This window comes from Duganella qianjiadongensis (genome assembly GCF_009857915.1).
Lineage (GTDB): Bacteria > Pseudomonadota > Gammaproteobacteria > Burkholderiales > Burkholderiaceae_D > Rugamonas > Rugamonas qianjiadongensis.
Genome location: NZ_WWCM01000002.1, coordinates 403364 through 518706 on the forward strand (window position 1 = coordinate 403364; position 115343 = coordinate 518706).

Here is a 115343-nt window from a genome sequence, read left to right on the forward strand (position 1 = left end):
AGCACGGCGGCACGGCTAGCGCCCGCCTGCGCCGGCGTCAGCGCGTATTCGATTGCGTCCGCCAACAGCTGCAATGCGTCAGCGCCGATATTCCCGGCCAGCCCTTTGAGCGTATGGGCCGTGCGCTCCGCACCGGCGCGGTCGCCCGCTTCCAGCTGGTCACGTATCTGCTGCACGGCATTGGCCTGATTACCGGCAAAGGCGCGCAGCATATGCACGTAGCGCGCCTGCTTGCCCATTACGCGGCGCAGGCCGCCCACCATGTCCAGTCCTTCGATGGCTGCCAGCGGCGTCTGTTCCGGCGCGGCGTATTCCACTGCCGGTTCGGCCACAGGCGCATCGGCAGCCTGGGTGCGCACGGGTATCCAGCGCAGCAGCACGCGCCACAGTTCATCGGGTTCGATAGGCTTGACGATATAGTCCACCATACCCGCCTGCATGCACAGTTCGCGGTCGGCCTGCATGGCATTGGCCGTCATGGCCACCACCGGCAAACCAGCCAGCGCAGGCAGAGCGCGTATGGCACGGGTAGCGGCAATGCCATCCATCTCCGGCATCTGCATATCCATCAGCACCAGCTCGTAGCTGCCGCGCTGCGCCATCGCCAGCGCTTCCACCCCGTTGACGGCGATATCCACCTGCAAGCCGGCATCCATCAGCAATTCGGCTGCCACCTGCTGGTTCAGTTCATTATCTTCCGCCAGCAACACGCGCGCGCCGCGTATGGTGCCCAGCGCTGCCAGCACGCTCAATGGCGCTACCCGCGCCTGCGCGCTGTCGTCCACGACGCCGCCCAGCAGGCGTATCAGGGTGTTGAACAGCACCGAGGCGCTGACCGGCTTGATCAGCACATCATCAAAGCCCGCGCTATGGGCCTGCTGTATCACTTCCTCGCGGCCGTAATCGGTCACCATCAGCAGGCGTGGCGGCTGCGCCAGCGCCAGCGCGCGGATCGCGCCCGCCGTATCGACCCCGCTCAGGGCCCCCATCTGCCAGTCCAGCAGCACCACCTCGAACGGTACGTCGCTCAATGCCGCCACCCGCACCATGGCCAGCGCTTCGGCACCGGAGACGGCGGTCTGCACCTCGAAGCCCATACTGCTCAGCATACCGGCAATCACCGCGCGCGCACTGGCGTTATCGTCAGCCACCAGCAGGCGCCGGCCACGCAGATCGGGCGACGGCAGCAAGCTCGGTCGCTGGCTCTGGCCTATCGCCAGCCGCGCCGTGAACCAGAAGGTGGAACCCTGTCCCAGCACGCTTTCCACCCCTGTGTCGCCGCCCATCAGGTGCGCCAGCTTGCGCGAAATCGCCAGCCCCAGCCCCGTGCCGCCATATTTGCGCGTAGTGCTGGCATCGCCCTGCTGGAAGCTCTGGAATAACTGGCCGATCTGCTCTTCGCTCAGGCCTATGCCGGTATCGCGCACGGCAAAATGCAGCAGCACATGCTGCGCATCGCGGCTCAGCACACGCACCGACACGGCCACTTCGCCCCGCTCGGTAAATTTCAGTGCGTTGTTGGCATAATTGATCAGAATCTGGCCCAGCCGCAGGGCGTCGCCTTCCAGTACCGTAGGCACATCCGGTGCCACATCGAACACCAGTTCCAGCCCCTGCGCACTGGCTTTATCGCCGATCAGGGTGGCCAGATTTTCCAGCAGCTGATCCAGCTCGAACGGCTGCTTATCCACCTGCAGCTTGCCCGCCTCGATTTTGGAAAAGTCCAGTATGTCGTTGATGATGCCCAGCAGATGCTGGCCGGCGCGCTGGATTTTTTGCACATAGTCGTGCTGGCGCGGCGTCAGCTCGGTTTTCAGCGCCAGATGACTCATGCCGATGATGGCGTTCATCGGCGTGCGGATTTCGTGGCTCATATTGGCCAGGAAGAGCGACTTGCTGCGGGTAGCTTCTTCCGCCGTCTGCTTGGCCGCACCCAGCGCCTGTGCTGCCGCATGTTCTGCCGTCACATCGGCCAGATAGCCGTTCCATACTTCTTCCTCGGCGCTCTGGTGCACGCAGCTGCAATGCAGTTCTATCCAGCGCTGCGACAGTCCGCCCTCGGCGCCAAAAGCGATACGCCGGTGCACAAACCACTGCTGGCGCGCGCTATCGGCAAACTGGGCCAGCAAGCCGCTCTTGCCTTCCGGGTCGAGCAGCGCAAACAACGCCGCACCGTCGGCCAGCACATCGCTGGCCTGCAGTCCCGTAATCGCCGTAATGGCCGGGCTCATGAAGCGGAAGCGCGGCCGGCCATCGCCATCCATCTTGAACTGGTACACCGCCACCGGCAGATTATTGGTGATCTCGCGCATGCGCCGTTCATTTTCGAAGCGCACCTGACGCGCATGTTCGGCCGCGCGGCTGCGCCCCGTCACCACCATGGCAAACAGCCAGACTGCAGCCATGCAGCCGGCCGCCAGCGCCAGCTGGTGCCATACCGGCAGCCACTGGTTGCGGTCCTGCAGGATCAGCACGCGCCACTGGCCGCCATCATCGGGCCAGCTTAGTGCAGCACTGGCAATCGCATGGGTGTGGCCGTCGATGCTGGTCTGGCTGCCCCGGGTGTCGAACGGCAGCTGCAACGGGCCGCTGGCAGCGAATACGTCGCCGAACTGGCGCTCCTTCTCCAGCTGGGCCATGCGGGCCGGTGCAATCTGGCCGCTGACCATGTACAGGTATTCGTTGCGATTGGTAGCAAACACCACGCCATCGGGCGACAGCAGCAGCGCAGGGTCTTTGCTGCGCACCAGTATGCGGTCGATTTCTGCCGCCGCCATCTTGATGGTGTAGACCCCGGCGATAGGTGTGTCGCGCGAGTTCCCGCTGTACACGGGAGCGGCAAAATACAGGCCCCGTTCATGCGAGTTGCTGCCGATGGCGGCGTACACATTGGCCTGCCCGGCCAGTGCGCGCCGTACATACGGGCGGTAGCGCAGATTGCGCCCCACTCCGATCGCCTTGCCTTCCTTGTTCAGATAGGCCACGGTAGTGCCGTCGCCGGCCAGCACGAACACGGTATCGGCGTTGTACTGGTCCAGCACCGCGGCAAAGTTGACGTGCAATCGATAGGCATCGGCACCGAGTTCGCCGGACAGCAGCTGCTTGACGCTGTCCTCCACCAGTCCCATCAGAATGGCGCCGCCCATCACGCGGCCATCGGTGCTATCGATCTGGATCTGGCGGGCGATATCGTCGGCGCGGGCACGCAGGTCGCGGCTATGCTCCTGGAACACCACCTGCCGCTGGATCATGACCGCACTAGCCGCTACCAGCAGGGCCAGCCCGGTCCAGCGTATCAACATCAATTTGCGCCAGCCGCGCGCGTGCAGGCTGTTCCGGAAATGCCGTAGCGGACGGACAGGCAGAGCCGCCGTTCGCTGAGGTTTTCCGTCTGCTGGTCCGTCCATTGCGCCTGGCATTGCGTGAATATTTGACAATAGAGTATAACTGAAAAGTACACTGCAAACGCTTCCACCCATCCCCATTCTGTGATTTACTGCCTAGGCTGACACCGCGAGGATAGACCATGCTGCGCAATTCCGGACGTATTTACCCGCTTTTACTACTGCTGGCTGCCCTCGGCGGGGCGGCATCCGGCGTGGTAGCGGCACCACGTCCGCTGGCGTTCACCGCGGTCGATTCGCTGGGCGCCGATAGCCGCGCCATCCTCAGCATCCTGCAGGACCGGCAGGGCTTTGTCTGGATCGGCACCATCGAAGGTGGCCTGTTCCGCCACGATGGCCACAAACAGGTGCGTTTTCTCAGCGATCCTGCCAATCCGGCCAGCCTGCCCGGTGGCCGGGTTACCTCGCTGTTCGAGGACGAAGCGGGACGGCTGTGGGTAGGCACGGACGAAGGGCTGGCCCGCTTCGACCCGGTGACCAACGGTTTTGTGCGCTATCTGCCCAGGGAAGGGCCGCCCAATGCCCGCATCATCCGCCGCATCATCAGCGATTACCGTGGCGGCATGTGGCTGGCCACGTGGGGCGGCTTACAACACTTCGATCCGCGCACAGGCGCATTCTTGATCTACCAGCACGAAGAAAGCCGCACTGATAGCCTGCAATTCAACGATGTCAACGCCGTCGCCGTCGATAACAAGGGCGGCGTGTGGGCCTCCACGTGGCCGGGCGGACTCGATTATCTGGCGCCCGGCGCGCGCGGCTTCCAGCATTTCCGCATCGACGATCCGGCCCGGCCCAACCCCAAGGCCAACGATGTGCGGGCGCTGTATTTCGATAGCGCCACCACGCTGTGGATAGGCACGGCCGACGGCGTCTACACGTGGAAGTCCGGTCAGCCGTGGGAACAGCGCACACTGATGCCGGTAGCTGCCAAGCGCGTCACCGACATCGACGAAGACCGCGCCGGCGATGTCTGGATCAGCACCCGCACGGCGGGCCTGATACGCTATGACCGCGAACTGCGCCAGTTCCAGAGCTACCGTCACCGCGCCGAAGATGCGCATAGCCTCAACAGCGACGCCATCAACACCACCATGCGCGACCGCGCCGGCACGCTGTGGGTCGGTTCGCTGACGGATGGCGTAAGCCGCGCCAATCTGGGCTATCACGGCTTCGAACGGTTTGTACCGCGCGATATCGAGCCGGACTTCGTCAAGTCCAGCAACTTCGTGCGCAGCATAGGCGCTGCTGCCAACGGCCAGCTCTGGCTCGCGCTCGATGACGGGCTGGCCCTGTTCGATCCCGTCAAACGCGACATGGTGCGCACCTACAGCGCCATACCGAAACGCCCGGGCGCACTCAGCTCCAACGTCATCTACTGCACCTACCACGCGCCCGACGGCACGCTGTGGGTAGGCACCTCGGAAGGACTGAACCGGCTCGATCATCCGGAAGGCCCGTTCAAGGTCATACAGTTCGGCAGCAAGACCAGCAACTTCGTCAACGCGATTTCGCCGGGACGGGGCGGCGTGCTGTGGCTGGCCACCGGCGCCGCACTGCTGCGCTACGATCCGGTCAGCGGCGCCACCGAGAGTTTTACCCACGACCCGAAAAATCCCGACAGCCGCAGCGTGAACGGCGCCACCACAGTGATCGAGGACCGCGCAGGCCGCGTCTGGACCGGCGAATTCTATCGCGGCGGCGGGCTCGATATGCGCGACCCCGTCAGCGGAAAATTCCACCACTTCCGCCTCGATCCCGCCAATCCGGCTAGCCTGAGCAGTGACCGCGTCAGCACCATGCATCTGGACGCCGACGGCAGCATGTGGATAGGCACCTCGAAAGGCCTGAACCATATCGTGGCCGACAAAGATGGCAAATTCACCGTCACCCGCATACAGGAAAAAGGCGATCTGGGTACCCGGTTGATCGAAGCCATACGCACCGACAAGAACGGCTTTATCTGGGTGACCACGGCAGCCGGCATGAGCAAGATCGACCCTGCCTCATGGACGGTAACGGAATACGCGGTGGAAGACGGCCTGACCGAAGGCTTCTACATGGATTCGGCCGCCAACAGCAGCGACGGCCTGCTCTACTTCGGCAGCAGCAGCGGCGTTACCGCCGTCAATCCGGCCATCCATAGCAGCGCATCGCGCCCGCCCCAGCTGGCCATTACCGATCTGCGCGTGCTGAACCGCTCGCTCGGCAGCGGTGCGCTGCCCGAAGGCGTGCAGCTGGAAGGCACGTTGACCCAGCCGCGAGCATTAACAGTACCATGGAGCGCCAACACCATCTCCTTCGAGTTCGCCGCCCTGCACTATGCGGAGCCGCGCCGCAACGCCTACACCTACTGGCTGGAAGGTTTCGACAAGCAGCCGGTGCAGGCCGACGCCAGCCGCCCTGTGGCCACCTACACCAATCTGGCGCCGGGCAAATACCACTTCCACCTGCAGGGCACCAATAACAAAGGCGTGGCCGCGCGCGATGAAATCATCCTGCCGGTCACCATCACGCCACCGCCATGGGAAACCGGCTGGGCCCGCGCCGCACAGGCCCTGCTGATGCTGGGCGCCGCTGCCGTGCTGGCGCGCTGGCTGATGCGCCGCTGGCGCGCCCGCGCGCGGGAGCTGGAAACCCTGCTGGCGCAGCGCGATGAAGAACTGCGCAAAGCCCGGCACAAGCTGGCTTATCTCTCGGCCAGCGACAACCTGACGGATTTGCCCAACCGGCGTAATTTCGACGACCAGCTGGTGCGCGAATGGCGCCGCGCTGCACGCGAAGAACAGCCTGTGGCCATGGGCCTGATTGCCCTCCAGCAGATGGACGTGTATCAGGAACTGCATGGCGCGGTGGCGGCGGACGAACTGCTGCAGCAGGTGGCGCACACGCTGAAGAACTGCATGCACCGTGCCAGCGATACACTGGCGCGCTACGGCGCCGAGCAGTTTGCCTTCCTCGCGCCAGCCTTAGGTGAAGACGAAGCACAGCTGCTGTTGCGCCAGATAGCGGCCTGCCTGGAAGCGGCAGGGGTAGCACGCAGTGGTGCGGGCAGTGCACGCTTCAGCATAGCGGTACGCACGGCCAGCCCGTACCAGAACGCCAGCGTACTGCAGCAGGCGGCAGAAGAAGCGCTGCACCAGCAGCACGAGCAGCCGCAGCGCTCAGAAATTCATGGGTGACTGGCGCCGCCGCACGGCCTGCCAGTCGTCAAAGACGGGAATGATGGCCAGCGTAAGCAGGGCCAGTGCCAGCGGCACAGTGACAATGTAGCCGATATATTTGAAGCCGAAAGCCCCCGTCAGGCCGCCGCAGAAAAACATCGCCAGCAGAGAACTCAGCAGGCGCAGTTTGTCGCGATCGGCGCACACCGGTTCCAGCGTGGGGTCGTCCTTCACGCGGTTCCAGTACAACATCTTGCCCAGTTCGATGCCGATATCGGTCACCAGCCCCGTCACGTGGGTGGTGCGGATTTCAGCACGCGAAATTTTGGTGACGATGGCATTCTGCAGCCCCATGACGAAGCACAGCAGCGAAACGATGGCATCGATATGGCCGGAAGCGTCGAGCATGGCTCCCATCAGGCCGAAGGCGAGCAGCAGCATCGCTTCCAGTATCAGCGGTAGTGCGAACTGGCTGTGGGTGCCATGCCGCCGTCCCCAGTTCACCATGATGGTGGAAAACGCCGCTCCCCAGACAAACGACAGCAGCGACATCAGGCCCGCTCTCAGCACCGGCAGATCGCCGAGCGCTGCGCCATCGGCCAGCGAGGAGACGATGCCGGACATGTGCGAGGTGTACTGGCCCACAGCGAAGAAGCCGCCGGCATTGACAGCGCCCGCGACAAAAGCCAGTGAACGGCCCAGATGACGATTACTCAGGTGTGTACGGTGCGGACTGGTGAGAGCCCGGAGGTAGTGCATAGGCATAGTGAACCCGATGTGACAGACGGCTAAACCATTGTAAGCCATCGCCACACCGGATCGTCAAGCCTGCCGCATCCGGCAGCGCAAACAGCGCAAATTAAACGCCATTACGGCGCTTTTATGCGACATAGCAGGAATTTTTCAGGCCACCGGAACAAACCAGCTTGCGCTAGTCGAGTGCCTTGAAGCGGATCGCGGCACCGCCACCGGCAGCCAGATGCAGCGTCATAACCTCGCTGGCGCGCACCTCGCGCTGCTCGATCACCATATCGTAAGGAGCGCTCTCCCAGTCCGCGTTCGCACCATCGCGGTAGATCTGCGCCTGATAACGCCGCTGCGGATCAAGGAAATCGAGCTTGAACTGTATATCGCGCGCGCGTTCGTTGCTCAGTGCCCCCAGATACCAGTCCTGCGCGCCGCGCTGCTGACGTGCCATCACCACATACTCGCCCACTTCTCCGGCCAGCGCACGGCTCTGCTCCCAGTCGGTCGGCACATCGGCTATGAACTGGAAGGCATCGGGACGGGCTTCGTAGTTTTCGATCAGGTCTGCCGCCATCTGCACGGGCGAATACAGCACCACATACAGCGAGAGTTCCTTGGCCAGCGTGGAACGCACACGGTTCTCGTGGCCTTTGCCATTCGGTTCCAGATTGAAGATGCCGGGCGTGTAGTCGAACGGCCCGGACAGCATGCGGGTAAACGGCAGTATCGCCGTGTGCTCGGGCGGATTGGGCGGGTAGCCCCAGGCGTTGTACTCCTGCCCGCGCGCGCCCTCGCGCGAGATCCAGTTGGGATAGGTACGGCGCAGCCCCGTATCCTTGATCGGCTCGTGGGTGTCGATAGCGATGTGACGCCTGGCCGCCTCAGTCACCGAACGCAGATACTCGCCCGCCATGAACTGGCCATCGTGCCACTCGTAGCGCACCTGCCCTGTTTCATCGATGCGCTTGATACGCTCGTTATCGGCCACGTAGCCGGTCTTGATGGTATCGATATTACTGGCGCGGGCGTAGTCATAGGCGGCGCCCATCTGGCTGGCGTAGTGGCTCACGGCACCCGAGGTCTCGTGGTGGCCGATCAGCTTGACGCCCTTGCTACGGCCATAGGCTGCTACTGACGCCATATCGAAGTCCGGATATGGCTGGGAAAATCTGAACAATTCGCCGTTCTCGGGCCAGTCGCCATCCCAGCCCACATTCCAGCCTTCGGCCAGCACACCGCTAAAGCCATGCCTGGCGGCGAAGTCCATGTAGCGCTTGACTTCGGCCGTGGTTGCGCCATGCTTGTCGCCCGAGGCCCAGGTCTTCTGCCACAGGTGCATGGCCCACCAGATGCCCACGTACTTGCCGGGTTTGACCCACGAAACGTCACCCAGCTTGTTCGGTTCGTTAAGGTTCAGGATCAGATCGGAATTGAGCAAACCCGCTGCATCAGGCGCCACTTGCACCGTGCGCCATGGCGTATTGAATGGGGCGCGTAGTTTGACCTTGATGCCATCCGACCATGGAGTGAGATCGGCTTTGAATATGCCCTCACGGCGCTGGTTCAGCGTCATCGACGCATAGTTGGTCAGCGCAGCTTCATGCAGCGCCAGATGCACGCCACTGGGCAGTCGCAGCGTGAACGGCGTTTCCACATGCGCGGCATCGCGCAGAGCGGTTTTCTGGTACAACGCTTCGTAGCTGCGCCAGTAGCGCGCCGGTATCCACCATGCACGCACCTTGTCGCTCTCGGCAAAACGGAACTCGGTGCGTTCGTCAGTAATCTCCACCTGCTCTACGCCTCGCTGACGCGGCACCTCGTAGCGGAAGCCCAGACCATCGTCGAAAACGCGCAGGCGCAAGGCGAACTTGCGTGGCGTTTTACCGCCGCGCGTCAGCTCCACCAGCAGTTCGCGGTGATGGTCGCGCACCAGCCGGCGTTCGCCCCATGGCTGCTCCCATGTCTCATCCTTGTCCGACGTATGGATGGCGGCGATGCTGAAGCCCTCGCCCAGTTCCGGCCCTGCGCGCAGCGCCAGGCCCAGCCGTGCGGCCGGCATGATTTCCTTGCCCGCATAGCGGACGCGATAATTCGGCGCACCGCGCTCGTCGCTGACGATCACGATCAGCTTGCCATCGGGCGAGCTGACACTGACTTCCTTCGCCTGCAGCTTGCCGCATACCAGCGCTACGGCGGCCAGCAGCAGGGCCGCGCCCTTTCTATTCCGTTGCAGTTCACTGCGCATCGTCTTACTCCACGGTGATTTCATCGGCAAAAATAAAACTGCGGTTGCCCTGCCCTTTGTGCCAGTCCGGGCACCACACGGGTGCTACGCCACGCACCCGCACATAACGGCCGGCTTTGCCATCCGCGTTCACGGCCAGCTCACGGATAATACTGCCGTCGGCATGTTCGTCCACCATATTCTGCACTGTCCCCAGCAGTGTCCATTGCATACCGTCGCTGCTGGTTTCCACTTCCAGCGCCCTGGGCATGAAGATCCAGCTATTCTGGTCCTGCAGGAAGTTCACGGCCACCCGCCTGAGCTTGCGCTGCTCGCCCAGATCGATCACACCATCCAGATCCACGCCATAAAAACCCAGCCAGCCGCCCAGACGGAAGTCGTTCCCGCCACGGATACCATCGACCAGCGCTGCCGCACCGCCAGCGGCATACTGCCCATTCGGCGCATGCTTGAGGGTGATCTTCAGTTGTTCGCTCAGTTTCACCGCAGGCACTTCGGTTACAGGGCTCCAGTACTGACCGCGCCGTGCGCGCAGCTTGAGTGTGGTCGTTGCGCTGACCGTCAGCGGACCATGCCACAGAGGGCTGGCGGCATCAGGCTCGCTGCCGTCAACGCTGTAGTGGATAGCATCGACCGGTTCCATGACCTGCGCATCAAGCACCGCGGTATCCTTGAAACGATATGGCCCGCTGGCCACCGGTGCCAGCACCACCTGTTCGACAGCATGTACCTGACCGCTACGGGGCCGCTCTGCCACCGCACTGCCCCATTGCGACGGCGTAGCCGCCATGCTGAAGCGCAGTTCACCGCCCTGCATGATGGCGTCGTGCGCAAGCCATACGGGACTCCAGCGCTTACCGTTCAGTTGCGCTGCCTGTATGTAGGGCCCAGCGCCATCGGCACGGATGGTGAAGCGCCTGCCATTTTCCAGATGGATGGTGGCGCGCCGGAAGCGCGGCGTGCCAATCACGTAATTTGGCTGGCCCGGCGTCACCGAATACAAGCCCAGTGCACTCATCACATACCATGCGCTCATCTGGCCGCAGTCTTCATTTCCGGCTAGCCCGTCCGGCGTATCGTTGTACATTTCGTCCATCAGCCGTTTTACCAGCGCCTGGGTTTTCCATGGCTGGCCACCGTAGGCATACAGGTAAGCCATATGGTGGCTAGGCTCGTTGCCGTGTGCATACTGGCCTATCAGCCCCGTGATATCGACCTGATGGCGCCCGCTCAGGCCTTGCTGCGCATTGAAGCAGTCATCCAGCAGCTGCAGGAACTTCTCCTTACCGCCCACCCGCGCTATAAAGCCTTCGATGTTATGCGGTACGAAAAAGCCGTACTGCCAGCCATTCGCTTCCGTGAAATTGACGCTGACTTCAGCCGGATCATAGCCTTCCAGCCAGCGCCCTTTGACACGCGGATGCACATGGCCTTGTTCATCGATCAGATTGCGCCAGCCTTCGGCGCGGGCGGCAAAACGCTGTGCAATGTCCTTCTCGCCCAGCGCCGTCGCCAGCACGGCAATGCACCAGTCGTCATAGGCATATTCCAGTGTCTTGGAGACGCTTTCGGCTTCCTCGTCGCCTTGCAGATAACCCTGTTTGCGATAGGTCGTCAGGCCATACTTATCGACTTCGGCGCTCTTCACCATGGCATGCAGCGCAGCCTTGGCATCAAAGCCGCGGATGCCTTTTGCATACGCATCAGCGATCACGCTCACCACGTGGTAGGCTATCATGCAGTCCGTCTCGTTGCCCCACAGTTCCCAGACCGGCAAGCGGCCACCTTCATTAAACTGGGCGATAAAGGTCTTGATGAAATCTTCGCTGCGGCGCCGCTCGACGATGCTGTACAACGGGTGGGCAGCACGGAAGGTATCCCACAACGAGAACACGGAGTAGCGCGTGCCATCATGCGACAGATGCACCCGTCCATCGCGGCCTAGATAGCGGCCATCCACGTCCTGAAAAGTATTCGGCTGCACAAAGCTGTGATACAGCGCCGTGTAGAACACCCGCGTGTCCTTCTCGCTACTGCCTTCCACTTCGATACGCGACAGCTGGCGATTCCATGCGGCGCGTGCCTGCTGGCGCACCTTATCGAAGGCAAAGCCCTTCTGCTCTGCCGCCAGATTAGCTGCTGCCCCCTTGGCATCAACGGCAGAAATGCCTACCTGCGCCTGCAGCACTTCGCCCGCCTTCAGGTCGAATGCCAGCGCCGCCTTGATCTGCTCCTGCCCCATCGGCCCTGCCAGACGTTTGAAGGGATGATCGAAGCGGACGATGAAGTAGACCGGACGATTCGCCGCCCACGCTTTAGTACGGCGCCAGCCCGCCACGGTACGGTCATCAAGCACGTTCAGCCCCGCTGCCAGCAGTTCGCCACGATGGGAAAGATCGAGCATGACGTGGGCCTGATCGGCCCGCGCAAACGTCCAGCGGTGCAGCGCCGTGCGCAAGGTCGTGGTGATCTCGGCCCGCACGCCATAATCCTTGAGCGTTACGCCGTAATAGCCGGCTTCGGCCCGTTCGCTGGCTTTATCGAACTGGCTGCCGTAGCCGCTGCCATCGAACGGCAGCGGGTCCTCGCCCTTGTAGCGGTAGCCGCTAGCCCATTTGACCTTGCCTGTTGCAGGCAGCAGCAGTATGTCGCCATAGTCGGATACGCCGGTGCCGGAGAGATGGGTGTGGCTGAAGCCATACACCACGCGATCGCTATCGTGGTAGCCGCTGCTGCCATCCCAGCCCGTCAGGCGGGTATCGGGGCCCGGCTGTATCATGCCGAACGGTAGTGTAGGTCCGGGGAAGGTGTGGCCATGGCCGCCGGTGCCCACCATGGGGTTGACGTAGCGCGCCAGATCGGCCGGCGGGGCCGCCCACGCTGAAGCAGTAGACAATGCAGCGGCCCATGCTACAGCGAGCATGATAGAGCGATAAAGCATGGAGAACGTCCCTTTCTAATCGTAGTGGGCGTAGTTAAGGCTAGTTATTCGGTCGGCAGACCGTACTTTCGCGCACCACCAGATTCACCGGCAGCACGCGTTCTATCACTTCATCCGTTTCGCCATTGAGCAGCAGTTCCACGCCCAGCGCACCGAGCGCGCTCTTGTCCACACTGAGCGTGGTTAATGGCCTGCGCGCGTGAGCAGCGGCAGCAATATCGTCGAAGCCGACGATGCTGATATCGTAGGGAACCTTGAGGCCGGCGCGCATGCAGGCATCCATGGCCACCAGCGCCGCTGCATCGTTGTAGCAGAACACGGCATCGGGCGGATGGGGCAAGGCCAGCAGCGTTTCCATCGCTTCGCGCGCCGCCGCTTCCAGCTCCACGCCTTCCTGCATCATCACTTCCAGCCGCGGATCGGCCAGCACGCCTGCATTGAACAGCGCCTGACGGAAGCCACGCGCCCGCTCGCGAATACTGAAGTGGGCCAGCGAACCGGAAATAAAGCCGATCCGTTCGCGCCCGATATCGAGCAGATGGCGCGCTGCCAGATAGCCACCCATCATATTGTCCGGATTAGCCGAGGTGTAGCCGGCCAGCTTCATATCGATCAGTACCAGCGGCTTGCCTATGCTGCGCAACACGGCCAGCAGCTCCGGCTCGAAGTAGCCGGCACACAGAATCGCGTCCGACTGGTGCAGACGGATCTGCTCGACGATGCCGTCCGCCGGCCCCACCGCAGTGAACGAAAGTATGATGCCGTGCTTGCGGCAGGCTTCTGCCGCGCCATGCAGCACCGGCGTGTAGAACGGGCTGCTGGACATATTGTTGTGCTGGCGGTGCAGCAGGAAGGTCAGGCGACGTAGCTTCTTCTGGCGCAGCCGCCCCATGTCGTAACCCATGCTGCGGGCCGTTTCCACTACCATACGGCGGGTTTCTTCTGTCAGGCCGCCCTCGTTTTTCAGTGCGCGCGAAATGGTGCCGCTCGAAAGCCCGGTGGCTTTGGCGATATCGCGGATGGTAACGCTCATGTGTCTCACTCCCGTTTTTACTAAACCCATGCAATCTGCGCCTCTGCGGGCTGCTACACTTGTCAGTATAGCCATGGCACTGTCGCCAGCAAGGGCTGGACCAGCCACAGATAGCGAGTTTATCGGGAATTTACTAAACAAAACCGGCACTCCTGTCAGTGCAGCAGACCATCGTGGTCGATCTGCAGCGTGGCCTGACCGTCGCGGCCCTGCAGGCGGGCCGAGAACTGCTGCGATGTCGCTTCGATACGGGGCGGCCAGACATAGCCGGCCACCGGCGCCAGTTTCAGCCCCAGTTGCGACAGGCTGGCGGCGAAGCGCTGGTGTTTAGCGAAATAGCTGCGCTGGGCGTAATACACTTCGCGCAGCGCCCACTTCGCCGCCTGTGCCGGATCGGGGCGCCATGCATCGCGCTGCCCTCCTACATTCTGGCCGGAGAACTGCACCACGCCCCACATCTCGGGATAGTGCATATTGACCACGCCCTGCGGCGACCATACCCAGTTATCCTCGGCCAGCGGCTGGCCCGTTGCGGCATCGGTCAACTTGCGGTAGCGCCCATCGGCACTGCTGGTGCGCCACTCCACGCGCGAGAAGTTCAGGCGCCACTGTTCACCAGCCAGCGGATGCAGCACCGCGTCATGGCTTTCGCGCAGAGCGCGCCACGGTATGGCCACTTCCACCGTCCAGCCTTGATCCTGGTCGCCGGGATGGTTCAAGCTGCCGCGCAGCTGGCGGCCTATCTTCAGGCCATGCATGTCCCAGCCTGTGTAGGCTACTTTGTCGCCATCGCGGTAAGGTTTAGTCAACAGCAGATCCCACGCTGTGCCGTGCTGATTGATTTCCAGCTCCATGTAGCGGTGCGTGCTGCCTTCGGGATCGATGAACAGCTCGATGTCGTTATCGTGATAGATCACGCTATCGCGCTCGGTCAGTGTAGCCCACAGGTCGGGCTCTTCCATCTCCACGGCGAAGTACAGGTACTCGTCGTCCCACAGCAGCTTGGCGCGGGTGCGGAAGCGCGGCGTGGGTCTGGACGGGCCTTCGATATCGACAAAGTCTTCTGTCCATTCCGCCTTCTGCCAGTCCGCTTCGTCCAGCTGGCCGTCAATCCGGGGCGGCGTGCTGGCGCGGTAGGCGATGTAGTAACGCGGCTGGAAAGCGATGGCAGGATGGGCCACCGCTGCCAGTTGCGCATAAGCGCCCGCCCCTGCCAGCGCAGCACAAAGAGCCAACGCAGGTCTCAGCATCCGCATGGCGCGCATTTCAGGCCTGCTCGCCAGTGCTATACAGTCCGGCGTATTTCACGCCGAAGTACAGCACAAAGGCATAGCACAGCAAGGGCATCAGGAAAGACTGTTGCAGGCCGATGGAATCGGCCAGCAGGCCCTGGGCGAATGGCACGATGGCGCCGCCCACGATGGCCATGCACAGTATGCCCGAAGCCTGACCGGTCAGATTACCGAGGCGGTACAGTGCCATACTGAAAATGGTCGGGAACATGATGGAGTTGCACAGACCAACCGCCAGTATCGCCCACATCGCCGTCTGGCCGTGGCCGAAGATGGCCACCAGTATCAGCGTCATCGAAGCAGCGGCATTGAAGGCCAGCGTCTTGCCGGGGCTAACGTAGCGCATCACGAGGAAGCCGATGAAACGGCCTACCATGGCGCCACCCCAGTAATAGCTGACGTAGTGCGCTGCCATATCGGCCGGCAGGCTGGCGATATTCGGCTCGCCAAGGAAGTTAATCAGGAAGCTGCCGATACTAACTTCGCCACCCACATAAAGGAAAATGCCGATGGCGCCCATCACTAGCTGTGGATGCGACAGCGCCGATTCTTTCGCTGCGCCAGCAACCGGAACGGAATCTTCCGCATAATCGATTTTGGGCAGACGGGCAAAGGCAAACATCAGGGCCAGCAGCAGCAAAGCGCCGGCCAGCGCCAGATACGGCCCCTGCACGCTGGCCGCCTGCGCCGCACGGTCCGTCACGTCACTGGACAGTATCAGAATGCCGCCCAGCGTAGGCGCCACCGTGGTGCCCAGCGAATTGAAGGCTTGCGTCAGTGTCAGGCGGCTCGATGCCGTGCGCGCATCGCCCAGCACCGTCACATAAGGATTGGCAGCTACCTGCAGTATCGTGATGCCGGAAGCCAGTACGAAAAAGCCCAGCAGGAACAGCGCATAGCCGCTCATCGAAGCCGGATAGAACAGTGCACAGCCGGCGGCGGCAATCACCAGCCCCGCCACTGCGCCATTCTGGTAGCCGATCTTTTTGATCAGCATACCGGCGGGCAGCGACACGAGGAAGTAGGCGCCGAAAAAGCAGAACTGCACCAGCATGGCCTGCACGTAGTTGAGCGTGTACAGTGCTTTCAGGTGAGGGATCAGCACGTCGTTGAGCGCTGTCAGCAGCCCCCACATGAAGAACAGCGTGGTGATGATAATCAGCGGGCCGGTATTGGCGCTACTGGCCTGCGCATGCTGCAACGGCGCGCGCTGCGAAATGTGTTCCATCGTGTACTCCTGTGGTCTCTTCGTTGTCGTTGTTATTCAGGGTGGACTGGCAATTCCGCTCAGGGCGCAATCCCAGCCGGCGCTTTGGGCAGATCACGGGCGCGGGTGCCCCAGCTTGCGCGTTCGGCCTGCGGCGTCAGCTGGTAGTCCAGCGTGCCACCGGCCTGGATCTGCTCCCAGTCCAGCCAGACGCGTGACTGCGGCTGGCTATCCCATCGCACGCTCTCCACAAAGCGGCGCTCGCCCGGGACTGCGGCGGGTGCCTTGATGCTCAGCACACGGCCTTGCGGCAGATCGATCTCCGCCTTGGCAAAACGCGGCGCGTGCAGCAGGAAGCGGCCACTGCCCGGCACATCGGGATACAGCCCCAGTGCGCTGAACAGATACCAGGCCGACATGGTACCCAGATCGTCATTACCCGTCACGCCGCCAGGGCCATTGCCGAAAAGAGTCTCTGCCGCGCGCAGCACGGTAGTCGTTTTCCACGGCTGGCCCATCAGGGTGTACATCCATGGTGCGTGCAGGTCCGGTTCATTATTCGGGTTGTAACGGAACTGGCTGTAATAGCTGTACGGTCCCACTACCCATGACTTGCGCACGGCTGCGGCATCGGCCTGCACAGCGTCATAGTCGAAGAACAGATCGAGGCGGCGCAACGCTTCCTTCTGTCCGCCCATGGCTGCCACCAGCCCCGGCACGTCCTGCTGCACCAGCCACTGGTACTGCCATGCCGTGCCTTCATGGAAGCCACGATCACTACGCGGATCGTAGCCGCCCGTCAGTTCGCTGAACCAGCTGCCATCCATCAGGCGCGGACGGGGAAAGCCTTGCAAACCCGTGGCCGCATCCTTGACGCTGGCATCCCAGATCGTGCGCCAGTTCAGGGCACGCTGCGCCAGCGTCGCCGCATCGCGCTGCTGGCCCAATGCCTGTGCCATGGTAGCCAGTGCACCGTCGGCCAGTGCATATTCCAGCGTAGCCGAGGCACCGTGGTGCGGATCGACGTCCATGCCCTTCGAGACAAAACCACGGTCGTACTGTACAAAGCCCTGACGCATATAGCTTTCATTACCGGCACGGCCCTGAGCACGGATGCCGTTAGGCGGCACACCAAAGGCATTCTCGCGCAGCGCGGCATAAGCTTCCTGCTCACGCCCCTTGAGTGCGCCATAGCGCCACAGGTCAACCAGGAAAGGTGTTACCGGATCGCCCGTCATGATATTGGTTTCGAAATTGGCATAGCCCCAGCGCGGCAGCCAGCCGCCCTGCTCGCGGATTTTCAGCACGGAGCTGGCGATATCGCGCGCACGTTGCGGATGCAGCAGTGCCAGCATCTGGTTCTGCGCACGGTAGGTATCCCACAGCGAGAAGAATTCGTAGTAGGTCCAGTCTTTCGCCGTATGTATCGCGCTGTCGTAGCCGCGATAGCGCCCATCGGCATCGTTGCCCGTCAGTGGCTGCAACAGGGTGTGGTACAGAGCCGTGTAGAACACCGTGCGGTCATCCTGACTGCCGCCCTCGATGCGCACGCGCGACAGCTCGCGCTGCCAGCTAGCCTGTGCCTGCGCGCGCATGGCGTCGAAACCGAGCGGACTGCCACCTTGCATACCTTCGGCCTGCAGGTTGACGCGGGCGCCCTCCGCATCGACATGGGAAATCGCGCTCACCGCAGTGACGCTGCGGCCCGACTTCAGATCGAAGCTGAACCACGCGCCGTGCGGACGGGCTTCGCCCTGCTGGCTAGGTCCGTTCACACCTGCTTTGCCGCCCTGATCATCCCAGATGCCATGCGCCGTGAATGGCTGGTCGAACACCATACGGAACCACGTGGTGTACTGGGCGCCGCCGCAGAAGCTTTTGGTGACAACCTTGCCCTCGATGCTGCGGTTATCGATAACGCGTAGCTCGCTGCCCACCACCGCATGCCGTTCGTTGGCCTGTCCCAGATTGACCAGCAGATGGCCATCTTTCGTGCCGGCGGCAAACGTATAGCGTTCGGCTGCGGCGCGGGTCAGCGCTGTCGCTTCGGCAGTTATGCCGCCGTAGCTGGTCAGCTGCACTTTGTAGTAGCCAGCCTGTCCCACTTCACCATCATGGGTGTATTCGGCTGCGTAGCGGCGGTAGTCAAAGCTCTCCGCCTTGCTGGTGTCGATATCGCCACCGGCGCCGATGCGGCCTGTCACCGGCAGCACGGAGACCTGCCCGCCCTGCTCCCAGCAGCCGGCACCGGACAGATAGGAGTGGCCAAAGCCGCGTATGCGCGCATCGCTGTAACGCCAGCCGGCGTAATGCTCGCCGCTAGGACTGACCTGTATCATGCCGAACGGTGCCGAAGCGCCGGGGAAGGTATTGCCTTCGTCCTGAGTGCCGATGAAGGTATTCACCGGCATGCTAGCTGCCGGCATAGCGGCCAGCGCCAGTGTCTGCAGCCCGCAGGCTGCTGCAAGCAAGCCCAGACGGCTCAGGCTACGGCTTAAGGTAATGAGGTTCATCTGCCTATGCTCCGCTTAGTGCGCTGCCGGTGCTGCCGCTGGCAGATGCAGCGGGTGGGCTTCCGTATTGAAGGTGACGCCGTCGAAATTCAGCGCGCTCTTAGGTGCGAACAGCAGGTAGAAGTATTTGAACGTCTCGGCAAAGACGAAGCTCTCCATCGAATCTTCCTGCTCCTTGCTGCGTACATCTTTCAACGCAGCGTAGCCTGCTTCGGTGCGGCAGTAACGCACAAACGCTTGCCAGAACTCGCGGCCCATGGCGCGGTAGCGCGGATTGCCCGTGTAGTGGTGCAGGTAGTAGGCCGATTCGACGATCTCGGGGCGCAGTGCATAGCCGGGCGACTGCACCGTCATGCTCGCATAATCGAGCGATTCCGGTTCGACGCCATGCAGACGCCACATGCGCAGGCCGGATTCCTGCAGTGCCCTGGCACGCTTCATATCGCCGCCCAGTGCCAGCAGCGCCGGCATGAAGGCATCCAGCGCACCGTACTGGGTTTTCGTACGGATACCGGTATTCATATCGGCGTGGCCGTACCACAGGCCGCCGTTACGCTGGTCCGCCAGCGCCTTGTTCACACCTTCGATGCTGTGCTCCCACATGGCTTTACATTCCATATCGCCAAACAGGCGCCAGCATTTGTTCAGGTACTCGTAGTAGGAATCGATGCCGCCGCCGATATGGGCCCCCGTATCGGCCCAGCGCCCCGTCTCCACGTCGATGGTAGAGCCGACCAGTCCCATAGGCGATGCAGCCTTGTAGGTGGCGACCAGCGCGCGCTTGGATTTTTCGAAATACACCGGCTTGCCCGTCAGGCGGCTCAGCATGCCGAACTCCAGCACCAGCGTGCCCGTCTCGGCCGGATTACTGAGCTTGCCGCGTACCTTGCCGGTGCGCAGATTCACATGGGTATAGGGCAGGCCGGTAGGCGATTCGAATACCGGCAGCAGGCGCTTGCCCAGATCTTCGGCCTTGTCGAGCAGGCGTGCATCGCCGCTGATCTGATACGCCGAAATCAGGCCGCCCAGCAGGCGGATGGTGATTTCGAAGTTCTGCACATACATGTCCTGATCGAAGTTGAGCTGCTGGGCGATCAGCTCGCGCGCCTCATCCGCTTCCGTCTTCAGGCCCATGATCATCAGGGTATCGAGCGCATCGACCGGCGTCATCAGCAGCGAATGCTCGTACCAGTCACGCGGCTTCTTGCTGAGCGGGCTAAGGGCATCGTGGCCCCATGCGTATTGCTTGTAACCGTGCCACGCATGGCGTACTTCATCCTTGACCTGCTGGGCCAGTGCCGCTGCTTCCGCCTCGCTGACCGGACGCAATGGCGTGGCCGCTGCCGCCTTGGCACTCGCCTTAGCCGCCAGCGGCGCTTCTGCCGCACCGGCACTTTGCGCGAACCATGGCAAGGTAGCCAGCAGCGCGATATTCAGGCCGCGCAGTGCGGGCTGGAACAGGGAAAATCGGTTGGGTTGTTTCACTTGCTGTCTCCTTGTAATTGTTCGAAGAATTGGTTCATCGCCGCTGCCTGCGGCGGATTGGCACCTGCCTGCAGGCAGGCAGCAGAACCTGCCGCCAGCGCGGCATGCAGGTGCGCCTGCAGATTTCGTTGCGGGTAGCAGGCCAGGCTATGCAGCAGGCCCGCCACACTGGCGTCGCCAGCGCCGACGGTATCGACCACTTCCACCTGCGGCGCGCGCGCATCGGCCCGCTCGCTGCCATGGAACAGCGTCGCGCCCTGCCCGCCGCGCGTCAGCAGGCAGTAGGCCGCCGGATTAGCCGCACGCAGCTGCTGCAAGGCCTGATCCAGCGTCGCGCCGGGGAATAGCCCGCGCAGATCGTCGTCCGATACCTTGATCACATCGGCCAGTGCCGCCATGGTGCGCAGCGTAGGCTGGTAGCTCTGGTCCATCAGATTGCGGAAGTTAGGGTCATAGCTGATCGCCACGCCCTGCGCTTTCAGCTGTCCGGCCAGCGCCACCAGCGTACCGGCCAGTGGCTGGCGGGCCAGACTGATACCGCCAAAGTGGGCCCAGCGCAGCGCGCCGGACCAGCCAGCGGGCAGCGCGGCAGGATTGAAATGCAGGTCGGCGCTATCGTCGCCGACGAAGAAATAGCTGGGCGGCTCGCCCTGCTCCACAATGGCCAGCAGCGGCGAGCGCTGCACGCGCTGGATCAGCCGCATATCCAGCCCCACGGCAGCACTGGCATTCCACAGCGCTGCGCCAAACCGGTCGTTGCTGATCGCGCCAGCAAACGCCGTACGCTCGCCCAGCGCCGCCAGCGCGCGCGCCACATTCCACACCGAGCCGCCCACCTGACTGATCCACTGCTCATGGCCCTGATGGATCATATCGGTCAGCGCCTCGCCGGCGCACAGCATTACGGGAGCTTCATGCATGATCGGCCTTTCCCAGCACGGTCAGGATGTCGTAGCAGGCACCCATGGTGTGGTAGTCGACTTTTCCAGCCGGGCTCTTTTCGTCACTGAGCTTGCGGTTCTGCTGATCGAGTATGCGGTACCACGCGCCATATTGGTGATCGACCAGATAGGTCCAGCTGTATGCCCACAGACGCTGGTACCAGTCCCAGTATTCGCTATTGCCGGTGCGCTCGGCCAGCAGTGCCGCTGCGGCTGCGCTTTCAGCCTGCACCCAGAAGTACTTGTGGCCGTCGCACACATGCAGCTCGGGCGCTAGCGAATAGCACACCCCGCCGTTCTCCGGGTCCCAGCCCTGTTCCAGCGCTACACGGAACAGGCGCTCGGCCGTCGGCACCAGCCAGTCCAGCGGCTGCGCCAGTACGCCGTGGGCGCGAGCTTCCAGTTGCACCAGCAGTTTGGCCCATTCGGTAAAGTGGCCAGGCTGATAGCCCCAAGGACGGAACAGGTTTTCCGGATCATCGAAGTTGAACTTCCAGTCAGGCTGCCACTGTTCGTCATAGTGCTCCCAGATCAGTCCACCGCAACGCTGCGCCTGACGCTGGGTGATGTTGTAGGCCACCGTATAAGCCCGCTCCAGATAGCGCAGCTGGCCCGTCGCCTGATGGGCCGCCAGCAGCGCCTCGCAGGCATGCATATTGGCGTTCTGGCCGCGATAGCTGGACAGCACACTCCAGTCTTGACTAGCTTCGTCGGCATACAGGCCGGCCTGCGCATCCCAGAAACGCTGCTCCATCAATGCGAAAGTCTCTTCTATCCATGGCTGCGCCTGTTCCAGACCGGCCATGCTGGCGTGGGCATAGGCCAGCAGCACGAAAGCCTGTCCGTAGGCGTGCTGGGTGCCATCGATCACCTGCGTGCCATCGAGCAGCCATGCGTAACCGCCGCCTACCGGATCGCGGTGCACTTCACGCAGAAAGCGCAGCGCATGCTCTGCGCCCTTCAGATAAGCTTCATCCTTGAAATGGCGGTAGGCCATGGCGTACGTGAATACAAAGCGCGTACTGCTCACCAGATGGCGCTGCTGCATGTCGTACACGCTGCCATCGTCCCTGAAGTAGTGGTACATGCCGCCAGCCGGATCGATCGCGCGCGGATGGTAGAAGCGCATAGTGTGCCGTGCATGCTCCAGCAAGACACTCGGGCTGCGGAAATTCGGTAAATTGGTCATAGTTATTCCGGTTGGTTGGGTTAAACGCCGTGACTGCTCTCGCGCACGATCAGCTCAACTGGTACGGTTATCTGGGATGGGTGGTTTTCAGTTTTTTGTAGCAGTAGTTCGACGCCGGTCTGTCCCAGTATCGCCTTGTCCACGCGGACAGTGCTGAGCGGCGGGATGCCGGCAGGAGCGGCAGCGATATCGTCAAAGCCGACGATGGCAATATCCTGCGGGATCTTCAGCCCCGCTTTGCGGCACGCTTTCATGGCTGCCAGCGCGGTACTGTCGTTGTAGCAGAACACGGCATCGGCCCGTTTAGGCAATGCCAGCAAGGCCTGCATGGCGTCGCTGACACTCTGTTCGGCGTCGCCCACTGCGGGCAGCATCACTTCCAGATCAGGATCGGCATGCACTCTGGCGTCGAACAGGGCCTGCCGGAAGCCGCGATTGCGCTGCTGAATGCTGTAATGAGCCATTGAACCGGACAGCATGGCGATACGTCTGCGCCCCGAGCGCAGCAGATGCTGGGTAGCCAGATAGCCGCCGTGCAGATTGTCCGGATTGACGGACCTGAAGCCGCGCCGCTGCATATCCACCAGTACGATGGGTTTACCGGCTTGCTGCAATGCGGTCAGCACTTCCGGCTCGAAGTAGCCGGCGCAAAGTATGGCGTCCGGCTGGTGCAGACGGATCAGCCCCGTCACCGGCTCGGCGGGACCGACGGCGAAAAATGATAGCGCTATCCCCTCGCGCCGGCAGACTTCCTCGGCACCATGCAGCACTGGCGAGAAGAAGGAACCCGAAGCGAGCGTGTTGTGCTGGCTATGCAGCAGGAAGGCGATGCGGCGGATAGGGCCACTGCGCAGCTGGCCGAAGTCGTAGCCCAGGCGTTCCGCCGTTTCACGCACTAGACTGCGGGTAGACTCCGTCATGCCCGTCTGGTTTTTCAATGCGCGCGATACCGTGCCGATCGACAGACCGGTGGCAGCCGCGATATCACGCAGGGTGGCCTGGCTCACGCCAGCTCCCGCAATATCCACGGCCCGCCGCGCAGCAGGCCTTGCAGCAAATTCAGAATCATCTAGTGTCTCCAGTTTTCGGTTTAATAAACGTTTCGGCGGACGTTTTATGACGGTAGAAAATCCGGCTTTTCGCCTTGTCCCGCCTATGCCGCTTTTATATCAGCGGCAGTTTTTACCAACAATCGTGCACGCCGGATGGGGACGCTCTTTAGCATTGTTTAGTAAAACTGAACGCATCAAAGTTCCGACCGTGCCAGCACATCGCCCACCGAGAACACGCGCAAGGCTTTGCGCAACGCGGCCAGACTGGCGCTGGAGCGCAGTGGCAGACGTACGGTTTCACCGGGCAGCAGCGTCAGTGCGTTATCTGCCGGCTCCGCGTCGAGATCGCCAAAATCTATCCAGACTGCGCGGGCCAGATGGCGCGCGCTCAGTTCCAGCTGCATGCCGCCCCGGGTCTGGTGTATCCGCGCCTGTAGTTGCGCGTCCGGCCAGCGCATTGCCTTGGCAGGAGAGAAGTACAGCACGCTGCGTGACGCGGCCTCGCCTGCGACCTGTAAATCGAACACGGCGAAGGTAGTAGCGGGGTCAGCGCCACCTAATAGCTCGGCATCGGCATATTCAGCAATGCGCTGCGCTGACAGCGGCGCCAGTGCTACGCTGCGGTGCTCGTCGCGCAGCACACGGCCATCGAGCGTCATCACGCGCATGTTCAATTCGCCGCGCACAGCACGGTTGCGGTCATTGAGCAGATTGACGGTACTGGTGCCGCCAGCATTGCGCAGCGCAGCCACTGCTACCGGCGCGTAGAAGCGGCGCGCATAGAAATGCAGTGCCTTCCAGCGTCCGTACCAGTCCACGCTGGACCACGAAGCACCGGGCCACACGTCATTGAGCTGCCAGTACAGTGATCCCATGGTGTAGGGCCGGCTGACGCGGTGGTGGCTGGCGGCCAGCGCGATGCCTTCGGCCTGCGCCACCTGACTCAGATAGATAAAGCTGGCGAAATCCGCTGGCGTGCCGAATTCGTCGCTCACATATTTCAGTAGGCGCTCGTTGCCTTTACCGGCCATGAATTTCTGGTGCGCCTCGATGACGGGCGTCGCCATTCCCTGCTCGGCGCGTTTAGCAAACGCGTCCACCGTGCGCTGCACCGGCCAGGCTTGCAAACCATATTCCGACATGAAGCGCGGCGTAATCTCCAGATATTTACTCACCGGATGGGCCGGATTGCCCCACACTTCCCAGTAATGCATGTCGCCGCTAGCGGCAGTGTTGGCGACTTCGGCCAGATCATCGCTAGGTGAACTGGCCCAGTAGGCGATGCCGCCACCTTCCTCCGCTACCACCTTGCGCAGATCGGTGCCGAACAGTTGCACGTAGCCGTTCCAGACCCGCGTTGCCAATGCAGGATCTGCCTGCATCATGGCCTTGCCCGGCCCCCAGTACTTCCAGGCGATTTCTTCTTCGTTATTGCCGCACCAGAGTGCAAGGCTGGGATGGTTGCGCAAGCGCCGCACATTGTCGCGCGCTTCAGCAATCACACTGGCACGAAAAGCTGCGTCATAGGCGGGCTGCATGCCGCCGCCGAACATAAAGTCCTGCCAGACCAGCAGCCCCAGTTCATCGGCCAGCTCGAAGAACGCATCGCTCTCGTAGTAGCCGCCCCCCCAGCTGCGCAGCATATTCATATTGGCATCACGCGCTGACTCCAGCACGCGCCGCAGCTGCGCCTTGCTCACGCGCGGACGGAACATATCGAACGGTATGCTGTTGGCGCCTTTAGCAAAAACTGGAATGCCGTTCACCTCGAAGTAGAAGCTCTGCCCCTGCGCGTCACTCTCGCGCTTGAGCACAATGCTGCGCAAGCCGGTGCGGGCACTGCTACTGGCAAGCTGTTTGCTCCCTTGCGCCACTTCCAGTTCATACTGGTACAGCGCCTGTGCGCCGTAGCCGTTGGGATACCAGCGCTGCGGATGCGCCACATGGACCGGCAATTCGATGCGGTTGCTGCCCTGCTTCAGTTCCGCGCGCTGCTGCACCGCCAGCACGCGCTTGCCGTCCGGCGCGGTCTGCCACAGACGCAGTTCGACACTGCCGGCCGCTACTGCATCAAGGGTGGCGATGGCTGCCAGTTCGGCGCGCTGCTCATCCACATGATCCTGCCGCAGCTGCAGATCGTCGATACGCAGCACATCCCAGCTTTGCAGCTGCACCGCGTTCCAGATGCCGGCGGTGACATAGCGCGGCCCCCAGTCCCAGCCATAGTGATAGCCGGGCTTGCGTACAAAGTTGGCCGTCATGGCATCGGCTGGTTCATCGCCATAGGGCGAGGGATAATTCCCGGCCAGCTTGTTCGGCATCGCCGCTACTTGCGGCAGCAGCTTGTTGATGGGCGAACGCAGCACGATGCGCAGCTCGTTGCCACGCGCGCGCAAGCGCCCTTGCACTGCTACACGCCAGACGCGGAAGGCATTGTCGGCATCAAGCAGCTTCTCGCCGTTAAGCCACACCTCGGCAAAGGTATCTATACCATGGAATACCAGATCGCTACGGGCGCTGTTGCGTGTCGCCGTGCTGGCATCAAAGCGGCTGCGGTATTCCCAGTCCGCCAGCCCTATCCATTGCAGGCCCGCTTCCGGTGCACCCACGTAGGGATCGGGTATCAGCCTGTTGGCAAACAGGTCGGTATGCACCGTACCCGGCACCGTCGCAGACTTCCAGCCCGCCGCCTCCGGATGCGCGGCCATCTGGGCATCTCCCGGCAACAGGCGGAAGCTCCAGCCCCGGTCGAGTATTTGCAGGCGCGACGTCTCGCGCCCGCCCCTGGCAGCCGTATGTTCCGTTAGGACAGAAGTTCGGCTAGCTTCAGCAGCACCGGCCTGTGCTCCGGACAGTAGCGTTAGCAGGCCGCCAAGCAGCAGCGCAACGCTGCACCACGTGATGGTCCGCGCACTCATGCTGCACGCGCTTTCCAGTAACGCTCCAGCCACTCCTGATGGCTGGGCATGGCCGCCACGGCATGAGCCAGCATGCCGCGCATGCCTTCCACCAGTTCCACCAGTTTAGATTCCGGCATCTCGTCCACGATGGGATGGTAACCCTGTGGCAGTATGCCCTGCCCCAGCATCACCTGCACCCAGCTAGGCAGGGCGAAGAAGTCCTCCCCATTGCGGAAGTAGCGCCCGTCGGTACGGAATAGTTCCATCGCTTCGCGCAGACTGTCAGGCACCTGCATGGTGCGGCAGTAGTCCCAGAACGGCGTGTCGCTGCGCTCGGTGGCGTGGTAGTGCAGAATCAGGAAATCGCGCACCCGTTCATATTCGAATGCCGTCTCGCGATTGTATTGTTCGGCTAGTTGGGGATGGAAGTCCGCATTGGGGAACAGGCCAAGCAGGCGCGTGATACCCGATTGCGCCAGATAGATGCTGGTCGATTCCAGCGGTTCAAGGAAGCCGCTGGCCAAGCCCAGCGACACGACGTTACGGTTCCAGATTTTCTTGCGCATGCCGGTGGTAAAGCGCAGCAGGCGCGGCTCGGCCAGCGCTTCGCCATCAAGGTTGGCCAGCAGAGTCGCTGCGGCTTCGTCGTCGCCCAGATAGCGGCTCGAATACACATAGCCATTGCCGATGCGGTGCTGTAAAGGGATGCGCCACTGCCAGCCAGCGGCGCGCGCCGTCGAACGCGTGTAGGGCGTAATCGGCTGCACGCTGGCGCAGGGAACGGCCACCGCGCGGTCGCATGGCAGCCAGTGCGACCAGTCCACATAGCCCGTCTTTAAGGTCTCTTCGACCAGCAGACCGCGGAAACCCGAGCAATCGATAAACAGCTCGCCATCGACCACCTGCCCCGAAGCCAGCGTGACGGATTCGATAAAGCCATCGTCCGCGCGCTGCTGCACGCTGACGATCTTGCCCTCGATGCGCTGCACGCCGCGCTGCTCCGCCACCTCCCTCAGATAGCGCGCATACAGGGCCGCATCGAAATGGTAGGCATAGGCGATGTCGGCCAGCGGCGAGCCCGCTGCGGCATTGCGGTCGCCCGAAGTGAATTTGCCCTGTGGCGCCATGACTGTCTGCGGCGAGTAGTCGCCTATCGCTCCGGCTTTACCAGCCAGATGCAGCTTGAGCCAGAACTGGTGAAATGGCAGCGGCCCCAGCGAGCGTCCGATGGCGCCGAAGCCGTGTATATAACTGTCGCCTATGCGGCCCCAGTCGTTAAATTGTATGCCCAGCTTGACTGTGCCCTGGGTGCGCTTGACGAATTCGGCTTCGTCCAGCCCCAGCCACTGGCCATTGAACTGGCGGATGTGCGGCACGCTGGCCTCGCCCACGCCGACGATGCCGATTTCCTCGGACTCGATCAGCCGCACGGAGGCGCCCTTTCCCAGATACGTAGTCAGTGCTGCAGCGGCCATCCAGCCGGCGCTGCCGCCCCCCACGACGGTGATTTTGGAAATGCGTTTGTGCGTAGTCATTGCGCCGCCCAAAAGAAGAAGGCAGTTGCCAGCACAACCGGCAACTGCGGAGAAAACTCCCCACCCGGCGGGATGGGGAGCCGGGGGAGGTTGTTAGAACTTGTAGCTCAGGCCACCGTAGATCACACGGCCCGTGTAGTTATTGCCGTAGAAGCGATCCGTAGTGTCATTACCCAGATGCGAACGGGTTTCCTGACGGGTCAGATTCAGCACCGAAGCAGTCAGGCTCAGTTGCTTGGTGAAGTTGTACGACGCGTTCAGGTCCACCTGGCTGTACGGATCCGAATACACATTCAGACCGTTGATCAGGCCACCCACCACCTCGCCGCGACGGTTATACGAAGCCCGCACCATATACTGGTCCGTGCCGTAGAACACGGTCAGGTTGGTCTGGTTGCGGGCGCTGCCCACCAGTGGCGAAGTGCCGATCTGTTTACCGTCAGCCAGCGTGATCGCGGCCTGATTGGTCTTGTTGTAGGTGTAGTTGAACTGCACACCCAGACCGTTATCGAGCGTATGCTGGCCATACAGTTCGATACCTTGCGATACCGCGTTACGGCCACCGGCACTGGTCGAGTAGTTCTGCACACTGACCGTCTGGCCGCCTACCGTCATCGGCATGGTCAGCACCACGGGTACGGCGAAGTTGCTAACGTTCTTGCGGAACAGGCCAGTACCCAGCACCGAACCACGGTGGAAGTACCACTCCAGACCCAGATCGAACTGCTTGGCCTTGTACGGTTCCAGCGCCTTGTTGCTGCCTTCGCCGAACCAGCCCTGCTGGTCGCCGCCACCGATCAGACGGCGATCGTTGACGTATTCCTGGCTGTAGTACTGCAGGCCGCCGGGCGAAGCGATATCGCCGTAGCTAGGACGGGCCACTACTTTGGATGCTGCAGCACGCAGCAGCAGCTGATCGCTCAGGTCGTAGGCCAGATTAAAGCTAGGCAGCACGTCGTTATAGGTGCGGTCCAGCGAGCTGACCACGAATGACGAGGTATGCGCCGTGCTGTCCGGCAGCGTGGTAAAGCCGCTGACGCAACCGGAACCGGCCGGTGCACCGGCCGCCGGCTTGCCACCAGCCTGGCACGGTGCCGGCGCGCCATTGGCGCCGTTGAAGAAGTAGTCGCTGTAGTTATCCACGCGGTCGGTCGAATCGGCGTGCTGGCGGGTACGCACCGCACGCAGGCCGACATTACCGCGCAGACGGTCCGTCTTCACATTCGCCTGGAAATACAAGGACGAGATTTTCTCGCCGACGTTGTAGACGAAGTTGTCTTCGTTACGGGTCTGCATGGCGCCGTAGGTCTGGTTCAGGTAGGCGATATAGGCAGGGAAGTTAATCGCCGGGAAGGCGCTGGCCTTGATGCCACCCGTCAGATTAGCCAGCGAATCAGCATACAGGAAGCCCGGCTGGAAGCGCGAAGCCGTGGAATCGCAACCGGCCTGATAGCGGTTATCGTAGTTGCTGGCATCCTTGCCTTTGCAGGCCCAGTAGTTATTACCAGTGCTGCGGTGGGTGCCGCCGTCGCGGTATTTGGCACCGAACTGCAAGGAATCGAGCCAGTTGCTATCGGCATGCCACGTGAAATCACCCTGCAGATACTTCTGCTCGGTGCTGTTGCGGGTCCACGAAGACTGGGTCGAGCCGAGGTCGATCTCGCCTATGCCCTTCTGCAGATTGGCCATCAGTTCAGGCGAGAAGGTCATGGTCGGCGTGCCCTGCGTGCTCCATGCGCTGGCGTAGTTACCCAGCGTCCAGCTGCCATCGGCATTCTGCACGCGCGGCTTGATCGGCATGGTGAACTGCATGGAAGGACCGCCACTGGCCCAGGTGCGGCCCAGCTTGAACAGCGCGTCGAGCGACTGGCCGTGCCAGTCAGCTTCGAAGTCGGCCGTCTGCGATAGCGACTTCTCCTGATTGTAGCTGCCGGTGATCTGCGGCGTAGGAATGGTGCAGTCGTCCGGACCGAAGCCGCCGGTGTTCTTGTAGCCTGCGGCAGCAGCGGCATCGCCACTGCAGTAGTATTTCTTGCCGGCGTGGGCGCTGTACTGCGCGCCGGTGACGATGGTGCCGCTGCGGTCGAAGGTCAGGCCATCGAGCATACGGCCACCGGGCCAGTTGCCGTCGCCATCGTAACGCGCCAGATTCCACTCGGGGACTTTGAGCGTGTTGGTCTGCGAATCCTGCGACAGATCGAAGCGGAAGTAGTTACCGGTCAGCGTAAGGTTGCGCATCGGTTTGAGCTGCATGGTCAGCTGGCCGCCCTTGCGTTCACGTTCCTCAGTCTTCACGTTCAGATTGACGGAAGTAGGCATCATGAAGTTGGTGTAGTACTTGCCGTTCTGGTCGTAGAAACCGGACTGCCCCCACCAGCGCGAATTCAGGCCCGATGGTTTGCCGTTCACGTCGGTGGCCGGATGGGCTTTGTAGTCGTCCGCATACCACTGCCAGTTTTCCGTGCTGGCGCCCATGGTGCGGGTGGTGCGCTTCTGCTGGGTGTAGCCGGCCAGAATACCGAAGGTGTTAGCGTCGTCGTGCCAGGCGTACTGGCCGGAGAACTGGCCGTCGGTTTTCTTGGTCGTGTCGGCCCAGGTGCCCTCGGCCGAAACGAAGCCGCTGCCCGACTTCACTTCCAGCGGACGGCGCGTGTGCAGGATCACCGTGCCGCCGATGCCGCCTTCGTCGAGGCGCGCTTCCGGCGTCTTGAACAGTTCGGCGCTGGACAGCATATTCGACGGCATCAGCATGTAGTTAAACGAACGGGTAGGGTCGCCGTTCGATTCGGCGGTAGCGATGTAGTTGCCGTTCAGCTGGGTCAGCGTCAGTTCCGACGACAGGCCGCGCACACTGACGTTCTTGCCTTCGCCGCCATCGCGGTTGACGATCACGCCCGGCACGCGCTGCAGCGCATCGGCCACGTTCTTGTCGGGGAATTTGCCCACGTCTTCGGCGGTAATCACTTCGACGATAGCGTTGGCGTTGCGCTTCTGGTCCAGCGCTTGTTCGATCGCATAGCGGTAGCCGGTAACCTGCACGGTCGCTGGCTGGACGCTATCGCCTTTGGCATCGGCTGCTTTGCTTTCCGTTTGCGCGTGGGCGCTGGACAGCGCGACCAGTGCCGCCGCTACCGCGAGGGCGAGCGGTTTGACAGAGCAGCGGGGCTGCCGGCTGGCGAGATGGGTACTGAACATCATGTAGATCTCCTAGTTATGCCCGAGTTCGGGCTTTTTTATATGGCGGTAGCATAGTTCCCATGACCCGTGGAACTGGTGGCGGCCTCCCGCGTCTCTCCGTATTGCTGCACTGTGCACCGCGTTTTGGGGCACAGCTTCAGACGATTTACTAAACGACAGAGGTGCCACCTGCATGTCGATGGGCATCGCGTTTCGCCCATAACTGTTTATACAAACTAAGTTTTTGCCATTCAACAGGATTTCAAAATTGGCATTTAGTTTAGTTTGATTAGTAAACAAGAGTGAGGTGTATTTACGACAACGGCAAATTTGCCTCGTAAGCGGCATCTGGCCGTCACTAAACAAATCTGGCGGGGATAGGCAGGGACAGGAATGCGGCACGAAGGCGCTGCAATATCAGAGAGGTAAGCGGTGCTTCTTTTGGCGGAACAACTAGAGGCTGAAGAAAAACAGGCCGCTGACAGAGCGGCCTGCAGAACAGTACAGTGTTAGGCGTTTAACGGCTGATGCAGCAGGCCGCTGTTACACGCTGGCCTTGCGCTTGCGCACCAGCCCTACCAGCCCCAGACCGGCACCAAGCATCAGGTAGGTGCTAGGCTCCGGCACGGCAGTAACCGTCAAGGTATCGATGCCGATAAAGTTGGAGTTGTCGCCATCCGGGCCGCCATCAGTCACGGCATAGCGGAAGGCCAGTGCACCGGTGGTTGCGCCGGACAGGCCGCTCAGCGTCACGCTGTATTTGGTCCAGGTCTCGGGATAGCCGAACAGATTTTCATTCGGATTCACCGACAGCAGCAAGGTGGAGAAAGTGCCGACGCTATCCGAAGTGCTGCCCACATCGATGCCACCAACCTTGCTGAAGCGCAATTCCAGACGATCGGGCCAGAGCGAATTATCTGCCGTACGGGTGAAGAACGAAACCGTGTCGCCATTATGGAAAGTGGAAGTTGGCATGATCAGCCAATTGCTGATATTCGACACATCCGCGCCGCTGTTGTAGTTAGCAGCAATATAGGAATTGGCTGCGCCACTTTGTGCTGCGAATACTGCAGGATTACCTGTGAACCAATCGGCCGAGCCAAGTGGATCGCTGTTATTCACCACAGTCCATCCTTGCGGTATGCCACCATCAAAATTTTCCGTCAAAGCACCAGCAGAAGCCGCGCCGGCACCTAAAGCCAGCGTAAGGAACAGAGCCGACAACAACGCAGGTTTAAACGTTACAGCCATATCTACACCTCCATCAAGCAGTCTATGGGAATCCGGCGAGACACCCGCCACGCCGGGCTATGCAAACTTCATGTTATGAATATGCATGAACAAATAGTATATTATTTATAATATTTTCATTATTGTTTTAATGCTCAAATTGAAATTTTTGCATAAAAACAACGATCTGCTTCAATCCCGTTGATGGCAACATTCAGGCGATTGCACATCCATACGGCGAGCATCCGGGAACCGTGCCGGCACCAGCGTTACTTACCGCGGCAGAAGCAACAAGAAAACAGGACCACCATTGATTTCATCCTCTTTGCCGCGCACCAGTTCACCGGGGCCTATCGATACCGACATACAGCCTACTCACGCCGGCGCTAGCACCTCCCCTCTATCTAGCCGTGCCTTACATAGCGCCGCCAGCCCAGCCGCGCGATCGCGTCTGGCCACGCTAACGCACGCGCTCGCCCATCCGATGGCTGCGATCAAGGCTCGTATTCGACGGGGCAGACAGAAACGCTATGACTCGGCAATCAAGCAATTCGAGTCCAGCCGATCTAGCTTGCAGGATCAATGCCGGCAGTTGCAGGCCGCCCTGCGGGCGCTGCGCAGCGATTATGCAAAGCACGGCGCGCTCAGCCTATACGCCTCCTGTTTCGACGAACTCGCCGCTTTCATCTCTGCCTGGCGCACGGTCAGCCGACTGGCTGGAGCCAGCAGCATGCAGGCAGATTTAGCGACGAACCAGTTCGATGAGGAAGCAAAAGCCATGGTGCTGCAGATCGCGGAACAGCACCAGCGTGGACTAGGCGCGCCGAGCGCCGTACGGGCATTGAGTCTGGCGCACGCAGTCTGCGATGAGCGGTTTCAGTCTAAGCTTGCCACCATAGACCGCATCCCGCCGGAACTGGAGCCGGCCTTCGAAGCGTATTGCGATGCGGCGGATGATTATCTCCACACCGCCAGTCTGGCATCCATGACCGGTAGCACTGCGATTGATGCGGACCGCAAACGCATGCTCAATCAGCTAAACGCGGGGCGCCGTACGCTGGCGCATCAGATAGCGGTAATGCCGATGGGGCATCACAAGGAACACTGGCAAAGCCAGCTCAGCGAGCACACAGAGGAATTTGACAGGAAACGCGCCGAGCTGGCCAAGTCTTATGTGCGCGACGCAATATGAATGGTATCCGTGTGTTTGGTTATCAACCGCCGCAATCGGAAAAACCATCTTTTGGAAGCATGCGCCAAAATATCTTGATGCAAGCGGCTGCAAGGAATATCGATGACGTCACTTATATTGACTCTCAGTCTAGCCATTTCCAACGAGCTAGCTCAAAGCTACCAAGACTATTTCAGCGCGTTGCCGAGGCAGGTATTTCCACCTGAGGCCATTAAACCGGCACCTAACTTTGCGGATGATCATTTATTCTGGAAAGGAAGCAGAGTTTCTCTTGCAGGTGCAAGAGCTTTCCCAACCGAGAAAATTAGCCCGGGAGATCTTGGCAGCCATCCCACTTTCTATCAATCACGGAAACTAGCATGCATTGAAGGGCAACCATCCGCCAGCAGCGGAACTGCTGTACGGCACTTTTCCGTCTATCTGATAGATCGTCCACACAGGAAAACCGTCATTTATAAACTCCCCGGCATGTTTGGCTCATGCCAAAACGTACGCAAAGCGCAAAACGGCGTCATACTTTTTGACGACATTAATTACCGCTATAAGCCCGGCACAGATATTCCCTACGGGATTAACTTCACCGAATATCGTATTGAACACGGTAGATTCAGCGCAACCGGCAAGATCCGCTACGCCCGATTTATTGAGCAGGATAACGTCTGGAAGTTCCGCATTGAGAATTAAAGACTTTCGCCCACGGGAACGGGAATAAAAAAGGAAAAAGCCCGCCACTCTGTGAAGAGTGGCGGGCTTTATGATCCTGGTGCCGCTTGCCGGAAATGAGCAATCGAACTTGAAGCTCTAAGCCATTGATTCCAAAAATAGTCTTGATGGTTCTGGTTAGTCGATTACCACAAAGATTACCACAGACTAAAACGCAGTGACAGTTCCTCCAATCCTCTCTTGCAATCGGACTACTTAGATGAGGCCGGACTTCGCAGCGACAGACGCCGGAACCAAACTGGTTCCCAACCATGTAACAGCGCCAAACTGATCGATCCGCTATGACAAACTTTAAATAATAGGGCGCGACGGCGGCTGGCTTTCTATTTCAACTCAGAGAGTCATCAGGCGTATTAGAAATGGAGAGTCACTAAGCCTTAACCTGAACTTGCACCCTTTGATAAAGCCGAATCTGCGACTCATGGGATAACTCGACAACGACCGCATATCGTTGACGTTGGACTATTGACGTTGCCCATCCCCCCTCACACCGAACCACGAGAAAATATTTATCGCCATAACCCTCAATGTCAGTCTTAAAGTCCACACTTGCGGTTTGCAGTGTAGACTTTTCTCTTGTACGCGGTCCCGGTTTCAGAGAACAGTCGTATCGCCCCGCAATTTCAGGAAATGGACCGTCAGCTTTAGTTCTACGCCGATAATGTTCAAATACCAAGTCGGCATTACAACCTCGAATCAACCTGAAACTCATGCCTACTCCGACATAATCCTCTCGGGTATGGCGTACGGGGGGATCATAGGCCAAGGTTACTTGAATAGTACGGCGGCCCTTTTCTTTTTGAAAGATGTCAGGTATCGGCACCTCGTAAACAGCGAAGTGATCAATTGCCAATTCGTCGTCTGTATACAGCACTACACGCGCATCGTCTGAGTATGCCGCCCTAGTCAAATCAACTATGCCGTGCCCGCACACAACTTCTGTAGCGCTCTCAGTTAAATTAGCAAGTGCAGCGATGGATTCAGGTGGTACAGTTGCAGCCCCAACAAGCAAAGCCCTAAGAAGATTTGCGCTTGCTTGAGGAAGAAGTCCCAAAAGCTGACTGGCTTTAAACGCCACCAAGGGAGTCGAATAAGAAGTACCTGAGCCTGTAGTAAAAAGTTGTTCTACCGGTCGATGATGAAGCGTCAGAATTCCAGCGCTAGGCGCCTCTTCACCATTACGCAACCTCATAGTTACAGCATCAAATACGAGTGTCCCACCAATATCGACAATATCCGGCTTCACCGAGCCACCTACCCCAGGGCCAATACGAGTAAAGGGAGACGGTTCACGCTCTCTCGTTATGGCATGAACGTTTACATCATCAATCATCTCCTGCGTCATACCGCTACTATGCGCTAAAGCACCAACCGTTAAGACATTAATTGCTCCCGCAGGCTCAAATATTCGATTAGATTCTTCCAATAGGTAGTTTGGGTATTCAGTTACAGCTTGCTCAATTTGGTTGCCCCCCCGTGGACCACGATTACCAGCAGATACTACAATTAAGACATTTAGTTCTCGCGCTAACTCGTCCAAAGTTGCGGCCCATGCCCCCACTCGCTTGCCACTAAATGGGCGCTTATTGTCGCCTAATGAGATTACAAAAATACGGCAACCAAAGCGCTCATGCAGTGTCGTGATAGCCTCACGCATTTGCGACGGAACCAGCCGCTTATCCTCAAATCGGCCGTGCTGATTAACTACTTTTGCGGAACACAGCCTAGCCCCTCGGCTCAAAGTCCCCGACTCTAACTGATAGCGCAAATCGCCAAAAACAGCTGCTCCCGCAACTCGGGTCCCATGCCCGAAATCATCAGCAACACCCAGTGTCTCTGGGACACCAATGGAGCCAACAAGTATGTCCTCAATTAACGGGTGATTATTTACACCACTATCAATAATTCCTATTACGGGTGCATTTTCGTCAAGCTCGTTTAAAGATGGCAGTTGCGGCAAAGTGAGCCTCAGTGCAGGAGCTGTCACAATATCCGGCTCAGGCGGCATGTCGATTGTAGCAACCACCTCGATCGACAGCAGCGTCTTTAAAACAATACCTTTTACTTTAAGCCGCAGCAGCGCTATCGATGGGCCAAGATACTGCTCATATACTTCGCCCTGCATCGCTGCAACATAATTGCCAATATCGGAAAGCGCCTTTTCTTTTAAATTACGACGCCCCAAATCCCACAGTTCCAAGTCCACCAAATAATCTGCTTGGGGGTCAAAGTCGTCTAGTGTAACAATCCCCGCTTGCCGGAAAGCTAGTCCAATTCGGTCATCGGGGCCGACTACGTCAATAGCGTCAATCGCAGTAACGAAATTTTGGAAAGGTGGATTCTTTTGATCTTGGGGTATCGGTCCCGCGTAAGCGATAAAGCGATTCCGCAAAGCCGCCATATCGTCAACACTAGAGAACAATACTAGTGTACGATCGGAATCACTAGAGAGCACTGTGAGGCCAAGACTCTCCCAGTCAGGCTCATACAATGCCCCAACCATTTTTACTTTCAGTATTAACGCCGGATCGATGAACTCCGGCCGCCTGCGCCCTTGCTGTATTGCCACGGCATTATTCAAGTCAGTCGTTAGCTTCGCCGCATGGGGACCTTTGTCCCTAGCGTAAGGTCTCCCGAATCCTTGCTGCAAACGGCGTTCAAATTGCTCTGGCATACGAACCAGTTTTAAATGCGCATAATTCGGCATTTTTCACCTTACTAAGAGTTATCGGCACACGGGAATAAAAACCGCGCCAGTTTTCCTAGTAGAAAGTGTAATCTATTTTACAACCATCAGTAAGTACTAGTTACTTATCGCGCAGCCTGCGCTCGACGGCGCAATTCATCATTTAGTGCCGCAAGGAAATCGGACTCAAGTACTTTTTTGTGATCATTGATAATCGCCCATTTCATCGACATATCACAAACACGCCCAATCTCCGCATAAGAAAACCCATCAAATGAAGCCGCATGCTTCAATAGCGAGAAGTCAACCGGTGTGTTTTTGAATTTAATCTTGAGGAAATGAGCAATTAAAGATGCGTTGGGCTTCTCGAACCAGAGAACATCATCAAACCGCCGCCAGATCGCAGGATCAAGCGATTTGTCTAGGTTAGTGGCAGCCACCAAGAATCCCTTAGGTTGCATCCTATCTATGAATAGCAAAAGACTATTCACCACACGCCTGAGTTCGTTATGCTCGCTCGAATCTCCCCTCGAGCGTGCTAGAGCATCGAATTCATCCAAAAATAGAACACAAGGGCGCTTACGTGCAAATTCGAATATCTTGCGAATGTTAGTAGATGTTTCCCCCAAGTATGACGAAATTAGCCTATCCAACTTAACAACAAATAGTGGCAACCCAAGCTCAGCAGCGAAGACTTCTGCACAAAGTGTTTTACCGCAACCCGGAGGGCCACAGAAGAGTAATTTTGAGCGAACTGGAAGACCTCGCTTACGAATATCGTCTCCACGTCGGAACTCCTTCAATAAGCCTTGAAAAACTCGCACGTTCTCAGCGGATAAGGATATGTCTTGGTGTGTGGCAGAGGGCTCAATTCGCTCCACGAAGTCACTCACAGGATCAGTTATTGGTAATAGTGGGGAAAGTCCCTTCACTGCCGACTGAGGTCCTGTCGAGCCGTCTAAAGCGCGCCTGAGAGTTTGGGCAAGTACCCTATTTTTTTTATTTTCTTCTTCAAGGATTATTTGCTCAGCAGTAGCGCGAAATTCGTCTTCACGCCCATAGCTGCTGAGTAATTTTTTAAGTAGCTCGCCACGCGCCATGATCAATTACCAATCTTTTCATTTGTTTGCTGCAGCCAAATAGGCTCACTGCAGTAATTTTGTCATTCTAACAGCCAAGGCAAGTCCATCACCCAACAGTTTTGAAGTGCATCGTCTTCGCTACGACCTCTAAATATGACTGAGGGGGAGTCTTCAACACTTTGAAGGTCTCCTCAGATTTGCCGCACTCAGTCATGCTCTAGTGGTTTAATGTGTCCGAACGATGCTTTCTGACGTAATCTTCTGGGGGGGCAAAGCGAGGCTGGGCAGGTCTCTACTTGCATCTTCTTTAGCCACCGCTGCGAGGCGTGCCGACAATTCGTAATTAACCATTTCGGCCAAAAGATGATGAAGATGGGTAAGATTGGTCGGATTATCCATGAAACGTTCCATCCGCAACATGAGGTCAGCTTGCGCTGGGGTCAGGTAGCGCTTGGACTTTTTAATCGTCATAGGGTATTTCCAATTATTTTGTTAAAGCGTAGGGTTTCGGCTAATCGGGCCTTCGCGCTGCGTATCAAAAATCGGCTCATGCTGCGCGGGAGTGACGTCTGATAGCCACGGATCATTTTGTGCAACTCCGATACACGATCAGTAGCTTTGGGAATATTCATAGGAAGTTTTTAACGAAGTAAAGGGAGGGGCGAGAATGGTTATCCATCGGACTTAATCTGACGCGAGTTGTTAGATAAGGTAGAGTTCTGGAAGGGGCACCGGGCACAAGCAATGGTGTTCAAAGTTAAGTACTAAGAAGATCGATCACATGACACTCGATAAGCGATCCTGTATGGCGCGCGCTCAAGCGCTGATGGCCGAGGCAAAGATTGAGAACTTGAAATACGCTGCGCTGGAACTCCGACTTTGCATCGAGTCCCAGACATACGAAAAGCTCCGCGCATTCTCTAGTATGGTTCCTGAAGATGTGCTGAGAACTTGGCAACCACCTCAGGCTGTGAAGATGCTGCTCGAATTTGAACCACATGCCGATCAAACGTTCACTATATATGCTGGGCTGGAGGAGGAATATGGCAAGCCTGCCAAGGAAATGTCATTTGTTGGCACACACAGTTCACTGCGCCTCGGTTGGCTACGCAAACACTACAACAAACTCGGAAGCTTGCTACATGCGCCCGCAGTCTATGAGCCGAGGCTACATAACCTCGCCACGTTGAAGCAATACTTGGAGGAGGTAATAGAAGACCTGAAGGAACCCCTAGAAAGCACAATTACCGGCGGGGCCATTCGAAATGTCGTAAATTTTACCTGCTCTGAATGTGGCAAACCGGTCATTGCTAACGCTGAAACTTTACGTAAGAAGCGCAAAGCGATATGCCTGAACCCACAATGCAAAGCAGAGTATTACGCGAATATTGATGAGACTGGTCAGGTTACCCTCCAATTAATGGCAACCGGCTTCGAGTGTGCCTCGGAAAGTTGTGATGGTGTGGCCCAGATCGAAAACCGAAAGTTGGAAGTGGGAATAGAATTTTCATGTCCCAAGTGCGGCCTTAGGCACCAGATTGCTCACCGGGAATGGGGGTACGGCCCCATTGAAAAATGATAGGTTGCGCACTCAGAAAGACATAATCACGCGTCAGCGCTTATGACTACTTTTTTGCCTGCCCCTCCCCAGTGGCAAGTCGAACGTCGTGTGCCAAGCATGGGCCAATAAACTTTAGCTTTCAGAAAATATTAAGGCAAGGCGATATCGGCGGTGTATTCAAGACTACACCGTGTAATCAAACTGCGTCCCTAGAGGAGCACACATGAGAGTTAAAACTCACTAAACGTCTCTGCTTGTGCATCTCTCGACAGCCTTAGTGGTTCGCCAGTGACCTCAAAGAACAATTCTTCAACAGCCGTGAGGAACGCTTCGGGTTGTGCCTTGATATCAGCGGCATACTTGAGCGTAAGCGACCTCAATATTTTCTCAACGGCAAGTCGCTCGACGTCAACCGAACGCTCCTGCGAATGCCGTTGTTCCCGCCATTCAGCGATTGACTTCCACAAAGGAGCGTGCCCCCTGCAATACTCGGGTGTAAACGGGACGCCCGAAGTCATAGCCATCCGCTGTAACTCTTCCCGCACCACCCGTGCCTCCTTATCCATTCTAGTTACTGTGCTGTGCGAAATGCGGTAACGTTTAACTCGTTGGCGGACACTTCCAGTCACCTCGCCACTCAATAATGCCAGCCAATAGGCTTGCAAAACCTCCCGCTTGTTCATCGCAAGGTGTGCCCTGCGATTCACTTCAAGGGCCAATGCTCTGGCTTGCGCCTCATCCGGGCTTTTGAATTTCTGTATCCACACTTTGGCATTGGGGAGGAACCCGGCCTCCAACATTGCCTCGTAACGGTGATGGCCTTCAAACACGAAGAGAGCACCGTCATCGTCAAAAACGAGGAGCGGATCAAGTTCACCGCCGCTTTTCAGTACGTCAACCAAGTCTCTGCTCAATTCGATGGAGGCCTTCTTCGCTAGGACCGAATCAACATATGAACAGGCGTCAGGATTTCTCACTTGGAATCGCTCAGGGGCAACTTGAAGGCTCCCGAAGAGAACCTGTTGGGGCCTGCTCAGCAATGCATGATGCATACCGATAGGTCCGCCGTAATGTGCGTCCATGCCTTCTTCGCTGCCGTGGCCAATATTACGCTTCTCCATGGTCAACTCAACTTCGCAATGGCATCATGTTCGACTTCATACTGTTCAGGTTGCAGCTTCCGTAAGTGGTCTAAATAGAGGTCCAAGGAGCGGCGAATGATAAGGCTGAAGCTAGGGCGGCTACCGTCTGGCCACTCAAGCGCTGGGTGGGTACTTTGAGCGTCCCGAAGGGGAATCGCTAAACGATCTTCTAGGAGTACCTTGAGGGCCGTAGCATTACTACGATTTTTCTGGGGTGAATATTTACGTTTAAAGTCAGTCATTCGATACCTTCTAAATAAGCTATCAGATTTGAGAAAAAAAGAGGAACAGCCAGCGGGTGCTAGCTATGAGAGGGGAGATTGAACTGATGCTCGAACAAGCAATTGAATAAGGCCGAACGGCCAATGCTACGTGCGCCAATGAGAAGCCAGCGCGTCAATCCTATTGTGGGCCATAGAGGATGCCTGCTGGGCTATCCTATTGTGGCACCAAAGGGACGATCTTTATTTGCCTAGCGGCTGATTATCCTATTATGGCACCTATCGTCACGGAAACGTCGCTAGAGCGGTCTCTAGGCCCTGTCACGGACTCGCATGATAGTTTGACGTGTCGTGTCGTAGTCGCGAGCAAGCTGTGACACCGTAGCCCCCTCAGCCAACTTAAGTCGCACCTGCTGTTGATCCTGAGGGGACAACCGCGAGGGGCGTCCGAAGGCCTTACCAGCTGCCTTAGCTCTAGTGAGCCCTGCATAGGTTCGCTCTATCAGCAAATCACGTTCAAATTCAGCTACAGCGGCAAGCACCTGCATTGTCATCCGGCCAGCGGCACTAGTTAAGTCAACACCACCTAAGGCAAGGCAATGGACCTTTATCCCAGACTCAGCCAGTCCCTCAACCGTTGCACGTACGTCCATGGCATTTCGACCTAGCCGGTCTAGTTTGGTAACTACCAACACATCGCCAAACTCCATACGATCACGCAGCTTTGCGAAGCCGGGGCGCTCAGATGCGGCTACAGACCCGCTAATGCTCTCTTCAATAATGCGCTGATGCTGTAAAGCGAAGCCTGCGCCTTTAATCTCAAGAACTTGGTTTTCCGTGGATTGGTCAGACGTAGAGACGCGGCAGTAAGCAAAGACTCGGGACATAATAATCTCTCATGTACGAAATGGATGTCCGAATATTAGCGCATGTACGTAAATATTCAACCCTTAGTTACGTACACCACCCAAACATATGTCCGAAAACCTTCCATTTCGTACATTTCAGAATGTGCCTACTGGCGCTGCATGTATAGTCAAAATACCGAGATCAAGCGGATGGCTTCTTAAATATCCACTTAATGACTCCGACTGTCAAAAAAAGTGCGATTAGGAAATATAGCCATTGCACAATAACTCGACGCACATAAGAATGTCTGCGCCGTTGGTCGTTTTCAGATAGCGATCTAAGGTGCTCTACGGCGAACTGAGGCGGCGATTTTGATGCCATGACGATATTCCGGTAGTGTTCCACCATAGGCGACTCAGCTATACGCTCTTCTCTGTCTTGTTCAAAGACCAAATAGTCACTTGCCACTCCAAGTAGGATCGAAACTACAATCATTAGCTTGGACAACCGTGATAAACCGTTAAGGAAAATACTCATGGGATACCTTTCTGACTAAACCAGATACGCGCCCTCAAAATGGGTCGTAAATGCCGTGGCCTTAAACGCATCATAGCGCGACCATTGGCAATATGCCAAGAACGTCCGTTAAAGTTGATTTTGATAGCTCCCTAGTCGCCTTAGGAGCATCTATACGGGCAAAGCGGAGGCAGCTACATCTGTCGCAAGAAGCCCTCGCAGATTCATCCGGGCTGGACAGGGCACACATGGGAAAGATAGAACGCGGAGAGCGAAACGTTTCTGTTTTAAATGTGCTGCGAATAGCGCGCGCACTTGACATGACTGCCGCTGAACTTCTGGATGCTGCAAAACTGTAGGTCACATCAACTTGGACGGACAAGTACGGGTCTACGGGGGGAATGGTAAGAGCACCTCAGCTTGAGTAGGGTCTCACATTTTTCGAAAAAATTATTTTGACTTTGGGATAAGGCCGTCATCGAGGAGCATGCAGTCATAGACCTCTTGCAGCTCCTCATTGAAACGGAAATTGTCGACACTAAAAAACGCAGCGAGTTTGCTCCCCAGCTCCTCCTCCGAGGGTCTGAATGGAAACTCAAAGGTCTCCGAACGAGTCCCTTTCGGGGTCTCCCAGTTAATGGTCAGCTTATGCTTCCGGTCCATGCGATTCTCCTTTAAGGGCAATCTTCGATAGCCAGTCAGCCTTTACTTTCAGGCCGTAGCCGTAACCATACCGCGTACCCACCTCTTGTGATGCCCATCCGCCAATAGCAAAACGAACGTCTTCAGGGCATTGCGCTTCCCGCAATCTGTCAACAATAGTATGCCGCAGTTCATGGGGCGTATGGTCGAGATGAATAGACCGGAGCCACTTCCCCGCTGCCGCTGAAGCGTTGTTAGCGTTGCAGGAAGCCTCATTGGTATATCGGGGAAACGCAAAGCGTTGACCATGTACCGCACTAGACTTGATGCGCTGCGCAGCCCACAATGAAGCACCAACCAAAGGGACCTCACGGGCACTGCTTCTGTTCTTCAAAGACCGCCAAGGGTGCGGCTGGATCACGATATGGGGAACCTCTGCGTCAAGCCGGATATCGTCCATGGAGAGACCGGTGACCTCTGCCAAGCGCGCGCCAGTGTCTGCAATCAGCGAGATTAGCCAGCGCAAAGAATCGTCCTTGGACTTGCAAGCCTTGTAAAGATCAACCAGCTCCGCAGGCGTGAAGGTCACACGTTTCTTGGCATCCTTACCTTCCGCAAGAATTGGAACCGCCTCAAAAGGATTCGCCCGATTGAGGTCACGCTCTCTCAAATACGTCTTCATAACGGCGTTGATGGTATTGATTCGTCGCCGAATGGTGCCGGTACTGAGCTTAGATTCAGACTTAACGTACCGATGCGCATCCTCACGAGAAAGGTCCTCCATGGCTTTATCACCAATAACGGCGATTAAGGTCTGAAAAGCTCTACGGGTGTATGTGCTGAATTTCTTATCATAACGCTTATGATGTATCGCGAGATATACCTCTAGCGCATCAGAAAGAGTCTCCTTGCTACGACCTGCGAGAAGTTGGGCTGCCTTTATCTCAACAGGAGATAGATATTCTTCGGCTGGATTTTCACGGTACAAAAGCTCGTCATCGCCAGCATATGCCTCGCGCTTAGCGTCCAATCGATCATAGAACTGACTAACAGCCAGATCATCATTAGCAGCGGGTGCAGGCGACAATCCAAACTCTCTTAACAGCGCTTCGGCATGAGCCTTCAAAGCCTTAGGAGAGGAATGAGGGTCAGCACGCATGGCAGACCATTCCGCCTCAAATTTCTCGTTGAGATTTCTAATACGCTTCTCAGCACTAACGATGTCGCCAGTTTTGAGATTTATCTTTATGAGCTTATGGGGATAGCGATCCTGCAGGTCCTTAGGGACTGCACGCTGATAGTAAATAAGACCGTTGCGGGAATACGAATTGGGGAGAGTCACTTGGAGCAATCCGAAGGTTATTTTCAAGGTAGATTACCACACTTTCTACCACCGAAAACTTCCTTCGGACGTCCTAAGCCTTTGATTCCAAAGGCCTTAATGCTTAAAACTTGGTGCCGCTTGCCGGAATCGAACTGGCGACCTTTTCATTACGAATGAACTGCTCTACCGACTGAGCTAAAGCGGCTGGGTCGCATATTCTAACAAACATTTCTTGCAGCGCGCTAGTCCCAAATCCAAAAATTTGCAACGCGCTAACAAGAAACCGTCAGAAGCCGCGAAAAACCGTGGTTTTACGCCTGATGGTAACCGGTCACCACCGCCACTTCATCACGCGAACCGAGGAATACCGGCACGCGCTGGTGCAGTTTGTGCGGCTGGATATCCATGATGCGCTGCTGGCCATCGGTGGCCGCGCCGCCTGCCTGCTCGACGATGAAGGCCATAGGATTGGCTTCGTACATCAGACGCAGCTTGCCCGGCATCGAAGTGTCACGCAGATCGGCCGGATACATAAACACGCCGCCGCGGTTCAGAATACGGTGCACGTCGGCCACCATCGAAGCGATCCAGCGCATATTGAAGTTGGTGCCGCGCGGGCCCGTTTCGCCGGCCAGCAGTTCGTCGATGTAGCGCTTGACGGGCGGGTGCCAGTGGCGCGCGTTCGACATATTGATGGCGAATTCCTTGGTCTTGGCCGGGATCTGCATATTGCGCTGGGTGAGCACCCACGAACCCATCTCGCGGTCCAGCGTGAAGCAGTTCACGCCGTTGCCGGTGGTGAGCACCAGCATGGTCTGCGGGCCGTACACGGCATAGCCTGCGGCCACCTGCTGGGTGCCCGGCTGCATGAAGTCCGCTTCGGTCGGCTGGCCCATGCCTTCCGGCGCTTTCAGCACGGAGAAGATGGTACCGATGGAGACGTTCACGTCGATGTTGGAGGAGCCGTCCAGCGGATCGAACAGCAGCATGTATTCGCCCTTAGGATAGCGGTTAGGGATAGGGTGGATGGACTCCATCTCTTCCGATGCCATCGCCGCCAGATGGCCGCCCCATTCATTCGCTTCCAGCAGAATTTCGTTGGAAATGATGTCCAGCTTCTTCTGCACTTCGCCCTGGATGTTTTCCGTTTCGGCGGTGCCCAGCACTTCGCCCAGCGCGCCTTTGCCGACAGCGTGGCTAATGGTTTTGCAGGCGCGCGCCACCACTTCGATCAGCAGGCGCAGTTCGGCCGGAATCGAGTTGTGCTGGCGTTGTTCTTCCACCAGATATTGAGTAAGGCTGATACGTTTCATGACTACCCTTGGTTTGGTTTGAATTAGTTAGCCAGCGCTTTGCTGACGACTTCCTGTACGTCGTTCGACAGCTTGCTCCGGGCGGCGACCTGTTCCAGCGCCTGCTTCATTTTTTCCTGCAGCGCCGGTGCGTAACGGCGCCAGCGATCCATACTGCGCGCCAGTCGCGCGGCCACTTGCGGGTTGATGGCATCGAGCTCGATCACCAGCTCGGCCCAGAATGCATAGGCGCTGCCATCGGCGGCATGGAACTGGGCCGGATTGCCGTTGGTGAAATTGAAGATCAGGCTGCGGGCGCGGTTAGGATTTTTCAGCGTGAAGGCCGGATGCTGCATCAGCTTGCGCACGGCGGCCACATTGGTGGCCGGTGCGGCAGCCTGCATGGCGAACCACTTGTCCACCACCAGCGCTTCGTTTGCGAAATCCTGGTAGAAGGCATCTAGGTAAGACGCCGCATCGCTGCCGCTATGGATCAGCGCCACCAGCGCTGCGGCGCGGTCGGTCATATTGCTGGCGTGGTCGAACTGCTGCTGCGCCAGTTGCAGCTGGGCGGCATCCGGCGCCACCAGCAGATAGGACAGGCACAGGTTTTTCAATGCACGCTTGCCGGCCGACAGAGCGTCCGGGCTGTAGGCACCGGGGGTCTGGTTGGCGTGGTATTGCGCCAGCAGTTCGGTTTTCAGTGCAGCGCCGATAGTGCGGCGCATGAACTGGCGCGCCGTGTGGATGGCTTGCGGGTCCACCACTTCCATCTGCTCGGCGATGATGGTTTCCGACGGCAGGATCAGCGCCAGTTCGCGGAACGCCGGGTCCAGCGCTTCATCCACCAGCAGCGCGCGCTGCGCTTCGATGAAGGTGCTATCGAGCTTGAGCGCTGCCGCATCGCCGTGCGCCGACACCTGCGCCGTCAGCTTGAGCAGACGCTCCATGGCCAGACGCTGGCCAGCCTCCCAGCGGTTCACGGCATCGCTGTCGTGACGGTACAGATGCAGCAGTTCGTCGTCGGTGTAATCGTATTCCAGCACTACCGGCGCCGAGAAGTCGCGCAGTATCGACGGCACCGGACGCTCGTCCACGTTGCGGAAGCGGAAAATCTGCTCCTGCTCTGTCAGTTCCAGCACCACCGTGGTGGCGCCTTTCGGATGGTCGCCACCTTCCAGCAGCAGCGGCAGGTCCTTGCCATTGGCGTCGAGCAGACCCACGGCCACAGGGATATGGAACGGCAGCTTGTCCGGCTGGCCCGCCGTTGCCGGGCAGCGCTGGCTCAGGATGATGTCGAAATTACGTTTGACGGCATCGTAACGGGTGCGCGCCGATACCACCGGCGTGCCGGCCTGGCTGTACCAGCGCTCGAACTGGCGCAGGTCGCGGCCATTGGCATCGGCCATGGCAGCGCGGAAGTCGTCGCATTCCACTGCCTGCCCGTCGTGACGGGCGAAGTACAGGTCCATGCCTTTGCGGAAGCCGTCGCGGCCCAGCAGGGTCTGATACATGCGCACCACTTCGGCGCCTTTTTCGTACACGGTCACCGTGTAGAAGTTATTGATCTCGACGAAGGAATCTGGCCGTACGGGATGAGCCATCGGGCCCGCATCTTCGGGGAACTGGGCCTGACGCAGGGTGCGCACCTGATCGATGCGGGTGACGGCACGGCCGCTATCGGTGCCTATCATGTCGGCGCTGAATTCCTGATCGCGGAACACGGTCAGGCCTTCTTTCAGCGACAGCTGGAACCAGTCGCGGCAGGTCACGCGGTTACCGGTCCAGTTGTGGAAGTATTCGTGCCCCACCACGGCTTCGATACCGGCGTAGTCGATATCCGTCGCCACGCGCGGATTGGCCAGCACGAACTTGGTGTTGAAGATGTTCAGTCCCTTGTTTTCCATCGCGCCCATGTTGAAGTCGCCCACGGCGACGATCATGAAGCGGTCCAGATCGAGTTCAAGGCCGAAGCGCTCTTCATCCCAGCGGATCGAATTCTTCAGCGACTGCATGGCGTAATCGGTCTTGTCCAGATTACCCTCTTCCACCCACACCTGCAGCAGCACTTCGCGGCCCGACTTGAGCGTATAGTGCTCTTCCTGACACACCAGCCGCGCCGCGACCAGCGCAAACAGGTAGGACGGCTTCTTGAACGGGTCTTCCCACTTGGCGTAGTGGCGGCCATCGTCCAGCTCACCGGATTCGATCAGATTACCGTTGGACAGCAGCACCGGATAGCGCGCCTTATCGGCCCGCAGCATCACGGTGTACCTGGCCATCACATCGGGACGGTCAGGGAAATAGGTAATGCGGCGGAAGCCTTCCGCTTCGCACTGGGTGTAGAAGCTGCCGTTCGACACATACAGACCGGACAGCGAGGTGTTCTGCACCGGCGTGCACAGGGTTTCGATTTCCAGCACCACCTGCGCCGGTGCGCGCGGGATGGTCAGCACCGAGCCTTCGATCTTGTATTCCGTCGGTGCCAGCGCACGGCCATTCAGGCGCAGTTCCACCAGCTCCAGCTCCTCGCCGTGCAGCACGATGGAGCGGCTGGGACTGGCCGGATTGTGCTGCATAGTGATGCGGTTGGCGACGATGGTACGGTCCGGATCGAGATCGAATCCCAGCTCCACTGTTTCCACCAGATAACTTGGAACGGTGTAATCTTTACGGTAGATGGTCGCTGGCGTGCTGTCTGGTCGCATGAAATATTCCGTGAAACATGAGCAAAAGCCTATTTTACCAATACCGGCACTGGCGGTCGCCTGAAATCGGCCATGGTGCATCGATAAACGTGACAGCTTTCCCGCCAGCCGTAACTTTCTGTAAGATTCATGCAATCGTGTGCAGGTCGTCGTAAACTGTCAGATGCACCCGTCCAACCAAATTTGCCGAGGCTAAATTATGAAAAAAATCGCCCTCATCGCCACCGCAGCTGTCGTGCTGCTCAGCGGCTGTGCCACTACCCTGCGCAGCGACGTCACCTCGTTTAATGCGTGGAGCGCCGAAGCACGCGAGCAGAGCTATGCTTTCGAAGCGCCGCAGGGCGCCGACGACACGCTGGAATACCGCAGCTACCAGGTACTGGTGGCGCGCGAACTGGACAAACTGGGCCTGCATCAGGCCGGCGCCAGCCAGCCAGCCCAACTGTTGGTAGGAATGAAATTCAGCACCATCGACCACCCCGTGCGCATACTCGAAGCGCAGGACCCGTTCATGACCGGCCCCTACTGGGGTCCGGGCTGGGGCCGTTATGGCTGGGGCTACAGCCGCCTGGGCTACCGTCCGTATTTCTATGATCCGTTCGGCTATGGTGCGCCCGTCATGGTCACCGAGCGCATCAAGCATGAATACCAGCGCCAGCTGCGCATCACCATCAACGGCACCGATGGCCGCAAGCTGTACGACGTCACCGTCAACAACACCAGCCGCGTGGCCGCCACGCCGCAAGTGATGCCGGCACTGGTGCAGAGCGCCTTCACCGGCTTCCCCGGCGAGAACGGCGTAGCGCGCCGGGTTGATCTGGAACTCAAACCGCAACCGGATAGCGCGCCAGCGGCACCGGCCAAAGCCGGCTGATCATGCGGCACACTGTCCGCCAGCGCGGACAGATAACGCCCGCATCCCCCTCATGCAGCCGGGTCCACCGGCTGCATGGCGTTTACGGCAGCAGTATCGAGGAACCAGTGGTCTTGCGCGCTTCCAGTTCCGTATGGGCGCGGCCCACGTCGGCCAGAGCATAGCGCTGGCGCACATCGATTTTGACTTCGCCGCTGGCCACCACGCCAAACAGCGATTTGGCCGCCGTTTCCAGCTCGGCGCGGGTGGACATATAGGCCATCAGCGACGGGCGGGTAACGAATAGCGAACCACGGTTAGCCAGCTCGCTCAGGCTGAACGGGTCCACCGGCCCCGAGGCATTGCCGAAGCTGACCATGGTGCCCAGCGGACGCAGGCAGTCCAGCGAACCGATGAAGGTATCCTTGCCGATCGAGTCGTAGACGGCCGTAACGCCTTTGCCACCCGTGATCTCGCGCACGCGCGTGGTGAAGTTTTCCTTGTTGTAGTTGATGACGTGGTGCGCGCCGTTGCGCGTGGCCAGCTCCGCCTTCTCGTCCGAACCGACGGTGCCGATCAGCGTTACGCCCAGCAGTTTGGCCCACTGGCAGGCAATCAGCCCCACACCGCCCGCTGCGGCATGGAACAGTATGGTGTCGCCAGCCTTCAGCGGCACCGTGCGGTGGAACAGATATTGCACCGTCAGGCCCTGCAGCATCATGGCGGCAGCCGTGTCGAAATCCACGTTATCGGGCAGCACCAGCAACTGCGAGGCGGGCATATTGCGCGCCTCGGCGTAGGCGCCGATGGGGCGGCCCGCATAGGCCACGCGGTCGCCCACCTTGACTTCGGTTACGCCCTCGCCGATGGCTTCCACTACACCTGCCCCTTCCATACCCAGCCCGCCGGGCAGCGGCTGCGGGTACAGGCCGGTACGGAAATACACATCGATGAAATTGATGCCGATGGCGTGCTGGCGCACCTGCGCTTCGCCGGGACCGGGCGGGCCCAGCTCCACGTCCACCAGCTCCATCACTTCGGGACCGCCGACGCGGTTGATGCGAATTACCTTGGTCATAACGCCTCCTGTACGCCTGTGCCTGAGGAAAGGGAAAAGGAAAAGGAAACGTCTAGCGCCGCTCAGCCGCGTGCAGCGCGCTGCTGCAATTGCGACAGCACCAGATGGGCCGACGAGACGTTGGTGGCGCACGGCGTGTTATGCACGTCGCAGGCGCGCACCAGCGCATTGATATCCGGTTCGTGCGGCTGCGGCGTCATCGGGTCGCGCAGAAAAATCACGCAGTCGATGCCGCCTTCCACCAGCATGGAGCCGATCTGCAAATCGCCGCCAAACGGCCCGGAATGCTTGCGGTCCACCGTCAGGCCCACTTCCTTGACCAGCCGGCCGCCGGTGGTGCCGGTAGCGGTCAGCTCGCAGGTAGCCAGAAAATCCTTGTACTGGCTGGCCAGCGCAATCATGTCGTCTTTTTTCTTGTCGTGGGCGATCAGGGCAATGCGGGTTTTCATCAGAGAGTTTTCCTATTTTTTTGATAAGAGATAGATCCCGGCCAGCACCAGCGCGGTGCCACCCAGCTGCCAGGATGTAACGGGTTCGCCCAGCAGCAGCGCCCCCAGAAACAAGGTCGAAACGGGACCGATCATACCAGCCTGCGAGGCCGTACCGGCGCCAATGCGTTCCACTGCTGCCATGGTCATAAACACCGGCATCACGGTACACAGGATACCGTTCACCAGCGACAGCCCGTACACGGGCAATGGCTGAATCAGGCCCGCAACGGGGCGCAGCAGCAGAAACTGGCCGACGCAGGCCACGGTCGATACGCACATGGCATACGACACCAGCCGCAGCGAGCCCAGACGGCGCACCATTTCGCCCGACAGCAGCAGATAGACGGCGTAGGCGGCGGCCGATCCCGTTACCAGCGTAGCGCCCAGCGCCACATTGCGGTTGCCGCTATTGAGGTCGTGCAGGAATACGAACACGATGCCGCAATAGGACAGCAGCAGCGCCAGCCACTGGCGCCGGCTGATGTGCTGCTTGAGCAGCGTGGAGGAAATCAGCAGGACGAAAGTCGGCGTGAGGAACAGGATCAGGCGTTCCAGCCCGACCGAAATATATTGCAGTCCGAGGAAATCGAGAAAACTGGACAGGTAGTAGCCCACCAGCCCCAGTCCCAGCACGCGCCAGCGGTCGGCACGGGACAGCGGCGGGCCTTTCCGCATCTGCCAGATGGCCACTGCCGCGAACACGGGCAGGGAAAACAGCATGCGGAAAGCGATCAGGGTCACCGCATCGATCTGATAGCGGTAGAGCAGCTTGGCCACGACGGCCTTGGTAGAAAACAGTATTGCACCGCCGATAGCGATACCCAGCCCGCCCAGATAGGCAGCACGCGCCGTAGCGCCATCCTTGATCCCTTTATCCATGCAGCAATTGTAAATGGAAATCGGGAATAAGGTCGGCGCAGCGCCAGAACGGGGGCGGCAAGCGCTCTGGCCGCCCTCCCCCACACTTCCGCTTAGCTGATGGTAACCGCCGCGCTGCCGGCGTTCACCGTCGCCGTGGTGATGCGTGCCACCACATTGGCGGGTGCACTCGTACCTGCCAGCTTGTTGACCTGCTTGAACTGGGCCACCAGCTTGCCCGGCGTGAGCGTAACCAGCGTGTAGCCCTGCGCATCCGTGTTCAGATGCTTGAGCCACGGGTTGTTGCCCAGTGCGGACAGCTGCTGCGCCAGCGCCAGCAGGCTGGTATTGAAGTCGCTATTGGCCTGCAGACCGGCCAGTACGGCACCCGTGGTGGCGTCGAGCTGGGCTTCCGGCAAACCTTTTGCAGCGAGCGCGCCGCGAATCTGCACGCGGGTCTGCTCCAGCAGGCTGGCCACAGTCGGCGCAGCTTTGCCCATGGTGTAGTCGAGCAGATTGAAGCTCAGGTTCAGCGTGCCCAGCCCCGTCACAGGGATCGCCAGCGGATACGACACCAGCGCTGCGATGTCGCCCAGCGAACTGGCCGCATCGCGCAGATACGAGAAGAAGGAATCCGAACTGATGCCGGCTGTGACCAGATCCGTGATGACTGGCGTGCCGCCACCCGTTGCATCGTAATCGTCATTGACGGTACCGGCAAAGAAGGCATGGATATCGCCCGTCAGCGCCACCACATTGCTCACTCTATTGCTCTTCAGGTGAGCCATCAGCGCTTTGCGCTCGGCGTTATAGCCGTCCCACTGGTCGCAATTGACGAGGAAGCGGGCGAAGAATGGCGCCAGCGTCGCCTGCTTGCCGCTGGCCTGCACGAACACGGAGGCAGCTTTGTTAGCCTGCACATCCGGCTTGATGTAGCCAAACGCGATGGTCTGTGCGCCTGCCGCCGCCAGGGCCGCCGGGCTTGCGGCCACTACACCGCTAGCGGCCAGATACACGGCCGTGTAGGCTGCCACGGCGATGCTGGCCTGCGCCGCCGTCAGGCCACCTTTCATGCCGGCGGCTACGCGCGCTTCGCCCGTGCTGCCCGGCACGGCGTAGACGGCCATGATGGCGCCCGCCCCTTGCTGGGCCAGCGCCGGCGCAGCGCCCGCCGTTGCTGCCGCCACGATGGCCGCGGCCAGCGGGAAGTTGCCGCCCGTTGCAGTGGCCGTGCTGACTATCGAGCCCGCCAGCGTGGTAACGGCGTTCAGCGCCAGCAGCGTGGCGATGGCATCCGTACCGTTCAGCCCCATGCGCAGCAGCGAGACTTCATTGCCCCACAGCTTCCACGTGCTGCTGGCCGATTTCATCTTGTCCATCCACCACTGGCGCTGGGTCGCGCCCAGCATGGACACGGTGGCCAGCGGCTCCAGACCGATCGCCGTGGCGCCGGCCATTTTCTGCGCCTCCACCGTGTTGTACACCTCCTGCTGCACCAGATAGCGCGAGCCCAGACGGCCCAGCGGCTTGCCGGTGGCCGGATTGATGGACGACTCGGGAATCACGTGGTCGGCGCGGTACAGCCGCTCGTCCGTCATCACCAGCTGCATCAGCTTACCGAACTGGAAATCACGATAGATCTTGATGTTCTGGAAGCCGGCAGCGGCCGAATCAAGCACCACATCGGCCGGCATGAATTCGAACCACGCCTGATTGGCGCTGCGGCGCCGCGCCGTCTGGTGCAGGTCCGAACCATCGGCAGTGTTAAAACTACCGTCATAGGTCTGGGCATCCTGCCAGGCATCGTCGCTGAATTCGTGGTCGTCCCAGATGGCGATGAAGGCAAAGCGCTCGTGCAGCGCCTGCAGGCGCGCATCGGTGCGGTACTTCTTGTACAGGTAGCGATAGTCGGCCAGCGTATTGGCATACTGGGCGCCGCTGCTGCCGCTCTTGTAGGCGCCATCAGGCAGCTTGAGCTTGTCGTGGCGGGCTTCCACACTGCCCTGCTGGAAGTCCTCGCCCACGGTCTCGTAGATGTAGTCGCCCAGATGGACAATGAAATCGAGGTTCTCGCCGGCGATGCTGCTCATCGCGCCCCAGTGGTTGATGCTCCAGTCCTGACAGGTCATGTAGGCGAACTGCAGCTGGGCCACATCGGCCTCCGCTGCCGCTGCCGTTTTGAAGCGGCCCACGTTGGAGCGGCTGTCGCCAGCGATGAACTGGTAGTAGTACAAAGTGTTCGGCGTCAAGCCGGTCACCTTGTGGCGCACGGTGTTGTCAAATTGCGACTGCAGCGGCACGGTGGCGTCGGCCACCAGCTGCCCGCTCAGCGCTTTATTGCTGCCCATGGCGGCGCTGTTGTCAGCCGCCGTGAGGATCACGCGGATGCTGCTGTCGGCCACGCCCGTCAGCACGGCCACATCGTCGGCCGTGGCCGGAACGGCGCGGGTCCACAGGATGATGCTGTCGCTGTGCGGGTCACCCGAGGCCACGCTTTGCGGGAACTTCCACGCGCCGCTGGCCGCCGGCAGGCTGCCCGCGCTGCTGCCGCCGCCGCAGGCCGACAGGCTCGCGCCAGCCGCTACGGAAGCGGTAATAAAGCTGCCGAATTTGATGAATTGTCTTCTGTCCATAGTCTCTCTCGCTACTGTTGTTGTGATTGTAGTAAAAGAAACATTAGCAGTGATATATGACAGCCGCACTACTTAAAATCGAGGTATTCCTCTAAGCTTCCCGCCAGCTACTTTCTCGCCGCGAGAGGGTGGCGCTGGCGTAGTCCGGCATCCGGCCTATGCTAGAATATCGCCCTCACCGAACACCAACTGACACCGCCGAAGGAAGAGCAAACATGGCTGGACATAGCAAATGGGCCAATATCAAACACAAAAAGGCTGCCACTGACGCAAAGCGTGGCAAGATCTGGACCCGTCTGATCAAGGAAATCACCGTTGCTGCCCGCATGGGCGGTGGCGACGTTCAAACCAATCCGCGTCTGCGTCTGGCCGTCGACAAGGCTGCCGACGCCAATATGCCGAAGGATAACGTGCAGCGCGCGATCAACCGCGGCACCGGCGGCGATGACGGCGCCAACTACGAAGAAGTACGCTATGAAGGCTACGGCGTCGGCGGCGCCGCCGTGATCGTCGACTGCATGACCGACAACCGCGTGCGTACCGTGGCCGAAGTGCGCAATGCCTTCAACAAGAACGGCGGCAATATGGGCAACGAAGGCTCGGTGGCCTTCATGTTCAAACACTGCGGCCAGTTCCTGTTCGCACCGGGCACCAACGAAGACGCGCTGATGGAAGTGGCGCTCGACGCTGGCGCCGAAGACGTGATCGCCGACGAAGAAGGCGGTTTCGAAGTGCTGTGCGGCCCGCACGATTTCGCCGGCGTGAAAGACGCGCTGGAAGCGGCCGGCTTCAAGGCCGAAGTGGCCGAGATCATCATGAAGCCCGCCACGGAAACCGTGTTCAGTGGCGACAACGGCATCAAGATGCAGAAGCTGCTGGACGCACTGGAAGCTCTGGACGATGTACAGGAAGTCTACTCCAACGCACTGATCGAAGACTGAGGACATATGAAAATTTTGGTAGTCGGCTCTGGTGGCCGTGAACACGCACTGGCCTGGAAACTGGCGCAATCCGAGCGCATCCAGATGGTCTACGTTGCTCCCGGCAATGGCGGTACCGCACGCGATGCGCGTCTGGTCAACGTCAACATCACCGACCTGCACGAACTGGCAAACTTCGTCGAACAGGAAAACATCGGCCTCACCGTGGTGGGTCCTGAAACCCCGCTGGCTGGCGGCATCGTCAACCTGTTCCGCGCCCGCGGCCTGAAAATCTTCGGCCCGTCGAAAGAAGCTGCCCAGCTGGAGTCGTCGAAAGACTTCGCCAAAGCCTTCATGCAGCGCCACGGCATTCCCACTGCCCGCTACCAGACTTTCTCCGACGTAGCTCAGGCCCACGCCTATATCGATGCCAACGGCGCGCCTATCGTCATCAAGGCCGACGGCCTGGCTGCCGGCAAAGGCGTGGTGGTCGCGCTGACGCTGGAAGAAGCCCATCGCGCGGTAGACGATATGCTGGCCGATAACCGCTTCGGCGACGCCGGTGCCCGCATCGTGATCGAAGAATTCCTCGCCGGCGAAGAAGCCAGCTTCATCGTCATGTGCGACGGCAAAAACGTGCTGCCGCTGGCTACCAGCCAGGACCACAAGCGCCTGAAAGACAATGACGAAGGCCCCAACACGGGCGGCATGGGCGCCTATTCGCCTGCGCCTATCGTCACGCCAGCCATGCATGCCCGCGTGATGCGCGAAATCATCAACCCCACCATCGCCGGCATGGCCAAGGATGGCATCGTGTTCACCGGCTTCCTGTATGCCGGTCTGATGATCGATGCGGCCGGCAATCCGCGCACGCTGGAATTCAACTGCCGCATGGGCGATCCGGAAACCCAGCCTATCATGTCGCGCCTGAAGACCGATCTGGTCAGCGTGATGGAGCACGCCGTCAACGGCACGCTCGATCAGGTGGAACTGGAATGGGACCGCCGCACCGCCGTAGGCGTGGTGCTGGCAGCCGCCGGCTACCCTGACACGCCGCAGAAAGGCGCCGTGATCGACGGCATTCCGGCCGAAACGCCAGAAAGCGTGACCTTCCATGCCGGTACGGTGGAAAGCGCTGGCCAGCTGCAGGTCAGCGGTGGCCGCGTACTGTGCGTGGTCGGTCTGGGCGACAGCATCAAGATGGCGCAGAAGCAGGCTTACGAAGTGGTCGACCAGATCAGCTTCGAAGGCATGCAGTGCCGCCGCGATATCGGCTGGCGCGGTCTCAAGCACTAAGAGGCCGTTTCAAAAAGCCTGCAGTTGCGTTGCGGCGCCTCGCTGCACGCAGTTTGAAGCAGCCGCTCAGTTCTGCCGCAGGCAGGTGGGTATCACAAAAACGCGCAACAGGGTACAATCCACCCTCACTTTTTTTAATTGCGCCGCTTTATGCCCACCTCCCCACAACCTGAAGCCGTCAAGGCTTATCTGCTGGAGCTGCAAAACCGCATCGTTCAGGCACTGGAAGCGGTGGATGGCAAACCCTTTCTGCGCGACGCGTGGGAGCGGCCCGAAGGCGGCGGCGGGATTTCCCGTCTGGTGGAAGAAGGCCATGTAATCGAACGGGGCGGGGTGAATTTTTCCCACGTGGCGGGCGCCAAACTGCCACCGTCGGCGGCCGCTGCACGCCCCGATCTGGGCGGCAATCCATGGGAAGCCATGGGCGTTTCGCTGGTGCTGCATCCGCGTAATCCGTATGCCCCCACGGTGCACATGAATGTGCGCTTTTTCACTACCACCAATGCCGCCGGTGAAGCGGTGTGGTGGTTCGGCGGCGGCATGGACCTGACGCCGTACTACGGTAATCTGGACGATGCGCGGCACTTCCACCGCACCTGTGCGGACGCGCTGGCGCCGCATGGCGCAGAACTGCACCCGCGCTTTAAAAAATGGTGCGACGAATATTTTTACCTGAAACACCGGCAGGAAGCACGCGGCGTAGGCGGCGTGTTCTTTGACGATTACAGCGCAGGCGGTTTCGAGGCCAGCTTCGCCATGATGCGTAGCGTGGGCGATGCCTTCCTCGCAGCCTACCAGCCGATACTGGAGCGGCGCAAGGATACGCCGTATGGCGAGCGCGAACGCGACTTCCAAGCTTATCGCCGTGGCCGTTATGTCGAATTCAATCTGGTATTCGACCGCGGCACGCTGTTCGGCCTGCAGTCGGGCGGGCGCACGGAAGCCATCCTGATGTCGATGCCGCCCATCGTCAAATGGCGCTATCGCTGGGAACCCGAAGCCGGCTCGCCGGAAGCGGCGCTGTACACCGACTTCCTGCCCCACCGCGACTGGCTCGCTGCGTGACGATGGCCCGCCGTATCGCACTGCTGGGAGGCAGCTACGATCCGGTGCATAACGGTCATGTAGCGCTGGGACAGTATTTCGCGCACTTGCTGCAGGCTGACCAGTTACGCATCATCCCGGCCGGTGCGCCGTGGCAGAAATCCGGCCTCAAGGCCAGCCCGCTGCAACGGGCAGAAATGACGGCGCTGGCATTTGCCGGCGCGGCCGACCATGTGGTGATCGACCCGCAGGAAATCGAGCGGGCCGCACAGGGGCAGCCAACCTACACAATCGATACGCTGCGCCAGGTGCGCAGCGAACAGGGGCCGGACGCTTCCATCAGCTTCATCATGGGCGCCGACCAGTTACAGAAACTCGATAGCTGGCGCGAATGGCGCATGCTGTTCGACTACGCCCACATCTGCGTAGCGGCCCGCCCCGGCTATGACATTGCCACCGCTGGCTTGCCGCCGGCCGTGGCGCAGGTGTTTTCCAGCCGGCTGGGAACACCAGAACAAATCCGTAACACGCCGCACGGTCTGACTTATCTGGCACAGGACCTCGCGGTGGATATCTCTGCCACCCGACTACGTGCGGCATTACAACGGGGGGAAGCGGCAAACTCGCTTATCCCGCCGCTAGTGCTAGACTATATTGAACAACACCATCTATACAAAAGCTAATGGACATCAAAAAACTGCAAACCCTCGTCGTTGACGCTCTGGAAGACGTCAAAGGCCAAGATATCGCCCTGTTCGATACTACCCACCTCACCAGTCTGTTCGACCGCATCGCCATTGCCTCCGGTACTTCGAACCGCCAGACCAAGGCGCTGGCCGCCTCGGTACGCGACAAGGTCAAGGAAGCCGGCGGCGACGTGTACGGCATGGAAGGTGAAGACACCGGTGAATGGGTACTGGTCGATCTGGGCGATATGATCGTCCACATCATGCAGGCACCGATCCGCGCCTACTACCGTCTGGAAGAAATCTGGGGCGACAAGCCCGTCAAACTGGGCGCTGCCAAACGTAAATCGACCAAAGAAGGCGAAGCTGCTGCCGCGCCGAAGAAAGTCAGCACCCACCTCGCCGCAGGCAAGAAAGCCGTAGAAGCTAGCCCGGTCGTCGAGAAAAAAACGCCAGCCCGCAAAGCCGCTGCTGCCAAACCCGCCGCCGAAAAGAAAACCGCCGCCAAAAAAGAAGCTGCTGTCCCCACTGGCAAAACCGTCAAGGTTGGCAAAACCAAATCGGCCATCGCTGCTGCCGCTGCACTGAAAGCCCAGCCGCCTAAACGCAAGCCAGCCAAACCGAAAGCTGAGGAAGCGCCGGCAAAAACCGTCATTAAGCGTATCAAGAAAGCTGCCGAGTAATTCTGCATGCAGCTCATCATCGCTGCGGTCGGCCATAAAATGCCGGCCTGGATAGAGACAGGCTACGCCGAGTATGTGAAACGCATGCCGCCGGAACTCAAGATCGTGCTGAAGGAAATCAAGCCGGTCGAGCGTTCCGGCAGCAAGACTGCGGCCACCGCGATGGCGCTCGAACGCGAGCGCATCGAGGCAGCCCTGCCCAAATCGGTGCGCATCATCGCGCTCGACGAGCGGGGCAAGGACCTGACTTCGGTCGGCCTGTCGCAGCAGCTGGAAGCGTGGCAGCAGGACGGGCGCGACACCGCCTTCCTGATCGGCGGCGCCGACGGTCTCGATCCCGCATTAAAAGCCCGCGCCGAAGGCCTGATCCGCATCTCCAGCATGACCCTGCCGCACGGCATGGTGCGGGTGATGCTGGCCGAGCAGCTCTACCGCGCGTGGACGATCACGCAAAACCATCCCTACCACCGAGTCTGAGGTCCGCCATGCAGTCAGCCGAAAACATGATCTATCTTGCTTCCAAAAGCCCGCGTCGCCGTGAACTGTTGCGCCAGATAGGCGTCGATTTCGAACTGCTGCAACTGCGTAGCGATGGCCGCCGCGGCATGGACGTGACGGAAGAAGTGCTGCGCGGCGAGACGCCGGAAGTGTATGTGGCGCGGGTGGCGCATGAAAAGGCCCACTTCGCCAACCGCATCGTCAAGCTGCGCAACATGCCCTCGCGCCTGATCCTCGGCGCCGACACCACCGTCACCATCGACGGCCGCATCCTCGGCAAACCGGGCAGCGTGACGGAAGCGCGCAATATGCTGGAGCTGCTGTCGGGCCGCACCCATCAGGTACTGACCTCGGTGGCGGTCTGCTCGGACGCCTTCCAGGGCCAGTTCACGCAAGTGTCCGAAGTACGCTTCTGCCAGCTCTCGCCGGCTGCCATCCAGGCCTACTGCAACACCAAAGAGCCGTTCGACAAAGCCGGCGGCTACGGCATACAGGGCATGGCCGGCCAGTTCATCGAGCACATCTCGGGCAGCCATTCCGGCATCATGGGTCTGCCCCTGTTCGAGACGGCGCAGCTGCTCAAGCAGGCCGGTTTGCCGCTGCTGTAAGCGGCGTGTATGATCGACGTTCATAACCAGATGCAGTCCCCGGAGACCTATGAACGAAGACATACTGATCAACATCACCCCGCAGGAAACCCGCGTCGCCCTGATCCTGCAGGGCGCCGTGCAGGAACTGCATATCGAACGCACACTCACGCGCGGCCTGGCCGGTAACGTCTATTCCGGCAAGGTAGTGCGGGTGCTGCCCGGCATGCAGTCAGCCTTCATCGACATCGGTCTGGAACGGGCCGCTTTCCTGCACGTGGCCGATATCTGGGAAGCCCGTCCGCACGACGGCAGCCAGAACGCTGCCCCTACTCCGATAGAAAAAATCCTGTTCGACGGTCAGGTGCTGACGGTGCAGGTGATCAAGGACCCGATAGGCACCAAGGGCGCCCGCCTGTCCACCCAGATTTCCATCGCCGGCCGCATGCTGGTGTATCTGCCGCAGGACAGCCACATCGGCATCTCGCAGAAAATCGAAAAGGAAGCCGACCGCGAAGCCTTGCGCGCGCGCCTGCAAAGCCTGCTGCCGGAAGATGAAAAAGGCGGCTATATCGTGCGTACCCAGGCCGAGGAAGCCAGCGATTCCGACATCGCCGCCGACATCGAATACCTGCGCAAGACCTGGAGCGCGATCAGCCACGGCGCCCGCACCAAACCGGCCACCACTCTGCTGCATCAGGATCTGAGTCTGGCCCAGCGCGTGCTGCGCGACTTCGTGCACGACGAAACGGCCACCATCCAGGTGGACTCGCGCGAGAACTATCTGAACCTGCAGGAGTTCGGCAAGACCTACACGCCTAGCGTACTGCCACGGCTGCAGCACTACACGGGCGAGCGCCCGCTGTTCGACCTGTACGGCGTGGAAGAAGAAATCCTGCGTGCACTGGGCCGCCGGGTCGATCTGAAATCGGGCGGCTACCTGATCGTCGACCAGACCGAAGCGATGACCACCATCGACGTCAATACGGGCGGCTTCGTGGGCGGACGCAATTTTGCCGATACCATCTTCAAGACCAATCTGGAAGCGGCGCACGCGATTGCGCGCCAGCTGCGCCTGCGCAATCTGGGCGGCATCATCATCCTCGATTTCATCGACATGGAAAACACCGAGCACCGCAATGCCGTGCTGCAGGAGTTGAAGAAAACCCTGTCGCGCGACCGCACCAAAGTCTCCGTGTCGGGCTTCTCGGCGCTGGGTCTGGTGGAAATGACGCGCAAGCGCACGCGCGAATCGCTGGCCCACATCCTGTGCGAACCCTGCCCGGCCTGCAACGGCAAAGGTCAGGTGAAAACCTCGCGCACCATCTGCTACGAAATCCTGCGCGAACTGCTGCGCGAAGCCAAGCAGTTCAACCCGCGCGAATTCCGCATCCTCGCTTCGCAGGAAGTGGTCGACCTGTTCCTCGAAGAAGAATCGCAGCATCTCGCCATGCTGGGCGATTTCATCGGCAAGAAGATTTCGCTACAGGTGGAGACCGCCTACCATCAGGAACAGTACGACGTGATTTTAATGTAGCCTTTTAACGATTTATAACCAATAACTTATACATCGATCTGGCGACCAGATAAGCAGCTAGCTATCCATGTTTGATTGGCACGCGCGCGCCGTTGAGCTTGCATGCCACTCCTATGCAAGGAAATGTATTGCTGAGTAGTCACGTGCTACTCTTTGTAGATATGTGGCGTCATTGTGCCGCGTCAATCTTCCAAATAACCCAATCGGTTTGGGTTTCCGATACAATGCCAACTGTACTGACGATTTTTGGCTTGCGTGTGGTCATCTACCCCAACGATCACCGTCCTGCTCATGTTCATGTTCATGTTCATGTTCAAGGCAACGGCTGTGAAGCAGTGTTCAATTTGCATTGCCCAGATGGGCCGCCTGAGTTGCGGGAGAACTACGGTTTTTCGCAAAAGGAGCTGGGGAAGATAGTCGGGGCGCTCGTCAGGAATCTGGTCGAGCTATGTGCTGAATGGAGAGCGAGACATGGACATTACTGATGCCACATTCGAGGCCGCGAACCGTCGTGGAGCGGCAAAAAAAACTGCTTTCCCGGCTGCCGTGGCGGTACGTTATGACCGTCGCATTTCGCGCATCGTGATCACCTTGGCGTCCGGTTTGCAAATCGCGTTTGCGCCCCGTGACGCACAAGGTCTGGAGAACGCACACCCGGCAAACCTGATCGATGCCGAGATCAGTCCTTCCGGTTTGGGCGTGCACTTTCCTAAACTCGATGCGGACCTTTACATCCCCGCGTTACTGGAAGGCTTTCTTGGCTCCAAGCGCTGGATGGCTTCACAGATGGGCAAAGTAGGTGGCAAAGTATCCTCCGCTGCCAAAACGGCCGCATCGCGTGAAAACGGGAAACTGGGTGGCCGTCCAAAGAAAGTCAAGGGGCCAGTTGCAGCATAAAAAATCAGACTGCGCGGGGTAGTCGGTGATGGGCTTCTCTCGCCAACTCGATACCGCCCTTGCTGCGACTGCGACCGGCTGCAAGACTGGCTGTAGCTACTGCTGCCGGTGATCCGGCGCCGTAGTGTACTTTAAAAAAATCCTGCATGACAATTATCGTTTATTTTGTGAATTTTGCTGAAAATGGCAAAAACGGGAATCGACGCTTGCAGGGTCGCTCCTGCCACATTTCGAGACATTGCAGCAGACAAATCCCGCTACACTGGAATAACCAGACCGTGCCGGAGTCGCCATGACCAGCCCCGCCCCTAACCCAGCAGTACCTGCGCACGACGGGCTCCTGCAGGCCCGCGCCGCGCTTTACAGCACTGGCGCCAGTGCTGCGCTGGCCCTGCCGGCCGGCATACACAAACTGGCATTTCCCGCTCAGCGTCAGGCTGTGCTCTACATTCCGCCAGTCAGTACAGGCCCGCTACCATTGATGGTTCTGCTACATGGCGCCCGCGGCCAGCATGGCGGTGCCGACGCCGCGGCCCTACGCTATGCCGTGCGCGAACAGGTGCTGCTGCTGATCCCGGAAGCACGCGGCACCAGCTGGGATATGTTCCGCGGCGGCTATGGCCCCGATCTGGACTTTCTCGACCAGTCAATGAAATGGGTTATGCGCCGCCATGTGGTGGATGCGGAAGCCATTACGCTAGCCGGCTTTTCCGACGGCGCCTCGTATGCCCTGTCCGTAGGGCTGATGAATGGCGAACTATTCAGCGATATTCTGGCTTTTTCACCGGGCTGCATGCTGCCCAATGGGCGCAGCGCCAGCCCGCGCATCTTCATCGGCCATGGCACGGGCGATGCCGTGCTGCCGGTCGAACGGGGCCAGTCGCTGGCCACGCAACTGGCCAACGAAGGCTATCAGGTACATTACGCGGAATTCGATGGCGGCCATCTGGTGCCGCCTGCCGTGGCCGAAGCAGCGTTTGCGCTGCTGGGCCACGCTGATGCTAACCTGCCGCCAGCATAGGCTGCAGACGCTGCCACACCAGCTCCGGCGCCAGCTTGACCATGCAGTCCTGATGGCCAAGCGGACATTCGCGCTGCTTGCACGGCGCGCAGGCGAGACGCAGCGAAATCGATGCCGCCAGATCGGAGAACGGCGGCGCATGATCGGGATCGGTAGGACCATACAGCGCCACCACGGGACGGTTAAGCGCCGAAGCAATGTGCAGCAGGCCGGAATCATTGGCCACCACGGCACTGCTGCCGGCAATCAGGGCGATCGCTTCGGCCAGCGAGGTAACGCCGGCCAGATTGAATACCTGCGCGCCAGCCAGTTGCGCCGCCACTTCGCTGCAGGCCTCTTTATCCTTCGGTGAGCCCAGCAAAATCACCTGGGTGGCAGGCTGCTGTGCCACCACGGCACGCGCCAGCGCGGCAAAATGGCTGGCCGGCCAGCGCTTGGCACCACCGAATTCCGCGCCCGGCGCCAGTGCCAGCACAGGCTGCGCCACAGCGATACCCAGCTTGGCACACACTGCCTCGCGCTGGGCGGCGGCTACCTGCATGCGCGGCTTGGGCAGCGCGCTGCGCATGGCGGCAGTCTGCTGCGCCAGCACGGGCCCGCCCAGCGCCGCATAGAATGCCACCATGGGACGCGGCGGGGTTTCGTCATGGTGCATCAGATTGATCAGACCATAGCGGCTCTCGCCCTTGTAGCCGACCCGTTGCGGGATGCCGGCCAGCCATGGTATCAGCGCGTACTTGATGGTATTGGGCAGTACATAGGCATCGGCATAGCCGCGCTGGCGCAGCAGCCGCGCATACTTCCAGCGCTCTTTCAGCTGCAGGGCGCCATGGCGGAACGGAGTCTCCAGCACCTCGGCCACTTCAACCATCTGACGCCAGACAGGCGACACCGCCGGCGGCGCCAGCACGTCGATAGCACGCTCAGGATGGGCGGCTTTCAGTAGCTGCAGCAACGGCTGGGCCATCACGGCGTCGCCTATCCAGTTAGGCGAAATCACCAGGGTACGCAGTTGGCTCATGCCTTCTCTCCACTCGCGGGCGGCGTCTGCGTATTCAGACACAGGCCTATCAACAGGAACAACATCAGCGCGTAGAACATACAGCTACGCACCGACCAGAAAATCACTTCGGTCAGGCCGAAAGCAAAGTAGCTGAGCACCAGCAGCAGGCCAGCCAGTGCCGGCGCGTAGGCGCCATTGCGGCTGGCCTCAGCGCAGTTCAGCATACGGATGAAAAACAGCATGGGCACGACCAGCGTGGCGCCCCATACCAGCAGGCCCGCCACGCCGCCGAATACCAGCGCCTGCAATATATCGTTGTGATAGTGGGGGAATTCCAGCACATAGGGATGCACGCGCCCGGCCGCTACCAGCGCTTCCAGCTCGCTGCGCTCGCTAACAGGGTTCAGGCCCAGTAGCGGATGCTGGCGGATCAGCTGCACGGCACTGCGCCACAGCTCGAAGCGTATGCCCACATTGGTATAGGTTTCGCCCCCGCTCAGATACTGTTCCACATCGTTGATGCCCTGATCGACGCGCACCCGCGCACCCGTCTGCGGAATGAAGAAAGCGCTCACCATCAGCGCCAGCGCCAGCAGGGCCAGCCCCTTGCGCAGACGGCCGCGCAGCACATGGCTGTAGCGCAGCAGTACGATCAGCGCGAACACGATGGCGACCCAGCCGCCACGCGTGCCCGATGCAATCGAACCGAACAGACCGGCCAGCGCACCGAGACCGGGCCAGATGGCGGCACGGCCGGGGAAATCCTGCATACCGGCCAGGCACAGCAGGCCCATACACAGCACGATATCGCCGAAAGTGATCGAATTAATCAGCCCGCCCGGACGGTCCACCCCCAGCCCCCAGCGCTGATAGGCTATGAAGATGGCGCCGGCGATGGTGCCGGCAATCAGCCCCCACCACAGGGCGCGCCGCTGCGGCCGCAGCGCCAGCACGGTGAGCATCACGGTGGCGGCAGCCAGCATGCGGGTGGGCTTTTCCATATCGCGCAGCAGCACGCCGTCGCTGAAGCACAGATGCAGCACTGCCAGCAGCAGGGCCAGCGCAAACGCCATCAGCACGGGCCGCACGGCCGGCAGATGCACGCGCAAGGCTGCCCGCGCAGGGCGCTGATAGACGATGGCCGCCAGCAGGAAGGCAAAACTGCACAGGCCTACGCCAAAACTGCTGATCAGCGCCAGGAATGGCAGCATGAAAATCAGGCTGTGGATAAAGACAGTGCTGGCGCGATTCGGAGGTGAGCTATTATTCATGCATTCTTATGTTTTATGCGGTGCGACGGGACTGCCCTTCGTGCGCGCAGTTTCCAATATGCCATCGCCCACTATTTCCGTCGTCGTCACCACCTATAACCGTCCCGATGCCCTGACTTGCGTCATCGAGGCCTGCTTTGCCCAGGACGATCAGAACTTCGAAATCATTATCGCTGATGACGGCTCCGGCCACAACACGCAGCAGGCCATCGCCGCCCTGCAGGCCCGCGCGCCCATGCCGCTGCGCCATGTGTGGCAGGAGGATCTGGGTTTCCGCGCCGCCCGCGCGCGCAATCTGGGCACGCTGGACGCCCGCGGCGACTATATCGTCTTCCTCGACGGCGACTGCGTACCGCAGCGCGATTTTATCAGCCAGCACCGCAAACTGGCGCAGCGCGGCTATCTGGTCTCGGGTAGCCGGATTCTGCTGAGCGAACAGGCCACCGCCCGCACCCTGCGCGAGCATATCGACCTGCAAAGCCTGACGCTGGCCCAGAAACTGGGCTGGCGCGCCCGTGGCGATACCAACAAGGTGCTGCAGCTGCTGGCCACCTGGCCCGACCTGTGGCGCACCAGCAAGCGGTTTACCTGGCGCCGCATCAAGAGCTGCAATCTGGGCGTCTGGCGCAGCGATCTGGACATGGTCAACGGCTTCGACGAGAGCTTCCTCGGCTGGGGCCACGAAGATTCCGATCTGGTGGTGCGCCTGTTCAATGCGGGGGTGATGCGCAAGGACGGGGCTTTCAGCACGGAGGTGTTCCACCTGTGGCACCGGGAAAACCAGCGCGATCAGGAGACCAGCAACCGCAAAGTGGTGCTGCAGCGCGCCGTGGACCGCACCGTGGTGGCCGTGCAGGGGCTGCGCGAGCACGCCTGAAGCGCCGGCGCCCTGCGCGGATACGCCGGGAGCGCCCCGCTCAGCCTTCGCTTTCGAGCATGCTGATGCGCACCAGATCGGCCACGTTGTCCACCCCCAGCTTAGCCATCAGGCGGGCCTTGTGCACTTCCACCGTGCGCACGCTGATGCCCAGTTCGGGGCCGATATCGCGGTTATGCCGTCCCGTCACCACCAGCTTCATCACTTCGCGCTCGCGCGGCGTCAGCTCGCCGAGCAGGTGCACGCTGCGGTCACGCTGCTCCTGCGCCGTATGATGGCTGCGGGCCAGCTCCAGCGCTTCGTCGATGGCCGCAATCAGCTTGCCATCATCGAACGGTTTTTCCAGAAAATCGACCGCATTGGCGCGGAATGCTGCGCGCGCCATGCTGACATCGCCGTGCCCGCTCATGATGATGATAGGCAGCGCGCAGCCGCGCTTTTGCAGCTCCTGCTGCAAGGCCAGACCATCCATGCCGGACATGCGGATATCGATCAGCAGGCAGCCGCGCCAGCCCGCCTGCCACGACTGCAGAAACGCTTCGCCGCTGGCGAACATGGCGGTGCGGTAGCCGCGCACGCCCAGTAGCAGGCCCAGCGCATCGCGCACTGCCGGGTCATCGTCGACGATAAAAATAGTTAGATCATGTTGCATTATTCACCTGCGTATTTACCTGCTCGCCAGACCGACGGTCATCAATCTGCGCACTCTGTGCCGGCGCTTGTACCGCCGGCCCTGTTTCCTGTTCGTCGGCACGCGCTAGTGGCAGAGCCAGCCTGAAAATACCATGTTGCGCCACTTCTGCCCACAGCGTGCCGCCGTGCGCTTCCATCATGGCGCGGCTCAGCACCAGCCCCAGCCCCAGTCCGCTCGCCTTGGACGAAACAAAAGGCTCGAACAGGCGCATGGCCTGCGCCGCCGAAATGCCTTTACCGCTATCTTCCACCGTCAGCTGCATGCTGCCATGGCGGCTGCGGCGCTGGCCCGCGATCTGGTTCACCGACAGTGTCACGTGACGCTGCCCGGCCGGTTGCTCCTGCACGGCTTCCATGGCATTGGCCAGCAGATTGCGCAGCACCAGTTCCAGCTGCAGCCGGTCAGCCTGTACCGCTAATGCAGGCCCCGGCAATACCGTCAGCACCACCCCGTGCTCGCGCATAGTCCCGCTAAACTGCTGGCTGACCGTGGCCACCACCTGATCCATCTGCAGCAATTCCAGCTTGATGGCGCCGGTGCGGAAAAAATCGCGCAGACGGCGCACCACATCGGCCGCACGGCCCGACTCGGCGATCATGCGCTGGATCGCCCCCTTCAGCACCGCGCCACCCTCGCCCCGTTCCAGAAGCAATTCGCATGCCTTGCCATAGGCGCCCAGTGCCGTCAGCGGCTGGTTCAATTCGTGCGCCAGCGCTGCCGCCATTTCACCGGCAGCAGCCAGCCGCAGCGTGCGTTTCAGCTCGTTCGACGCCTTGCGCAGCTCATCGACCGCAATGCCGATGGAAAAGCCCACCAGCGCCAGCACGGCATCGAGCATTTGCAGTTCGTGCACGGCAATGTCCACCGCGTGGTTCCATTTCACCAGCGCACCGATTGCTGCCTGCAGCGTAAACACCATCAGCGCCGTACCATATAGCCCCTGGCGGAAGGCTGCCCAGATCACCGGCAGGAACAGGAAATAGAAGTGCTTGAATTCCGATGTGGCGATCGAACCGAACACCAGAAACAGCACGCCTATCGTCAGTCCCAGATAACCCAGCGTCTCGGCACGCCACACGGTGGCAAACAGGCGCTGCCGCCCGGAGGAACTGGACAGCATCCAGAACAGCGGCATCGACACCAGTATCCCCACCACATCGCCTATGCCGAAGCGCAGCACGGCTTCGCTCCACTGCCCGAGCGGAATCAGCCCGCCCGCCCACAGCAGGGCGATATAGCCGAGGTCATTGAGCAGCACCCCCACCACCACAATCAGCACCCAGCGGAACAGACGGTCGCGGCTATCGAACACCCCGCCATCACCGAACTGGCGCCGCAGCATGGTACCCAGCAGGCCATAGCCGCAGGTCAGCCACAGCGAACTGATCAGCGTCAGCGCCCAGCCGGCCGGCAGGCCACGCACCAGCAGCTCGCCGCCTATCAGCGCCACGCACCACGGCAGAGCAGCCTGCCAGCCGTAACGCAGCCAGAACACCAGCCCCAGCGCCGGATCGGGATTCCACGGCGTGATGTTCAGGCCGTACAGCGGATCGACATAGGTAGCCCAGTCGAACAGCAGGTACAGCGCTATAAACGCCGGAAATTCCAGATAGCCGGGACGGATTTTTTGCATACAGGGTTTATGTATCGTTTTGTAGCATTATGCATGCTCTGGTTGCAATAATCACTGCTTTTTTTCCTACGTGTTTCCCTTATATTTCAAGAGGTTTACGTCTTACGGAGGCTATTTTCCCAGACCAGCATTATTAAGGGAAAAGCGTAGTCCTTTACACCAATTTACATTGCGTTACATAGCACGTATGATAGAGGATTAAATAAAGTGCAATGAAAGTTTCCCGATGCCTAACTCCATATCTCTCCGGTCCGGCGTAACCGGCTTCCGTGGCCTGAAACGGCTGCGCGAGTCGCTGAAACTTTCCGTGCGCGGCCTGTGGCATCAGGAAGCTACCGGCGCATGGCTGGGCTTTCTCAATTCGCACCCGCTGTTTCTGGAGCTGGTGCGTGCCCGCCCGCGTCTGCTGTACAAAATCTACCGCCCTTATCTGAGTAATACCGCCAGCTGCCAGCAGCGCGTCAGCCTGATGCAGCAGCATTACGGCTTCATCTTCCGTCAGGGCCTGGGCCCGCTGACCGTGCGCGCGGCCCGCGCTCCCGTGCTGCTGGGGACGATTAGCGGCAAAACCGGCCTGCCCTACCATATCCAGCTGCGCGCCATCGAACCGATGGAACGCGAAGGCGAGCTGGTACTGCAACTGCTGCAAGGCGAAGCGCTGGTCTATAGCTGCGCCTTCTCCTTCCTGCAAGGCACGCGCGGCATGCAGCTGGGCGTAGGCTGCATGCAGGGTCCGAAAGGCGAACAGGGCCTGCAGCTGATCAAGGACGCCACGCGCGAATTGCACGGTCTGCGTCCCAAAAACCTGATGATCAAACTGCTGAGCCAGATCGGCCACGACCACGGCTGCGTGGAAATGCGTCTGGTCAGCAATGCCAATCGCGTGGTCCAGAGCGCCACCCGTCAGGGCAAGGTACATGCCGACTACGACGCCCTGTGGCAGGAACTGGAAGCGGCGCGCCGCAGCGACGGCGACTACCGCCTGCCCTGCGCGGCCATCAGCGCACCCGATCTGGCCGCGATCGCCTCCAAAAAGCGTTCGGAAGCGCGCAAGCGCCACGAAACCCTGCTCGAACTGGCGCTGCACATCCGCCACAGCCTGCATGCGCCACGCTTCGAAGCCGTGCCGGGCACGCTGGGCCAGCACTATCCCGTCAAACCGGCACCGCAACTGCTGGACGACGAACTGGCACTGGCTTAACAGCGCTGCGCCCTTGCTGCCTGCAGTGCCGCAGCAAGGGTCACGCCGCCGGCTAGTATTCGATCGTCACTTCGCTGGCGCCCAGCACCTGCTGTAGCGCCAGTTGCAGCTCATCCGACGGCGCCACACGCCAGCCTTCGCCCAGCTGCAGCACGCAGCTTACCCCTTGCGGCATCACCCGTAACGACACCGGCAGACCATCGGCCTGACGGTGCGGCGTCAGCAGCTCGGCCATCTTGCGCGCATCGATCGTCGCCGGCAGGGCCATGCCCAGCTGCTTGCCGTAGTTGACCCGCGCCGTGATGATGTCGAATACCCGCTCGGCCGAAATCCGCAAGCCGCCATTGAAACGGTCTTCCGACACCTTGCCCACCACGGCGAGGAATTCGTCTTCGCGGAACATGTGCTTGTTCTCTTCGAACACCTCGCTGTACACGGTTACTTCCACCACCGAGGTCTTGTCGTCGAGCGTAACGATCAGGATCTTGCCGCGCTGGGTCATCTGCGGCCGCACGCCCGTAATCACGCCGCACAGCATGCGCGGCTCGCGCGACGGTTCCAGTTCGGACAGCTTGGTGCGGCAGAAGCGCCGCGCTTCCGGCGCAAACGAATCGAACATATGGCCGGACAGGTAGAAGCCCAGCGCGATCTTTTCTTCGGCCAGCTTCTGCCGGTCGGTGAACGGCGCCGTCTTGACATACTCCGGCGGCGCCACCAGATCGCTATCGTCACCGCCGAACAGGCTGACCTGATTGGCGGCGCGGGCTTCCTGCTCGGCGCATTCCATGGCAAAGCCGACCGATGCCAGCAGTACGGCACGGTCCACCTTCAGGCAGTCGAACGCGCCCGAACGGATCAGCGATTCGATGGTGCGGCGGTTGATCTGCTTCTTGTCCACCCGCTTGCAGAAATCGAACAGGCTGGTGAACGGGCCGCCCGCTTTACGCGCCGCGATGATGGCTTCGATGGCGTTCTGGCCCGAGCCTTTGACGGCACCCAGACCGTAGCGGATATGGGTGACTTTCTTGCCCGTCACGGAAGGCGCCTCGCCCTCCGGCGTGAAGCGGTAATCCGAGTGATTGATATCGGGCGGCAGGATGGTCAGGCCGCAGATATCGATGGCGTCTTCCACCAGGATCTTGACCTTCTCCGTATCGTCCATGGCCAGCGACATATTGGCTGCCATGAAGGCGGCCGGATGGTGCGCCTTCAGATAGGCCGTGTGATACGACAGCAGCGCGTAGGCAGCAGCGTGCGACTTGTTGAAGCCGTAGCCCGCGAACTTTTCCATCAGGTCGAAAATCTCGTCGGCCTTTTCTTCCGACAGGCCGTCCTTGGCCGCACCGGCGCGGAAAATGGCGCGGTGTTCGGCCATCTCTTCGGCTTTTTTCTTACCCATGGCCCGGCGCAGCATGTCGGCGCCGCCCAGCGAGTAGCCGCCCACGATCTGCGCCATCTGCATCACCTGCTCCTGATACACCATGATGCCGTAGGTTTCCGACAGAATCGATTCGGTACGGGGATCGGGATAATCGAACTTCTCGCCGTGCTTACGTTTGCAGAAGTCGGGAATCAGGTCCATCGGGCCCGGACGGTAGAGCGCCACCAGCGCGATAATGTCCTCGAAACGGTCGGGCCGCGCATCTTTCAGCATGCCCTGCATGCCGCGCGATTCCAGCTGGAACACGGCCACCGTTTTAGCCTTGGTCAGCAGCTCGTAGGACGGGCGGTCGTTCAGCGGCAGCCTGGCCAGATCGAAATCCGCCTCGGCCGGATCGAGGTCCTTGATGTAGCGGACCGCGCGGTCCAGAATGGTCAGCGTGGTCAGGCCTAAAAAGTCGAACTTCACCAGACCGACCGCTTCCACGTCGTCCTTGTCGTACTGCGACACCACGCCGGTATCGCCGGACTGGGTGTACAGCGGGCAGAAGTCGGTCAGCTTGCCCGGCGCGATCAGCACACCACCGGCGTGCATGCCGATGTTACGGGTAATGCCTTCTACCTGCTGGGCCAGATCGAGCAGCTGGGCCACTTCTTCCTCGTTCTGCTGGCGCTCCTTGAGCATGGGCTCTTCTTCGATCGCATCGGCAATCGACACGGGCTTGCCCGGCTTGAACGGAATCAGCTTGGAGACGCCGTCGCAGAAGTTATAGCCGAAGTCCATCACGCGGCCCACGTCGCGGATCGCGCCCTTGGCCGCCATGGTACCGAAGGTGGCGATCTGCGACACGGCATCGCGGCCGTACAGGTCCTTGACGTGCTGGATCACCAGCTCGCGCTTTTCCTGACAGAAGTCGATATCGAAGTCGGGCATGGAAACCCGTTCCGGATTCAGGAAACGTTCGAACAGCAGATTGTATTTGAGCGGATCCAGATCGGTAATCTTGAGCGCATACGCCACCAGCGAACCGGCACCGGAACCCCGCCCGGGGCCGATAGGCACGCCGTTGTTCTTGCCCCACTGGATAAACTCGGCCACGATCAGGAAGTAGCCGGGGAACTTCATCTTGATGATGGTGTTGTTCTCGAACTCCAGCCGCGCCTCGTAGCGCGGGCGCTCCTGCTCGCGTCTGACGGGATCGGGAAACAGATGCAGCAGGCGCTCTTCCAGCCCTTTCCTGGTTTCGGCCACCAGAAATTCATCGATGGTCATGCCGGGGGTAGGGAAGTTAGGCAGTTGCGGCTTGCCCAGCGTGAGCGTCAGGTTGCAGCGCTTGGCGATTTCCACCGAGTTCTGCAAAGCTGCCGGCAGATCGGCAAACAGCTCGCGCATTTCCGCCTGCGACAGGAAGCGCATCTGCTCGTTGAACTTGCGCACCCGCTTGGCATTGGCCAGCAGCTCGCCTTCGGCGATACATGTACGCGCTTCGTGCGCAATGAATTCTTCCGCCTTGAGGAACTGCACGGGATGGGTGGCCACCACGGGCAGGCCCAGTTTGGACGCCAGCGCCACCGAATGGCGCACCTGCGATTCCTGATTGGGCTGGCCGGCGCGCTGGATCTCGATATAGAAATGGCTGGGGAATATGCTGGCCCATTTCTGCGCCAGCTGTTCGGCCAGCGCCGGATTGCCGTTTTCAATCGCCATGCCGATGTCGCCGAAGTGGGCGCCGGACAGGGCGATCAGGCCGTTGGCCGGGTTATCGTCGGGCAGTAGCGGATAACTCTGCTGCGTCAGTTCCTGCAGCCATTCCGTGCGGATTTCGGCGCGGCCGCGGTGCTGATTGGTCAGCCAGGCTTTGGACAGCAGTTCGCACAGCTGCAGATAGCCCATGCGGTTTTTCGCGAACAGCATCAGGCGCGAAGGCTTGTCGCGGTTCTCGTCATTGCTGATCCAGCAGTCCACCCCGACCACAGGCTTGATGCCCTTGCCGCGCGCCGCCTTATAGAACTTGACCATGCCGAACATATTGGCCAGATCCGTCACTGCCAGCGCGGCCTGCTTGTCCTTGGCCGCCGTGCTCACCAGATCGTCGATGCGCACCAGTCCATCGACGATGGAATACTCGGAGTGCACGCGCAGGTGGACGAAATCCGGGCCGGTGGGCAAGGCTGCCGGGGCGGAATCGGCGGAGGTTGCTGCTGGGTCTACTACCATGGTCATATGCTGCTCGATGCGGGTTCAATATCCTCCTATTCTACCGTGCGGGACGGCCACTCCGGAAATCAACTAGCATACGTAGCGCGCACTGATGTTGTAGAAAATATAATTCTGTGTTACGCCCCGCTGGGCGCGAAAAAACCGCAGACGGTCAAGCTTGCGTATAATGTCGTCTCCCAAAATTTTTTGATCTGGATCATCATGCACGCTAATACTGCTTTACAAGCTGAAGCGCATGCCGCCGCAACTGCCGCCGCTGCCGCTCACGTCAACATCGCCGCTTACAAATTCGTCACCTTTGACGATACGGAAGCCAAACGCCCCGAATATCAGGCCATTTGCCAGCGTTTAGGCCTGAAAGGCACGATACTGCTGACCCCGGAAGGCATCAATATGTTCCTCTCCGGCCCGCGCGCCCACATCGACGAATTCCTCGCCTGGGTGCGCAGCGACGCCCGTTTTGCCGATCTGGAAGTCAAGGAAAGTTTCTCGAACGAGCAATCACACAAGCGCATGCTGGTCAAGCTCAAAAAAGAAATCATCACCATGCGCATGCCGCTGATTAAGCCGGAAGAAGGCCGCGCGCCGTTCGTCGAGGCGGCTACGCTCAAGCGCTGGCTGGACAACGGCGTCGACGACAAGGGCCAGCCGGTGGTGATGGTGGATACCCGCAACGATTTCGAAGTGGATGTGGGCACCTTCAACAATACGGTCGATTACCGCATCAGGAAGTTCACCGAGTTCCCCGAAGTGATCGCCGCGCACAAGGAAGACTTCACCGGCAAGACCGTGGTGACCTTCTGCACGGGTGGCATCCGCTGCGAAAAAGCCGCCATCCACATGCAGAACATCGGCTATCAGGATGTGTATCAGCTCGAAGGCGGCATCCTCAAGTATTTCGAGGAAGTGGGCGGCGACCATTACACGGGCGACTGCTTCGTGTTCGACTATCGTACGGCGCTCAATCCCAAGCTGGAACCGACTGAGACCGCCCAGTGCTTCAACTGCCGCGCCGTAGTGACGCCACGCCAGCAACTGGCGCCTGAATTTGTCGAAGGCAAATCCTGCCCGCACTGCTACGGCAAATAAGCTCCCGACCGCAAGGACCGCGAATACGGCAGGTCCAATCAGGCTTTCTCCCCAAATCCAAAGTAGTAACATCCCTACATTCAGCAAACATGTAGGGATGTCGTCATGGTCATTACTACCATTACTAGTCGGGAATTCAATCAGCAGGCAAGCGAAGCCAAACGGGCAGCCAACAAAGGGCCGGTATTCATCACCGATCGAGGTCGTCCAGCCCATGTATTGATGAGCTTCGAAGAATATCAGCGCCTTACCAAGCAAAGACGCAATATTGCCGATGCTCTGGCAATGCCGGGGCTTGCCGACATCGAATTTGATCCGCCACGTGCAAACATTGAAATCCAGCCGGCAGATCTCTCATGATGTTTATTCTCGATACCAACGTGGTATCCGAACTACGCAAAGTGCGACACGGCCAAGCCGATAAAAACGTCACAGCCTGGGCGAGTAGCGTGGAAGCCACCGACCTTTTCGTATCAGTGATTACCATCATGGAGCTTGAGCTAGGCGTTTTGACTATCGAAAGAAAAGATCCAGTTCAGGGAGCCATGTTACGGACCTGGCTGGCCCAGCACGTTCTACCTGAGTTTGCCAAACGCACCCTGCCGATTGATAGCGTGGTAGCACAACGCTGCGCCAAATTGCATGTACCCGACAAACGTGGCGAACGCGACGCACTGATTGCTGCCACGGCACTGGTGCATGGCATGACACTGGTCACTCGCAGCATTGCCGATTTCATCGGTACCGGCGTGACGCTGATCAATCCATGGGAGTAGTCTTCAATCTCAACGAAACTACCCAGATAGCTGTGAGCAAGCCAGCCAGCTTATCAGCCCAGTCGGTCTTTCGCGCCAAGGTAAGCAAGGTTGCGTTCTCGCTTGCCGACAGCAATCACCGTCACGTACAGCACCTCATCTTCAACCCGGTAGACCAAGCGGTATCCTGCTGCCTTGAGTTTTATCTTGTAAAAATCAGCCATGCCATGTAAAGCGGCACTCGGCACCCGTGGTTGCTCTAGTCGCTCGGCTAATTTCTTCTTAAATGGTTCCCTCACACTAGCATCTAGCTTCTGCCACTCAGCCCAAGCCAGCTTATGGAAGCGTAATTTAAAGCGCATTCAGCGCCACATCGACAAACGGACCGCTGGCACGTTCACGCACCAGCTTGGCATCTTCTAGATCCTCCATCCGTGCAATCAGCATCTCGTAGTAATCGGCCGATAGCAGGTATGCCTCAGGCCGATTGTGATTAAGCACGGCGACCGGCGTGTTTTCCATTTCCTTGAGGATATTGGCATAGTTACGCTTTAGCTCCGTAACACTCACGGTAATACTGGCCAGCAATGTATCCATCGTCATTTCCTAGCGCAAATTAAATGCTTATTTAAGCATCTAATATAACATGATTTTCATCTTCAAGTTGTCGCCGGCACTGCATATGGAAAATGAAAAAATGGGGGACGTAACTGAACTGACCTCATTAATTTGAACCGCAGCACTACAGGCGCTAATGAAGAAATCCAAGATACTGTCCAGCGAGAATTAGAAATGCGGCGGAAAATCTAATTGACGCCAGACACAGGGAAGGTGTACGCCTAGCGGCAATCGATTTTGACATCAAACTGTCCAGCCTTTTCTCCCCGCTTATATAAAAAAGTACATGCTTTGATTGCATCTGGCATACGCCGGGAAAGCGTTAGCTGATTGTGAGTTCCGTATCCACACTCAAGCCATTTACCATCGGGAAAATCTCGCTGCAAATTGTAAGTGTATGACCAAGTATTTTTGCCACGCCGGGAAGTATATTCAGCCAGATCTCCGTGCTGCTCAGGCGGGCCGGCAATAGGCGTGGCAGAGTTAAGATATAGCACCCTGCTGCCCTCGACGCGCCATTCCTGCAGCGCAGAAACGCCTTCCGGCGCCATTGTGATCGGCACAGACGGCGGGCAATTCAGTTGGTCCACGTCTGCTGCGTGGCTTTGCGCCGTGAGCACAGCAGCAAGCATTAAGTTGGCACGCATAGGGCTATTCGATGACAAAGAATGCGTCCGCATTGTCACTCGGGAATTTAAAATTGCCCTTTTTATCTTTTCCCTGGCATTTCAGGAAGCGGGAGCTGATTTTTCCGCTCTTCTTGGTCTTCCACTGATCCATCACGTAAATGCCGTCGGCTCCCTGCCGAAGAAACAGGGCGGCATGATTGCCATGGGGATGATTCGCATATCGCCCACGCACAAACGTAGCAATTGCAGTGCCTTTCTTCAACAACGAATTCCCTACCACCGCATCGCCTTGGCGCCACAACGAAGTGACCGGTGCGCCGGCATAGCGTTGAACCAGGGCCACGCATTGATGTGTGCCAACCATTTCGTGTTCTTCCAGTGTATCCGCATTTGCATATTTGTATGACATCGCGCACCCCTTAGGATTTGAAACAGGAATAACCGTGTTTCAATCTAAGGTAAGGCACAGGAGAACTATTTGCGTTGGGGCAAATCAGAGGAGAGTAGGCAGAGCTTCAAAGAACTCACGCCGAATATCTACTAGGCGGACCGGTTAAATGAAGCCATCCGCATTGCTAGGGTAAATAGGCTCCTTACTAAATATGCCGCAAGCATCAACAGTCGCAGCGAATCAATCTGGTTTTATCGAAGGTAAATTCTGCCCGCACTGCTACCGCAAATAAGCGCGCCACTTGCCGGCATAGCATGCCGCTGCTGAACGGCGGCGCAACATACCGGCGCCTCGGGCCTGACCTGCTCCGCCTATCTCATCCTATTCCGCACACGGAAGTGCTAACTCAAACTAACAACTTGGGTTATCCTGAGCAACCTTACGCTCCGAATGTGAAAGCATAAACTATGACGGATTGGACTTCTGGCTATGTTGCAACGATAGGCTATACCTACGGCTATTACGCCGAACTGAATTCTCTGCATATGCGGCTTGCCTTCCTACAGGCAGGCATCGCCTTGCCGCAAATTGGCACCGCCTGCGAACTGGGCTTCGGCCAAGGCGTTAGCACCAATTTTCACGCTGCGGCAACGCCTACACGCTGGTTCGGCACCGACTTCAATCCGTCCCAGGCGGGCTATGCCCAATCGCTGAGTCTGGCTTCCGGCGCCACTACCGGGCTATATGATCAGGGCTTCGACGAATTCTGTCAGCGCAGCGATCTGCCGGATTTTGACTTCATCGTCTTGCATGGCATCTGGAGCTGGGTATCCGACGAAAACCGCAGCATCATCGTCGATTTTATACGGCGCAAGCTCAAGGTCGGCGGCGTGCTCTACATCAGCTACAACACCCAGCCGGGCTGGGCCACCATGGTGCCCATGCGCGATTTGCTGATTACGCACAGCGAGGTCATGGGCAACGCCGCTCAGGGACTGGTGCCGCGCATTGACGATGCACTGGCCTTCACCGACAAATTAATGGCGACCCAGCCTAGGTTTGCCAAAGTCAATCCGCTGGTCGGCAAGCGGCTCGCCGAGCTCAAGTCGCAGGACCGCCATTATCTCGCCCACGAATACTTCAACCGCGACTGGCTGCCCATGCCCTTCTCGCGCATGGCCGAGTGGATGACACCGGCCAAGCTGGACTTCGTCTGTTCCGCCAATTATATGGAACACATCGACGAGCTGAATCTGAACCCGGAGCAGCAAGAATTGCTTCAACAGATAAACCACCCCGTATTCCGCGAAACCGTGCGGGACTTCTGCGTCAATCAGCAGTTCCGCCGCGACTACTGGATCAAGGGAGCGCGCAAGCTCTCACCGCTCAAGCAGATCGAGCAGGCGCGCGCGCAGGCAGTGGTGTTGACCAAGCCGCGTTCCGGTATCTCGCTCAAGATCGCCACCCATCAGGGCGAAGCCACAATGCAGGAAGCGGTGTACGGCCCGCTGCTCGATTACCTTGCCGATTATCAGGTCAGGACACTGGGCCAGATCGAGCAGCATCTGCGCCCGCTCAACATCGAGCTTCCGCAGATCATCCAGGCTAGTCTGATACTGGGCGGGATAGGCGCGTTGAGCGCAGCCCAGTCCAGCCCCCCGGACGCGCAAAGCTTGAAGCAGACGCAGCAGCTTAATGCCTATCTGTGCCGTGAAGCCTGTAGCGGCAGCGAAATTACCTTCCTCGCCAGCCCTGTCACGGGCGGCGGTATTGCCGTGTCCAGCGTGCATCAGATTTTCATCCATGCTTTGCTGGAAGGCCATGCCAGTCCGGAAGGCTGGGCCAGTGTGGCGTGGCAGGCGCTGCAACAGCTAGGTCGCTGCGTGCTACGCGACGGCAAGGCGCTGGTCAGTGCCGAAGAAAATCTGAGCGAACTGTGCGAGCAGGCCGCACACTTCGCCCAGCAACAGCTGCCGCTATTGCGAGCGCTGCAGGTAGTCTGAACGATTGCGCCTGAGGCTGGCGCAGCGGCATGCTACGCCAGCCCCTATCGCTAGACTGCGTAACGGCGCGCCAGCGCTATGGCGCGCCGGTCGACATAACGCTCGAAGCAATAAGCCAGTGCAAACGTCGCGCCGGCTCCGACAAGCACGCTGAGCGCACATGCCCATGCGTAGGAATAGCCTGCCAGCGCAGCAAATATGGCGCAGCCTAGCGTAATCAAAATCGGGAAATGCAGCAGATAGACGCTGAACGACAAGCGTCCCAGACCAGTCAGCAACGGGCGCGACAGCCAGCGCTGTAGCGGCACGCACAACAGCACACCCATAAAGATCGCCAGCGCACCGATCTGGCTCTGCCAGTGAAAATCGCTGTCGGCATGATACAGACCCAGCTGCCCGATAGCATTCCAGACGGTACTCAGCAGGGGTATGGATTTGCTGCCGCACGCCATCAGTCCCGCCAGCACCATCGCTAGCCCAGCCACATTTTTCAGGCGCGGGCGTATGGCTTGCAGCCACGGCCAGACTTGATACAGGCAATAGCCGGCCAGGAATAAGGACAGCTGGCTGCTACCGGCCAAGCAGAAAAATAGCAGCAGCACAGGCCAGCGGCGATGCCCTCCCAGTCCGCGCAGGAGATAGACCAGCGCAATCAGCATCAGCGATCCCCAGAATTCCACATGAATAGTCCACATGGGGGAATTGAGCGCAGTTTCGAGCGGCGCCACATGCATCAGCGAGGCCAGTTGGGGCCAGGGAGAAAACACCGACAGATTCTGATAGCCGGCCAGCAGTGAATTCCATAGACCGTCCTGCAATAAGGGCCAGATCTGCATGGAATTATGATTCATGAAATCCAGCCATGGCGAACGGGAGTAAGCGAAAGCATGCTGTTTCGCCGACGGCAAGGCCAGGCTCAGGATGACCGCCAAACCAAACGCCGCAAGCACAGGCAGCTGCAAGCGTATCAACCGCTTCAATGCAGTGCGCCATGCTGGCATCGTGGAATACTGGAACGAGGGCGCCAGCACAAAGCCGCTCATCACAAAAAACAGGTACACCGAGGAATACCCGTCCAGCAATAGAAAAAACGGACTGTGGCTCAGCCAGCTCTCGGCCGGGAAGCGCGCCTGGCCCGGCACACGAGCCAGTACGGGTAAAAAGGCTGCGCAGTAATGCAGCAATACAACCTGACAGGCGGCCAAACCACGCAAGCTCTCCACGAACAGCAACTTGGGTGCTGCGGGCAAGGCGCCGTTCTGCTTCACTGCTATTGCTTAGGACGGGGCAACAGCTGCTGCAATGCGGCCTGATACGCATTGCGTGCCGTCTGATAGATTGCCAGCTGGGCGGACAGGTCCGCCATCTGGGCATCGACAAACTGCAGGCTCGTAACCTGTGCACGCGCCTCTTCGCTCAGATCAGCCACCTTGTAGCTTATGCCGTCTACGGTGACTTCCAGCTCATCATCCATCATCATCTTCATGCCGCTGGCCTGAAATAGGGTGCTATTTCACGTAGGTCGTCGCCCGACAGGGTGCCGACTGCCGCACGCATACGCAAAGTGATCAGTAGATAATTGTAGCGGGCCTGAGCCTGATCGCGCTTGACAGTAAATAGCTGCTGGCGGGCGTTGAGCACATCCAGATTAATCCTCACGCCACCAGCAACGCTACGCTGGGTAGCGTCTATCAGGGTAGTAGCAGAAGCCACAGCTTTTTCCAGCGCGCCGAGACGCGTGATGCTGCTCAGCAGAGAGCTATAATCCTTGCGCAGTTCCAGTACCACTTTATCGGTCTGGGCTTGTAAATCAGCCTCTGCTTTCAGCTTGTTGGCCACCGACTGACGCGTCTGGGCATTCACCGCACCACCTGAATACAGCGGAATATTGATCTGCACGCCCAGGCTACGTATGGTCTGATCTTGATTCACCGTAGTGATGGAGTCAGAAGCCGTCTTGCCATAAGTGGCGACAAAATCCACGCGGGGAGCATGGCCGGAGCGTTGCCGGTTAATATCCTGCGTAGCGATTTCCACGCCGAGCCGGGCAGCCTTGATATCGGGATTGCGTTCCAGCGCGATAGTCTTCCACGCTTCAAAACTCACACTATCGGCGGGCCGCGGAGCAAAGTCCAGCATCAGCACGTCGAGCGTGCCGATCTCGCCGCCGACGATGGAACTCAGAGTGTCGCGCGAAAACTGCAATGCGTCTTCCGTTTCGAGCACCTGCGCCTGCGAGGCATCGAGCCGCGCCTGAGTTTCCAGCATATCGGTACGGGTACCCTCGCCTTTCTCGAACAGCCGGTCATTAACCTTGCGCTGTTCCAGATACATGTCACGCTCCACCTTGGCCAAGGCCAGCAGGTCCTGTTTATACAGCACATCGAGGTAGGCACTCATCACTCGGACGATGACTTCCTGCTGCTGGCTAGCGAACTGGGCATCGGTATACTTGCTCTGCGCCGCACCCTGCTTGAAGCGGAACCAGCCATCCAGATTGAACAGCGACTGGCGCAACTGCACCGTCGAGGAGCGGCTGATATAGTCGTAGGGATGGATGTCCTTGCCAACTTCGAGTGTCGTGCGATTCTGGCTAGCGCTATACGAGCCATTTATCGACGGCAGCAGATTCGACATGCCCAGCGTACGGTTCTCTTTACCGGCTTCGGCCGCATAATAGGCGGCACGGTAAGCCGCATCGTTTTGCAGCGCCGCCTCGTATGCCTGCAATACCGTCATGGCATGAGCACCCGGCAGCGCGAACAGAGAGCCCAGCCCCAGTACGCCTGACAACGCCAGGCGCAGCGTGCTTTGCTTTAGCGGATAAGCCATATCAGTCCTCCGTCATCGAGGATTTGGCGCGGTCGAACAGCGGCTTAAGCAGGTAGCTCATCATGGTGCGCTCGCCAGTCTTGACAAACATATCAACAGGCATACCCGGTACGATCGCCAGTTTTTTCTGCTGGATCAGCTTCACGCCTTCCGGACTTACCCGGGCGCGGACCTTGTAGTAAGGTGCGCCGGTACGCTCGTCGATGCTGCGGTCGGCCGCAACCTGTATGACTTCGCCTGGAATGTGCGGCGTACGATTGGCATTAAACGCGGCGAAGTTCATTTCCACCGGCAGGCCCACATGTATCCGGTCGATCAGATTGACGGCCAGCTGGCCTTCTACCACCAGTGCATCGTCATCCGGTACGATTTCCATCAGCTTGGCACCGGCGCCCACCACACCGCCCTTGGTGAATACGCTGGAACCGACCACCACACCAGCCACCGGCGCTTTCAGTTCCACGCTGCCCACGTCAAATTTCTGCCCGGTCAGGCGGCCTTGCAGTGCTTCCGCTTCTTTGCGCGCATCGGCCAGCTGGCTACGCACTTCCTTCTGGTAGTCGCTCTGGCGCAGGGTCTTGCGCAGCTGGGTTTCGCTGATCTGCTTCTGTGCCCGGCCCAGCGTTCCCGTGTCTTCGGCGATGGCGCCAACCACTTGCTCATAGTTGCGCTTCACATCGAGATAGCGGTTACGCGCGATAAAACCATCCTTGGCCAGATCCGCCATGCTGTCGATCTGCTCTTTCAGCATGGCCAGCTGGGCCTTCTTGCTGGCACGCGATTCTTCCACGCCTTTGACTTGCGCTTGCAAACCGGCGATGGTTTCGTCCATAACGCTCATTTCGCTTTGCAACGACGCCTGGCGCGAACTGATCAGCTGATTCTGCAAAGCCATCGCTTCCGTCGTCTGGCTTTCGCTGCGATACTCTTGCAGCGACTCAGGCAAGCTCACCGTATGTTTGCCTTGCAGCTCGGCGAGCAGGCGTGCTTCCGCGCTGCGTGCGCTGATGTACTGAACCTGGGTAATATCGAGCGCCGACTTGGCTTGCACCGCATTCATTCGCACCAGCACCTGGCCAGCAGCGACATGATCGCCATCTTTGACCAGAATGTCCTGCACGATACCGTTTTGCAGATACTGTATGGCCTTCTTGTTGCCTTCTTTGGTGACCGTACCAGACAGAGGCGAACCCTTGTCCAGCGGAGCAAACGAGGCCCAGAGCACAAAGCCCAACACACCGGCCAGCACGATCAACCATCCCAGCCGTGCGTAGGCGGCTGCATCGGTGTTGACAGTCAGCGGCGCCACATCATGGCTAATCACTTCGACCGCAGCATCCTGTTTTTTGATCATATTCATGTTTATTCCTATTCCGTTGCTGCGGCCTTGGCCGCTTGCGCTGCCGCAGCTGCCTGCACTTCCGCCTGTTGCGCGGCCAGCTGGGCCTGCGCCTGACGCTGGCTTTCCTGCAAGGCCTGCAATACATCGTTGGTCATGCCGAACATGTGCAAAGCACCATCACGCAACAACAATAACTTGTTGGTAGCACCGATCACACTGGTGCGGTGGGTGATCAGCACGATAGTCTTGCCGCGTGCGCGCAAGTCATTGATTGCCATCAGCAGTGCGTTTTCGCCCACGTCGTCCAGATTCGAGTTCGGTTCATCGAGCACCAGTACGGACGGATCGCCATACATGGCACGCGCCAGCCCCAGACGCTGGCGCTGGCCACCGGACAGGCCGGCACCGCCATCACCCAGCTTGGTGTTGTAACCGTCCGGGAAATGCAGAATCAGATCATGCACCCCTGCCCGTTTGGCCGCCAGTACAACTTTCTCGGGATCGACTTCGCCAAAACGGGCGATGTTGTCGCTGACCGTACCGGCAAACAGCTCAATATCCTGCGGCAAATAGCCGATATGAGGTCCCAGCTCAGCCTTGTTCCATTGGTAGATATCAGCGCCATCGAGACGGACTTTGCCCATCAAGGCCGGCCAGATGCCCACCAGCAGACGCGCCAGCGTGGATTTGCCCGAACCGCTAGGGCCGATCACGCCCAGCACATCCCCGGGATTGATGGCGAAGCTGATGCCTTTGAGCACAGGCGCCTTGGCGCCCGGTGGCGAGGCCGTTACGCCTTCCACGGTGATTGCGCCATTTGGCTTAGGCAGCGCCATGCCAACTTCGCGCTCCGGATTTTCTTCCAGCAGCTTGGTCAGACGCTCGTACGCGCTACGGGTACTGGCCCACGATTTCCATACCGCGATCACCTGCTGTACCGGCTGCAAGGCACGGCCCACCAGTATCGAGGCGGCAATCATCATACCCGCCGTAATCTTATTTTCCAGTACCAGCAGCGCACCAAAGCCCAGCACCAGCGATTGCAGGGAAACCTGGAAGAATTTGGTCACTGCGCCCACCATACCGGCTTTTTCGCTAGCGTCGGCCTGCAAGTGCAGGAAGCGGCTATGCAGCTTCAGCCAGCGGCCCATCAGATTAGGCAGCATGCCCATCGACTCGATCACTTCGGCATTGCGCAGGTTGTTAGTGGCCAGTGTGGAAGCGGCAATCGCCATGCCGTTCGCTTCGGCCAGCGGCTTGTGCGATACGCGTTCATTCACATAAGCGCACAGCACCAGCACTGCCGTGCCGCACAGAGCGAACACACCAAGCGAAGGCTCGAAAGCGAAAATCACGATCAGATAGATAGGGAACCACGGTGCATCGAAGAAAGCGAACAACGCATTCCCCGTCAGGAACTGGCGCAGGTTGGTCAGATCGGCCAGTGCCTGGCCCGCATTGACGCCGCCACGCTTGAGATTCTGTTCGAAGGCGGCGGTGTAGACACGCTTATTGAGCTGCATATCGAAGCGCGCACCCACGCGCACTAGCACGAAGCTACGGATCAGCTCCAGCCCGCTCATAAACATATACGCCACCAGCATCATCAGCGTCAGCATCAGCAGGGTGACCTCGTTACGGCTACCCAGCACGCGGTCATACACCTGCAGCATGTACAGCGATGGCACCAGCATCAGCAGATTGCTGATGGCACTGAAGGTACCGACGGTTACAAAGGTACTTTTAAACGTCAGCAGTATTTGCTGAATTTCGTTCTTGGATTTAACTAGAGGGTTTTTCATGGATATGTCCGCCATATCGCCCAACTCGGGCGAGAGCAGACATTATCGCCTATGTAGCGCAAAAAATGTGATCCTCGTCACATTTTTTTACGATAATTCATTGCTAACCGGAACTTTCTGCCAGCAATAAAACAATATCAGACATAAAAAAAGCCGGACTGTTGCCAGTCCGGCTTTGGGATCTAGTGCTTACTAAGCGACTATATCTCTCATCTAAAGCCGGGAACCTGCAGCAAGCTGCGTGTTCCCGGTAGAGTCGGAATTAGCCGATCAGCAGAACTGGAGCGGTTGCGTTGTTCAGCGAAGCGGTGCTCAGATCAACCAGACCGGTCAGTTTCACAACGATGTCGGTGCCAGCTTGGAACGTGGTGGCGTTCGACAGATCTTCCACGATGTAGGTGTTGCCAGCGTACTGGAACCACTTGATCGCGGCGTTAGCAGCACCGGTTGCACCAGCAGCAGCCAGATCAACGTAGTTCTGGAAGGTTGCGGTGTCACCCAGCGACAGCTTGGCGGTGGTGAAGGTCTCGGTACCGTTGTTAGCCAGCTGGATCGAATCGCCGCTCGATGCATCGGTGATGGTCGAGTACACGTTGACGTTCGACGATGCGGTAGCAACGATGAACTTGTCGCGGCCAGCGCCACCGGTCAGGGTGTCAGCTGCGCCGTTAGCGGTCAGCGTGTCAGCGCCCGAACCACCGATCAGACGATCGGAATTCGCACCGCCAGCGGTCAGGTTGTTGGCTGCGGTAGCCGAACCGGTCACGGTCTGAGCCGCGGTACCCGAGGTGGTGTAGGTGAAGCCAGCAGTCATCGTGCTTGCGTTCACGGTGGTCACCAGAGCTGCGGTCGAGGTCAGCGACAGAGCTGCGTTGCCCGATACGGTGATCGAGGTAGCAGTGTCACCAGCCACGGTCAGCGTGTTGCTGTTGGCAGCGGTGGTGTCGGTGTCGGTCGACGAGATTACCAGCGACTCAACCTTGTTGGCGGTCACGGTACCAGCGGTGATACCAGCAGCCGACGACAGAGCGATGTTGAAGCTGTCGGTGGTTGGGGTGGTGAAGGCGCTGCTCGAAACAGCGTATGCACCAGTGGTACCAGCGATGCTGCCCGAGATGGTCAGGGTGCCACCGGAGGTGAAGCCGTCCAGGGTCAGAACGCCGCCGTCAGCTTCGCCGCTAACGATAGCCGAGTTGTAACCGCCCAGGGTGTCAACGTGAACCAGCTGTGCACCGGTACCGCCGGTCAGTTGCAGGGTTTCGAAGTTGGTCACTTTGGTCGAGAACAGGCTGTTAGCCGAAGCGGTAACTGCGTCAGCAGCAACCATTACCAGGGTGTCGGTACCGTCGCCACCGTTGATCAGGCCGGTTACCGAGGTGGTGCCCGAAGCCAGAGTCAGTTTGTCGTTACCAGCGCCCAGGGTGATAGCCTTGGTAGGAGCAACAGCCGAAGTGGTCACGTTGTCCACACCCGAGCCACCTTCGTAGGTTGCTTTGGTAGCGTCCAGAGTGATGGTGTTGGTGCCCGAGCTAGCCGAAGCGTTCACGTCGGTAACGGTGGTGAGTGCACCAACGTTTGCCGTCAGACCAGCAGCGCCCGAAACGGTCACGGTTGCCAGCGAGGTCAGACCAGCTGCCGAGGTCAGGGTCAGGCCTTTGGTACCCGATACGTTCAGAGCAGTAACGCCACCGAAGGTGATGTTAGCCAGCGTCGAGTTTTTGGTGCCCGAGGTGGTGACATTCAGGGTGGTGTAGATGTCTGCGTCGTCCAGAGCACCGCCGGTCTGAGCATTGATGTTCAGATTCAGGGTCTTCACGGTTGGGGTGGTCAGACCGCTGTTGTCGATGTTGATGTTGCCCGAACCGCCGGTTACATTCAGGGTGCTCAGTGCAGTGTCATTGATCTGCGCGGTGGTGAAGTTGCTCAGGGTTGCCGAAGTGATCTTGCCCAGAGCCGTTGCGCTACCTGCGTTCACGTCGGAGATCGCGATGGTGTTAGCAACAACACCAGCGTTACCCACAACTGCAGCAACAGCGTCCACACCTTGTGCGGTGGTGGTTGCAGCCGCACCTACGCCGCTAACAACGATGTCGGTCACTGCACCAGCCGATGCACCGGTGAAGACTACGGTGTTGCTGGTTGCGCCCGATACAGCACCCGACACGAAGGCCGAGGTGTTGAACGCGCCGGTGTACACACCCAGGGTCGAGTTACCTTGCAGAGCGCCAGCGGTCAGGTTGGCGAAGGCAGCAGCGGTTTGAGCGATGGTGGTGCCAGCAGCGCCAGCGGTGAAGGTCAGGCCGTTCACGGTAACCGATTGGCCGCCGGTCAGGGCGGTGAAGGTTACGCTTGCCGATTCCGTCGCAACAGCCACTGCGTCGCTCTGGTTGTGTACGGTAGCGATAGCGTCGTTGGTGACGGTAACAGCGGTGGTGTTGGCGCCGCCGGTCACTGCAACAGCAGCTTGGGTCACGGTGAAGTTGCTGGTATCAGCAGCAGCAGCGGTGTTAGCAGCAGCCGAAGCAGCGTGCTGGGTCACAGCGATGGTGGTGCCGCCTTTAACAACAACGTTGCCCAGGGTGAAGTCAGCTGCGGTCGAGGTGCTGTAAGCACTGGTCGAGTCAACAGCGATAGCGCCGGTAGGCTTGGTGGTGTTACCAACGGTGATGGTGCCGGTGCTGACGCCAGCGGTGGTCACGTTCACGGTGGTGCCGCCGTCGATAGCGATAGCGGTTGCGCCTTGTGCTTTGGCGTTAACCGTTACGGAACCGGTAACAGCGGTGGTGCCGCCCACGGTCACAGCGCCGGTGGTGTTCTGGTTGATCACCAGAGCGCCTGCGGTGCCGTCAACGGTGATGGTGCCAGCGGTGCCGTTTTCGGTGATGGTCACTGCTTTACCGCCAACCACGGTGGTGGTGTTGGTGTTTGCAGTGTTGGTCAGGGTGACGTCGGTGGTAGCAGCAGCTTTAACGTTGTCGTTACCGATCGAGTTCACAGCCAGGGTGGTCAGGCTGTCTACGCCGCTTACGTCGTACACAGCAGCCGAGGTAGCAGCAACAGCAGCCGAGCCAACTACGTTAGCTTGTGGGGTTGCTTGTACCCAGGTCACATCGCCAGCAGCGGTGTTGACTACGGTGGTGATGGTAGGCAGAGCGGTGCCGGCTACTGGAGCGGTCACAACAACTTGGTTGCCAACGGTGGTAGCAACGGTCGAACCAGCGATCGCGTTGATTGCCGAGGTTACCAGTGCGCTAACTTCAGCAGCGGTCACGGTACCGTCCATTGCAGCGGTGGTAACACTTACGCCGCCGTAGGTAACGGTGATGGTGTTGGTCGAACCAGCGGTCACCACGGTTGGGGTGATGGTCAGCACTTGCTTAACAGCAGCAACAGCAGCGCTACCAGCCGAGGTCACTTGACCCAGCGAACCAGCGGTGTTGATGGTGATGGTCTGGATGTTTTTCAGGGAAACGCCTGCTGGCAGGGTGGTTGCCATCAGCGACGAAGGATCCTGAATCGACAGGGTGTTTTTGCCGGTGCCGCCGTCGATCGAGTCCAGAGCGGTCAGGGTTGCGCCGGTAGCGTTGTAGGTGTCGTCGCCTGCGCCGCCCAGGAAGGCTGCGCCAGTGTCTACGCCAGAGGTCAGGGTGAAGCTCTTAGGCGTTGCGGTGTCAGGTACTGGCAGCAGTTTCTGTGCAGTAGCGTGTACGTTGGCAACAGCGGTAGCCAGGGTGTCATCGGTGGTCACGCCAGCGATGTAGGATTTAGCAGCAGCCAGCACGTCAGCAGTACCCGACGAGTAAGCTACGCGCTCAGCTTCGTTACCGGCGGTGCCGATTTCGGTGGTGAAAGCAACAGCAGCGGCCACTTTGTTGTTGAATACTGCGCCGTCGGCGTTAGGAGTGCCGTCAGCATTCAGAGCACCAGCGGTGATGAATTTTACCAGGTCAGCAACGGTGATTTCTTTGGCGGCGATTTTTTTGCCCCAGAAATCCAGACCAACGCTGTCAGCGGTACGGCCGAACAGGTTCTGGTACACGGTGTTGACGATAGCGTCTGCGCTCTTGCCTGCGTAGGCGTTGGTGTATTCAGCTGCGTTGTTGAAGTTCTTGCTGATGGTATCGATCGAGGTACCGTTGTTGTAAGCGTTAACCCAGAACGCCAGACCAGCTACGTCGGCAGGACGGTTGTAGTACGCAACGTACAATTGTTGAATCAGTTCAGTAGGTGTAGCCATTTGTATAACTCCTAGGGTTAATAAATAAGCGCTTCGGCAACGCAACCTGCGAACCGCAAGACAGCGTACCGAATCATGGCAGAGGATAGCTGGGGAAGAATGTGACGAGCGTCACACCAAACCTCAATTACCTCTACTTTTTTTGCTTTTTTGCGACATAAAATTACCGCGCGGACATTATGTTTGATGCCCTTCGATAAATCAATCAGATGCGCAAAAGCGTGGCTACCCCGCTTTTCGAGTATCCACACAGCAAAAAACTCTTAGACATCATCGAACAGCATACCGCATATCCACTCGATCTTGTCATTTTTAAAACTTGCAGCAACGAAAAAAACCCGCCCCCACAGGCTCATGAGGACGGGTTTTCGACAAATTTAATCTGAATCACTTTTTCCAGTTCGTCACCCCATTGACGACATGCTTGGAATCCGGTGTGCCCTGGAAGATATAACTGGCGCTGGTGAGATCATTGAGCGCGCCCGTTACCGACATATTATTAGTCTTGATATTGGCAGTCTGGCTGGAGAACAGGCCATCACTGGTTACCCTGCCCGCACTGGCCATCTTGTAGGTTTCCGCATTCTGGGTCAGCAGATCAAACTGGGTGCTAAAGCTGGAATTGCCAAAATCAAAAGCCAGCACGCCGTTCTGCAAGGTCGCCGCAGCTTTGCCCGTACCGTCTATATTACGTATATAGGCCTCGCCAGACGCCAGCGCAAATGCGGCACTGCCCTGCACCGGCGTTGCCAGCGTGCTGCCAGTACGGCTACGGAACAGCACGAAGTCTTCTGTCATACCCAGACGTTCGGCACCGGCCTTGCTCAGACCGCTGGTGGCAGGCTGGTCGGCAATCGCCGTGTAGCGTCCCCAGCTAACTTCCTTAGGCGGCACCACTGGCTGAACAGGAACCACGGGATCACTGATGATCACTTCGGGCGGCGTTACCACAACATCAGGCACGCTAGGCTTGGTGGTGCTAGGCTGCTGGGCTATCGCTTTCTGATTAGCCTTTTCCTGCTGCAAGTTCTGATCTTTCTTCAGGTCCAGACTAGGCTCGGTGGGAGCCGATGCAGTACCGCTGGCAGGTTTGCCCGGCTCATCGGAGCGTGGCGGCGCTACCAGATCCGGCGCCAGAGTAGTGTTGCCCTGCAATAGCTGCGGGGCGGCCTGACCACGCTGCAATTGCAGCAACTGGCCTTTTTGCGCCGCACTGAGCTCGCGCGCCATCGCCCCCTCGCACGGGCCCGTACCCTCTGGGCGGCAGCCATTGGCAAAGCCGCTCATGGTAATACCGCCGGACAGCACGGTGACCCGCGACGTCTCGTTATCTGTGGATACAGTAAAGTCGGTGCCACGCACGCCAATGGCCGCAACCGGGGTATTGAAGCGGAAATTCTGGCGCGCCAGCTTGACCGCCTGGCCCGACTGGCTGCGTGCCACGCCACTGATCAATTCGAGCTTGATACGGGTATTGGCAGGATTGACACTATCTATATGGTAGCTGGCAATCCGCGCCTGGGTATTCGGACGCAGAATAAACAGACCATCGTCGATAGTCTTGATGTAGATATAGCCGTCCGCGCCGGTACTGAGCATTTCGCCTTCATTCACCGGCGCATTCAGGACGGCTGCATTGGAAGCAACCTTGGCTGCACCTGCGACGAATATGATTTTCCCTGCCTCGGCGGCATGGACAGCGTTAGCCAGTAGCCAGCAGCCAGCAAGTAGTAGTAATTTACGCATCATAGTTCTCCTTGGTACAAGCAGAATTATCCCATCCACAAAGGATATTTCCGTGATGAACGTCACATTCTACTGAAACCCCTGCGCAACATCGCCAACTTTACACTTTGTAGCAAAAGCGTTTGCTGCGTTAGGCTGGGTGTTGTAACCTGTCAATCTCTCTCTGACAGAACGCTGCCGCATTCCCTGATGACCAACGTGCCGGGCCCGCGCTCGCCCTTTCCTGCCTTTAGCCGGCAACTTCGCTGGCTACTGCCTTTACTGGCAATACTGATCACTGCGGCGGCAGAATGCTTCCCCCCTCCCGGAACCAGCTTTCTGGCCGAGGAATGGCTGCGCGACCGGTTTATCCAGCTCCAGACCAGCAGTGCAGAAGACTCGCGCATACTGGTAGTCGATATCGACGAAACCAGCTTGAATACAATCGCCCCATGGCCGTGGAGCCGGGGCCGGATTGCCGATATGGTGGAAATTCTGCTGACGGACTACAGTTCACGCGGAATCGCGCTCGATATCCTGATGCCCGATGCCGGCGATACGCTGGGCGATACCCGGCTAGCGATACTGGCCCAGAATGCCCCGCTGGTGCTGGCCCAGGCGCTCGATTACAGCGCAACCCGGCCCGAACCGCTGCACAAAGGCGTACTGGGCGGTGCCATTCGCAGCACGGCGCCAGCCCTGCCCGCGACCGGATATATTGCCAATCATATACAGCTAGCCCGTCACGCCGCCCATATCGGCAATATCGGCTTTGTGCCGGATGCTGACGGTACACTGCGCCGGGCGCCGCTACTCAGCCAGTACAACGGCCAGACCTATCCGGCACTCAGCTTGGCGCTGGTCAACTGCTGCGCAGGCGGCGCCCCCATCACGCCCGGCGGCGACAGTGCCGGGCTACGCATATCCTATCTGCGCGACTGGCCCGCCTACACCGTCGTCAGCGCCGCCGACATACTACAGCGCCGCATTGATCCGGCCAGTGCCAGCGGGCGGTTAGTGCTGATCGGCTCGTCCTCGCTAACGCTGGCGGACCGCGTCACCACGCCGCTGGCAGCCAACCGCCCCGGACTGGGAGTTCAGGCTGCACTGCTCTCGACCCTGCTCGACCAGCGCGACGGCCTGACTGCGGCCCGCTGGCCCGGACGCTGGATCTCCTGCCTCTGGTCAGCCCTGATGGCGCTGCTGATCGGCTACAGCCTGCCACGTCTCTCGGCCGCCCGGAATGTCGCCCTACTGGCCACCGGTTCGCTGTGCTGGCTGGTGCTGGCTTTTATCATCAGTGGCCACGATGCCGAATTCTCCACCACGGCCCCGCTCGCTTCGCTGCTATTCCTGCTCACCTTTGCCGTGCCTTACCAGTGGCAGATGACCCAGCAGCGCTCGCGCCATCTGCTCGACACCCTGCGCCAGTATGTCGCGCCGGCCGTCGTGACGGAATTACTGCGCAGCGACATGATGGATCCCCTTGCCCCGCGCCAACTCGATGTGACCACTTTAATTGCCGACATGGAAGGCTACACCACCCAGGTCGAATCGCTTCCGGTCGATGAAGCAGCCAAATTGACGCGCGATTTTCTCGAATGCCTGACCGGCCCCGTGATCAGCCATCAGGGCACGCTAGACAAATATACGGGTGACGGTCTGGTAGCTTTCTGGGGGGCGCCATTACCAAATTTGCAACATGCTGATTTGGCATTAGACGCCGCCCATGCTATTGTGCGGCGCGTACAGCAATTAAGTATTGAACAACAGGCAAAAGGACGACCGCCATTGCGCGTGCGCATAGGCATCGATAGCGGACTGGCCATGGCTGGCGACTTCGGCACCACCTTCCGCAGCATCTATACTGCCGTCGGCGACAGCGTCAATACTGCCTCACGGCTAGAACAGGCGGCGCGCGATTACCCCTACGACGTCATTGTCGGCGCCGGTACGGTGGAACGTTCGCGCCGTCACCGCTTCATTCCGCTAGGCGAACGTTTATTACGGGGCAAGGAAAAGCCCACCACAGTTTATACTTTAGAAACACTTATGAGCACCACCGCAGCAGCAAAGTCCGTCCCGAGCAAGGCCTCACAACAGGAGCAAGGCGCTTGAAAGCCTCCCTGTCCGCCGCGTTGCTCGCCACGGTCGCGCTGCTCTACCCGTTCTCGCTGCAGGCGCAGGAAGATGCGGGCGAAAATCAGCAACTCTACCGCCAGGCGCTGCAATCAATCGCCGAAGGCCGCAACACGGATGCCAGCGAGACTTTGCGCCAGGTGATCGAAGGCGAACCCTTGCATGCGGGTGCCTGGCTCGATCTCGCACTGATCCAGTGCGCGCTAGGCCACGAGCAGGAAGCCGAACGCATGTTCGAGGTGATCCGTAGCCGCTTTAATCCTTCACCCGGCATCATGCAGCTAATTACGGAAGCACGCAGCAATGGTTGTGCGCGCTGGCGGCCTAATGCCCAGCTGGCCTTCAGTCTGGGCCGCGGTATCGACCAGAACGTCAACCAGGGTTCCAGCATCGGCAGCTATACGGCCAATTCCTCCGGCGTGCCGGTGGAACTGCCGCTGACCGCGGACTTCCTGCCCAAACACGACCAGTACACGCTGCTGACCGCCGACTACCTGCGCGACCTGACGCCCAACGGCACTTCCGGGTATATACAACTACAGTCGCGGCGCTACGACCGTCTGGGGCAGTACAACTCGTCCTCGCTGTTTGCCGGGCTGGACACACCGTGGCGCTTTGGCCGCTGGACCCTGCATGGCGCGGCCAGCGTGGGGCTGATCACGCTGGGCACCCAGCTGTACCAGCGCCAGAGCCAGATACAGGGCCGGGTCGGGCCGCCCTTGCCTTTGCCGGGCAGTATGCAATTCAATCTAACCACGGCCCTGACCCATGTTGAATACCTGACTCAGGACAATTTCAACTCGAATACCGCCGAGATCAAAGGCCAGTTTAACTACCGCCTGGAAGACAACAGCGCCAGCATGACATTTGGCCGGCTAGCCGACCACGCCGGATCGGCACGCCCCGGTGGCAATCGCGAAGGCTGGGTGACCAGCGCGCAATGGCGCCGCCGCCTGGCGGGTGAGACCACGGGAGAGCTCAGCTACACCCAGCAAGTGTGGGACAGCAGCAAAGCCTATTCGCCCGGCTTTATCGACCAGATCCGCCACCAAAATACGCAAGTCTGGCGGGCGGCGCTTACTTACCCGCTAAGCAATACGCAGTCGCTACAACTGGAAGCACGGCAGGTACGCAACAAGGAAAATATCTCGATTTTCCATTATAACGACCGCCAGCTCCAACTGACCTGGCAGTGGCAAGGTCTGTAGCGTTGTGCTGCCTCGGCGGCGCGAACACGTTACAATGACAGCATGACGTCGAATACCGCCCCAGCAAGCAATCCCGTTCCCACGCCACCGGCCGGAGAAGAACCGCAGATTCAGATTTTCCTCAGGAAGATCCCCCTGCTGGCTGAACTCACTCCGGAGGAAATGGCTGCGATCAAGCCGGAATTGCGCATCCGCCATTACGCCAAGCGCGAAGTGGTGCTGCACAAAGGCGGCAGCGGCGACGGCCTGCTGTTCCTGCTTTCCGGTTCGCTGCAGGTGGTCGACATCACGGAAGATGGCCGCGCCATCGGCCTGCGCATGCTGGTGCCCGGCGACTTTTTCGGCGAAATCGCCCTGATTAACGGCTCCACCCGCTCCGCTTCGGTGGTGGCCATGAGCGATGTACTGGTGGCCTTCCTGCCGGCGCCAGTCGCCATGAACCTGTTCTCCCACTCGCCGTCGGTGGCGCGCCAGATGCTGCGCCACCTGGCCCAGAAAATCCAGCGCGACTCGGAATTCCGCGCCCTGCTGAGCATCAACAACACCTCCAAGCGCATCTATTCCTACATCGTGCTGATGCAGAAAAAGGATGCCGACGGCACCGTGGTGGAAAACCTGCCCACCCATCAGGACATCGCCAACATGATCAATACCAGCCGCGAAACGGTGACCCGCGCGCTGCTGGCGCTGACCCAGCAGGGCATCGTGCAGAAGGAACCGCACCGGCTCATCATCAAGAAGCCGGATGAACTGCAGAAGCTGGTCCAGAGCGAATAATTGCGGTATCAGGGCAGCGTGTGACAAGCTGTAACATGTTTCTAGCTTAACAAGCCGTGCGGTATAATCGCCCACTTGTAAACTGACCTGCGGCGCTGTTTCTGCGCCCTGCCTGCTGATGATGCCAGCCCTGCGCTTTACCCTGTCCATCCCGTCGCACTTCACCATGAAGGGCGCATAATGGCGCTCGCCATGTTCGGCGCCCTGTGGCGCTATCGCGGCTTTGTCAGTGGCAGCGTCAAGCGCGAATTCCAGTCCAAATACCGTAACACCATGCTGGGCGCCGCCTGGACCGTACTCAGCCCGCTGGCGATGATACTGGTGTACACCCTGATCTTCTCGCAGGTGATGCAGAACCGTCTCCCCGGCAATGCCAGCACCTATGGCTACAGCATCTACCTGTGCGCCGGCATTCTGACCTGGGGCCTGTTTGCCGAAATCACTTCCAAAGCGCAGAACATGTTTCTGGAGCAAGCCAATCTGCTCAAGAAAATCAGCTTCCCCCGCATTTGCCTGCCCGTTATCGTGGTGCTCAATGCGCTGGTGAATTTCGCCATCATTTTCGGTCTGTTCAGCGTGTTTCTGGTCTTTAGTGGCCAATTCCCCGGCGCCGTCTTTGTGCTGATCCTGCCGGTACTGCTACTGCAGATTGCGCTGGCCATCGGTCTGGGCATGGTGCTGGGCGTGCTCAATGTATTTTTCCGCGATGTGGGCCAGTTCTTCCAGATCTTTATCCAGTTCTGGTTCTGGTTCACGCCCATCGTCTATCCGGCCAGCATACTGCCCGCCGAGGTGCGCGGTCTGCTGGCGTGGAATCCCATGGCGGCCGTGATCCAGTCCTACCAGACCATCCTCGTCAGCGCGCAGGCGCCACAATGGTCCAGCCTGCTGCCAGCGGCCATCCTGGCGCTGCTGCTGTGCGCACTGGGCCTGCAACTGTTCCGCAAGCGTGCGGGTGAAATGGTGGACGAACTCTGATGGGCAGCATAACCGTAAGCAATCTGGGCAAGGCCTATAAACTCTATCCCAACCGCTGGGCGCGGCTGCTGGAATGGCTGCTGCCGTTCCGTCCGGCGCGCCACCGCCTGAAATGGATATTGCGCGACATTAGCTTCCACGTGCAGCCCGGCGAAGCCGTGGGCCTGATCGGCATTAACGGCGCCGGCAAGAGCACCCTGCTGAAACTGATTACCGGCACCACCCAGCCCAGCACGGGCAGCGTCTACATGGAAGGCACCGTGGCGGCCCTGCTGGAACTGGGCATGGGCTTCCATCCCGATTTTACGGGGCGCCAGAACGTCTACATGGCGGGCCAGCTGATCGGCCTGTCCGTCGACGAGATCACCCGCCTGATGCCGGACATCGAAGCCTTTGCCGAAATCGGCGACTACATGGACCAGCCGGTGCGAGTGTATTCGAGCGGCATGCAGATGCGCGTGGCGTTTGCCGTGGCTACTGCACGCCGGCCCGACATCCTGATCGTGGACGAGGCGCTGTCGGTGGGCGACACCTATTTCCAGCACAAGAGTTTCGAGCGCATCCGCCAGTACCGCCGCGCCGGCACCACCCTGCTGCTGGTCTCGCACGACAAGCAGGCCATCCAGTCCGTATGCGACCGTGCCATTCTGCTCGATGGCGGCCTGCTGGCGCGCGAAGGCGCGCCGGAAGAAATCATGGATTACTACAATGCCCTGATCGCGGAACGGGAAAACAGCACCCTGCGTCTGAGCCAGCGCGATGACGGCAAGCTGCAGGTGACTTCCGGCACAGGCGAAGCCACGGTGGCCGACATCGCCCTGCTCAACGCAGCGGGCGAAGCGGTCGAAGTGATCGACGTGGGCCAGCAGGTGACGCTGCGCGTGACGGTGGCCGTACATGCCGCCATACCGCGCATGGTGCTCGGCTATATGATCAAGGACCGTCTGGGCCAGACCATGTATGGCACCAACACCCACCTGAAGGAACTGCCGCTGGAAGACATGCAGGCCGGCCAGCGCGTTACCTACAGTTTTACCTTTGCCGCCAATCTGGGCGCGGGCAGCTATTCGGTGGCCACTGCCATCGTCAGCACCGCCACCCATCTGGTCAACAATTACGAATGGCGCGATCTGGCGTTGGTGTTCACGGTAGTGAATATGCAGCGTCCCCATTTTGAGGGATCGGCATGGCTGGATCCCGCTATCGAGATTACCCGCTCATGAGTTTTCTTTCCTACGCCCAGAACTACGAGGACGTGCTGCTGTGGCGCGCGCTCCAGCATGTGCCCAACGGTTTCTATATCGACGTCGGCGCCAATGATCCCGAACTGCATTCCGTCACCAAGGCGTTCTACGATGCGGGCTGGAGCGGCATCAACATCGAACCCATGCCCTCGTATGGCGCGGCGTTCCGCGAGCAGCGCACGCGCGACATCAATCTGAACGTGGCCGCTGGCGCCAGCAGCGGCAGCATCACCCTGTTCGATGTGCCGGACGTGAACGGCTGGGCCTCGACCGATGCCAGCGTGGCGGCCAATCACCGCGCCCACGGCCACGCCGTGGTGGAACACACGGTGCCGCTGTTGACGCTGACGGAAATCTGCCGCCAGCACGTACGCGGTCCGGTACATTTCCTCAAGGTCGATGTGGAAGGCTTCGAAGCCGATGTCCTGCGCGGTATGGACTTTAGCCTGTGCCGGCCATGGATCGTGGTGGTGGAAGCCATCATGCCCAACAGCCGCGATAGCAACCACCTGCAATGGGAGCATCTGGTCACCGATCACCAGTACCGTTTTGTCTGGTTCGATGGTCTGAACCGCTATTACGTGGCGGAAGAACACGCCGAACTGGCGCAGCATCTGCAAGTTCAGCCGAATGTCTTTGACGACTATCTGACGCACCACCTCGATAAAGCTTGGCAGCGCAACAAAATGCTGGACAGGAAGCTGAAAGAAACCTGGGAGCTCAGCGTCAAGGCCGACCAGCGCGCCAGTCAGCTGGAACACACGCTGGCCGATACCACGGCGCGGCTGGAAGAACGCGCCCAGCAGCTGACGCTGCAAACCCTGCAGCTGCAGGCCGATCTGCGCCAGGCCGAAGCCACGGCACGCCAGCTGGAAAGCAATCTGCACCAGACTGCGGCATGGGGCAAGGATCTGGAGCAGCGCCTGCTGGCGGTGTACGCCAGCAGCTCGTGGCGCATTACCGCGCCGCTGCGCTTCATCATGCGCCGTGGCGACAACAGCCTGCCGAATCTGGCCAGACGCGCCGTGCGTGGCGCCATCCGCCGCGCCGTGCGCTGGCTCACCAGCCGTGAAATGCTGCGCCGTGCGCTGCTGCCCATCATTGTGCGCTCGCCCATGCTGAGCCGTCTGGTCAGCCGCAGCCTGCACGTGATCAAACAGGGTGGCGGTCCGGCCGCCGGCGCGGCCGACGTGCCGCATCTGCAGCGCGAACTGCCACTCTCGGCGCGCAAGGTACTCGACGATCTGCGCCGCGCACAACACAAGGAACAACACTGAGTATGCGTCTGCTTATCGATCTTCAAGCCTGCCAGAACGGCGCGGCGCGCAATCCGCAAGCCATCATCGCGCTGGCGCAGGCACTGGCACGCAGCGCCGCCGGCCGTCCGCAAGCGCATAGCCTGATCATCGCACTTGACGAGCGCCACAGCGACAGCATCGATATGCTGCGCCACGCTTTCAGCGAACTGCCGGTGCAGCTGCGCAGCTACCGCACTCCGGCCGGCGACGGCTGGACACGGCAGGCGGCGCCGCTGGTACGCGACGGTTTCATCGCCAGCCTGCAGCCGGACGTAGTGCTGCTGCCAGGTCTGTTCGATCTGGCCCTTAACGACACCCTGTTCAGCAGCGCAGCGCAGGAAGCGCTGGTAGTCTATACGCTGGCCAGCGGCACGCAGGAAAAGACGCTGCCCGAAGCACAGCAGCAATGCCTGCGCGATGCCGCACTGGTGCTGCGCGACGAAGTGTACGAGCAGCCGGAACAGGCCGCGCCAGCCCTGTGGGCCACACTGGAAACGGCGCTGGCCCGCCGCAATGACAATAAGACTGCGCCAGCCGGCCGTCCTGCACTGGCCTATATTTCGCCACTGCCGCCGGAAAAATCCGGCATCGCCGATTACAGCGTCGAACTGATCGCCGAGCTGGAGGCCTACTACGACATCTCGCTGGTAGTATCCGATGCTGCCGCTGCCGGTGTGGCCGCTACCGCGCTGGGCCAACGCCTGCCGCTGCTGACGCCCGCGCAGTTTGCCGCCCGTGCAGAGCACTTTGCACGCCGCCTCTACCACTTCGGCAACTCCAACGCGCACCAGTATATGTTCCCTCTGCTGGAACAGTATCCGGGCATGGTGGTGCTGCACGACTTCTTCCTCAGCGGCGTGATCGACAATATGCAGCGCGACGGCGTGCAGCCGCTGGCCTACTTCCAGGCGCTGTATGCCTCGCATGGCCACACGGGTCTGCTGGCGCACAAGGAGCTGGGCCACAATCCTTCGATCTGGGCCATGCCGTCCAACAAGGCAGTGCTCGATCAGGCCAGAGGCGTAATTGTGCACTCCGATTTCTCGCGCACGCTGGCGCAGCAATGGTATGGCGCCGGCTATGCGGACCAGTGGCATACGCTGCCCCTGCTGCGCGGCCTGCCTGCCGCGCTGGCGCAGGCCACGCCGGAACAGAACCGCGCCGCAGCAAGGCGCCAGCTCGGCATCGCCGACGACACTTACCTCGTCACCAGCTTCGGCATGCTGGGACCGACCAAACTCAATCACCGCCTGCTCGACGCCTTCCTCGCTACGCCACTGGCGCAGCAGGCCAACTGCCAGCTGGTATTCGTGGGCGAAAACGAAGCCGGCCAGTACGGCACCGAACTGCAAAGCCGCATCGCCAGCGCCAATTGCACCGCCAGCATCCGCATCACCGGCTTTGTCAGCGCCGACGACTACCAGCACTATCTGGCCGCCAGCGACACGGCCGTGCAGCTGCGTACCCAGACCCGCGGCGAGACTTCGGCCTCGGTGCTGGACTGCCTGCTGCATGGTGTGCCGACCATCATCAACGCGCACGGCGCTGCAGCGACGCTGCCGGACACGGTGCTGATCAAGCTGCCGGACCTGTTCGACGATAGCGCACTGACTGCCGCACTCACCGGCCTGCACGCCAGCGCCGCACAGCGCGCCGCACTGGCTGCTGCTGGCCGCGCCCACGTGCAGCAACACCATGCGCCAGCCGAAGTAGGCCGCCAGTACCATGCTGCGATCGAACAGATCACCCGTCACAGCAGCGCCAGCCACTACGCCCAGCTGCTGGACGTCCTGATGGCCCTGCCCGGCAAACAGGCCGAAGAAGCACAGCTGATCGCCACCGCCAGCGCCATCGCCGCCAACCAGCCAGCCACGGCACCTCGCCAGCTGCTGGTGGATATCTCGGCACTGGTGCAGGTAGACCACAAGACCGGCATCCAGCGCGTGGTGCGCAGCATCCTGCTGGCGCTGATCAAGGCACCGCCAGCAGGCTACCGCGTGGAGCCCGTGTACGGCGAAGGCGGCAACCGCAGCTACCGCTATGCGCGCAGCTTCACCACTGCCATGCTGGGCGTGCAGTCGCCGCAACTGGAAGACGCGCCCATCGAAGCCCGTCCCGGCGACCTGTTCCTCGGCCTTGATCTGGCCTCCAACAGCACCACCCAGAACGAGCCGCAACTGCTGGCCCTGCGCCGCCATGGCGTGGCCGTGTGGTTTGTGGTGTACGACCTGCTGCCCGTGCTGCGGCCAGAGTGCTTTGTCTACGGCGCGGAAAAATACTATAGCGACTATCTCGACACGATCACCTATGCGGCCGATGGCATCGTCACCATTTCGCGCGCCGTGTCGGACGAACTGGCAGCATGGCTGGCCGCCCGCCCCAACCGCCGTCAGGCGCCGCTCAAGCTCAGCTACTTCCACCTTGGCGCCGACATCGATGCCAGTGCGCCTAGCACTGGCCTGCCCGCCAATGCCGACAAGGTGCTGGCCGCACTGAGCGCCGCTCCCACCCTGCTGCTGGTCGGCACACTGGAGCCGCGCAAGGGACAGGCGCAGACGCTGGCTGCGCTGGAACTGCTGTGGCAGCAAGGCGTGGCAGTAAATCTGGTCATCGTGGGCAAGAACGGCTGGCTAGTCGATGCGCTGGCCAAAAAGCTAGAAGAACACCCGCAGCGCGAGCAGCGCCTGTTCTGGCTGCCCGGCGTATCCGACGAAATGCTGCAGAAACTGTATCAGGGCTGCGCTGCCCTGCTGGCGCCATCGGAAGGCGAAGGCTTCGGTCTGCCGCTGATCGAAGCGGCCCAGCACCAGCTGCCCATCATCGCGCGCGGCATCCCCGTGTTCCGCGAAGTGGCAGGCGAACATGCCTACTACTTCGAGGGCAAGGAGCCGCAGGCGCTGGCCGACGCCATCGAACAGTGGCTGGCGCTGCATGCGCAGGGCAAAGCACCGCCATCGCGCGAACTGCCATGGCTGACGTGGGCCCAGAGCGCGCAGCAACTGATGGAGGCCACCGTGCATGGCCACAGCTACACCAGCGTGGCAGCGGACGGCATCGCACCCCAGTTGCTGGTGGATGTGTCGGCGATTGCGCGCGAAGACCTGAAGACCGGCATCCAGCGCGTGGTGCGCGCCCAGCTGGCCGAACTGCTGGCCCAGCACAGCACGCGCTATCAGGTGCTACCCGTCTATCTGAGCGATGAAGGCGGCCGCTGGCACTACTGCTACGCGCGGCGCTACCTGCACACACTGGCCGGCACCGACAGCTACGGCGTGGTCGATGAAGAAGTCAAAGTACGCGCCGGCGACGTGTTCTACAGCCCCGATTTCTATCCGGGCGCCGTCACGGAAGCCGCCCGCACGGGCCTGTACCAGCGCTGGCGTGCCGCCGGCGTCAGCGTCAATTTCCTGATCCACGATCTGCTGCCGGTGCTGCGGCCAGAGTTCTTCCCCGGCCGCGTTGACGATGTGTTCGAAAAATGGCTGCACACGGTCACCAGCAATGCCGACCGCCTGCTGTGCATCAGCGGCGCAGTGGCTGATGAAACGCGCGACTGGCTGCGCCAGCACGCGCCGCAGCGCGCCGTGCCGCAATTCGCCGTGCTGCACCACGGCGCCGACATCGCAGCGTCCATGCCCAGCACCGGCCTGCCCGACGATGCCGCAGCCGTGCTGGCCGATATCCGCTCCGTGCCCAGCTTCCTGATGGTAGGCACCATCGAGCCGCGCAAAGGCCATCTGCAAGCGCTCGACGCGTTCGAGCAGCTGTGGGCTGCCGGCGTCGATGTGCGGCTGGTCATCGTGGGCGGCGAAGGCTGGAAAGGCCTGCCGGACAGCCAGCGCCGCACCATACCGGCCATCATGGCACGCCTGCGCAACCACCCGCAACTGGGCCAGCGTCTGCACTGGCTGCAAGGCATCAGCGACGAATATCTGGAGCATGTGTACCAGCACTGTGCCTGCCTGCTCTTCCCTAGCGAAGGCGAAGGATTCGGCCTGCCCCTGATCGAAGCGGCGCGCCACGATATGCCGCTGCTGACCCGCGACATCCCCGTGTTCCGCGAAATCGCCGGTGCGCACGCCCAGTATTTCAGTGGTGGCAGCGGCGCCGCACTGGCGAGCGCCGTACAGGAATGGCTGCGCCTGCACGCTGCGGGCCAGACCATTCCGTCCAGCGCCATGCCTTGGCATACCTGGGCCGACAACGCCCGCATCCTGACCAATCTCCTGTTTGCCGAAGCGGCAGACCCGCAACACACCTAGACCGCATGCCGCCTATGTCCAACATCAACGCCCACGCCCGCATTGCCGTCGTCATCCCCAGCTACAAGGTCACGCGCCACATTCTGAGCGTGATTGCCGCGATCGGCCCCGAGGTCGAACGCATCTATGTGGTGGATGACCGCTGCCCCGACCAGTCCGGCCAGTTCGTACGCAGCCAGTGCAGCGATGCGCGCGTGGTGGTACTGGAAAACGCCGTCAACTGCGGCGTCGGCGGCGCCGTCATGGCCGGCTATAAGGCAGCGATTGCCGACGGCATGGACATCATGGTCAAGATCGATGGCGACGGCCAGATGGACCCATCCCTGATCGCTGACTTCATCGGCCCGATACTGGCCGGCGAAGCCGACTACACCAAGGGCAACCGCTTCTACGACCTGGAGCAGATCGGCGCCATGCCGCCGGTGCGCCTGTTCGGCAATGCCGTGCTGTCGCTGCTGACCAAGCTCTCTTCCGGCTACTGGCATCTGTTCGACCCCACTAACGGCTACACGGCGATACACGCCGATGCAGCACGCCATCTACCATTCGACAAGATCAGCCAGCGCTATTTCTTCGAAACGGACATGCTGTTCCGCCTCAACACCCTGCACGCGGTGGTGGCCGATGTGCCGATGGACGCCGTATATGGCGATGAAGTGAGCAACCTGAAGATTTCGAAAATCATCACCGAGTTCATGGCCAAACACGCGCGCAATTTCATCAAGCGGCTGTTCTACAACTACTATCTGCGCAATATGTCGCTGGCCTCGATCGAATTGCCGCTTGGTCTGGCCATGATACTTTCCGGTCTGGGCTACGGCATCTGGCACTGGGCCGATTCGGCCCGCGCCGGCGTGGGCACACCCGCCGGCACCGTCATGCTGGCGGCGCTGCCGCTGCTGATGGGCGTGCAGCTGGTGCTGGCCTTCCTCGCCTACGACATCGCCAGCGTGCCGCGCCAGCCGCTGCATCGCAAACTGTTCCGCCGCCGCGCCGTGCGCAGCCCGGCTAGCATCGACAGCGCCAGTAGCGTCCAAGGCAGCCAGCTGGCGCAAGGCCAGAGCGCTGGGCAGGCCGATGACTGAACGCCGTCCGCAATTTGCCGTCTTCGTGCTGGGCGGTCTGCTGTGCGCCGCGCTCGATGTCGGCCTGATGAAAATGCTGCTATGGCGGGGCAGCAGCCCGATGGTCGCCACCAGCGGCGGCTTTCTGGCCGGCCTGCTGTTGAACTACGCCTTCCACGCGCGGGTGACTTTTAGCCGCCTGGCTACGCAGGGCAGTTTTGTGCGGTTTCTCTGTGTGGTGGCAATCAACTATATGATCACGCTAGCGCTGGTCAATCTGGCCCTCGCCCTGGGATTCCCTCCACTGGCCGGCAAAATCGTTTCCCTGCCGGTCGTGGCGGTGAATGGTTTCCTGCTCAGCAAACACTGGATATTCAAGTGATTACATTCGCCAACGTCGAAACCACCCCGCTTGCGCTGGAGCGCTATCGCGAACTGTTTACTGCCTGCTTCCCTGCCGGTGCCTCGGACCGCTTCACGCCCGAATATCTGGAATGGCTATACCGCGCCAATCCCGATGGCCGCGTGGTGGGCTTCGACGCCTGGGATGGCGACACGCTGGCCGCCCACTACGTCTGCCTGCCCGCCCAGGCCCGCTTCGAGGGCCAGCTGATCCGCGTGCTGCTGTCGCTGAATACGGCCACCCACCCCAACTATCAGGGTCAGGGCCTGTTCAGCCAGCTGGCCCATATGTGCTACGACGCCGCCACCGCGCTGGGCTACGACGCCGTGTACGGCGTGGCCAACGCCAACAGCACGCCCGGCTTCATCCGCAAGCTGGGCTTCCAGCTGGTGCGCCCGCTGGAAGCCCGTGTGGGGCTGGGGCCCTTGCTGCATAAGACTAGCCAGCGCCAGCCTTCGTTCGAGCGCCACTGGAGCGCTGCCGCACTGGCCTGGCGCTGCGCCAATCCCAACAATCCCGTCACGCGCCGCGCGGCGGGCGATGGCTGGCAGTTCTTCGCCCCTTCTCTCAGCCCCCTGCTGCCAGCTATCGCCACGCTAGACCACGCGCCGGAGGTTCCCGCCGTGGCCAGCGCCGGCTGGACTTCGCCGGCACGCCTGTTCATCGGCCTGATGCCGGATGCAGAGCGGGCCTACTGGAACTATGCCAGCATCCCCCAGCGCCTACGCCCTTCGCCGCTGAACCTGATCTTCAAGCCGCTGTCGGCACGGGTAGCGCGGCTCGATCCGGCGCGCGTACGCTTCAGCTTCCTCGACTTCGATGCCTATTAAACGCGCCCTGTTCCTGTTCGCCCATCAGGACGACGAATACGGCGTGTATGGCGCCATTGCCGACTGCGTGCAGCGCGGGCTGGCGGTGCAGTGCGCCTATTTCACCCGCGGTGCCGGTGCGCTGGCGCAGCAGCGCAATCAGGAATCGCTGGCCGTGCTGGCACGGCTAGGCGTCCCGGCCAGCGCTGTCAGCTTCGCCGGCGACCAGCTGGACATCGCCGATGCCAGCCTGCCCAGGCATCTGCACGCTGCCGGCCAGTGGCTGGAACAATGGCTGCTGCCAGGGCAGGAATCGACACACGCAGCTGACAGCATAGACAGCCTCTACGTCACCGCCTGGGAAGGCGGCCATCACGACCACGATGCACTGCATGCGCTGACCTGCGAAATCGCCGCCCGTCATGGCCTGCTGGCGCAGGTGCGCCAGTACGCGCTATACAACGCACTGGGCTGCCCCGGCCCGCTGTTCCGCGTGCTGTCGCCGCTGGCGCAGAATGGCGCAGTGACGCGCCAGCGCCTGACCTGGCGCCAGCGCTGGCAGCATCTGCGCCTGTGCCTGATGTACCCGTCCCAGCGCACCACCTGGATAGGCCTGTTTCCCTTCGTCGTGCTGCACTATCTGCTGCACGGCGAGCAGCAATTACAGAGCGTGGCGCTGGCGCGCCTGAACCAGCGCCCCCATGAGGGCGCGCTTTACTACGAAAACCGGCGTTTCTACCGCTGGGAGCAATTACAGCAGGAGCTGGCGCAGTGGCGCGCTAGCCGCTAGCAGCACGGCAGGCTCTGGCCGCAGGACTATGTCAGCGCCAGACTTAGTTTATAAATAATATTGGTATAATTTAAAGTGCCCCGCAATCCATTCCGATCTTTCATGTCCGCCCTGCGCCCCAACTCGCCGGCCCCTTCCCATATCGCTCCACTGCTGACGGCACTGGCGCTGCTGGTGCTGTTCGCTCTGGTCTGGCGTAATCACGCCGCCTATCCGCTCATCTTCATGGACGAATGGAGTTACAGCAGTTTCGCCCGTCTGCAGCCGCTGGCCGAAGCCAGCGTGCCGTCCTACCTGTATCTGGCCCTGTTCGGCCTGTCCAGCGCCTGCGGCGACGCCTTCCTGCAATGCAGCCGCATCGGCAACGCCGTGCTGGTGGTCGCTGCCGTGCCCTTCCTCTACCTGACCGGACGGCGCTACTGCAGCGCGCCGCTGGCCGCCGCTCTGGCGCTGCTGGCCGTGCTGGCGCCGTTCAACAGCTACACCGTGTACTTCATGCCGGAAGCGACCTACTTCTTCGGCTTCAGCGTATTGAGCTGGGCCGTGCTGGCGCGCCATGGCCAGTGGCCCGACCTCGCCGTGGCGGCGCTGGGCGGTGCCCTGCTGGGCGTACTCAGTCTGGTCAAAGTACATGCCCTGTTCCTCACGCCGGCACTGCTGGCCTTTATCTGGTACTGCGGCTGGCGCCGTGGCGGCTGGCGTGTGCTGCCGCTGCTGCTGCCGGCCAGCGCCGTCATCAGCGTCGTCTGCCTGCTGGCCGTCAAGCTGGGGCTGGGCTATCTGCTGGCCGGCAAGGCCGGCCTGAGCCTGCTGGGCAGCTTCTACGGCGGCCACGCCAGCAACAGCTCCGGCTTTGCCCATCTGCTGCCCGTGCTCGCCGCAGCGTGGCAAAGCCTGCAGGGCCACCTGCTGGGACTGGCGCTGATGTACGCGCTGCCCATGGCTGCCCTGCTCACGCTGGCCTGCAGCCCGGCCCAGCGCAGCGCCATACCGGGCGCTGCAAAACTCAGCCTGTACACCGTGCTGATGCTCGGTGCCGCGCTGGCCATGACGGTAGCCTATACGGGCTCCATCGCCAGCGCCGCTGCCGGTGAAGGCGAACGCATGCACCTGCGCTATTACGATTTCGTTTTCCCGCTGATGCTGCTCAGTAGCGCCGGTCTGCTGGCCGCGCCGGATACGCGCCGCAGCCTGCGCCTGCTATGGGCACTGCCACTGCTGGTGGCTGTGCTGCTGGCCCAGCTCTGGCTGCCGGAACACTTCCATCCCGCGTTCATCGACGGTCCGGAACTGAGCAAACCTATGCGCTGGGTGGGCTGGCTGCAGCTGCCCTTACTGCTGCTGTGGGTACAGCGCCCCCGATTGGCCATGCTGGGCTTCCTGCTGGTGCTCACGCCACTCAACTGCGTAGTGGGCGAACTGCAGACCCGCACCATACTGAACCAGGCATCCCAGCCCAGCCCTTACGATCTGGCGGGCCGTTATGCCCATCAGGCGCTGACACCGGCCCAGCGGGCCAGCCTCAGTATCGCCGGCGCGGAAGTGCCGGGCATCTACCGCGCCATGTTCCATGTCGACCAGCGCGATGTCGGCATGGTACGCCTGCAGCCCGGTGCCCCGCTCGAACTGACTCAGGCGCCGGCCGACAGCGACTGGCTGCTGGTAGTGGGCGAGCATGCGCTGCCGGCCCAGCTGGCCGTGCAGGGTTCCGGTCCCGGCTACACCCTGCTGCGCCTGCCGCCGCGCAGCAAACTGCTGCACACCATCGAATTCAAACAGCCGGACCGCAGTGTGCTGGCTGGCAGCAGCGGGCTCGGTGATGCCGAGCACTGGGGCAGCTGGACCCTGGGCGACACCGTGCAGTTGCAGTTTGCCCAGCCGCTGCCGCAGCGCCTGACCATACAGCTGCGCGGCCATGCCTACGGCCCGAATGTGGGCGCAGCGGTACTGGCCCGCGTCGGCAGCCAGCAACAGAGCTTCCGTCTGAACGCCAGCGACAGCGAACAGGATGTCACGCTGCAGTTCGACACGGACGGCCAGCAGCGTAGCCTGCAGCTGACCATCCCCCATCCCGCCACCCCGCAATCGCTAGGTCAGGGCAATGACCCGCGTGAGCTGGGGCTGGGCCTGATTAACCTGCGCATTGCTGAACGCCCTGCCACTCCTTAAAAACAGAACGACAAGAACAACACCCATGATTATCGGTAACGGCTTATTAGCGCAAGCTTGCGCGCCCCATTTCCGCCAGCGCGACGACGTGCTGGTATTCGCCTCCGGCGTGTCCAACTCGCGCGAAACCCGGGCAGAAGAATATGCCCGCGAACAGGCCATGCTGGAACAGGCCCTTGAAGAAGCCAGCAAGCGCAATCTGTTCACCGTGTACTTCAGCAGCTGCTCGGTGCACGACGCCGAACTGGCCCACATGCCTTATGTACAGCACAAGCGCGCAATGGAAGCGCTGATTACGGCACGCAGCCGGCAGATGGCCATCATCCGTCTGCCGCAGGTGGTGGGCAGCACGCCCAATCCCCACACGCTGACCAACTACCTCAACGAACAGATCGTCGAAGGCAAGTCCTTCCAGCTATGGCTGCGCGCCTGGCGCAATCTGATCGACGTGGAAGACGTGGCCGCCATCGTCGCCCAACTGATCGACCACCACTGGGCCGACGGCGTGATCACCAATGTGGCCTGCCCGTTTTCCGTGCCGGTGCCCGAACTCGTGCATACTTTCGAACAGGTGCTGGGACGCCGCGCCAATTACACCGAAGTCGATGCGGGCGACCACTACCAGCTCGACGTCGAACTGTCGATGGCGGCAGCGCGCGCCATCGGGCTGGAATTCGGCCCCGATTACATCGTTAACCTGATCCGCAAATACTATGGCCACTGAAACCTCTCTCGCCCTGTCGCTGGTCATCCCCGTGTATGGCAGCGAACTGGTGCTGCCGGAACTGGTGAGCCGCCTGCAGGCGACACTCGACAGCCTGCCCGCCACCCGCGGCAGCTATGAAGCGATTTTCGTCTGCGACTGCTCGCCCGACCGCAGCTGGCAGGTGCTGACCGAACTCTCGGCCCAGTATCCATGGGTGCGCGGCATCCACCTGCGCATGAACGCCGGCCAGCACAATGCCATCATGGCCGGGCTGGCGCGCGCGCGCGGCGCCATCATCGTCACCATGGACGACGATCTGCAGCATGCGCCGTCCGACATTCCTACCCTGCTGGCCGAACTCGATAAAGGCCGCGATGTCGTGTACGCCGGCTTTGCCCAGCGCCAGCACGCCGCGTGGAAGCTGCTGGGCAGTCGCCTTAATGACAAGGTGGCCAGCTACCTGATGAAAAAACCCAAGGGCCTGTACCTGTCGCCGTTCCGCGCCATGCGCGCCAGCATCGCGCGCGATGTGCTGCGCTACCACGGTCCGTATGTGTATGTGGATGGCCTGATCCTGTCGGCCACCCGCAATATCGGCAGCGTCACCGTGGCGCACCATGCGCGCTTTGCCGGCGACAGCGGCTACAGCCTGAAAAAATCCATTTCGCTGTGGCTGAAAATGGCCACCAGCTTCTCCATCGTGCCGCTGCGCCTGACCTCCTTTGCCGGCATGGCCATGGCAGGGCTGGGCTTTGTGCTGGCCATTCTGCTGATCATCCAGAAGTTCACGCTGGACCGCATGCCTATCGGCTGGTCCTCGCTGATCGTCACCGTGCTGATTATCGGCGGCGTGCAGCTGGTAGCGCTGGGCATGCTGGGCGAATATCTGGGCCGCGTGCTGCTCACCCTCAATGGCCGGCCCCAGTACGTCATCGGCGACACAGTCGGCCTGCCGGCGGAGGACGCATGATGCAGTTCATCCTCTACTGCCTGTGCGGCGGGCTCGGTGTCTCCAGCGATTTTCTGATTTACCACCTGAGCATCAGCCACGGCATGGGGTATCAGGCTGCCAATGTGTTCGGCTATCTGACCGGCACCCTGCTCAGCTTCGCGCTCAACCGCATCATCACCTTCCGCCAGCGCGACCGCGTGCTGCAGCGCCTCAGCCTGTTCCTCGGCGTGGCCACGGTGGGCTACACGGCATCGGCCATCCTGCTATGGCTGCTGGTGGCGCAGGCCGGCCTCGATGCCCGCCTGGCCAAGCTGCTGACGCTGCCCATGGTGGTGGTACTGCAATTTGCCCTCAACCGCCGCTTTACTTTCCAGAGCGCGCAAGCCGCGCCTGCCAACTGATACTGTTCCATGACTGCTCACACCCATAACACTCCCGACTACGACGTCGCCATCGTCGGCGCAGGTTTCACCGGCCTCAGTGCCGCCCTCGATCTGGCCCGCGCCGGTCAGCGCGTACTGGTACTGGACGGCGATTCCGGCCCCGGCGGGCTGGCCGGCACTTTCCAGTTCCGCGATGGCGTCACCATCGAAAAGTTCTACCACCACTGGTTCGACAACGACAGCTATGTGCCCCAGCTGGTACGCGAACTGGGGCTGGAAGGCGAGATCCAGATCATGCCGTCCAAGACCGGCATGTATTTCAATGGCCGCCACTGGCGTCTGTCTACCCCGCTCGACCTGCTGCGCTTCAAGCCGCTGTCGCTGTTCGACCGCATCCGCCTAGGCCTGCTGGTGCTGCGCGTGCGCAGCGTCAAGGACTGGCGCGCCATCGAACACCTGACCATACGCGAATGGCTGGAACCGCTGTGCGGCAAGAACGTCTACCGCATCGTGTGGCAGCCCCTGATCGAGAACAAGTTCGGCATCTTTGCCGATGCCATCAACGCCGTCTGGATGTGGAAGAAGCTGGTGCTGCGCGGTAGCACGCGCGACGCCAAGGGCGGCGAACAGCTGGCCTATTTCAAGGGGGGCTTCGGCCGGCTGGCACAGGCCATGGCCGATGAAATCACCCGCCTCGGCGGCCGCGTGCAGTATGGCGCGCCCGTCAGCGGCCTGGGCCTGTCGGCCGATGGCCAGCAGGTACAGGCCGTGCAGACGGCGCAAGGCAGTTACACGGCGCGCGAATTCCTGTTCACGCCGGCCCTGCCCATCATTGCCGACATCTTCGAAGGCAACGCCAAGGCCGACTGGCTGGCCAGCCTGCGCCGCGTCAAATATCTGGCCAATGCCTGTCTGGTGCTGCAGCTGGACCGCAGCCTGTCCGACACCTACTGGCTCAACGTGAACGATCCCGGCTTCCCGTTTGTGGGCGTGATCGAGCACACCAACTTCGACAGCCCGGCCAACTACGACGGCAAGCACATCGTCTTCCTGTCGCGCTATCTGGCCAAGGAAGACCCGCTGTGGGCGATGGATGATGGGGACTATCTGGACTTCGCCCTGAGCCATCTGCAGCGCATGTTCCCGGCCATGCAGCGCGACTGGATCCGCGACTACCAGATCTGGCGCGCCGACTACGCCCAGCCCGTCACGGAGCGGAATTACTCGTCCTATGTGCCGGCCGCCGCCACGCCGTTTGCCAATGCCCGCATCAGCACCATGGCGCAGATCTATCCGGAAGACCGCGGCACCAACTACGCCATCCGCGAAGGCCGCGCGGCAGCACAGGCGCTGCTGGCCCGTCTGGGCGGAAAGCGCTGATCATGCCGCACACTCCCGCCCAAGCCCGCAGCCAGAACGGCCTGCGCCCGTGGATGCTGGCCCTGCTGGTACTGGCCCTGCTGCCGCTGGTACTGGGCGGGATGGATGGTCTGTATGCCCATTCCACCGATCTGGGCCACCATTACGCCCTGACGGCGCGGCTGTATCAGGACTGGTCACTGCCGCCCGGCGTCGACCGCAGCCTCGGTGAAATGAACTTCTACCCGCGCGGTTCGCATCAGCTGGCCGCGCTGCTAGGCAAGCTACTGGGCTCGCCGCTGGCCGGCATGCAGCTGCTGGCCGGTCTGTCCATCGCCATCATCTGGAGCGCCCTGTGTGCCGTGCTGCTGGCGCTGCCGCTGCGCGCGGGCTGGTGCTGCGCCCTGCTGCTGGCGGGCCTCATGCTGGGCAATAGCGCCAGCCTGCAGCTATTCGTCCACGCCAGCGAAATCGGCGGCTATTATTTTTACGCCCAGCTGGTAGGCCATGCCGGTGCTGCGCTGGTACTGCTGGCCGTGCTGGTGCTGGAACGGCGCGGCGTGCCCGCATGGTGCCGCCACCTGCTGATCATTGCCGGCATCGCGCTGGTCGCGCTGGTACACCTGCTGCCTGCCTCCGAACTTCTGGGCCTGCTCGGCGCCAGCCTGCTGCTCGACCTGTGCCAGCACCGCCCCACGCTACGCCAGCTGGCCGCCAGCGCGGCACTGGCGCTGCTGGGCGCGCTGGTGTTCATCAAACACCCCAGCTACATCGCCATGAAAGAAATCGCCGCCAACAATGGCGTACTCGATCTGGCCTACATCCACAATATGAAAAGCATGGCGCTGCTGGCCATCGCCGTGCTGGCGCTGGCGCTGCTGCTAGCGTGGCGCTGGCGCCAGCTGGCGCAGCGCGGTGCGGAACCGGCCAGCCAGTCGCTGGGCCTGAAATATCTGGCCCTGTATGGCGTGGCCGTGAGCGGCATGTGCGTACTCCAGCTGATCGCTCTCAAGCTGGGTCAGGGTTCGGAATACGCCGTAAAAAAACACATTTTCGCACTCGATAGCGCCCTGCTGCTCTTGCTGGCGCTGCTGCCCATGTTGCGCAACTGGGATAACCAGCCGCGCGCCAGCTGGGCCGAAAGCCGTGCAGCCCAGCTGCTGTTGCTGCCGCTGCTGGCAGGCGTGGTCTGCTACGCCGTGCAGCCGCAGGGCCCCAAGCGCGATGCTTCCGATCTGGTCCAACTGGAACACCAGCTGACGCTGCGGCGCGACCTGCTGCTGGCGGAGAAACCGGCGCGCAATGTGTATGTGCTACAGATGAACAACAGCGACACCTACCTCGACTACATGTACAGTCTGGGCATCTTCCGCACCAGCCGCGAAGCCGCGTTCGAAATGCTGGCTCCGCTGGGCGAAGCAAAACTCGACGGCATCGTGCTGACAGGGCAGAACTCCACGCTCAGCAAACTGACCCGGTGCGCGCTGCCCGGTTCCAGCGCAGCCTTCCCCATGCTGGAAGCGCAATGCGTCACGCGCGAACTGGTGGCGGCGCAGCCGGTGATCGAACTGGGTAGCAAAGCCCTGCCGCCACCTTGCACCATCCGCGGTTTCAGCTTCCCCGAACCGACCGGCCGCTGGAGCGAGCAGACCAGCGCCAGCATCCAGTGCCCGCTGCCGCAGCTGGACGGCCAGCGGCCACGCAGCGTGACGCTGCATACCTCGGCATTCGTGGAAAAAGCGCATAACCAGCGCCTGCAAGTACGCGTGAATGGCGCTGCGGTACAGGAGTTTGTGTTTGATGCGGCCCACCCGCAGCAGCAGATCACGCTGGCGCTACCGCAGGACCAGCGCAGCAATGTGGAACTGGAACTGAGATTGCCCGATGCTGTTTCGCCCCACACCCTGGGCATAGGCGAGGACCAGCGCCAGCTGGGGGTCATACTGGCGCGGCTGGAATTTCGCTAGAACTCCCCTTTCGCTTTACGGCGCCAGTCCTAACTGGCGCGCGTAAGTACTGGCGACATACAGGTCGCCGTCATAGCTCAGGTGGTGGGTATCGCGGTACATCAGCTTACCGTCCAGCATCACGTGACAGCGGCTGGCGTCGCACAGCGGTGCCGCCGTATCGAATACCTTCACTTGCGGGAACTCCTTGAGCAGGCGCGCCACGATGGCCGCATGGCCAGCCGTATTGCGGTCAAACGTGGCACGCGGCAGCGTGCAATCCTTGCCTGCTCCCGCCAGCCCCATGCCGGGCCGCCCTATGCAGGAGCGCGGCTCAAAGTCCAGCATCGGCACATCATTCACCCACACCAGCTGTTTGCCTGCCGCGCTGAAGCGCTGCAGCGTGGTACGCAAAGCCTGCACGGTGGCGATGCCATCGGGATTGCCTTCATGGAGCTTGAGCGCGGTGGAGAAAATCACCGTCTGCACGCTGGCCGTATTGAGTGCCAGTTCCAGCATGCGCGGCGTGGCCTGCTGATACGGATCGTCACCGGATGGCAGGCCGATAAACGGTACCCGCGTGCCCAGCATCAGCAGGTTGCCGCCATGCGCGTGGTAATAGCGCGTCAGTCCGGCCACCAGATGGTAGGCATGGCTGTCGCCGATCAGCACTACCGTCGGGTCCTGCTTCACCTGATCGAGCAGGCAGTATGCGTATTTGCTGGCGAAACCGTAGCGGGCCTTGCAGGCTTCCGCATTGGGCACGTCTTCCACCACGATCAGCGACTTCTGCAAAGCGGCATTGGCGACGATGCCGGCACGCTGCGGCAGGCCCGCATGGGTGGCGATCCACAGGCCGGCAGCGGCCACCAGTGTCATCACCACGCTGAGCAGCACCACCTTGCGCCGGCTGTGGGCGGGCGCGCGCACGCGCTGCTCCAGCACACGGTAGGTAAGCCATGCCAGCAGCACGGCCAGCAGCACAGCCGCAGCACGGATCTGCCATGCCGGCTGGGCCGAATGCAGGATATGCGCAAACGACAGCAGCGGCCAGTGCCACAGATACAGCGGATAGCTGATCAGCCCCACGCCCACCATCAGCGGCTGGGCCAGCACGTAGCGGTTGCACCATGCCTGCGGACCGGCAGCGATCAAGAGCACTGCGCCCAGCGTAGGCAGCAGGGCCCACCAGCCGGGGAAAGCGCGGCTACGGGTCACCAGCACAAAGCCCGCCACCAGCAGCGCCATGCCCAGCACACTGTACAGATTGCGCCGCTGTGCGCTGGGCGCAGGCGCCGGTGCACTGGCGCCGCGCAGCAGACCGGCCAGCGTCTGGCCGTGCAGCGTCAGATAGGCCAGCATGCTGCCCATCAGCAGTTCCCACACGCGGCTGGCCGGCGAATAGAAAGTAGCGCTCGGATAGCGGTGCACCAGCGCCACATTGAGCAGGAAGGACAGGCCGCCCAGCAGCAGCGCCCACCGCCACGCACGCTGGCGCCAGCGCTGCGCCAGCATCAGCAGGATGGGCCAGAAAATATAGAACTGCTCTTCTATCCCCAGCGACCACAGATGCAGCAGCGGCTTGGTATCGGCGGCCGTATCGAAGTAGCCCACTTCGCTCCACAGCAGCAGGTTGGAGATGAAACCGGCACCGGCCACCAGATGGCGTCCCAGCATTCTGAATTCATCGGCAAACAGCACGAACCAGCCGGCCACAAAGCAGCTGGCCATGACCAGCGCCAGCGCCGGAAAAATGCGCTTGACGCGGCGTCCGTAGAAGCGGGCAAAGCTGAAGCGCTGCTGCTCCATCTCGCCCATGATGATGCTGCCGATCAGGAAGCCGGAAATAATGAAGAAAATATCGACGCCGATAAAACCGCCCGGCAGCAGGCTGGGGAAAGCATGGAACAGCACTACGGCCAGCACGGCGACCGCGCGCAGACCGTCGATATCGGGCCGGTAGGCCGGATGGGGCGGCGCAACGAGGGGCGCCCCGGCGGCGCTGGCGGACAGTGATTCACGTTTCATGGCGACAGAGACAGAGCAAAAAGTCGCTCATTGTAAACCAGCCCCGGCCC

General features: G+C 60.2%; 85 protein-coding genes and 1 tRNA gene (1 of these 86 cut by a window edge). 40 read left to right on the forward strand and 46 right to left on the reverse strand.

The features are described 5' to 3' along the window. Positions 1 to 3302 carry the 5' portion of a hybrid sensor histidine kinase/response regulator gene (locus GTP27_RS04710; protein ID WP_202416543.1) on the reverse strand. It extends 337 nt beyond the left edge of the window, so only the first 3302 of its 3639 coding nucleotides appear in the window; the start codon lies at positions 3300 to 3302; its stop codon lies beyond the left edge, outside the window. Between the two features lie 224 nt (positions 3303 to 3526). On the opposite strand from GTP27_RS04710, the gene GTP27_RS04715 reads away from it, so the two are divergent. Beyond that, on the forward strand, positions 3527 to 6586 hold the full coding sequence (locus tag GTP27_RS04715) for a ligand-binding sensor domain-containing diguanylate cyclase (RefSeq protein ID WP_161038011.1): 3060 nt from the start codon (positions 3527 to 3529) through the stop codon (positions 6584 to 6586). On the opposite strand, the gene GTP27_RS04720 is transcribed toward GTP27_RS04715, so the two are convergent. The 15 genes from GTP27_RS04720 to GTP27_RS04790 form a co-directional block, all read right to left on the reverse strand. Continuing rightward, entirely contained in the window at positions 6569 to 7333 is a 765-nt protein-coding gene (locus GTP27_RS04720; protein WP_161038012.1) for a YoaK family protein, read from the reverse strand. The two genes, GTP27_RS04715 and GTP27_RS04720, sit on opposite strands and share 18 nt — an antisense overlap. A 166-nt stretch (positions 7334 to 7499) precedes the next feature. Then, positions 7500 to 9560 carry a glycoside hydrolase family 97 protein gene (locus GTP27_RS04725; RefSeq protein WP_202416545.1) on the reverse strand — a complete coding sequence of 687 codons (2061 nt, stop codon included), beginning with the start codon at positions 9558 to 9560 and terminating at the stop codon, positions 7500 to 7502. Between the two features lie 4 nt (positions 9561 to 9564). Beyond that, positions 9565 to 12501, reverse strand: a complete 2937-nt coding sequence (locus GTP27_RS04730) for a GH92 family glycosyl hydrolase (protein WP_161038014.1) — start codon at positions 12499 to 12501, stop codon at positions 9565 to 9567. A 40-nt stretch (positions 12502 to 12541) separates the two neighbouring features. Beyond that, entirely contained in the window at positions 12542 to 13534 is a 993-nt protein-coding gene (locus GTP27_RS04735) for a LacI family DNA-binding transcriptional regulator (RefSeq protein WP_161038015.1), read from the reverse strand. A gap of 155 nt (positions 13535 to 13689) precedes the next feature. Beyond that, the gene (locus GTP27_RS04740) at positions 13690 to 14790 is read right to left on the reverse strand and encodes a sugar-binding protein (RefSeq protein WP_202416547.1); all 1101 of its coding nucleotides are present in this window, start codon (positions 14788 to 14790) and stop codon (positions 13690 to 13692) included. Between the two features lie 10 nt (positions 14791 to 14800). Next, complete coding sequence (locus tag GTP27_RS04745) at positions 14801 to 16054, reverse strand: sugar MFS transporter (RefSeq protein WP_161038016.1); 1254 nt, start codon at positions 16052 to 16054, stop codon at positions 14801 to 14803. Between the two features lie 59 nt (positions 16055 to 16113). Beyond that, positions 16114 to 18546, reverse strand: coding sequence for a GH92 family glycosyl hydrolase (locus GTP27_RS04750; protein ID WP_161038017.1), 2433 nt, complete (start codon positions 18544 to 18546; stop codon positions 16114 to 16116). Positions 18547 to 18561: 15 nt separating this feature from the next. Continuing rightward, the gene (locus GTP27_RS04755) at positions 18562 to 20031 is read right to left on the reverse strand and encodes a glycoside hydrolase family 47 protein (protein WP_202416549.1); all 1470 of its coding nucleotides are present in this window, start codon (positions 20029 to 20031) and stop codon (positions 18562 to 18564) included. Continuing rightward, positions 20028 to 20951, reverse strand: a complete 924-nt coding sequence (locus GTP27_RS04760; protein WP_161038018.1) for a carbohydrate kinase family protein — start codon at positions 20949 to 20951, stop codon at positions 20028 to 20030. The genes GTP27_RS04755 and GTP27_RS04760 overlap by 4 nt, the downstream gene beginning before the upstream one ends. Beyond that, positions 20944 to 22161, reverse strand: coding sequence for an AGE family epimerase/isomerase (locus GTP27_RS04765; RefSeq protein WP_161038019.1), 1218 nt, complete (start codon positions 22159 to 22161; stop codon positions 20944 to 20946). Before GTP27_RS04765 ends, GTP27_RS04760 begins: the two co-directional genes overlap by 8 nt. A 20-nt stretch (positions 22162 to 22181) precedes the next feature. After that, complete coding sequence (locus GTP27_RS04770) at positions 22182 to 23168, reverse strand: LacI family DNA-binding transcriptional regulator (RefSeq protein WP_371865882.1); 987 nt, start codon at positions 23166 to 23168, stop codon at positions 22182 to 22184. A 239-nt stretch (positions 23169 to 23407) separates the two neighbouring features. Further along, positions 23408 to 26131 (reverse strand): beta-mannosidase, encoded by a 2724-nt coding sequence (locus GTP27_RS04775; protein ID WP_161038021.1) that lies wholly within the window; start codon positions 26129 to 26131, stop codon positions 23408 to 23410. Then, a complete protein-coding gene (locus GTP27_RS04780) occupies positions 26128 to 27648 on the reverse strand; it encodes a tryptophan halogenase family protein (protein ID WP_161038022.1) in 1521 nt (506 codons plus the stop codon). Before GTP27_RS04780 ends, GTP27_RS04775 begins: the two co-directional genes overlap by 4 nt. 93 nt (positions 27649 to 27741) lie before the next feature. Continuing rightward, the gene (locus GTP27_RS04785) at positions 27742 to 30846 is read right to left on the reverse strand and encodes a TonB-dependent receptor (protein ID WP_161038023.1); all 3105 of its coding nucleotides are present in this window, start codon (positions 30844 to 30846) and stop codon (positions 27742 to 27744) included. A 522-nt stretch (positions 30847 to 31368) separates the two neighbouring features. Beyond that, positions 31369 to 32076: a choice-of-anchor J family PEP-CTERM protein gene (locus GTP27_RS04790; RefSeq protein WP_161038024.1), complete on the reverse strand. Its 708-nt coding sequence runs from the start codon at positions 32074 to 32076 to the stop codon at positions 31369 to 31371. Between the two features lie 463 nt (positions 32077 to 32539). On the opposite strand from GTP27_RS04790, the gene GTP27_RS04795 reads away from it, so the two are divergent. Both GTP27_RS04795 and GTP27_RS04800 read left to right on the forward strand, forming a co-directional pair. Then, positions 32540 to 33247, forward strand: coding sequence for a hypothetical protein (locus GTP27_RS04795; protein WP_161038025.1), 708 nt, complete (start codon positions 32540 to 32542; stop codon positions 33245 to 33247). A 102-nt stretch (positions 33248 to 33349) separates the two neighbouring features. After that, the gene (locus tag GTP27_RS04800) at positions 33350 to 33931 is read left to right on the forward strand and encodes a hypothetical protein (RefSeq protein WP_161038026.1); all 582 of its coding nucleotides are present in this window, start codon (positions 33350 to 33352) and stop codon (positions 33929 to 33931) included. A 409-nt stretch (positions 33932 to 34340) separates the two neighbouring features. Here the strand turns inward: GTP27_RS04800 and GTP27_RS04805 are convergent, their stop codons facing one another. From GTP27_RS04805 to GTP27_RS04815, 3 genes are all read right to left on the reverse strand, one after another. Continuing rightward, the gene (locus tag GTP27_RS04805; protein WP_161038027.1) at positions 34341 to 36677 is read right to left on the reverse strand and encodes a S8 family peptidase; all 2337 of its coding nucleotides are present in this window, start codon (positions 36675 to 36677) and stop codon (positions 34341 to 34343) included. 104 nt (positions 36678 to 36781) lie between these two features. Continuing rightward, entirely contained in the window at positions 36782 to 37756 is a 975-nt protein-coding gene (locus GTP27_RS04810) for an AAA family ATPase (protein WP_161038028.1), read from the reverse strand. 207 nt (positions 37757 to 37963) lie between these two features. Then, the gene (locus GTP27_RS04815; protein ID WP_161038029.1) at positions 37964 to 38209 is read right to left on the reverse strand and encodes a hypothetical protein; all 246 of its coding nucleotides are present in this window, start codon (positions 38207 to 38209) and stop codon (positions 37964 to 37966) included. Positions 38210 to 38519: 310 nt separating this feature from the next. Between GTP27_RS04815 and GTP27_RS04820 the strand changes: the two genes are divergently transcribed. Continuing rightward, positions 38520 to 39317: a hypothetical protein gene (locus tag GTP27_RS04820; protein WP_161038030.1), complete on the forward strand. Its 798-nt coding sequence runs from the start codon at positions 38520 to 38522 to the stop codon at positions 39315 to 39317. A 212-nt stretch (positions 39318 to 39529) separates the two neighbouring features. On the opposite strand, the gene GTP27_RS04825 is transcribed toward GTP27_RS04820, so the two are convergent. Next, the gene (locus GTP27_RS04825; protein WP_161038031.1) at positions 39530 to 40420 is read right to left on the reverse strand and encodes a ParB/RepB/Spo0J family partition protein; all 891 of its coding nucleotides are present in this window, start codon (positions 40418 to 40420) and stop codon (positions 39530 to 39532) included. Between the two features lie 553 nt (positions 40421 to 40973). Further along, positions 40974 to 41549 carry a recombinase family protein gene (locus GTP27_RS04830; RefSeq protein ID WP_161038032.1) on the reverse strand — a complete coding sequence of 192 codons (576 nt, stop codon included), beginning with the start codon at positions 41547 to 41549 and terminating at the stop codon, positions 40974 to 40976. 591 nt (positions 41550 to 42140) lie between these two features. Between GTP27_RS04830 and GTP27_RS04835 the strand changes: the two genes are divergently transcribed. Then, positions 42141 to 42386, forward strand: a complete 246-nt coding sequence (locus GTP27_RS04835) for a helix-turn-helix domain-containing protein (RefSeq protein WP_161038033.1) — start codon at positions 42141 to 42143, stop codon at positions 42384 to 42386. 287 nt (positions 42387 to 42673) lie between these two features. Here GTP27_RS04835 and GTP27_RS04840 read toward each other — a convergent pair whose 3' ends face one another. The 4 genes from GTP27_RS04840 to pepN all read right to left on the reverse strand — a co-directional run bounded on the left by GTP27_RS04840 (position 42674) and on the right by pepN (position 47993). Next, positions 42674 to 44011: a DUF6538 domain-containing protein gene (locus GTP27_RS04840; RefSeq protein ID WP_371865883.1), complete on the reverse strand. Its 1338-nt coding sequence runs from the start codon at positions 44009 to 44011 to the stop codon at positions 42674 to 42676. 111 nt (positions 44012 to 44122) lie between these two features. After that, positions 44123 to 44198: transfer RNA gene (locus tag GTP27_RS04845), tRNA-Thr, on the reverse strand. A gap of 106 nt (positions 44199 to 44304) precedes the next feature. After that, on the reverse strand, positions 44305 to 45306 hold the full coding sequence (locus tag GTP27_RS04850) for a class 1 fructose-bisphosphatase (protein ID WP_161038035.1): 1002 nt from the start codon (positions 45304 to 45306) through the stop codon (positions 44305 to 44307). Positions 45307 to 45329: 23 nt separating this feature from the next. Next, positions 45330 to 47993: an aminopeptidase N gene (gene pepN, locus GTP27_RS04855; protein ID WP_161038036.1), complete on the reverse strand. Its 2664-nt coding sequence runs from the start codon at positions 47991 to 47993 to the stop codon at positions 45330 to 45332. A gap of 199 nt (positions 47994 to 48192) precedes the next feature. Here pepN and GTP27_RS04860 point away from each other — a divergent pair, with 199 nt between their 5' ends. After that, positions 48193 to 48867, forward strand: a complete 675-nt coding sequence (locus GTP27_RS04860; RefSeq protein WP_161038037.1) for a DUF4136 domain-containing protein — start codon at positions 48193 to 48195, stop codon at positions 48865 to 48867. 82 nt (positions 48868 to 48949) lie between these two features. Here GTP27_RS04860 and GTP27_RS04865 read toward each other — a convergent pair whose 3' ends face one another. The 4 genes from GTP27_RS04865 to GTP27_RS04880 all read right to left on the reverse strand — a co-directional run bounded on the left by GTP27_RS04865 (position 48950) and on the right by GTP27_RS04880 (position 53906). Beyond that, positions 48950 to 49924, reverse strand: a complete 975-nt coding sequence (locus GTP27_RS04865) for a quinone oxidoreductase family protein (protein WP_161038038.1) — start codon at positions 49922 to 49924, stop codon at positions 48950 to 48952. 62 nt (positions 49925 to 49986) lie between these two features. Then, entirely contained in the window at positions 49987 to 50373 is a 387-nt protein-coding gene (locus GTP27_RS04870; protein ID WP_155433060.1) for a methylglyoxal synthase, read from the reverse strand. A 12-nt stretch (positions 50374 to 50385) separates the two neighbouring features. Continuing rightward, positions 50386 to 51294: a DMT family transporter gene (locus GTP27_RS04875; RefSeq protein ID WP_161038039.1), complete on the reverse strand. Its 909-nt coding sequence runs from the start codon at positions 51292 to 51294 to the stop codon at positions 50386 to 50388. Between the two features lie 92 nt (positions 51295 to 51386). Then, complete coding sequence (locus tag GTP27_RS04880; protein ID WP_161038040.1) at positions 51387 to 53906, reverse strand: alkaline phosphatase D family protein; 2520 nt, start codon at positions 53904 to 53906, stop codon at positions 51387 to 51389. A gap of 215 nt (positions 53907 to 54121) precedes the next feature. On the opposite strand from GTP27_RS04880, the gene GTP27_RS04885 reads away from it, so the two are divergent. The 11 genes from GTP27_RS04885 to GTP27_RS04935 all read left to right on the forward strand — a co-directional run bounded on the left by GTP27_RS04885 (position 54122) and on the right by GTP27_RS04935 (position 63075). Continuing rightward, the gene (locus tag GTP27_RS04885) at positions 54122 to 54847 is read left to right on the forward strand and encodes a YebC/PmpR family DNA-binding transcriptional regulator (protein WP_161038041.1); all 726 of its coding nucleotides are present in this window, start codon (positions 54122 to 54124) and stop codon (positions 54845 to 54847) included. Positions 54848 to 54853: 6 nt separating this feature from the next. After that, a complete protein-coding gene (purD, locus tag GTP27_RS04890; protein WP_161038042.1) occupies positions 54854 to 56122 on the forward strand; it encodes a phosphoribosylamine--glycine ligase in 1269 nt (422 codons plus the stop codon). A gap of 150 nt (positions 56123 to 56272) precedes the next feature. Then, a complete protein-coding gene (hemF, locus tag GTP27_RS04895) occupies positions 56273 to 57187 on the forward strand; it encodes an oxygen-dependent coproporphyrinogen oxidase (RefSeq protein WP_161038043.1) in 915 nt (304 codons plus the stop codon). Positions 57188 to 57189: 2 nt separating this feature from the next. Continuing rightward, on the forward strand, positions 57190 to 57849 hold the full coding sequence (locus tag GTP27_RS04900) for a nicotinate-nucleotide adenylyltransferase (protein ID WP_161038205.1): 660 nt from the start codon (positions 57190 to 57192) through the stop codon (positions 57847 to 57849). Continuing rightward, positions 57849 to 58535: a ribosome silencing factor gene (gene rsfS / locus GTP27_RS04905; protein ID WP_161038044.1), complete on the forward strand. Its 687-nt coding sequence runs from the start codon at positions 57849 to 57851 to the stop codon at positions 58533 to 58535. Before GTP27_RS04900 ends, rsfS begins: the two co-directional genes overlap by 1 nt. Before the next feature lie 6 nt (positions 58536 to 58541). Then, positions 58542 to 59012 carry a 23S rRNA (pseudouridine(1915)-N(3))-methyltransferase RlmH gene (gene rlmH, locus GTP27_RS04910; RefSeq protein WP_072789839.1) on the forward strand — a complete coding sequence of 157 codons (471 nt, stop codon included), beginning with the start codon at positions 58542 to 58544 and terminating at the stop codon, positions 59010 to 59012. A gap of 8 nt (positions 59013 to 59020) precedes the next feature. Then, complete coding sequence (locus GTP27_RS04915) at positions 59021 to 59641, forward strand: Maf family protein (protein WP_161038045.1); 621 nt, start codon at positions 59021 to 59023, stop codon at positions 59639 to 59641. A gap of 49 nt (positions 59642 to 59690) precedes the next feature. Further along, a complete protein-coding gene (gene rng / locus GTP27_RS04920; protein WP_161038046.1) occupies positions 59691 to 61157 on the forward strand; it encodes a ribonuclease G in 1467 nt (488 codons plus the stop codon). Between the two features lie 224 nt (positions 61158 to 61381). Beyond that, the gene (locus tag GTP27_RS24250; protein WP_161038047.1) at positions 61382 to 61642 is read left to right on the forward strand and encodes a DUF4160 domain-containing protein; all 261 of its coding nucleotides are present in this window, start codon (positions 61382 to 61384) and stop codon (positions 61640 to 61642) included. Then, the gene (locus tag GTP27_RS04930) at positions 61629 to 62054 is read left to right on the forward strand and encodes a DUF2442 domain-containing protein (protein ID WP_161038048.1); all 426 of its coding nucleotides are present in this window, start codon (positions 61629 to 61631) and stop codon (positions 62052 to 62054) included. The genes GTP27_RS24250 and GTP27_RS04930 overlap by 14 nt, the downstream gene beginning before the upstream one ends. Positions 62055 to 62346: 292 nt before the next feature. Beyond that, positions 62347 to 63075: an alpha/beta hydrolase gene (locus GTP27_RS04935; RefSeq protein WP_161038049.1), complete on the forward strand. Its 729-nt coding sequence runs from the start codon at positions 62347 to 62349 to the stop codon at positions 63073 to 63075. On the opposite strand, the gene waaF is transcribed toward GTP27_RS04935, so the two are convergent. Both waaF and GTP27_RS04945 read right to left on the reverse strand, forming a co-directional pair. Continuing rightward, entirely contained in the window at positions 63056 to 64096 is a 1041-nt protein-coding gene (waaF, locus tag GTP27_RS04940) for a lipopolysaccharide heptosyltransferase II (RefSeq protein ID WP_161038050.1), read from the reverse strand. The genes GTP27_RS04935 and waaF overlap by 20 nt on opposite strands. Next, positions 64093 to 65349 carry an O-antigen ligase family protein gene (locus GTP27_RS04945; RefSeq protein WP_161038051.1) on the reverse strand — a complete coding sequence of 419 codons (1257 nt, stop codon included), beginning with the start codon at positions 65347 to 65349 and terminating at the stop codon, positions 64093 to 64095. The genes waaF and GTP27_RS04945 overlap by 4 nt, the downstream gene beginning before the upstream one ends. A 58-nt stretch (positions 65350 to 65407) precedes the next feature. On the opposite strand from GTP27_RS04945, the gene GTP27_RS04950 reads away from it, so the two are divergent. Further along, positions 65408 to 66226, forward strand: a complete 819-nt coding sequence (locus GTP27_RS04950) for a glycosyltransferase family 2 protein (protein WP_161038052.1) — start codon at positions 65408 to 65410, stop codon at positions 66224 to 66226. A 40-nt stretch (positions 66227 to 66266) separates the two neighbouring features. Here the strand turns inward: GTP27_RS04950 and GTP27_RS04955 are convergent, their stop codons facing one another. Together GTP27_RS04955 and GTP27_RS04960 are read right to left on the reverse strand one after the other, a co-directional pair. Further along, on the reverse strand, positions 66267 to 66878 hold the full coding sequence (locus GTP27_RS04955; protein WP_161038053.1) for a response regulator transcription factor: 612 nt from the start codon (positions 66876 to 66878) through the stop codon (positions 66267 to 66269). Beyond that, on the reverse strand, positions 66868 to 68553 hold the full coding sequence (locus GTP27_RS04960) for an ATP-binding protein (RefSeq protein WP_161038054.1): 1686 nt from the start codon (positions 68551 to 68553) through the stop codon (positions 66868 to 66870). The genes GTP27_RS04955 and GTP27_RS04960 overlap by 11 nt, the downstream gene beginning before the upstream one ends. 226 nt (positions 68554 to 68779) lie before the next feature. Here GTP27_RS04960 and GTP27_RS04965 point away from each other — a divergent pair, with 226 nt between their 5' ends. Then, positions 68780 to 69754 carry a VirK/YbjX family protein gene (locus GTP27_RS04965; RefSeq protein ID WP_161038055.1) on the forward strand — a complete coding sequence of 325 codons (975 nt, stop codon included), beginning with the start codon at positions 68780 to 68782 and terminating at the stop codon, positions 69752 to 69754. Positions 69755 to 69806: 52 nt separating this feature from the next. Here GTP27_RS04965 and dnaE read toward each other — a convergent pair whose 3' ends face one another. Next, positions 69807 to 73358 carry a DNA polymerase III subunit alpha gene (gene dnaE, locus GTP27_RS04970; RefSeq protein ID WP_371865884.1) on the reverse strand — a complete coding sequence of 1184 codons (3552 nt, stop codon included), beginning with the start codon at positions 73356 to 73358 and terminating at the stop codon, positions 69807 to 69809. Between the two features lie 198 nt (positions 73359 to 73556). On the opposite strand from dnaE, the gene GTP27_RS04975 reads away from it, so the two are divergent. From GTP27_RS04975 to GTP27_RS04985, 3 genes are all read left to right on the forward strand, one after another. Next, positions 73557 to 74444: a sulfurtransferase gene (locus tag GTP27_RS04975; RefSeq protein WP_161038056.1), complete on the forward strand. Its 888-nt coding sequence runs from the start codon at positions 73557 to 73559 to the stop codon at positions 74442 to 74444. Between the two features lie 105 nt (positions 74445 to 74549). Beyond that, on the forward strand, positions 74550 to 74804 hold the full coding sequence (locus GTP27_RS04980; protein ID WP_161038057.1) for a type II toxin-antitoxin system Phd/YefM family antitoxin: 255 nt from the start codon (positions 74550 to 74552) through the stop codon (positions 74802 to 74804). Then, on the forward strand, positions 74801 to 75220 hold the full coding sequence (locus GTP27_RS04985) for a type II toxin-antitoxin system VapC family toxin (RefSeq protein ID WP_202416551.1): 420 nt from the start codon (positions 74801 to 74803) through the stop codon (positions 75218 to 75220). The genes GTP27_RS04980 and GTP27_RS04985 overlap by 4 nt, the downstream gene beginning before the upstream one ends. Positions 75221 to 75273: 53 nt before the next feature. Here the strand turns inward: GTP27_RS04985 and GTP27_RS04990 are convergent, their stop codons facing one another. The 4 genes from GTP27_RS04990 to GTP27_RS05005 all read right to left on the reverse strand — a co-directional run bounded on the left by GTP27_RS04990 (position 75274) and on the right by GTP27_RS05005 (position 76855). Further along, entirely contained in the window at positions 75274 to 75561 is a 288-nt protein-coding gene (locus tag GTP27_RS04990; RefSeq protein WP_161038058.1) for a type II toxin-antitoxin system RelE family toxin, read from the reverse strand. Further along, positions 75551 to 75796 carry a type II toxin-antitoxin system Phd/YefM family antitoxin gene (locus GTP27_RS04995; RefSeq protein WP_161038059.1) on the reverse strand — a complete coding sequence of 82 codons (246 nt, stop codon included), beginning with the start codon at positions 75794 to 75796 and terminating at the stop codon, positions 75551 to 75553. Before GTP27_RS04995 ends, GTP27_RS04990 begins: the two co-directional genes overlap by 11 nt. A 242-nt stretch (positions 75797 to 76038) precedes the next feature. Continuing rightward, positions 76039 to 76464, reverse strand: a complete 426-nt coding sequence (locus GTP27_RS05000; RefSeq protein ID WP_161038060.1) for an STY0301 family protein — start codon at positions 76462 to 76464, stop codon at positions 76039 to 76041. 4 nt (positions 76465 to 76468) lie between these two features. Beyond that, positions 76469 to 76855, reverse strand: a complete 387-nt coding sequence (locus tag GTP27_RS05005) for a BPSL0067 family protein (RefSeq protein WP_161038061.1) — start codon at positions 76853 to 76855, stop codon at positions 76469 to 76471. 449 nt (positions 76856 to 77304) lie between these two features. Here GTP27_RS05005 and GTP27_RS05010 point away from each other — a divergent pair, with 449 nt between their 5' ends. Continuing rightward, the gene (locus GTP27_RS05010) at positions 77305 to 78840 is read left to right on the forward strand and encodes a class I SAM-dependent methyltransferase (RefSeq protein ID WP_161038062.1); all 1536 of its coding nucleotides are present in this window, start codon (positions 77305 to 77307) and stop codon (positions 78838 to 78840) included. A 50-nt stretch (positions 78841 to 78890) separates the two neighbouring features. Here GTP27_RS05010 and GTP27_RS05015 read toward each other — a convergent pair whose 3' ends face one another. From GTP27_RS05015 to GTP27_RS05045, 7 genes are all read right to left on the reverse strand, one after another. Beyond that, positions 78891 to 80108, reverse strand: a complete 1218-nt coding sequence (locus GTP27_RS05015; protein ID WP_161038063.1) for an acyltransferase family protein — start codon at positions 80106 to 80108, stop codon at positions 78891 to 78893. A gap of 2 nt (positions 80109 to 80110) precedes the next feature. Next, positions 80111 to 80326: a DUF6447 family protein gene (locus tag GTP27_RS05020; RefSeq protein ID WP_229633385.1), complete on the reverse strand. Its 216-nt coding sequence runs from the start codon at positions 80324 to 80326 to the stop codon at positions 80111 to 80113. Further along, the gene (locus tag GTP27_RS05025) at positions 80323 to 81672 is read right to left on the reverse strand and encodes a TolC family outer membrane protein (RefSeq protein WP_161038064.1); all 1350 of its coding nucleotides are present in this window, start codon (positions 81670 to 81672) and stop codon (positions 80323 to 80325) included. The genes GTP27_RS05020 and GTP27_RS05025 overlap by 4 nt, the downstream gene beginning before the upstream one ends. A gap of 1 nt (position 81673) precedes the next feature. Continuing rightward, positions 81674 to 83032 (reverse strand): HlyD family type I secretion periplasmic adaptor subunit, encoded by a 1359-nt coding sequence (locus tag GTP27_RS05030; protein ID WP_161038065.1) that lies wholly within the window; start codon positions 83030 to 83032, stop codon positions 81674 to 81676. Between the two features lie 8 nt (positions 83033 to 83040). Then, positions 83041 to 84816 (reverse strand): type I secretion system permease/ATPase, encoded by a 1776-nt coding sequence (locus GTP27_RS05035; protein ID WP_161038066.1) that lies wholly within the window; start codon positions 84814 to 84816, stop codon positions 83041 to 83043. Between the two features lie 262 nt (positions 84817 to 85078). Continuing rightward, entirely contained in the window at positions 85079 to 89053 is a 3975-nt protein-coding gene (locus GTP27_RS05040) for a DUF4214 domain-containing protein (RefSeq protein ID WP_161038067.1), read from the reverse strand. Between the two features lie 387 nt (positions 89054 to 89440). Then, entirely contained in the window at positions 89441 to 90802 is a 1362-nt protein-coding gene (locus GTP27_RS05045; protein ID WP_229633388.1) for a FecR family protein, read from the reverse strand. Between the two features lie 186 nt (positions 90803 to 90988). On the opposite strand from GTP27_RS05045, the gene GTP27_RS05050 reads away from it, so the two are divergent. From GTP27_RS05050 to GTP27_RS05130, 17 genes are all read left to right on the forward strand, one after another. Continuing rightward, the gene (locus GTP27_RS05050) at positions 90989 to 92896 is read left to right on the forward strand and encodes a CHASE2 domain-containing protein (RefSeq protein ID WP_161038068.1); all 1908 of its coding nucleotides are present in this window, start codon (positions 90989 to 90991) and stop codon (positions 92894 to 92896) included. Beyond that, positions 92893 to 94125: a bacterial transcriptional activator domain-containing protein gene (locus GTP27_RS05055; RefSeq protein WP_229633389.1), complete on the forward strand. Its 1233-nt coding sequence runs from the start codon at positions 92893 to 92895 to the stop codon at positions 94123 to 94125. The genes GTP27_RS05050 and GTP27_RS05055 overlap by 4 nt, the downstream gene beginning before the upstream one ends. Positions 94126 to 94167: 42 nt before the next feature. After that, positions 94168 to 94902 (forward strand): Crp/Fnr family transcriptional regulator, encoded by a 735-nt coding sequence (locus GTP27_RS05060; protein WP_229633390.1) that lies wholly within the window; start codon positions 94168 to 94170, stop codon positions 94900 to 94902. A 180-nt stretch (positions 94903 to 95082) separates the two neighbouring features. Continuing rightward, on the forward strand, positions 95083 to 95880 hold the full coding sequence (locus GTP27_RS05065; protein ID WP_286173167.1) for an ABC transporter permease: 798 nt from the start codon (positions 95083 to 95085) through the stop codon (positions 95878 to 95880). Further along, entirely contained in the window at positions 95880 to 97103 is a 1224-nt protein-coding gene (locus tag GTP27_RS05070; RefSeq protein WP_161038069.1) for an ABC transporter ATP-binding protein, read from the forward strand. The genes GTP27_RS05065 and GTP27_RS05070 overlap by 1 nt, the downstream gene beginning before the upstream one ends. Further along, a complete protein-coding gene (locus GTP27_RS05075) occupies positions 97100 to 98401 on the forward strand; it encodes an FkbM family methyltransferase (protein WP_161038070.1) in 1302 nt (433 codons plus the stop codon). The genes GTP27_RS05070 and GTP27_RS05075 overlap by 4 nt, the downstream gene beginning before the upstream one ends. A 2-nt stretch (positions 98402 to 98403) precedes the next feature. Then, positions 98404 to 102684 carry a glycosyltransferase gene (locus GTP27_RS05080; RefSeq protein ID WP_161038071.1) on the forward strand — a complete coding sequence of 1427 codons (4281 nt, stop codon included), beginning with the start codon at positions 98404 to 98406 and terminating at the stop codon, positions 102682 to 102684. Positions 102685 to 102698: 14 nt separating this feature from the next. Then, positions 102699 to 103769: a glycosyltransferase family 2 protein gene (locus tag GTP27_RS05085; RefSeq protein WP_161038072.1), complete on the forward strand. Its 1071-nt coding sequence runs from the start codon at positions 102699 to 102701 to the stop codon at positions 103767 to 103769. Further along, complete coding sequence (locus GTP27_RS05090) at positions 103762 to 104130, forward strand: GtrA family protein (RefSeq protein ID WP_161038073.1); 369 nt, start codon at positions 103762 to 103764, stop codon at positions 104128 to 104130. The genes GTP27_RS05085 and GTP27_RS05090 overlap by 8 nt, the downstream gene beginning before the upstream one ends. Beyond that, positions 104127 to 104981 (forward strand): GNAT family N-acetyltransferase, encoded by an 855-nt coding sequence (locus GTP27_RS05095; RefSeq protein ID WP_161038074.1) that lies wholly within the window; start codon positions 104127 to 104129, stop codon positions 104979 to 104981. The genes GTP27_RS05090 and GTP27_RS05095 overlap by 4 nt, the downstream gene beginning before the upstream one ends. Beyond that, positions 104971 to 105750, forward strand: coding sequence for a PIG-L deacetylase family protein (locus GTP27_RS05100; protein WP_161038075.1), 780 nt, complete (start codon positions 104971 to 104973; stop codon positions 105748 to 105750). The genes GTP27_RS05095 and GTP27_RS05100 overlap by 11 nt, the downstream gene beginning before the upstream one ends. 102 nt (positions 105751 to 105852) lie before the next feature. Then, a complete protein-coding gene (locus GTP27_RS05105; protein WP_161038076.1) occupies positions 105853 to 107919 on the forward strand; it encodes a DUF7024 domain-containing protein in 2067 nt (688 codons plus the stop codon). 25 nt (positions 107920 to 107944) lie between these two features. Then, a complete protein-coding gene (locus GTP27_RS05110) occupies positions 107945 to 108643 on the forward strand; it encodes an NAD-dependent epimerase/dehydratase family protein (RefSeq protein ID WP_161038077.1) in 699 nt (232 codons plus the stop codon). Then, a complete protein-coding gene (locus GTP27_RS05115; protein WP_161038078.1) occupies positions 108633 to 109595 on the forward strand; it encodes a glycosyltransferase family 2 protein in 963 nt (320 codons plus the stop codon). The genes GTP27_RS05110 and GTP27_RS05115 overlap by 11 nt, the downstream gene beginning before the upstream one ends. Beyond that, a complete protein-coding gene (locus tag GTP27_RS05120) occupies positions 109592 to 109978 on the forward strand; it encodes a GtrA family protein (protein WP_161038079.1) in 387 nt (128 codons plus the stop codon). Before GTP27_RS05115 ends, GTP27_RS05120 begins: the two co-directional genes overlap by 4 nt. Before the next feature lie 9 nt (positions 109979 to 109987). After that, positions 109988 to 111340, forward strand: a complete 1353-nt coding sequence (locus GTP27_RS05125; protein WP_161038080.1) for an NAD(P)/FAD-dependent oxidoreductase — start codon at positions 109988 to 109990, stop codon at positions 111338 to 111340. A 2-nt stretch (positions 111341 to 111342) separates the two neighbouring features. Next, on the forward strand, positions 111343 to 113286 hold the full coding sequence (locus tag GTP27_RS05130; protein WP_161038081.1) for a DUF7024 domain-containing protein: 1944 nt from the start codon (positions 111343 to 111345) through the stop codon (positions 113284 to 113286). A gap of 15 nt (positions 113287 to 113301) precedes the next feature. Here the strand turns inward: GTP27_RS05130 and GTP27_RS05135 are convergent, their stop codons facing one another. Continuing rightward, positions 113302 to 115293 carry an acyltransferase family protein gene (locus GTP27_RS05135; RefSeq protein WP_161038082.1) on the reverse strand — a complete coding sequence of 664 codons (1992 nt, stop codon included), beginning with the start codon at positions 115291 to 115293 and terminating at the stop codon, positions 113302 to 113304. Positions 115294 to 115343 lie beyond the last annotated feature (50 nt).

Excerpts from the sequence above, each read along its gene's own strand:
- GTP27_RS04715 (WP_161038011.1), top strand. The coding sequence starts at position 3,527 with ATGCTGCGCAATTCCGGACGTATTTACCCGCTTTTACTACTGCTGGCT.
- GTP27_RS04720 (WP_161038012.1), bottom strand. The coding sequence starts at position 7,333 with ATGCCTATGCACTACCTCCGGGCTCTCACCAGTCCGCACCGTACACAC.
- GTP27_RS04725 (WP_202416545.1), bottom strand. The coding sequence starts at position 9,560 with ATGCGCAGTGAACTGCAACGGAATAGAAAGGGCGCGGCCCTGCTGCTG.
- GTP27_RS04730 (WP_161038014.1), bottom strand. The coding sequence starts at position 12,501 with ATGCTTTATCGCTCTATCATGCTCGCTGTAGCATGGGCCGCTGCATTG.
- GTP27_RS04735 (WP_161038015.1), bottom strand. The coding sequence starts at position 13,534 with ATGAGCGTTACCATCCGCGATATCGCCAAAGCCACCGGGCTTTCGAGC.
- GTP27_RS04740 (WP_202416547.1), bottom strand. The coding sequence starts at position 14,790 with ATGCGGATGCTGAGACCTGCGTTGGCTCTTTGTGCTGCGCTGGCAGGG.
- GTP27_RS04745 (WP_161038016.1), bottom strand. The coding sequence starts at position 16,054 with ATGGAACACATTTCGCAGCGCGCGCCGTTGCAGCATGCGCAGGCCAGT.
- GTP27_RS04750 (WP_161038017.1), bottom strand. The coding sequence starts at position 18,546 with ATGAACCTCATTACCTTAAGCCGTAGCCTGAGCCGTCTGGGCTTGCTT.
- GTP27_RS04760 (WP_161038018.1), bottom strand. The coding sequence starts at position 20,951 with ATGCATGAAGCTCCCGTAATGCTGTGCGCCGGCGAGGCGCTGACCGAT.
- GTP27_RS04765 (WP_161038019.1), bottom strand. The coding sequence starts at position 22,161 with ATGACCAATTTACCGAATTTCCGCAGCCCGAGTGTCTTGCTGGAGCAT.
- GTP27_RS04775 (WP_161038021.1), bottom strand. The coding sequence starts at position 26,131 with ATGAGTGCGCGGACCATCACGTGGTGCAGCGTTGCGCTGCTGCTTGGC.
- GTP27_RS04780 (WP_161038022.1), bottom strand. The coding sequence starts at position 27,648 with ATGACTACGCACAAACGCATTTCCAAAATCACCGTCGTGGGGGGCGGC.
- GTP27_RS04785 (WP_161038023.1), bottom strand. The coding sequence starts at position 30,846 with ATGATGTTCAGTACCCATCTCGCCAGCCGGCAGCCCCGCTGCTCTGTC.
- GTP27_RS04790 (WP_161038024.1), bottom strand. The coding sequence starts at position 32,076 with ATGGCTGTAACGTTTAAACCTGCGTTGTTGTCGGCTCTGTTCCTTACG.
- GTP27_RS04795 (WP_161038025.1), top strand. The coding sequence starts at position 32,540 with ATGGCTGCGATCAAGGCTCGTATTCGACGGGGCAGACAGAAACGCTAT.
- GTP27_RS04800 (WP_161038026.1), top strand. The coding sequence starts at position 33,350 with ATGACGTCACTTATATTGACTCTCAGTCTAGCCATTTCCAACGAGCTA.
- GTP27_RS04805 (WP_161038027.1), bottom strand. The coding sequence starts at position 36,677 with ATGCCGAATTATGCGCATTTAAAACTGGTTCGTATGCCAGAGCAATTT.
- GTP27_RS04810 (WP_161038028.1), bottom strand. The coding sequence starts at position 37,756 with ATGGCGCGTGGCGAGCTACTTAAAAAATTACTCAGCAGCTATGGGCGT.
- GTP27_RS04815 (WP_161038029.1), bottom strand. The coding sequence starts at position 38,209 with ATGACGATTAAAAAGTCCAAGCGCTACCTGACCCCAGCGCAAGCTGAC.
- GTP27_RS04820 (WP_161038030.1), top strand. The coding sequence starts at position 38,520 with ATGACACTCGATAAGCGATCCTGTATGGCGCGCGCTCAAGCGCTGATG.
- GTP27_RS04825 (WP_161038031.1), bottom strand. The coding sequence starts at position 40,420 with ATGGAGAAGCGTAATATTGGCCACGGCAGCGAAGAAGGCATGGACGCA.
- GTP27_RS04830 (WP_161038032.1), bottom strand. The coding sequence starts at position 41,549 with ATGTCCCGAGTCTTTGCTTACTGCCGCGTCTCTACGTCTGACCAATCC.
- GTP27_RS04835 (WP_161038033.1), top strand. The coding sequence starts at position 42,141 with ATGCCAAGAACGTCCGTTAAAGTTGATTTTGATAGCTCCCTAGTCGCC.
- GTP27_RS04850 (WP_161038035.1), bottom strand. The coding sequence starts at position 45,306 with ATGAAACGTATCAGCCTTACTCAATATCTGGTGGAAGAACAACGCCAG.
- pepN (WP_161038036.1), bottom strand. The coding sequence starts at position 47,993 with ATGCGACCAGACAGCACGCCAGCGACCATCTACCGTAAAGATTACACC.
- GTP27_RS04860 (WP_161038037.1), top strand. The coding sequence starts at position 48,193 with ATGAAAAAAATCGCCCTCATCGCCACCGCAGCTGTCGTGCTGCTCAGC.
- GTP27_RS04865 (WP_161038038.1), bottom strand. The coding sequence starts at position 49,924 with ATGACCAAGGTAATTCGCATCAACCGCGTCGGCGGTCCCGAAGTGATG.
- GTP27_RS04870 (WP_155433060.1), bottom strand. The coding sequence starts at position 50,373 with ATGAAAACCCGCATTGCCCTGATCGCCCACGACAAGAAAAAAGACGAC.
- GTP27_RS04875 (WP_161038039.1), bottom strand. The coding sequence starts at position 51,294 with ATGGATAAAGGGATCAAGGATGGCGCTACGGCGCGTGCTGCCTATCTG.
- GTP27_RS04880 (WP_161038040.1), bottom strand. The coding sequence starts at position 53,906 with ATGGACAGAAGACAATTCATCAAATTCGGCAGCTTTATTACCGCTTCC.
- GTP27_RS04885 (WP_161038041.1), top strand. The coding sequence starts at position 54,122 with ATGGCTGGACATAGCAAATGGGCCAATATCAAACACAAAAAGGCTGCC.
- purD (WP_161038042.1), top strand. The coding sequence starts at position 54,854 with ATGAAAATTTTGGTAGTCGGCTCTGGTGGCCGTGAACACGCACTGGCC.
- hemF (WP_161038043.1), top strand. The coding sequence starts at position 56,273 with ATGCCCACCTCCCCACAACCTGAAGCCGTCAAGGCTTATCTGCTGGAG.
- GTP27_RS04900 (WP_161038205.1), top strand. The coding sequence starts at position 57,190 with ATGGCCCGCCGTATCGCACTGCTGGGAGGCAGCTACGATCCGGTGCAT.
- rsfS (WP_161038044.1), top strand. The coding sequence starts at position 57,849 with ATGGACATCAAAAAACTGCAAACCCTCGTCGTTGACGCTCTGGAAGAC.
- rlmH (WP_072789839.1), top strand. The coding sequence starts at position 58,542 with ATGCAGCTCATCATCGCTGCGGTCGGCCATAAAATGCCGGCCTGGATA.
- GTP27_RS04915 (WP_161038045.1), top strand. The coding sequence starts at position 59,021 with ATGCAGTCAGCCGAAAACATGATCTATCTTGCTTCCAAAAGCCCGCGT.
- rng (WP_161038046.1), top strand. The coding sequence starts at position 59,691 with ATGAACGAAGACATACTGATCAACATCACCCCGCAGGAAACCCGCGTC.
- GTP27_RS24250 (WP_161038047.1), top strand. The coding sequence starts at position 61,382 with ATGCCAACTGTACTGACGATTTTTGGCTTGCGTGTGGTCATCTACCCC.
- GTP27_RS04930 (WP_161038048.1), top strand. The coding sequence starts at position 61,629 with ATGGACATTACTGATGCCACATTCGAGGCCGCGAACCGTCGTGGAGCG.
- GTP27_RS04935 (WP_161038049.1), top strand. The coding sequence starts at position 62,347 with ATGACCAGCCCCGCCCCTAACCCAGCAGTACCTGCGCACGACGGGCTC.
- waaF (WP_161038050.1), bottom strand. The coding sequence starts at position 64,096 with ATGAGCCAACTGCGTACCCTGGTGATTTCGCCTAACTGGATAGGCGAC.
- GTP27_RS04945 (WP_161038051.1), bottom strand. The coding sequence starts at position 65,349 with ATGAATAATAGCTCACCTCCGAATCGCGCCAGCACTGTCTTTATCCAC.
- GTP27_RS04950 (WP_161038052.1), top strand. The coding sequence starts at position 65,408 with ATGCCATCGCCCACTATTTCCGTCGTCGTCACCACCTATAACCGTCCC.
- GTP27_RS04955 (WP_161038053.1), bottom strand. The coding sequence starts at position 66,878 with ATGCAACATGATCTAACTATTTTTATCGTCGACGATGACCCGGCAGTG.
- GTP27_RS04960 (WP_161038054.1), bottom strand. The coding sequence starts at position 68,553 with ATGCAAAAAATCCGTCCCGGCTATCTGGAATTTCCGGCGTTTATAGCG.
- GTP27_RS04965 (WP_161038055.1), top strand. The coding sequence starts at position 68,780 with ATGCCTAACTCCATATCTCTCCGGTCCGGCGTAACCGGCTTCCGTGGC.
- dnaE (WP_371865884.1), bottom strand. The coding sequence starts at position 73,358 with ATGACCATGGTAGTAGACCCAGCAGCAACCTCCGCCGATTCCGCCCCG.
- GTP27_RS04975 (WP_161038056.1), top strand. The coding sequence starts at position 73,557 with ATGCACGCTAATACTGCTTTACAAGCTGAAGCGCATGCCGCCGCAACT.
- GTP27_RS04980 (WP_161038057.1), top strand. The coding sequence starts at position 74,550 with ATGGTCATTACTACCATTACTAGTCGGGAATTCAATCAGCAGGCAAGC.
- GTP27_RS04985 (WP_202416551.1), top strand. The coding sequence starts at position 74,801 with ATGATGTTTATTCTCGATACCAACGTGGTATCCGAACTACGCAAAGTG.
- GTP27_RS04990 (WP_161038058.1), bottom strand. The coding sequence starts at position 75,561 with ATGCGCTTTAAATTACGCTTCCATAAGCTGGCTTGGGCTGAGTGGCAG.
- GTP27_RS04995 (WP_161038059.1), bottom strand. The coding sequence starts at position 75,796 with ATGGATACATTGCTGGCCAGTATTACCGTGAGTGTTACGGAGCTAAAG.
- GTP27_RS05000 (WP_161038060.1), bottom strand. The coding sequence starts at position 76,464 with ATGCGTGCCAACTTAATGCTTGCTGCTGTGCTCACGGCGCAAAGCCAC.
- GTP27_RS05005 (WP_161038061.1), bottom strand. The coding sequence starts at position 76,855 with ATGTCATACAAATATGCAAATGCGGATACACTGGAAGAACACGAAATG.
- GTP27_RS05010 (WP_161038062.1), top strand. The coding sequence starts at position 77,305 with ATGACGGATTGGACTTCTGGCTATGTTGCAACGATAGGCTATACCTAC.
- GTP27_RS05020 (WP_229633385.1), bottom strand. The coding sequence starts at position 80,326 with ATGAAGATGATGATGGATGATGAGCTGGAAGTCACCGTAGACGGCATA.
- GTP27_RS05025 (WP_161038064.1), bottom strand. The coding sequence starts at position 81,672 with ATGGCTTATCCGCTAAAGCAAAGCACGCTGCGCCTGGCGTTGTCAGGC.
- GTP27_RS05030 (WP_161038065.1), bottom strand. The coding sequence starts at position 83,032 with ATGAATATGATCAAAAAACAGGATGCTGCGGTCGAAGTGATTAGCCAT.
- GTP27_RS05035 (WP_161038066.1), bottom strand. The coding sequence starts at position 84,816 with ATGAAAAACCCTCTAGTTAAATCCAAGAACGAAATTCAGCAAATACTG.
- GTP27_RS05040 (WP_161038067.1), bottom strand. The coding sequence starts at position 89,053 with ATGGCTACACCTACTGAACTGATTCAACAATTGTACGTTGCGTACTAC.
- GTP27_RS05045 (WP_229633388.1), bottom strand. The coding sequence starts at position 90,802 with ATGATGCGTAAATTACTACTACTTGCTGGCTGCTGGCTACTGGCTAAC.
- GTP27_RS05050 (WP_161038068.1), top strand. The coding sequence starts at position 90,989 with ATGACCAACGTGCCGGGCCCGCGCTCGCCCTTTCCTGCCTTTAGCCGG.
- GTP27_RS05060 (WP_229633390.1), top strand. The coding sequence starts at position 94,168 with ATGACGTCGAATACCGCCCCAGCAAGCAATCCCGTTCCCACGCCACCG.
- GTP27_RS05065 (WP_286173167.1), top strand. The coding sequence starts at position 95,083 with ATGGCGCTCGCCATGTTCGGCGCCCTGTGGCGCTATCGCGGCTTTGTC.
- GTP27_RS05070 (WP_161038069.1), top strand. The coding sequence starts at position 95,880 with ATGGGCAGCATAACCGTAAGCAATCTGGGCAAGGCCTATAAACTCTAT.
- GTP27_RS05075 (WP_161038070.1), top strand. The coding sequence starts at position 97,100 with ATGAGTTTTCTTTCCTACGCCCAGAACTACGAGGACGTGCTGCTGTGG.
- GTP27_RS05080 (WP_161038071.1), top strand. The coding sequence starts at position 98,404 with ATGCGTCTGCTTATCGATCTTCAAGCCTGCCAGAACGGCGCGGCGCGC.
- GTP27_RS05085 (WP_161038072.1), top strand. The coding sequence starts at position 102,699 with ATGTCCAACATCAACGCCCACGCCCGCATTGCCGTCGTCATCCCCAGC.
- GTP27_RS05090 (WP_161038073.1), top strand. The coding sequence starts at position 103,762 with ATGACTGAACGCCGTCCGCAATTTGCCGTCTTCGTGCTGGGCGGTCTG.
- GTP27_RS05100 (WP_161038075.1), top strand. The coding sequence starts at position 104,971 with ATGCCTATTAAACGCGCCCTGTTCCTGTTCGCCCATCAGGACGACGAA.
- GTP27_RS05105 (WP_161038076.1), top strand. The coding sequence starts at position 105,853 with ATGTCCGCCCTGCGCCCCAACTCGCCGGCCCCTTCCCATATCGCTCCA.
- GTP27_RS05110 (WP_161038077.1), top strand. The coding sequence starts at position 107,945 with ATGATTATCGGTAACGGCTTATTAGCGCAAGCTTGCGCGCCCCATTTC.
- GTP27_RS05115 (WP_161038078.1), top strand. The coding sequence starts at position 108,633 with ATGGCCACTGAAACCTCTCTCGCCCTGTCGCTGGTCATCCCCGTGTAT.
- GTP27_RS05120 (WP_161038079.1), top strand. The coding sequence starts at position 109,592 with ATGATGCAGTTCATCCTCTACTGCCTGTGCGGCGGGCTCGGTGTCTCC.
- GTP27_RS05125 (WP_161038080.1), top strand. The coding sequence starts at position 109,988 with ATGACTGCTCACACCCATAACACTCCCGACTACGACGTCGCCATCGTC.
- GTP27_RS05130 (WP_161038081.1), top strand. The coding sequence starts at position 111,343 with ATGCCGCACACTCCCGCCCAAGCCCGCAGCCAGAACGGCCTGCGCCCG.
- GTP27_RS05135 (WP_161038082.1), bottom strand. The coding sequence starts at position 115,293 with ATGAAACGTGAATCACTGTCCGCCAGCGCCGCCGGGGCGCCCCTCGTT.